Origin of the sequence: Peribacillus sp. B-H-3 (assembly GCF_048572925.1) — a bacterium.
Taxonomy (GTDB): Bacteria; Bacillota; Bacilli; order Bacillales; family DSM-1321; genus Peribacillus.
On sequence record NZ_CP183879.1, the window covers coordinates 57,672 to 173,014 of the forward strand.

General features: G+C 41.1%; 89 protein-coding genes and 1 pseudogene (1 of these 90 only partly in view). 23 read left to right on the forward strand and 67 right to left on the reverse strand.

The features are described 5' to 3' along the window. Window positions 1-299 precede the first annotated feature (299 nt). The 4 genes from ACN6MY_RS00285 to ACN6MY_RS00300 all read left to right on the forward strand — a co-directional run bounded on the left by ACN6MY_RS00285 (window position 300) and on the right by ACN6MY_RS00300 (window position 4,858). Entirely contained in the window at window positions 300-1,307 is a 1,008-nt protein-coding gene (locus tag ACN6MY_RS00285) for a LysM peptidoglycan-binding domain-containing protein (protein WP_419882306.1), read from the forward strand. 286 nt (window positions 1,308-1,593) lie between these two features. Beyond that, entirely contained in the window at window positions 1,594-3,030 is a 1,437-nt protein-coding gene (locus ACN6MY_RS00290) for an MBOAT family O-acyltransferase (protein WP_419882307.1), read from the forward strand. Between the two features lie 26 nt (window positions 3,031-3,056). Further along, on the forward strand, window positions 3,057-4,259 hold the full coding sequence (locus ACN6MY_RS00295) for a DHHW family protein (protein ID WP_419882308.1): 1,203 nt from the start codon (window positions 3,057-3,059) through the stop codon (window positions 4,257-4,259). 188 nt (window positions 4,260-4,447) lie between these two features. Next, a complete protein-coding gene (locus ACN6MY_RS00300; protein ID WP_419882309.1) occupies window positions 4,448-4,858 on the forward strand; it encodes a hypothetical protein in 411 nt (136 codons plus the stop codon). 119 nt (window positions 4,859-4,977) lie between these two features. Here the strand turns inward: ACN6MY_RS00300 and ACN6MY_RS00305 are convergent, their stop codons facing one another. Together ACN6MY_RS00305 and secA2 are read right to left on the reverse strand one after the other, a co-directional pair. Beyond that, window positions 4,978-5,853 (reverse strand): accessory Sec system S-layer assembly protein, encoded by an 876-nt coding sequence (locus tag ACN6MY_RS00305; protein ID WP_419882310.1) that lies wholly within the window; start codon window positions 5,851-5,853, stop codon window positions 4,978-4,980. Next, window positions 5,853-8,234: an accessory Sec system translocase SecA2 gene (gene secA2 / locus ACN6MY_RS00310; protein WP_419882311.1), complete on the reverse strand. Its 2,382-nt coding sequence runs from the start codon at window positions 8,232-8,234 to the stop codon at window positions 5,853-5,855. Before secA2 ends, ACN6MY_RS00305 begins: the two co-directional genes overlap by 1 nt. Before the next feature lie 225 nt (window positions 8,235-8,459). On the opposite strand from secA2, the gene ACN6MY_RS00315 reads away from it, so the two are divergent. Next, complete coding sequence (locus ACN6MY_RS00315) at window positions 8,460-9,119, forward strand: C40 family peptidase (RefSeq protein WP_419882312.1); 660 nt, start codon at window positions 8,460-8,462, stop codon at window positions 9,117-9,119. A gap of 282 nt (window positions 9,120-9,401) precedes the next feature. Here the strand turns inward: ACN6MY_RS00315 and ACN6MY_RS00320 are convergent, their stop codons facing one another. Continuing rightward, a complete protein-coding gene (locus ACN6MY_RS00320; protein ID WP_419882313.1) occupies window positions 9,402-12,926 on the reverse strand; it encodes a S8 family peptidase in 3,525 nt (1,174 codons plus the stop codon). A 353-nt stretch (window positions 12,927-13,279) separates the two neighbouring features. On the opposite strand from ACN6MY_RS00320, the gene ACN6MY_RS00325 reads away from it, so the two are divergent. Next, a complete protein-coding gene (locus tag ACN6MY_RS00325; protein ID WP_419882314.1) occupies window positions 13,280-15,823 on the forward strand; it encodes a YhgE/Pip family protein in 2,544 nt (847 codons plus the stop codon). Window positions 15,824-15,894: 71 nt separating this feature from the next. On the opposite strand, the gene ACN6MY_RS00330 is transcribed toward ACN6MY_RS00325, so the two are convergent. After that, complete coding sequence (locus ACN6MY_RS00330) at window positions 15,895-16,536, reverse strand: spore coat protein (RefSeq protein ID WP_419882315.1); 642 nt, start codon at window positions 16,534-16,536, stop codon at window positions 15,895-15,897. Between the two features lie 154 nt (window positions 16,537-16,690). Between ACN6MY_RS00330 and ACN6MY_RS00335 the strand changes: the two genes are divergently transcribed. The 3 genes from ACN6MY_RS00335 (at window position 16,691) to ACN6MY_RS00345 (ending at window position 21,866) form a co-directional block, all read left to right on the forward strand. Then, window positions 16,691-18,100 carry an alkaline phosphatase gene (locus tag ACN6MY_RS00335; protein WP_419884269.1) on the forward strand — a complete coding sequence of 470 codons (1,410 nt, stop codon included), beginning with the start codon at window positions 16,691-16,693 and terminating at the stop codon, window positions 18,098-18,100. A gap of 175 nt (window positions 18,101-18,275) precedes the next feature. Continuing rightward, the gene (locus tag ACN6MY_RS00340) at window positions 18,276-20,636 is read left to right on the forward strand and encodes an Ig-like domain-containing protein (RefSeq protein ID WP_419882316.1); all 2,361 of its coding nucleotides are present in this window, start codon (window positions 18,276-18,278) and stop codon (window positions 20,634-20,636) included. Window positions 20,637-20,753: 117 nt separating this feature from the next. Further along, window positions 20,754-21,866, forward strand: a complete 1,113-nt coding sequence (locus tag ACN6MY_RS00345; protein ID WP_419882317.1) for a DUF5050 domain-containing protein — start codon at window positions 20,754-20,756, stop codon at window positions 21,864-21,866. A gap of 74 nt (window positions 21,867-21,940) precedes the next feature. Here the strand turns inward: ACN6MY_RS00345 and ACN6MY_RS00350 are convergent, their stop codons facing one another. The 3 genes from ACN6MY_RS00350 to ACN6MY_RS00360 all read right to left on the reverse strand — a co-directional run bounded on the left by ACN6MY_RS00350 (window position 21,941) and on the right by ACN6MY_RS00360 (window position 25,390). Next, the gene (locus tag ACN6MY_RS00350; protein WP_419882318.1) at window positions 21,941-22,657 is read right to left on the reverse strand and encodes a polysaccharide deacetylase family protein; all 717 of its coding nucleotides are present in this window, start codon (window positions 22,655-22,657) and stop codon (window positions 21,941-21,943) included. A gap of 79 nt (window positions 22,658-22,736) precedes the next feature. Next, a complete protein-coding gene (locus ACN6MY_RS00355; protein ID WP_419882319.1) occupies window positions 22,737-23,690 on the reverse strand; it encodes an LCP family protein in 954 nt (317 codons plus the stop codon). Window positions 23,691-24,187: 497 nt separating this feature from the next. Continuing rightward, window positions 24,188-25,390 (reverse strand): right-handed parallel beta-helix repeat-containing protein, encoded by a 1,203-nt coding sequence (locus ACN6MY_RS00360; RefSeq protein ID WP_419882320.1) that lies wholly within the window; start codon window positions 25,388-25,390, stop codon window positions 24,188-24,190. 475 nt (window positions 25,391-25,865) lie between these two features. On the opposite strand from ACN6MY_RS00360, the gene ACN6MY_RS00365 reads away from it, so the two are divergent. Further along, window positions 25,866-28,418, forward strand: a complete 2,553-nt coding sequence (locus ACN6MY_RS00365) for a bifunctional 2',3'-cyclic-nucleotide 2'-phosphodiesterase/3'-nucleotidase (RefSeq protein ID WP_419882321.1) — start codon at window positions 25,866-25,868, stop codon at window positions 28,416-28,418. A 42-nt stretch (window positions 28,419-28,460) separates the two neighbouring features. Here the strand turns inward: ACN6MY_RS00365 and ACN6MY_RS00370 are convergent, their stop codons facing one another. The 18 genes from ACN6MY_RS00370 to ACN6MY_RS00455 all read right to left on the reverse strand — a co-directional run bounded on the left by ACN6MY_RS00370 (window position 28,461) and on the right by ACN6MY_RS00455 (window position 48,606). Further along, window positions 28,461-30,320: a S8 family serine peptidase gene (locus tag ACN6MY_RS00370; RefSeq protein ID WP_419882322.1), complete on the reverse strand. Its 1,860-nt coding sequence runs from the start codon at window positions 30,318-30,320 to the stop codon at window positions 28,461-28,463. A 360-nt stretch (window positions 30,321-30,680) separates the two neighbouring features. Further along, window positions 30,681-30,941: a hypothetical protein gene (locus tag ACN6MY_RS00375; protein WP_419882323.1), complete on the reverse strand. Its 261-nt coding sequence runs from the start codon at window positions 30,939-30,941 to the stop codon at window positions 30,681-30,683. A 298-nt stretch (window positions 30,942-31,239) separates the two neighbouring features. Beyond that, entirely contained in the window at window positions 31,240-31,980 is a 741-nt protein-coding gene (locus tag ACN6MY_RS00380; protein ID WP_419882324.1) for a LytR/AlgR family response regulator transcription factor, read from the reverse strand. 116 nt (window positions 31,981-32,096) lie between these two features. Continuing rightward, window positions 32,097-32,420 (reverse strand): STAS domain-containing protein, encoded by a 324-nt coding sequence (locus tag ACN6MY_RS00385; RefSeq protein WP_419882325.1) that lies wholly within the window; start codon window positions 32,418-32,420, stop codon window positions 32,097-32,099. A 15-nt stretch (window positions 32,421-32,435) separates the two neighbouring features. Continuing rightward, on the reverse strand, window positions 32,436-34,505 hold the full coding sequence (locus ACN6MY_RS00390; RefSeq protein WP_419882326.1) for a flagellar assembly protein A: 2,070 nt from the start codon (window positions 34,503-34,505) through the stop codon (window positions 32,436-32,438). After that, a complete protein-coding gene (locus tag ACN6MY_RS00395) occupies window positions 34,506-35,378 on the reverse strand; it encodes a PP2C family protein-serine/threonine phosphatase (protein ID WP_419882327.1) in 873 nt (290 codons plus the stop codon). Then, entirely contained in the window at window positions 35,378-35,695 is a 318-nt protein-coding gene (locus ACN6MY_RS00400) for an STAS domain-containing protein (protein ID WP_419882328.1), read from the reverse strand. The genes ACN6MY_RS00395 and ACN6MY_RS00400 overlap by 1 nt, the downstream gene beginning before the upstream one ends. Window positions 35,696-35,705: 10 nt before the next feature. Next, a complete protein-coding gene (locus ACN6MY_RS00405; RefSeq protein ID WP_419882329.1) occupies window positions 35,706-37,283 on the reverse strand; it encodes a methyl-accepting chemotaxis protein in 1,578 nt (525 codons plus the stop codon). A 15-nt stretch (window positions 37,284-37,298) separates the two neighbouring features. Continuing rightward, entirely contained in the window at window positions 37,299-38,768 is a 1,470-nt protein-coding gene (locus tag ACN6MY_RS00410; protein WP_419882330.1) for a class I adenylate-forming enzyme family protein, read from the reverse strand. After that, entirely contained in the window at window positions 38,752-39,000 is a 249-nt protein-coding gene (locus tag ACN6MY_RS00415) for an acyl carrier protein (protein WP_419882331.1), read from the reverse strand. The genes ACN6MY_RS00410 and ACN6MY_RS00415 overlap by 17 nt, the downstream gene beginning before the upstream one ends. After that, the gene (locus ACN6MY_RS00420; RefSeq protein WP_419882332.1) at window positions 38,990-40,048 is read right to left on the reverse strand and encodes an alpha/beta hydrolase; all 1,059 of its coding nucleotides are present in this window, start codon (window positions 40,046-40,048) and stop codon (window positions 38,990-38,992) included. Before ACN6MY_RS00420 ends, ACN6MY_RS00415 begins: the two co-directional genes overlap by 11 nt. A gap of 1 nt (window position 40,049) precedes the next feature. Further along, window positions 40,050-41,000, reverse strand: a complete 951-nt coding sequence (locus ACN6MY_RS00425; RefSeq protein ID WP_419882333.1) for an ATP-binding protein — start codon at window positions 40,998-41,000, stop codon at window positions 40,050-40,052. Window positions 41,001-41,011: 11 nt separating this feature from the next. Beyond that, window positions 41,012-41,710, reverse strand: coding sequence for an SDR family oxidoreductase (locus ACN6MY_RS00430; protein ID WP_419882334.1), 699 nt, complete (start codon window positions 41,708-41,710; stop codon window positions 41,012-41,014). Between the two features lie 3 nt (window positions 41,711-41,713). After that, window positions 41,714-42,532, reverse strand: coding sequence for a 6-carboxytetrahydropterin synthase (locus tag ACN6MY_RS00435; protein WP_419882335.1), 819 nt, complete (start codon window positions 42,530-42,532; stop codon window positions 41,714-41,716). 13 nt (window positions 42,533-42,545) lie between these two features. Continuing rightward, complete coding sequence (gene folE / locus ACN6MY_RS00440; protein ID WP_071352353.1) at window positions 42,546-43,115, reverse strand: GTP cyclohydrolase I FolE; 570 nt, start codon at window positions 43,113-43,115, stop codon at window positions 42,546-42,548. 70 nt (window positions 43,116-43,185) lie between these two features. Beyond that, a complete protein-coding gene (locus tag ACN6MY_RS00445) occupies window positions 43,186-43,929 on the reverse strand; it encodes an EAL domain-containing protein (protein ID WP_419882336.1) in 744 nt (247 codons plus the stop codon). A gap of 203 nt (window positions 43,930-44,132) precedes the next feature. Continuing rightward, window positions 44,133-46,976: a PAS domain S-box protein gene (locus ACN6MY_RS00450; protein ID WP_419882337.1), complete on the reverse strand. Its 2,844-nt coding sequence runs from the start codon at window positions 46,974-46,976 to the stop codon at window positions 44,133-44,135. Between the two features lie 412 nt (window positions 46,977-47,388). Beyond that, window positions 47,389-48,606, reverse strand: a complete 1,218-nt coding sequence (locus ACN6MY_RS00455; RefSeq protein WP_419882338.1) for a right-handed parallel beta-helix repeat-containing protein — start codon at window positions 48,604-48,606, stop codon at window positions 47,389-47,391. A gap of 224 nt (window positions 48,607-48,830) precedes the next feature. On the opposite strand from ACN6MY_RS00455, the gene ACN6MY_RS00460 reads away from it, so the two are divergent. Next, a complete protein-coding gene (locus ACN6MY_RS00460) occupies window positions 48,831-49,496 on the forward strand; it encodes a hypothetical protein (RefSeq protein WP_419882339.1) in 666 nt (221 codons plus the stop codon). Window positions 49,497-49,603: 107 nt separating this feature from the next. On the opposite strand, the gene ACN6MY_RS00465 is transcribed toward ACN6MY_RS00460, so the two are convergent. Then, the gene (locus ACN6MY_RS00465; RefSeq protein WP_419882340.1) at window positions 49,604-50,353 is read right to left on the reverse strand and encodes a TasA family protein; all 750 of its coding nucleotides are present in this window, start codon (window positions 50,351-50,353) and stop codon (window positions 49,604-49,606) included. A 65-nt stretch (window positions 50,354-50,418) separates the two neighbouring features. After that, a complete protein-coding gene (locus tag ACN6MY_RS00470) occupies window positions 50,419-50,964 on the reverse strand; it encodes a signal peptidase I (RefSeq protein ID WP_419882341.1) in 546 nt (181 codons plus the stop codon). A 370-nt stretch (window positions 50,965-51,334) separates the two neighbouring features. Here ACN6MY_RS00470 and ACN6MY_RS00475 point away from each other — a divergent pair, with 370 nt between their 5' ends. After that, window positions 51,335-53,713, forward strand: a complete 2,379-nt coding sequence (locus ACN6MY_RS00475) for an immune inhibitor A domain-containing protein (protein WP_419882342.1) — start codon at window positions 51,335-51,337, stop codon at window positions 53,711-53,713. Between the two features lie 309 nt (window positions 53,714-54,022). Here ACN6MY_RS00475 and ACN6MY_RS00480 read toward each other — a convergent pair whose 3' ends face one another. After that, the gene (locus tag ACN6MY_RS00480; RefSeq protein ID WP_419882343.1) at window positions 54,023-54,877 is read right to left on the reverse strand and encodes an HNH endonuclease; all 855 of its coding nucleotides are present in this window, start codon (window positions 54,875-54,877) and stop codon (window positions 54,023-54,025) included. 36 nt (window positions 54,878-54,913) lie between these two features. Then, complete coding sequence (locus tag ACN6MY_RS00485; RefSeq protein ID WP_419882344.1) at window positions 54,914-55,639, reverse strand: CPBP family intramembrane glutamic endopeptidase; 726 nt, start codon at window positions 55,637-55,639, stop codon at window positions 54,914-54,916. Window positions 55,640-56,257: 618 nt separating this feature from the next. On the opposite strand from ACN6MY_RS00485, the gene ACN6MY_RS00490 reads away from it, so the two are divergent. Together ACN6MY_RS00490 and ACN6MY_RS00495 are read left to right on the forward strand one after the other, a co-directional pair. Beyond that, window positions 56,258-56,944 carry a hypothetical protein gene (locus ACN6MY_RS00490; RefSeq protein WP_419882345.1) on the forward strand — a complete coding sequence of 229 codons (687 nt, stop codon included), beginning with the start codon at window positions 56,258-56,260 and terminating at the stop codon, window positions 56,942-56,944. Between the two features lie 345 nt (window positions 56,945-57,289). Next, window positions 57,290-57,766: a hypothetical protein gene (locus tag ACN6MY_RS00495; protein WP_419882346.1), complete on the forward strand. Its 477-nt coding sequence runs from the start codon at window positions 57,290-57,292 to the stop codon at window positions 57,764-57,766. 221 nt (window positions 57,767-57,987) lie between these two features. Here the strand turns inward: ACN6MY_RS00495 and ACN6MY_RS00500 are convergent. From ACN6MY_RS00500 to ACN6MY_RS00515, 4 genes and pseudogenes are all read right to left on the reverse strand, one after another. Beyond that, a pseudogene (locus ACN6MY_RS00500) lies at window positions 57,988-58,379 on the reverse strand (transposase family protein); the annotation flags it as partial. 193 nt (window positions 58,380-58,572) lie between these two features. After that, on the reverse strand, window positions 58,573-61,689 hold the full coding sequence (locus ACN6MY_RS00505) for an Ig-like domain-containing protein (RefSeq protein ID WP_419882347.1): 3,117 nt from the start codon (window positions 61,687-61,689) through the stop codon (window positions 58,573-58,575). Window positions 61,690-62,332: 643 nt separating this feature from the next. Then, the gene (locus tag ACN6MY_RS00510) at window positions 62,333-63,388 is read right to left on the reverse strand and encodes a glycoside hydrolase family 3 N-terminal domain-containing protein (protein WP_419882348.1); all 1,056 of its coding nucleotides are present in this window, start codon (window positions 63,386-63,388) and stop codon (window positions 62,333-62,335) included. A gap of 669 nt (window positions 63,389-64,057) precedes the next feature. After that, window positions 64,058-65,497 (reverse strand): hypothetical protein, encoded by a 1,440-nt coding sequence (locus ACN6MY_RS00515; protein ID WP_419882349.1) that lies wholly within the window; start codon window positions 65,495-65,497, stop codon window positions 64,058-64,060. Window positions 65,498-65,631: 134 nt separating this feature from the next. Here ACN6MY_RS00515 and ACN6MY_RS00520 point away from each other — a divergent pair, with 134 nt between their 5' ends. Further along, entirely contained in the window at window positions 65,632-65,967 is a 336-nt protein-coding gene (locus ACN6MY_RS00520; RefSeq protein WP_419882350.1) for a hypothetical protein, read from the forward strand. An 817-nt stretch (window positions 65,968-66,784) separates the two neighbouring features. On the opposite strand, the gene ACN6MY_RS00525 is transcribed toward ACN6MY_RS00520, so the two are convergent. Beyond that, window positions 66,785-70,336, reverse strand: coding sequence for an Ig-like domain-containing protein (locus ACN6MY_RS00525; RefSeq protein WP_419882351.1), 3,552 nt, complete (start codon window positions 70,334-70,336; stop codon window positions 66,785-66,787). Between the two features lie 626 nt (window positions 70,337-70,962). Next, window positions 70,963-72,978, reverse strand: a complete 2,016-nt coding sequence (locus tag ACN6MY_RS00530) for a penicillin-binding transpeptidase domain-containing protein (protein ID WP_419882352.1) — start codon at window positions 72,976-72,978, stop codon at window positions 70,963-70,965. Window positions 72,979-73,160: 182 nt separating this feature from the next. On the opposite strand from ACN6MY_RS00530, the gene ACN6MY_RS00535 reads away from it, so the two are divergent. Next, on the forward strand, window positions 73,161-73,325 hold the full coding sequence (locus tag ACN6MY_RS00535) for a hypothetical protein (protein ID WP_419882353.1): 165 nt from the start codon (window positions 73,161-73,163) through the stop codon (window positions 73,323-73,325). Between the two features lie 54 nt (window positions 73,326-73,379). Here ACN6MY_RS00535 and ACN6MY_RS00540 read toward each other — a convergent pair whose 3' ends face one another. After that, window positions 73,380-74,831: a hypothetical protein gene (locus tag ACN6MY_RS00540; RefSeq protein WP_419882354.1), complete on the reverse strand. Its 1,452-nt coding sequence runs from the start codon at window positions 74,829-74,831 to the stop codon at window positions 73,380-73,382. A gap of 576 nt (window positions 74,832-75,407) precedes the next feature. Here ACN6MY_RS00540 and ACN6MY_RS00545 point away from each other — a divergent pair. Next, window positions 75,408-75,551, forward strand: a complete 144-nt coding sequence (locus ACN6MY_RS00545; RefSeq protein WP_419882355.1) for a hypothetical protein — start codon at window positions 75,408-75,410, stop codon at window positions 75,549-75,551. Window positions 75,552-75,586: 35 nt separating this feature from the next. On the opposite strand, the gene ACN6MY_RS00550 is transcribed toward ACN6MY_RS00545, so the two are convergent. Together ACN6MY_RS00550 and ACN6MY_RS00555 are read right to left on the reverse strand one after the other, a co-directional pair. Then, complete coding sequence (locus ACN6MY_RS00550) at window positions 75,587-75,895, reverse strand: hypothetical protein (RefSeq protein ID WP_419882356.1); 309 nt, start codon at window positions 75,893-75,895, stop codon at window positions 75,587-75,589. Window positions 75,896-76,185: 290 nt separating this feature from the next. Beyond that, window positions 76,186-76,314 (reverse strand): hypothetical protein, encoded by a 129-nt coding sequence (locus ACN6MY_RS00555; RefSeq protein ID WP_419882357.1) that lies wholly within the window; start codon window positions 76,312-76,314, stop codon window positions 76,186-76,188. A gap of 197 nt (window positions 76,315-76,511) precedes the next feature. Here ACN6MY_RS00555 and ACN6MY_RS00560 point away from each other — a divergent pair, with 197 nt between their 5' ends. After that, entirely contained in the window at window positions 76,512-77,396 is an 885-nt protein-coding gene (locus tag ACN6MY_RS00560) for a helix-turn-helix domain-containing protein (RefSeq protein ID WP_419882358.1), read from the forward strand. 208 nt (window positions 77,397-77,604) lie between these two features. Here the strand turns inward: ACN6MY_RS00560 and ACN6MY_RS00565 are convergent, their stop codons facing one another. Further along, complete coding sequence (locus ACN6MY_RS00565) at window positions 77,605-78,174, reverse strand: REP-associated tyrosine transposase (RefSeq protein WP_419882359.1); 570 nt, start codon at window positions 78,172-78,174, stop codon at window positions 77,605-77,607. 156 nt (window positions 78,175-78,330) lie between these two features. Here ACN6MY_RS00565 and ACN6MY_RS00570 point away from each other — a divergent pair, with 156 nt between their 5' ends. Together ACN6MY_RS00570 and ACN6MY_RS00575 are read left to right on the forward strand one after the other, a co-directional pair. Then, window positions 78,331-79,944, forward strand: a complete 1,614-nt coding sequence (locus ACN6MY_RS00570) for an SWIM zinc finger family protein (RefSeq protein WP_419882360.1) — start codon at window positions 78,331-78,333, stop codon at window positions 79,942-79,944. Continuing rightward, complete coding sequence (locus ACN6MY_RS00575; protein WP_419882361.1) at window positions 79,934-82,915, forward strand: DEAD/DEAH box helicase; 2,982 nt, start codon at window positions 79,934-79,936, stop codon at window positions 82,913-82,915. The genes ACN6MY_RS00570 and ACN6MY_RS00575 overlap by 11 nt, the downstream gene beginning before the upstream one ends. 50 nt (window positions 82,916-82,965) lie before the next feature. Here the strand turns inward: ACN6MY_RS00575 and ACN6MY_RS00580 are convergent, their stop codons facing one another. Further along, on the reverse strand, window positions 82,966-83,418 hold the full coding sequence (locus tag ACN6MY_RS00580) for a hypothetical protein (RefSeq protein ID WP_419882362.1): 453 nt from the start codon (window positions 83,416-83,418) through the stop codon (window positions 82,966-82,968). Between the two features lie 251 nt (window positions 83,419-83,669). On the opposite strand from ACN6MY_RS00580, the gene ACN6MY_RS00585 reads away from it, so the two are divergent. Beyond that, window positions 83,670-84,062 carry a helix-turn-helix domain-containing protein gene (locus tag ACN6MY_RS00585; RefSeq protein WP_419882363.1) on the forward strand — a complete coding sequence of 131 codons (393 nt, stop codon included), beginning with the start codon at window positions 83,670-83,672 and terminating at the stop codon, window positions 84,060-84,062. 36 nt (window positions 84,063-84,098) lie between these two features. On the opposite strand, the gene ACN6MY_RS00590 is transcribed toward ACN6MY_RS00585, so the two are convergent. The 8 genes from ACN6MY_RS00590 to ACN6MY_RS00625 all read right to left on the reverse strand — a co-directional run bounded on the left by ACN6MY_RS00590 (window position 84,099) and on the right by ACN6MY_RS00625 (window position 95,219). Then, window positions 84,099-87,845, reverse strand: coding sequence for a S8 family serine peptidase (locus ACN6MY_RS00590; RefSeq protein WP_419882364.1), 3,747 nt, complete (start codon window positions 87,843-87,845; stop codon window positions 84,099-84,101). A gap of 194 nt (window positions 87,846-88,039) precedes the next feature. Beyond that, entirely contained in the window at window positions 88,040-88,948 is a 909-nt protein-coding gene (locus tag ACN6MY_RS00595; protein WP_419882365.1) for an ABC transporter permease, read from the reverse strand. A gap of 11 nt (window positions 88,949-88,959) precedes the next feature. Continuing rightward, on the reverse strand, window positions 88,960-89,964 hold the full coding sequence (locus tag ACN6MY_RS00600) for an ABC transporter permease (protein WP_419882366.1): 1,005 nt from the start codon (window positions 89,962-89,964) through the stop codon (window positions 88,960-88,962). A gap of 523 nt (window positions 89,965-90,487) precedes the next feature. Further along, complete coding sequence (locus ACN6MY_RS00605) at window positions 90,488-92,074, reverse strand: ABC transporter substrate-binding protein (protein ID WP_419882367.1); 1,587 nt, start codon at window positions 92,072-92,074, stop codon at window positions 90,488-90,490. A gap of 52 nt (window positions 92,075-92,126) precedes the next feature. Then, window positions 92,127-93,095: an ABC transporter ATP-binding protein gene (locus tag ACN6MY_RS00610; protein ID WP_090988636.1), complete on the reverse strand. Its 969-nt coding sequence runs from the start codon at window positions 93,093-93,095 to the stop codon at window positions 92,127-92,129. Then, entirely contained in the window at window positions 93,076-94,080 is a 1,005-nt protein-coding gene (locus ACN6MY_RS00615) for an ABC transporter ATP-binding protein (protein WP_419882368.1), read from the reverse strand. The genes ACN6MY_RS00610 and ACN6MY_RS00615 overlap by 20 nt, the downstream gene beginning before the upstream one ends. Before the next feature lie 383 nt (window positions 94,081-94,463). Next, a complete protein-coding gene (locus ACN6MY_RS00620; protein ID WP_419882369.1) occupies window positions 94,464-94,832 on the reverse strand; it encodes a hypothetical protein in 369 nt (122 codons plus the stop codon). Between the two features lie 24 nt (window positions 94,833-94,856). Continuing rightward, the gene (locus ACN6MY_RS00625) at window positions 94,857-95,219 is read right to left on the reverse strand and encodes a single-stranded DNA-binding protein (protein ID WP_419882370.1); all 363 of its coding nucleotides are present in this window, start codon (window positions 95,217-95,219) and stop codon (window positions 94,857-94,859) included. Window positions 95,220-95,498: 279 nt separating this feature from the next. Between ACN6MY_RS00625 and ACN6MY_RS00630 the strand changes: the two genes are divergently transcribed. After that, entirely contained in the window at window positions 95,499-95,933 is a 435-nt protein-coding gene (locus tag ACN6MY_RS00630; protein WP_419882371.1) for a YwpF family protein, read from the forward strand. A 374-nt stretch (window positions 95,934-96,307) separates the two neighbouring features. Here ACN6MY_RS00630 and fabZ read toward each other — a convergent pair whose 3' ends face one another. From fabZ to ACN6MY_RS00665, 7 genes are all read right to left on the reverse strand, one after another. Next, entirely contained in the window at window positions 96,308-96,739 is a 432-nt protein-coding gene (gene fabZ / locus ACN6MY_RS00635; protein ID WP_419882372.1) for a 3-hydroxyacyl-ACP dehydratase FabZ, read from the reverse strand. A 97-nt stretch (window positions 96,740-96,836) separates the two neighbouring features. Beyond that, window positions 96,837-97,097, reverse strand: a complete 261-nt coding sequence (locus ACN6MY_RS00640) for a DNA-directed RNA polymerase subunit beta (protein ID WP_419882373.1) — start codon at window positions 97,095-97,097, stop codon at window positions 96,837-96,839. Window positions 97,098-97,139: 42 nt separating this feature from the next. Further along, on the reverse strand, window positions 97,140-97,982 hold the full coding sequence (locus ACN6MY_RS00645) for a flagellar hook-basal body protein (protein WP_419882374.1): 843 nt from the start codon (window positions 97,980-97,982) through the stop codon (window positions 97,140-97,142). A 72-nt stretch (window positions 97,983-98,054) separates the two neighbouring features. Beyond that, window positions 98,055-98,894 carry a flagellar hook-basal body protein gene (locus ACN6MY_RS00650; RefSeq protein WP_419882375.1) on the reverse strand — a complete coding sequence of 280 codons (840 nt, stop codon included), beginning with the start codon at window positions 98,892-98,894 and terminating at the stop codon, window positions 98,055-98,057. 687 nt (window positions 98,895-99,581) lie between these two features. Continuing rightward, the gene (locus ACN6MY_RS00655; protein ID WP_419882376.1) at window positions 99,582-100,583 is read right to left on the reverse strand and encodes a rod shape-determining protein; all 1,002 of its coding nucleotides are present in this window, start codon (window positions 100,581-100,583) and stop codon (window positions 99,582-99,584) included. A gap of 363 nt (window positions 100,584-100,946) precedes the next feature. After that, complete coding sequence (gene spoIIID, locus ACN6MY_RS00660) at window positions 100,947-101,219, reverse strand: sporulation transcriptional regulator SpoIIID (RefSeq protein ID WP_071350753.1); 273 nt, start codon at window positions 101,217-101,219, stop codon at window positions 100,947-100,949. Between the two features lie 1,056 nt (window positions 101,220-102,275). Then, complete coding sequence (locus ACN6MY_RS00665) at window positions 102,276-103,133, reverse strand: peptidoglycan DD-metalloendopeptidase family protein (RefSeq protein ID WP_419882377.1); 858 nt, start codon at window positions 103,131-103,133, stop codon at window positions 102,276-102,278. Window positions 103,134-103,472: 339 nt separating this feature from the next. Between ACN6MY_RS00665 and ACN6MY_RS00670 the strand changes: the two genes are divergently transcribed. Next, window positions 103,473-103,892 (forward strand): VanZ family protein, encoded by a 420-nt coding sequence (locus ACN6MY_RS00670; protein WP_419882378.1) that lies wholly within the window; start codon window positions 103,473-103,475, stop codon window positions 103,890-103,892. 38 nt (window positions 103,893-103,930) lie between these two features. Here ACN6MY_RS00670 and spoIID read toward each other — a convergent pair whose 3' ends face one another. From spoIID to ACN6MY_RS00730, 12 genes are all read right to left on the reverse strand, one after another. Then, complete coding sequence (gene spoIID / locus ACN6MY_RS00675; RefSeq protein ID WP_419882379.1) at window positions 103,931-104,965, reverse strand: stage II sporulation protein D; 1,035 nt, start codon at window positions 104,963-104,965, stop codon at window positions 103,931-103,933. Window positions 104,966-105,189: 224 nt separating this feature from the next. Then, window positions 105,190-106,494, reverse strand: a complete 1,305-nt coding sequence (gene murA, locus ACN6MY_RS00680) for a UDP-N-acetylglucosamine 1-carboxyvinyltransferase (protein ID WP_419882380.1) — start codon at window positions 106,492-106,494, stop codon at window positions 105,190-105,192. A 32-nt stretch (window positions 106,495-106,526) separates the two neighbouring features. Further along, window positions 106,527-107,276 (reverse strand): YwmB family TATA-box binding protein, encoded by a 750-nt coding sequence (locus tag ACN6MY_RS00685; protein WP_419882381.1) that lies wholly within the window; start codon window positions 107,274-107,276, stop codon window positions 106,527-106,529. 167 nt (window positions 107,277-107,443) lie between these two features. After that, the gene (locus tag ACN6MY_RS00690) at window positions 107,444-107,686 is read right to left on the reverse strand and encodes a DUF1146 family protein (protein ID WP_071351107.1); all 243 of its coding nucleotides are present in this window, start codon (window positions 107,684-107,686) and stop codon (window positions 107,444-107,446) included. Between the two features lie 319 nt (window positions 107,687-108,005). Next, entirely contained in the window at window positions 108,006-109,493 is a 1,488-nt protein-coding gene (nuoN, locus tag ACN6MY_RS00695) for an NADH-quinone oxidoreductase subunit NuoN (protein WP_419882382.1), read from the reverse strand. Between the two features lie 6 nt (window positions 109,494-109,499). Then, window positions 109,500-111,020, reverse strand: a complete 1,521-nt coding sequence (locus ACN6MY_RS00700) for a complex I subunit 4 family protein (protein WP_419882383.1) — start codon at window positions 111,018-111,020, stop codon at window positions 109,500-109,502. After that, window positions 111,017-112,888, reverse strand: a complete 1,872-nt coding sequence (gene nuoL / locus ACN6MY_RS00705; protein ID WP_419882384.1) for an NADH-quinone oxidoreductase subunit L — start codon at window positions 112,886-112,888, stop codon at window positions 111,017-111,019. Before nuoL ends, ACN6MY_RS00700 begins: the two co-directional genes overlap by 4 nt. Window positions 112,889-112,957: 69 nt before the next feature. Next, a complete protein-coding gene (gene nuoK / locus ACN6MY_RS00710; RefSeq protein WP_419882385.1) occupies window positions 112,958-113,272 on the reverse strand; it encodes an NADH-quinone oxidoreductase subunit NuoK in 315 nt (104 codons plus the stop codon). Continuing rightward, window positions 113,269-113,793 carry an NADH-quinone oxidoreductase subunit J gene (locus ACN6MY_RS00715; protein WP_419882386.1) on the reverse strand — a complete coding sequence of 175 codons (525 nt, stop codon included), beginning with the start codon at window positions 113,791-113,793 and terminating at the stop codon, window positions 113,269-113,271. The genes nuoK and ACN6MY_RS00715 overlap by 4 nt, the downstream gene beginning before the upstream one ends. Beyond that, entirely contained in the window at window positions 113,790-114,209 is a 420-nt protein-coding gene (nuoI, locus tag ACN6MY_RS00720; protein WP_071351101.1) for an NADH-quinone oxidoreductase subunit NuoI, read from the reverse strand. Before nuoI ends, ACN6MY_RS00715 begins: the two co-directional genes overlap by 4 nt. A gap of 75 nt (window positions 114,210-114,284) precedes the next feature. Continuing rightward, a complete protein-coding gene (gene nuoH / locus ACN6MY_RS00725) occupies window positions 114,285-115,292 on the reverse strand; it encodes an NADH-quinone oxidoreductase subunit NuoH (RefSeq protein WP_419882387.1) in 1,008 nt (335 codons plus the stop codon). Further along, a protein-coding gene (locus tag ACN6MY_RS00730) for an NADH-quinone oxidoreductase subunit D (RefSeq protein ID WP_419882388.1) crosses the window boundary here: on the reverse strand, window positions 115,292-115,343 show its 3' portion. 1,049 nt of this gene lie beyond the right edge of the window; only the last 52 of its 1,101 coding nucleotides appear in the window; its start codon lies off the right edge, out of view — the gene reads right to left on this strand; the stop codon is at window positions 115,292-115,294. The genes nuoH and ACN6MY_RS00730 overlap by 1 nt, the downstream gene beginning before the upstream one ends.

Genomic DNA, 115,343 nt, shown 5'->3' on the forward strand with positions numbered 1-115,343 from the left:
GCAGCAGGAAGTGCTTATGATTTCCATTTAAATGGATAATCATGCCAAATGCGACCTGATTCGAGCCATTTCACCTCTGATTAGAGCCAAATCCCCTTCTATTCGAGCGAATTCCAACATAACCCCCTCCATCATCCAAAATGCAGCGCTATTAAAAATACATTTTTTTACATATATCAACCAATTAAACTAAAATTCAGCACACAAATTGTTAAACCGCCAATTGTAATCAAAATGTAATATATCTTGCAATTCTATTTTTGGTAGAATAGGAAAAAAGACGTCGAGGTGGGAAATTAATGAACAAAGGCATTGTCACACTGTCAGCGGCAGCGGTTATATCATCCGCATTCGCCTCCCCGGCACTTGCTGATACATATATCGTAAAAAGCGGCGACAGCCTCTCAAAAATCGCCAGCACTCACCATATAACAGTTGCCAAGCTTAAACAGATGAACAAACTGACTTCCGATAGCCTGCTCATCAATCAGAAGCTTGCGGTTCCAGATACCAAGATCACAATAAAGAAAACCAATGCAGTTACATACACAGTTGCAGCTGGAGACTCTTTAATCAAGATTGCCAATAAATATTCTCTCACTCTGGCAGAGCTGAAAAAACTAAACAATCTTAAAACAGCCAGTATATACATAGGACAAAAACTGATTATCTCCCAAACTAAAAAAACGACCGTACTGACACCGCCGAAGCCTCCAAATACAGAAGGCAAGTCTGAAAACTCTGCTTATATTGTAAAGTCAGGCGACAGCTTATGGAAAATCGCTTCGCAATTTAAAACATCCCCACAAAGCATCATTGATTACAATCATTTAAAGACTGATGCACTCACTGTGGGGCAAAACCTGCTGATTCCTAAAAGCGGCACAGCAACAGCACCGGCACCCCCTCCTGAAGCAAAGCCAGATCCGCTTCCAGTCAAGGACGCAAGCTCTGTTATTGCGACGGCAAAGAAAATGATCGGTGTGCCATACTCATGGGCTGGAGCTTCACCTGGCGGCTTTGACTGCAGCGGTTTCATTTATTATGTTTTTAAAAATTCCGGCTACCAGATTTCAAGAGTTTCAGCAGCCACTTATTATGATCTTGGCAAAACGGTATCAGCCCCTAAACCTGGCGATTTGGTTTTCTTTTCTACCAATCCGGCAAGTTCGGCTCTCATTTCCCATATGGGGATTTACATTGGAGACGGACAATTCATTCATGCCAGCTCGAGTAAAGGCGTGCAAATCAGTTCACTCAGCATGTCTTACTATCAAACCAGATTCGCAGGTTACAGAAGCTTATAAAACCTGAAGAACCAGGCCTGCCTCAGCTGCCTGGTTTTTTTGCAGGAACCCTGGCCGGGAATAAGCTTTTAAAGCTTAAAAGAATAAGAGGCATATTCCATTGGTTTAGAAGAATGGATAGCCTCCTTTCCGGAAGCTCCATCACCCGCCGCTCAGATAAATTCCATATTTTTCAAATGGTCTATTGACTGACAATTCTATGAATGCCCTTGTACATACAACCGATTATTAGTAAAATGTATGAGATTGACAACAGACTTTTTTTTACTAGGAAGGTATAAAAATCATGTTATTTAGTTCTACAGTGTTTCTATTTTTATTTTTGCCCATTGTTCTATTAGGCTATTTCATTATCCCGAGAAAACTCAGAAATATCTGGCTGCTCGGTGCAAGTTTGCTATTTTATGCCTGGGGCGAGCCAAAATTCGTCTTAATCATGCTTCTCTCCATTGTGCTTAACTACTTTTTTGCTTTAATCGTCAACTCGAATAAGAATAAAAAAACAACTGTTAAATGGATCATTGCCGCAATGGTGACCGCTAACCTGGCCTTGCTTGGCATCTTCAAGTATGCCGCGTTTGTGGTTACGAACATTAACTCGATATTTCACTCATCACTTGATGTTCCGGATATTCCGCTTCCTTGGGGCATCTCATTTTTCACATTCCATGGAATGAGCTATGTGATTGACGTTTACCGCAAAGATGGCGCATTGCAGAGAAACCCGCTGAACATGGCGCTTTATATCTCTTTATTCCCCCAATTGATTGCCGGGCCCATTGTCCGGTATCAGACAGTCGCCAAACAGATTACCGTGCGTGAAGAAACACTCGAAAAATTCGCATATGGAACAAAACGTTTCATCATTGGCCTGGGAAAGAAAATGTTTCTCGCCAATAACTGCGGCTGGGTCGCCGACCATGTTTTTGCCATGGATCCAGATCACATGTCAACAGGGATGGCCTGGATTGGAATCATTGCTTACTCGCTGCAAATATATTTTGACTTCTCCGGATACTCCGATATGGCAATCGGGCTTGGCAGAATGTTCGGTTTTCATTTTCTTGAAAATTTCAATTATCCATACATCTCCCGTTCAGTTGCAGAATTTTGGAGAAGATGGCATATTTCACTCGGATCATGGTTCAAGGATTACCTATACATACCGTTAGGCGGAAACCGCGGTACAACATTTCAGGTATACCGCAACTTATTTATCGTCTGGCTCGCAACAGGCATCTGGCACGGAGCAAGCTGGACCTTCATTGCCTGGGGATTATACTACGGCGCATTTATTATGCTCGAGAAAGCATTCCTAGGAAAATGGCTGGCCGCCGTACCTGTTTTCATACAGCATGTGTATGCATTGCTTGTCGTAGTGGTCGGATGGGTATTTTTCCGCGCTGAAACATTTACGTACGCGGCAGATTATATTAAAACGATGTTCGGCTTTAACGGCATTGGTTTCTGGGACAGGAATGCTGCATACTATTTCTCCGAATATGGAATTTTGATTCTGCTCGCCATAATAGGTGCCGCGCCAGTTTTAAAAGCCATTAACGGAAAAACAATCGGAAAAATCCAATCAGCAGGAACCAATACGGGAGTGGCAGCTGCAGCCTGGAGCTCAACACAGACAGCTTATTATATGATCGTTCTTTTAATCGCGATTTTCTCAGTTGTCTCCAGTTCATTCAACCCATTTATTTACTTCCAATTTTAAAATAAGATTTGGGGGCTTTATGTTTCATGAATCATAAAATCAATGACTATATATTATTGTTCTTCTTTTTGGGCCTGCTCTGCTTTTTCACCATATGGATCTGGGCCAAGGAAGATCTGTCTTCATCGGTGCTCGAAAACCGCGCGCTTGCACAGCGTCCTGACGCGACCATTGACTCTGTCATTTCAGGCAAGTACACAAAAAGATTTGAAACCTATTATAATGATCAGTTTCCTGCACGGGAAAGATTTGTCGAAGCCAATTCAAAGCTTAACAAATACCTGCTTGGACAAAACGTTGTACGTGATGTGTATGTCCATAAAGACGGATACCTCATCTCTCCTGTGCCAAAGTTCACTGAGGACCGGGCGAAGGAGGTTGCAGCACGAATAAATTCCTTCGCTGCTTCTTCCGAAAAAATGGGCGTGAAAACGTATTTTGTGCTTATGCCGAATAAATCTACCATCATGGAAGATAAATTCCCGGACTACTTCCCAAGCTACGGCCGGCAGGACACACAGCTTTTAATGAACAAAATTGCGCCTGCTGCAAACCCAATCAGCCCTCTGGATACGGTGAATAAGCATATTAACGAAGATAATATGTATTACTATACCGACCATCACTGGAAAGCTAAGGGTGCCTTTTATGCCTATCAGTATGTAATCAATAAAATGGCCCAGGATGCAAGCGGGATAGCCAAGGCACGCAAGCTCGAAGACTATTCATGGACGGAAAGCGGAAAAGACTTTTATGGATCGGATGCCAGAAAGACCACGGCTGCTTTTGTTAAACATCCTGACACCATTACGGTTGCGAAGCCAAAATTCAATGAAAAACCGCTTGATGTCTGCTACAACGGCAAATGCGGGCAGGGCTTCTACACAGACAAATTTCTGACAGCTCCTGACTTATATACAAACAGGTATGCCTCATATATGGGCGGCGACCATCCAGAAACAGTCGTCAAGAACCCGAATGTTAAAGACAAAAAGCAGCGGCTGCTGATAATTAAAGATTCCTATGCTAATCCAACCATTCAATTTTTCTCCCGGCATTTTAGCGAAACGAGAGTCCTTGATTTAAGGCACTACAGTAAAATGACGGTGCATGAATATATTAAAAGAAATAAAATAAAGTATGTTATGATTATTCATAATGTAAATTCTATTTACGTTACGCCAAGCTTAACGAATTACAATGATCCAGGAAATGGAGAGAATCAGTAATTTCTTCATTCATAAGATTATCAGGCTCCTACACTGTATAAAATGCCTCTGCAAAATTCAGGCATTTTAAAGGACAAGGCTTCTAGTTCCGGCACCGCCCCCGCCTTTTTGGCGGTGCCTGACATATACATCAGGAGTATGCAAGTTGCCTGACACGGACTTGTATTCACTATAAGGAGGAATAGATCGTGGATAATAACCAAAATCAGATCAACCATCTCAAAGAACAATTAAAAAATACCCCGCCCAAGATTATTGGCGGCTACAAAAAGCCGGGATGGGCATTGAAGGTTCTGGACAAAATCAGCAACGATGCCGTCGAAACTGAGCCTGATGGCAAGATCACTGCAAAAGGGATCCTTGAAGCAAAAGATAAAACTTATTATCCTGCATTTCTCACATTAGATATGAGCAGCAGCGGGCAAATTGCCGGCGTCTACTTTATCTCTGAAACATCCGATCAATTTGAACTCCTGCCATTTGAGCTGATCAGAGAATTCATCGGCAAGACGGACAGCGATCTTCTTCCATTCAAATACCGGACACTTGAAAAAATAGAAGGCGACCAGGTGCAAATTAACTGGCCTGATTTCACATAAGGGACGGAAAACGGTGGAAGCGCTAACCTTCCGGCGTTTATATACATAGAACAAGCGTAGCCAGGCACTTAGAATACAAAAAAACCTGTTCAAAAAGAACAGGTTTTTTTTCGCCTTCATTAAGATTGCGGAGGATAAACCTTCCACCTTTCAAAATTCGGCTGGGGCTTTGTAATTAGCGCAGCCGGGAAAATAAATGTCCAGGGTTTACTGGTGTTCGCTTTCACTTCAAAGTTCTCAAGTGTAAATCCGCCCTGGCAGACAATGTCGCCATCAGCGTCTTCCACAACTAAAGGAATGGTCTCAAGCTTGATATTCTTATCGTTTCCATTGCGGATAAGAACCACTGCAGCAAGCGTTCCGTCATCCTTCATTGTGGCTTCGATACCCATTAAATTAATTTCTCCGGGATTCAGCTTAGGCAGGTTCGTCACCATTTCCTCTAGATACTTGCGCTGTTCGGCGGAGATCTGGTTTTCCCAGGTTTTATCAAGCTCTAAAGCTTCCTTTTGAGGCTGCTTCAGCTGAAAGGCAATCTTCCAGCCATCTTCTGGAATTTCCTCCGATACCCTGTCTTCCTTCAAAAACAGAAATCTCCATGGCATGCAGGACATTGGCGGCATTTCACCGATATCATCCATTTCGAACTGTTTCTTGGCAAATGCTTTTCCATCTTTATCAATCAGCAGCAGATCAACTTCTTCAAAATTCACAGCCTTGGGAAGAGTGTTGCGCAAAAATGCAACCACCATGATATCGCCGTCAAGCTCTGCCATATTCAGTCCAGTAATTGATAATTGGTTAGGCTTCAAGGCTTCCAGCTGCTGATGGCGGAAACGGTACACATATTGCTCGGAAGCGCTCAGCTCCCAGTCAGGATGAAAATACAAACTTGTATCTGTCCCTAAGTCTGCATGTGTTTCAGACTGGTTTTCTGTGGTTTGCGCGATTGGTTCTTTAAACGGCATAGGTGATTTTTTCTTGAATAGTCCCATCACTCTTCACCTTCTTCATTATCATTTGTATAATCATAGGCATTTTTCATGAACTCAGAGAAGCGGATGCTGATTTCTGATTCGATATCGGCAATCAGCTGTTTGAATTCTGCCATTCCTTCTTTTTCAAACTGTACATAAGGATCATCCTGCGCATAGCTGCGGAGATGGATTCCGTCTTTAATCTGGCTCATTAGATTCAAATGGGTAATCCAGTTGGTATCAATGGCCGAAAGCATGAATTGCTTCAGTTGCAGGCTTAATCCTTCATCTTCTTCGAGAGTGGAAATCATTTCTTTCAAATGGGAATATTCGCTCCATATCAGACTCTCTGCCTCAGCTTTCTCAAGTTCAGTCAGACTTCCTTGTGGAAAATTCTGGGCAAAGAACAAGATGGAAAGTTCATATTCAAGCCCCGCAGGATTCCATTCTGCAGGATCTTCCGGATAATACCTGTCTATAATCTGGCTGATATAGCGTTCCATATATTGAAGCAGCTCCTGGAACATTTCATCGCTTTGCAAGTCAAGAACCCTGTCCCTCATGGAATATACAACCTTACTCTGCTGATCCAGCACATTTTCAAGCTTCAGCAGATGGCTGCGGGAGCTGTAGTGCGTGCTTTCTATCATTTCTTGGACCTTTTTCGTGAACTTTACGGGATCTGGAGTAAGCACCAGGCCACTAGTATCTGTTTTGACTTTTTTCATATAGCGTTCTTTTTCTTCTTCATCGTAATAAAGGAACAAATCATCTTCAAGCGAGATGATGAATTGCGATGAGCCTTCATCTCCCTGGCGGCCTGAACGCCCTCTCAGCTGCATATCGATCCTGTTGCTTTCATGCCTTTCCGTCCCGATGATATGAAGGCCGCCAAGTTCCCTGACTCCTTCGCCAAGCAGGATGTCCGTTCCCCGTCCAGCCATGTTCGTCGCAAGCATGACCTGCCCTTTTTGGCCGGCCATTGAAATCACTTTTGCTTCGTCTTCTTCTGTTTTTGCATTTAAAATCTGATGCTTGATTTTTGCCTTCTTCAAATGATCCGATAATTTCTCAGATTGCTCAATAGAAGTCGTCCCAATCAGGACCGGACGTTTTTTGCTGTGCATCACACTGACCTCTTCAATAATCTTCTTGATTTTTGAAGAATGATCTTTATATACCAGATCTTCATAATCGATTCGGCGGACTTCTTTGTTTGTAGGTATAGTGACGACGTTCAGCCGGTACGTTTCCCAGAATTCCTTTTTGGAAGGAGTGGCGCTGCCTGTCATTCCGGAAAGATTCTTGTACATGCGGAAATAGTTTTGGATAGTAATCGTTGCATGTGTTTCATTTTCCTCAGAAATCTCAAGGCCTTCCTTTGCTTCAATCGCCTGATGCAGGCCTTCGCTGAATGTACGGCCTTCCATAACCCTTCCGGTGAACTGGTCGATAATGACAATCTTTCCTTCTTTGATAATGTAATCCACGTCTTTTTTCATGATGACGGATGCGCGAAGAGACTGCATCACATGGTGAAGAAGCTCCTGGTGCTCTGCTTCATACAGATTGTCTATTCCAAAAGCTTGTTCGATCTTTTTCGAACCTCCATCGCTTAGGAAGGTTTGCTTTGTATCCTGGAATAAATCATAATCTTCATCTTTTTTAAAATTCCGGACGATTTCAGCAGTAATCCTAAACAGCTCGTCTCCTTCGCTGGACTGGTTAGCAATGATTAAAGGCGTCTTCGCTTCATCAATCAAAATACTGTCCACTTCATCGACAATCGCATAATGATGACCCCTTTGGACCTTATCTTCTTTACGGAATACCATGTTGTCGCGAAGATAGTCAAAGCCAAACTCTGTGCCGGTTCCGTACGTGATATCAGCCTGATAGGCCGCTCTCTTTTCAGCGGTTTCCATCTGGGAGATATTCAACCCTACCGTCAGGCCAAGAAATTCATGAACCTGGCCCATTAGTTCTTTATCGCGGCTGGCAAGGTATTCATTCGCTGTAATGATGTGAACGCCTTTTCCTTCAAGCGCGCGCAGATAGCTGGGAAGAGTGGCAACAAGTGTTTTTCCTTCTCCTGTATTCATCTGGGCAATACTGCCCTCATTCATGACAGCTCCGCCAATCAGCTGCACATCATAGTGCCTGAGACCCATTACCCTTTTGGCAGCTTCTCTTACGACAGCAAACGCCTCTGATTGAATATTCTCAATAGTCTCGCCGGATTTCAGCTGCTCTTTAAAGGCCTCTGTACATGCCTTTAACTCTGAATCTGACAATTTCTCATACTTTTTCTCTAATTTATTTACTTTTTCTGTTAGTTTAAATAGTCTTTTCAAATCTTTTGAACTTTCATTAAAAAGCTCTTTAACTTTAGATATCATGCGATTCTCCCCTGTTACCATTAAATAAACATCTAGTCGAATTATATCATATTAAGAAATTTTATGTTCATGTGTCAAAATTTACCTATATTAATTTTACCAATGATTACTATTTCAAAATTGTAATACAAATGTAATATTATTGCACGTTTATTGTAACATTCCTGTATTACCATGATTGTACAAGTTATCCAAGATATTATTCGGGAGGAAACAACAAACATCATGAAAAAAGTAATCGCTTCTGTTGCAGCCGCTGCCGCCATTATGCTATCGCCGCTTTTCAGCCATCAGGCTTCCGCAAATATCGGAGACAAAACTCTTAAACCTGCTATGACAAGTACAGATGTCAGGCAGCTCCAAAATCTATTAAAAATTAAAGGCTATTATAGCTATTCAGGTTCATATACTACATACTACGGTTCTTCAACTACTAGTGCCGTTAAAAGATTCCAATCCGCAAAAAGACTGACTGCCGACGGAATATCCGGCCGCAATACATACAATGCCATGGGTGTATACAAAGTTGATGTCCCTAGACTTATCAGTACTGCCAAACAATACATGGGTGTTCCATACAGATGGGGAGGCATGACTCCATCCGGATTCGATTGCTCAGGCTTGATCTATTACGTCTACCAAAAACAAGGAATCATCCTTCCAAGGACTTCCTCACAGCTATACTCTAACATCGGACTAAAAACCACTGCCCCTGTAAAAGGAGATCTCGTATTCTTCAACACTGGCGGCTCAGGTGTCTCACATGTTGGCATATATATAGGAAACAATCAGTTCATCAACTCATCTTCTTCCCATGGAGTAAGCATCGCCAGTTTAAGCAACTCCTACTGGAAACCAAGGTACATGGGCTGCAAAACACTATAAGAAATTAGAACCCCTGGCTTTTAGAAGCGAGGGGATTTTTATGTTTTTTTGAAATCCGTCTTGTTTTCATGATCTTCCTGAAAGCACTTCAGAGTATCTAAAGGTTTTGATACGCTTTTTTTATAAAACCTCTTTCTTTTTTGTTCACTATCATAGAAGAAACATGGCTCACTTCAAAAATCATGCGACTTTTAGCCATAATCATGCAGCTTTTCAGCAAATCATGCGACTCCAAATTTATAACGCAAAAAGCAGCCCCCGAGAGAGCTGCTTAAGATACTATTAATTGAATGTAATCGTCAGTCCATAAGGATTAAAAGATGCATTTCCTTTACTGTCGCGGACTTTGATGTAGTACGTGCCTTTTGATAGGTTAAGCGATAAGATTTCGCTGTCTCCCTGTGCGTAGTAATCACTATAGGCGACACGTTTCCCGTTTTTGTAAACCTCGATCACTCCGTCGATTTCATTGCCTGCTTTTAGTGTGATCAATCCTGTTTGAGTTTTGGCGGATGTGAAGGCAAACCAGTCTTCATCGCCTTCTCTGGCTCCTGCATTCAAACTTGCGCTTGCAGAATAGGTTTTGCTATTAACCTTTTTAAACTGCAGCGGCTTAGATGGTGTATTATTCTGCACTTTGGAAGAAGCATCTTCATCTTTTAGATTCACTGGTGCCACAGTCAGCTTATATGGCCATAATGTCAGCGGTGAGGCACTATCAATATAGCTCTGCAATGTGACAAAGTACCTTTTTCCTTTTTCAGCCTTAAAGGAACCATAATTAAAGCCGGATTGATCCATTTTTTCTACATAAGTAGTTTTTTGATATTCATCATCATCCAGCTTGTGGTTCAGGTTCGTATCCTCGGTGATGGCCACCAATCCGAAGAAAGGAGCCAGCAACGCTTGAGGATATCTTGCTTTCAAAGAATCTGTCAGTTCCTTGCGCTGAAAGTCCACTCCGTAAATGGCGGTTTTGGAAGGCGCAAGATAAAAAGTGTCAGTATCATTCGGCATGGCGAAGTTTCCTTCAATCGGCCCTTTTGGCAGTGTTTTCGCCTTTTCAGGTGTGTCATTTTCTTCATAAGCATCACCTGGTGCTTTGGTAAAGAACTCTCCCTTAATATGATACGGATCAAAGGAAAGATTCGAAGAAAATGGATTCATGGTAGCCGTTAAATAATACGTTTTTCCTGCCTTCAAACCTGTATAAACTTCATGTGACAATCCCATCGAAAAGAAATCGCCTTCCATGTTATAGCCAATCGGATTTAAAAATTTGTGTGTTTTTCCATCTTCGTCCTTTGACTCAATCACTTCTGAAATCTGCAGCAGCGGCGTTCCTTCTGTTCCTGGAAGGTCGAATTTGTAAATTCCGGTTTTATCTGCCGTGAAGGAGTACCAATCTTCATCACCCTCATTTTGAATATAGCCGCTTAACGTGCCACCTAATTCATAAGGAAGGGCTGCGCTGGAAATTTTCTCGTATTCTTTATCAGAATCATAGTCCCCACCATCATCTTCCCCATCCGGCTCTTCGCCTGGGAGGCCATCTTCATCCTCAGGAAGCGTTTTGCTGTCGAGGTGAACCTGATATGGAAGCAGGGATTGTCCCGGTTCCTGCTCACTCAGGAACATTCCGGACAGCAGCATGTTAATGAACTCAATGAAACTCATGGAATCATCCATCATCAGCTTCTTGCTCGTTACCTTCACATAATACTCTGTGTCCGGCTCAGACATAAAGGTAATGGTTTCACCATCTCCCGTGCCTCCATTGTTGGCTGAGTATAGAGACGGGATCTCTTCCTCTTTGGCCGGAACTGTATCACCCGAAGCGGATTTTTCACCTTCTATTAAAGCGGGTTCCTTATCTCCTTCTTTAGAATCGGATCCCTTGTCTCCTTCTTTTGGATCTGCTCCTTCTCCGTTTCCGGAACCATCATCAGCTGGCGGGAACAGCGAAGCCTTATCGTAAACTTCAAGCCCGATATTGACTCCAGGAATTCCTGAGGCACTGAATCTCATCAGCTGCGCAGCGTTTCCGGATTTAAAGGTGAAATAATCGTCATCACCTTCTTCGCCTGTAAGATGCAAGGCTCCGGGAACACTTTTCATATCGATTGGTGCTTCTTTGCTTGATTCATCTTCTGGAAGCTTGTCTGTTTTGGTGATGGATAACGAGTACTTTGAACGGCTTTTATCAAAGTTTCCGTTCACGTCCTTCACCCCGATAGCGACATCTCCTGTAAATGGTGCCTGAATCAGCTTTGCTTCACTTTTCCCTTGTACTGCATCATTGATTTCAAGCTCTTGTGTATGAAAAATATCTCCAAAGAAATTGACCATTACCTTGTAATCATATGGAGAGCTGCTAGAGAGGTTTGCCTGGATATACTCCCCTTTTTCCACATGAAACTTCACCCAGTTTTGCTGATAAGGCTTTGTAATCGATCCGGAGATTTTCGATGCTCCTGCTTCCGGTTTAATGACTTCTGCCTTTTTAAAAATTTCGTTCACAGTCCAGTTTTCCTTTACGAAGGCCGGAAGTTTTTTCACATCATATTTCAAGGCCGCAACTGGATTGACAAGCCCGTTTCCGTATTTGATGTCATAGCCTGATGCTCCGAGATCTGTTGATGTTTGTTCCAAAATGTACTCCACCTGTGCCGGAGTAAGCTTCGGATACTTGGAAAGAAGCAGTGATGCGGCTCCGGCCACAACCGGCGTGGCCATGCTTGTTCCGCTCATCGTACCAAATGTTGATTTCTTTTCATAGTCGTAAATAGGCGCGTATATATCCTCTCCAGGCGCCACAATATCTGTTGTGGCTCCGTAGTTGGAAAAATAGCTGAGCTTCTTCTTGCTGTCAACCGAGCCGACGCTGATAACCCCTTCATAGGCTGCCGGATAACTCCGCATTTCCATCCCATCATTTCCCGAAGCAGCTACCACAACCACCCCTCTAGCGATTGCCTTTTTGATAGCCTCCTCTAGGACCGGCGAGGGAAATCCTCCTCCAAGACTAAGATTGATCACCTTGGCCCCTTTGTCAGCAGCATATAAAACACCCTGGGCAATCGAATAATCATAGGCGCCTCCTTGTCTGTCAAACACATCGACTGAAAGAAGATTAACATTCGGGTTCACTCCATACCCGCCAATTCCATTCCCTTTTTTGGCAGCGATGATTCCTGCTACATGTGTGCCGTGAAAATCAGGATTGGCCGGATTCATCGGATTCACTTCATTGTAGCTTGGAAGCAGGGATCCTTTCAGTTCAGGATGATTCCGGTCAATTCCCTGGTCGATGACTGCTACCGTCACTTTGTTCTTTCCTGCGAGTTTTTGAGCTTCATTGATATGCAAAAGGCTCAATGAATACTGCTTGTCCGTTTTGGGATCAGTTGTGCCCAGAGCTTTATAAATCGGGCTGACATTGACAGACACAACTTTTTTATTTTTTTGATACTTTAACAGTGCCTTCTTTAAATCTTTTTTGTTTCTCACTTTAACAACAACATAATCCAGTCCGCTCACATGCTGAATGACAGTGCCTCCAGCGAGCTGGTGGTCTGCTGCTGATAATGGCTTCGAGTATTTCACAACGAGTGTATCGTCACTGTAATTCTCTGCATTTGCATCCTGCAGCTTGCCATCCAGGGAAGCGCGTGCACTTTGCATTGGCAGGGCTCTCTTAGAGATTGCCGGTCCCTTTGCCAGGACGTGATGGTGAGAAAAAAGCGGTGATGAGGCTAGAGACAAACTTACGCCAAGTGATAGAATTTTTTTCGTAATCGGCTTCATATCGTTCCCCCTATTTCTTTATCACCTCTATCATAAGTTATTTTCCCAATATTGGAAATATTTTCTTTTCGCGCATTTTTATGAACTATGTCGGAATCTCTGTTTTTTACCTTCATTAGTCCAATTTAAATCGTCTATTAATTTTGTCTCTTGAGTTTCGCGTCCTTCCGCTCTAATCAATATCAGTTCAAAATCTCAAACGGTCTTTAACAGAGCCCTGTAAATAAAAATTTTGTAACTGCCATAAAGTTAGCAGGTATTTAGCACTAATATTCAGAATATTATATTTTACGCACAGAAAGTGAATGACTATTCATTATTTGTGCGTAAAAAAGAGTCAATGGGGGGATAGAATGAAAGGTTATGCATTACAGTCTAATGGACTAAATGGGAGAAAAGGATGGATTATTGCACTTATCGCTGTTTTATTAGTACCGCTTGTGTATGCGGCAATCATCCTTACTGCCAATTGGGGCCCTTATGACAACTTATCAAAAGTGCCGGTAGCTATTGTAAACCATGATGAAGGCGGCATGTCAGGAGATCAGCCGATTAATGTCGGCAGTGATCTGGTGGCGGATTTAAAGAAAAACAATTCACTCGGATGGGATTTTGTTAGCTCAGACGATGCAGCGCGGGGGCTGAAGGACTTAAAGTATTATATGGTGATTGAAATTCCCCGTGATTTCTCCAAAAACGCAACAACCGTTTTGGATGAAAATCCCAAGAAGCCGGAATTGAAATACACACAAAATGAAGGGCTTCATTTTATGGCAGCACAGGTTACGAAAAATGCTGCAGCCACGATTCATGAACAGCTTGATAACCAGATTACCAAAACATACACCAAGACATTGTTCGCTAAGCTTTCAGATATTTCCGCGGGCTTTAAAGACGGAGCTAATGGTTCAGGAAAAATCAATGCCGGTGCCGAGGAGCTGCATAAGGGAACAGGCAAAATCCTCTCTTCTCTATCGGAAAAGGCGCCCGATATCTCAAATTTAGCAGATGGTTCCAAAGAGCTTAAATCAGGAACAGGCGAATTATACCTCTCTCTTTCCGGCAAACAAAATGATATCGCAAAGCTTGCTGATGGTTCCAGGCAAGTGAATGACGGAACAAATACACTTTTATCTTCACTGAAGGAAAAATCTTCAGATATCACGAAGCTTGCGGACGGCACACAGCAGCTTGAGAACGGATCTGGACTTCTTTTGAAATCTCTGAAGAACGGTTCTGGAAGCATCGGCCAATTAGCTGACGGCGCCAAGCAGGTGGACGGCGGAGCAAAAAAGGTTGCCGGAGGCGCACGTGATGTGGCAATCGGGGCAGGAACTCTAGCAGCTGGATCTGTCCAGGTTCTTAATGGCATAAAGGATGCATCATCTGGAAGCTCTTCTTTGAATGATGGTTTGGCCAAGCTTGAGCCTGGAAGCAAGGCAGTTGCTGACGGCGCAGGTGAAGTTGATAAATCGGCAAAAGCTTTGCTTGCTGGAGCACAGTCAGTCGCTGCCGGACTTGACCAATTGGCTGAAAAAGTGCCGGGACTTAAGGAAAGCCCAGATTTTAAGAAACTTCAGGCCGGAAGCAAAGCTGTTTCAGGCGGACTGGATCAGCTTGCAGCAAAAACTCCTGATCTTAAAGCGGGAGCTGACCAGGTTTCAAAAGGATTAACCGCCGCAAAAGCAGGTTCAAAAACCCTGAACGGAGGATTGGGCAAATTGGTAGCAGGCCAGACTGCAGTCAATGAAGGGGCGAAAAAGCTTTCAGCCGGTGCCAATACCTTATCCGTAGGCGCAGGTACCCTGGCAGCTGGAACAGAAACACTTGCTGCAGGAAACGAAACCGTTAATTCTTCCTGGAAAAAGGTGACGGATTCAGTGGCTGCCATTAATGGAGGCATCTCTTCTGTTAATAAAGGCAATCATACTGTCGAGAGCGGGTGGAAAGACATGACCTCTGGTGTTTCCACACTCGCAAATGGCACAAAACAGGTTGCTGACGGAAATCAAACAGTCAAAACCGGATGGAGCGCCTTAACGCTCGGAGCTAACAAACTCGATAATGGGATGCTTCAAGTATCAAATGGAACTCAATCTGTTAAAACAGGATGGGATGCCCTGACATTCGGCCTGAAAAAAGTCGATAATGGCGTGGGTCAAATTGAAAGCGGTTCCAACGAACTCACTACTGGACTGGCAGGCGGTGCTGAACAAACAGGTGCCATCCATGCAGGAGATAAAAACATCGAGCAATTTTCCGCTCCAGTCAAGCTTGCTGGAACAGCGATTCATAAATTCAAGGCATATCGCTATGCGAATGCGCCATATATCTTATCACTGGCCCTGTTTACAGGCGTATTGCTCATGACCCTTCTTTTTGATTTGAAGCTGCCGGAAAACCTTGAAGTTTCAAAGTTCCGTTTTTACGGAGGTAAATTAGGAACCATGGCAATGCTATCAGCTGCCCAGGCAGCCATCGTTTCCCTGTTTACTTTATTCTTTATTCATTCAAATTTTATGAACGGATTCAGCATGGTGCTGTTTTCCATTTTTGCAAGCCTGGTATTCCTGGCCATCGTCTTCTTTTTGACGGTGCTTGCAGGAAATATTGGCCGCTTTGCGGGATTGGCATTTCTGGTTCTGCAGCTTTCAATAACTGGCTCAAGCCTGCCTATTGATATGCTGCCGCAGGGATACCAGACATTAAGCAAATTCCTTCCGCTGACTTATTCAATCGGAGGATTCAAAGCAGTCATCAACCTTGATAACTATGCATCTTTTTGGGGAAATACAGCTGCGCTGGCCGTCTTTTTAGTTGTCTTTTCCCTATTAACAGCAGCTATCGTTTTACTTAAAAGAAACAAACCTGCTCACACTGCAAAAGCTGCTGCGTAATCAGTGACAGATTCTTAAACACACGCAATGCCCTTAAGCAATATGCTTAAGGGCATTTTTCATTTGGAATCTTAGTGAGCCATTCCGCCATTTGGCATCTGCGGCCCTGAGCCTGATGCAGGTGCATAAGCATTCAGCATCTGCTGCACATCCTGCTCTGCCAGCTGCGGCACCTGGTAATAATGATGCTTATTTTGGTACAACGAAAGTTCATAAGCCATTTCAATACAATTCGGTACCGAATCAGCAAGCACGCGCCGAACAACAGGGTTTGTTGTTTCTAGGGCTGCCATCGTTTTCGCTGAAGCACTCGCCTTCAAAGATCCGAGCATACAGCTCGAAACAGACGCATCCGTCATTTCGGAAACATTTTGCACCGGCTTCGTTGGCGATGTGGGTGTTAAGCCGTAAACGAAGTCATTTCCCTGGTTCATTTTATAGCTTTGAGTCGGCTGTGCCGGATCTTGCCCGCTTTTAAAGCAATCCAGCGTAATATTATATTCATCTTGGATAAATTGGCATTGACGGTCTAAAATGCCTAGCAGCTCAGGATCCTGCACATGCTGGCGGAGCAGCATAAATGAATTTAAAGTACTAATCGTTCCCGTGAGCACTTCCCTGACATCAAATAATTCATGTCCTCCATGGTTCAAATGAGGAGGCACGCTGCCTGTATGCATATTTTGGTGGTTTTGACCTTGATTTTGCATCATTATAATTCCCTCCCAATCATTGATAACGAACATAGTTAATATGGATTTCCCGCTCTGTTTTATACCTCTCCCCTCCCTTTTTCTTATGAAGCATCATGAATAATTCAAGCCACATCCGGCACCCTATTGGTAACTGAAAGGAGGTTGATGAGTGATGAAGCCTCACAATATCAAAGCCTTCACTTTAACAGCCATTCTGCTTTTTGGCAGTTTTTGCGGGCTCCCTTTAAAAACAGCTGCCGAACAAAGCACTGTTCCAAAAAACATCATCGTCATGATTGGAGACGGAATGGGAATTGGGCAGATGGAAATAGCGAGGCAATTGGAGTATGGAAAAAAAGGCGTGCTGAATATGGAGAAAATGGAGCATCTTGCTTTGATGCATACCTATTCCGCGAACAATTCTGTAACAGATTCAGCTGCTGGCGGAACGGCGATTGCAACAGGGGTGAAAACCAATAACGGTTCTATCGCCGTAGATTCCGCCGGAAAGGAAATTGACAGCATTCTTGACGCCTCACAGATAAATGGAAAAAAGGCAGGAATCATTTCAACAAGCATGATCACCGATGCCACACCGGCAGCCTTTAGTGCAAGTGCTCCAAACAGGTGGACAGGAAATGCCGATATTGCCAGGCAAATTTACAAGCATAATCTGGATGTTATCCTTGGCGGCGGAGCTAAATACTTTTCTCCAAAAGAACAGAACGGAACCGATTTGATTGATACATTCCGTCAATCCGGATATACCATCGCTGCTGACAAAAATCAGCTGCGGGCTGCTCCTTCTAACGGTAAGCTATTAGGGTTATTCAATCAGGGATATATGCAATTTGTGAATGACCGGGATATCTTTCATTCCAAGGAGCCCACTTTAAATGAAATGACTGAAAAAGCACTTAGTGTTCTCGCAGGCTCTGACAAAGGCTTTTTCTTGATGGTGGAAGGCGGACGTATTGACCATGCCTCACACGCAGCTGATTTCACTGGAATCTGGAAGGAAACAGCCGAGTTTGATTCAACTGTTAAAGAGGTTACTTCCTGGGCAAAAAAACGCGGCGATACGCTTGTTGTTGTGCTTGCCGATCATGAAACTATGGGCATTTCGTCATCAGAACCAATGAATGTTGCCGGACTGAAAAACGTAAAAGCTTCATCTGAATACATGGCTTCACAGATCAAAAAAACTGGCAATGGAGAAATAATTCCCGAAAGCCTTGTAGAGGTACTTCAGAAGTATGCCAATATAAAGCTCTCCCCCCAGGAAGCTCAGCAGCTGATTAAAAACCTTCAGTCTCCGGGCAAATCCATCTATCCTTCACAAATTACCGGCTGGGAAATCGGGAGTGTCATCGCTCTTCATAATCTTGCCGGGGCCCAGGACCGCAGCATCCGGGCAGCAAGCAAAACAACCGGAGGACATACAGCTAACAGTATAGCCGTTTTTGCAGAAGGGCCTGGAAGCGAGAATTTTAAAGGTGTCATAGATAATACAGACATATCAAGGATCATCATGAAAGCTGCACATATCCCCTTTGTTCCCGGACAGCATAAAGCACGTTAAAATATTTAGCCGCCATGAATTTTCATGGCGGCTTTTATATTTTTTTGAAAATTACCTTTTCACAGACTTGATAGAAATATATAATAATTAAGGGTGTTAGCTAGACATGCTTCGCCCTTGTTTTTCTATTTTTCTATTAATCTACTAAATTGTGAAAAGGAACGGTGTAACCTTGATGAAAAAGAAACAGTTTACCAGGCTCGGCCAGATTACTGCCTCTGCCCTTCTATTCGGATCCTTCATGTCTCCAGCGGGACATAAGCTTGCTCACGCTGATGATGCAGCCGCAAATGTAAAGGTCCAAATTCTTGGCATCAATGATTTTCACGGACAGCTTGATAAAACAACAAAGATTAATGGACAAGTCACTGGAACGGCTGCCTATTTGGCTGCCTATCTAAAGAAGCTTGAAGCGACAAACCCGAATACCATCAAGGTTTCGGCTGGAGATGCAGTCGGCGCAAGCTCGCCGGTTTCCGCCCTGCTGCAGGACGAGCCAACCATCAGGTTTCTGAACATGATGAAATTTGATATCGGAACTCTTGGCAACCACGAATTTGATGAAGGTGTTACAGAAATGAAGCGCCTGGTCAATGGCGGTGAGCATCCGAAAACCAAGCAATACGGCACCTTTGAAGGAGCAAACTTCCCATACATCTCCGCAAACGTAATCGACAAGTCAACTGGAAAACCGATCTTTGATCCATATATCATTAAAGAAGAAGCTGGACAAAAAATCGGCTTTATCGGGGTTACCTATTCTGACACACCAAGCATCGTTATTCCAAGCGGCGTAGAGGGTGTTGAATTCACAGACGAAGCAGAAGCGATCAATAAATATACAAAAGAACTAAAAGACCAAGGAGTCAAGGCAATCGTTGTATTGGCCCATAATCCCGGTACTTCCAATCTAGATGGAACAAATCCTGCCGGTGAAGCGATAGACCTTGCTAATACGGTAGATGATGAAGTGGACGTAATTTTTGCCGCTCATGATCATAAATACCTGAACTCAACAGTAGACGGAAAACTGCTTGTTCAAGCTTATTCAAGCGGTGCTGCTATTTCTGATGTGAATCTGGAGATAGACCCAGCAACACATGATATCGTAAAAAAAGATGCACAAATTGTGAATACACTTAACAGTGGCATCGAGCCTGACGCTGATGCACAGGCATTAGTAGATAAATATCTGGCAGACATCAAACCGATTATTTCTGAAGAAGTCGGCACAGCCAGCATCCCTCTTACAAGAGACCAAAATGAATCAGGCGAATCTGTTCTCGGAAATGTCATTGCAGACAGCATGCGCACAGAAATGAAAACAGACTTCGGATTCATGAATCCAGGCGGCATCCGTGCCAATATCGATCAGGGAACCATCAACTGGGGTCAGGTTTACACTGTTGAGCCATTCGGTAATGACCTTGTAAAAATGACCCTGACAGGCGCGCAGATCCGCGATGTATTAAATCAGCAATGGCAGCCTGAAAAAACCAATATGCTTCAAATCTCAGGCTTGACCTACACATGGTCCGATGCACTTCCAAAAGGACAAAAGGTTGTTAACATCTTCCTCCCTGACGGAAAGAAAATTGATCCGAATGCTGAATATACGGCAACTGTCAACAACTTCATGTCAACCGGCGGAGACAGCTACACAGCCTTTACAGGCGGCAAAAACAAAGTAACAGGATCTGTTGACTTTGATGCCCTTCTTCGCTACCTGAAGGCACAATCCCCAGTTTCAGGAGCCATCGAAGGAAGAATCAAAAAAGTAACAGACATTACAGCTGATGCACCGGTTGTTAATCCGGTTACAGATCACGACTCTTTCATTACCGGCAAAGCTGAAGCCGGATCAAAGGTTACAGTCTGGATTAATGGAAAAGAATATAAAATTGATGTTCCTGTCGGTACAGATGGCACATTTAAAATCAAGACCGCACATTTAAAAGCAGGCACTACAGTATCTGTAAGCATCACGGATGCGGCTGGAAACGATAGCGAAAAAACAACAGTAACCGTTCTAGACAAAACGGCTCCGCATGCTCCTTATGTTCATATAGTCAGAGACTTTGATAAAAAAGTGACAGGACAAGCAGAAGCCGGATCAACCGTTACAGTTAAAGCAGGCAAAACACTTTGGACAGGCATTGCAGACCGTAAAGGCATGTTCTCTGTAAAACTGGATAAACAGCAAAAAGCAGGAACTTTGCTTTATGTATTCGCTGCAGACAATAGCCAGAACATCAGCTCATCTGTGAAGCTGATCGTTAAGGATGCAACGGCCCCTAAAGCACCAATCGTCCATGCTGTTAAAGCAGGCGAAGGCTGGGTTACAGGAAAAGCAGAAGCCTCTTCCAAGGTTTATGTAAAAAGCCACAATAAAGTAGTCGGCTATGCCTATGCAGGCAAAAACGGAACTTTTACGGTGAAAATGAAAAAGCAAAAACCAGGAACAGCTCTGTATGTGTCTTCCAAGGACCGTGCAGGCAATATCTCAAAAACTGTTAAGATTTTCGTAAAAAGATAAAATCAGCACCATCCCGCCATACTGGGATGGTGTTTTTATTTCCTCTCACTAATAATGGCAAATATATGTTACATCTATTAAAATAGGAAATACAAAATTATGTATAGGATGTGGAGAATGTTTAAGCAAAAACTGTTTCTGCCGCTGCTGTCTGCCATTTTGATTTTTTCCTTATTTATGCCGATTTCCACCCAAAAAGCCAGTGCAGCATCTTCTGATGAACTTCTGTATAACTCGATTTACAATGGAATTCTCCACATGCAAACTAAAATTTCTCTCGGCAAGTATGGCCAGGACAGCAGCAAGATTACTGCCGCCTATCAAAAGGTGCTCGATAACCATCCGGAAATCTTTTATACGCAGTACTACTTCCAGTGGTCACCCGGATATTTTTATCCGAAATATATCGGCTCCAAAAGTGAAATCACCAAAATGAAAACATCCCTCGACAGCAGGGTGGATGCTGCTGTAAAAACAGCAAAAACAAAGAAAACTGAACTTGAGCGCATTGTTTACCTGCATGATTTCCTTGTGAACAGCACGTCCTATGATTATGATCATTATGTGAAAAACAACTTGCCTCAAACCTCCTTCACAGCCTACGGAGCGCTCGTTTCCCATAAAGCGGTTTGTGACGGATACGCCAAAGCCCTGAAGCTCCTCTTGGACAAAGCAGACATTTGGGCAATTAAGGTGAACGGCACCGTGAGCAGCGGAGATCATGCCTGGAACATGGTAAGAACGGGAGGAAGCTATTATTATATCGACAGCACCTTTGACGACCCAGTGACAAACGATCGGTCCGACGTGCTCACATACAAGTATCTGCTTGTCCCGGAAAGCAAGCTTGCAAAGGACCATGTCTGGAATAAAAGTAAGCTTCATAAAGCAAGCAGTACTAAATATCAAAAGCTCTATTCTCTATCTGATTTTGTCCGGTACAATTCCAGCATCTATTACGCCAATCAAAATGACCATAAACTTTACAGGATGTCCCTGACAGGATCTTCGGTGAGTAAAATGGACAATCATCCCATCTACTCGCTGAAAATCATCGGAAGCACGCTTTATTATATTAATCTTGCAGACCATAATTCTGTGTATCAGATGAAGCTTGGCGGCACCGCTATACAAAAAATCAAAAATACGCAGGCGGGCTTTTTATCTGTAAAAGGCTCAAGCCTCTACTTCTACAGCAATGTTTCGAACAAAATGGTGAAACTGAGATAACACACGGCATGCAAACTCAGTCTTTGTTCCATTAAGAAGCCCAAGCCCCTTCAATCAGGGTGCCTGGGCTTTTTTTACAGCCTTTTATCATTAAAGAAGTTCTCAGTAAAATGATGCTTCGGATCATAGGCTTTCATTTCGTATCCCCTTTTACGGAGATAATCCAGAATTTGCGGCAGCTCTTTCACGGTTTGGCTGTTTTCATGAAGAATGATTACCTCGCGTGTCCGCTTTGTTTGGGCTTTAATATTTTCAAGGATTTTCTCTGGATGCCGAGCCAAGGCCCAGTCTCTTGGATCCACCGTCCAATCCCACATTTTAAAGCCCTTTTTAACCGCATAATCCCTCATCGCCTTAGTTGTATACGTGCTTCCGTAAGGAGCCCTCATTAAACGGCTTTTAAATCCGGTGATTTTATAAAGAGTTTGCTGTGCAGTGACCATTTCATCCGCAAAATTTGTTGAATTGATTTTATATAACTTATGAACATCATGGCTGACACTGTGGAGTGCGGGGTAATGCCCATCACGGATAATGCGGCGGACATTCTTCGGGTTATTTTTCATGTTTCCGCTGATCATAAAAAACGTCGCTTTTGTATGATATTTCTGGAGGATATTCAAGATGCTATTTGTATATTTGCCTGGACCGTCATCAAAGGTAAGGTATACGGTCTTTTTAGCTGCGGTTTCTTTCGCGTTAACAGGATATGCTGAAACAAGCAAAACAGGCACCAAAAGGAAAAACAATAACAACAGCTTTTTACAATTTTTCATGCCCCAATTTAACATCCGCTATCCCCCTGCACTTTTAACATATCAAAATTATATGCGGCACAAACTTTCCAGAAAACAAAAAAAATCCCCCAAATTATTTGGAGGATGACAAAAATTGCTGAAGTGCGGCTTTATTTTTTTCAAGATCGACAGCAAGCACTGCGCCGATTCCGGGAATCCTTTCATTTTCAAAGGTGCCGTCAAGCGGAATTCTTAGCTTGTCCACACTTTTAGCTTGTCCTGTAATAACATCCTTGCCTAAAATCAGCATGGTCTTCGTGTCGATATTTGTATCAATATATGGTGCTGTCATGCCAAGAATTTTCGGCAATTTGACGACATTATTGATTTCTGTCGCCTTATCCTTTAACTTTCCAAGAACCTCCTGCTGCCGCTGCACCCTGCCGAAGTCACTCATATTATCATGGCGGAAACGGACATATCCGAGCAGCTGCTTGCCGTGGAGGGTTTGTTCTCCCTTATGAAGCGTCATATCGATGCCTGATGACATATCATGCGGCACATTGACCTTGATGCCGTCCGGGGCAATCGTATCCACAATTTTAGGGAATCCTTTAAAATCAACAATGGAATAATAATTGATATTGATCCCAAAGTTTTCTTCTATTGTTTTACGCAGAAGCTCTGGCCCGCCAAATGCAAAGGCGGCATTGATCTTCTGCTTGCCATGCCCGGGAACATCCACGTAGCTGTCTCTCATGATTGACACCAGTTTCGGCTCATGCGTGTTTTGATTATAATGGGCGATTAATATGGAATCTGTCCTAGAGTGCTTTTCACCGCGTGAATCACTGCCCAGCAAGAGAACATTGATTTGCCCGTTATTCGGCAGCTTCCCGTTAAAGTCATAGCTTGCGGCCTTCTCCTTGCCTGCCCCGTCCAGCGCCTCTGACAAGCCCTGCTTATACTGAAAATAAACATAGGCACCAGCTGCAATAACAAGCAGAACAAGAACAGTAAGAAACCTTCTTAATCCCCGTTTCTTCTTCTTTTTCTTTTTATGTCTTGTGCTTCGTGAATTATCCAAATCTAAATACCATCTCTCTGTATTTAATTTTTATTGAATTTCTTTACCTTATGGTTTGCAAAAAACTCCAAAATAACAGCAAAAACTACATAATGTGACTATATCATGTTTAATGCCATTCATCATCTTTAAATATCTTTTTTTCATGCCCAATAATATTGAATTAGAGGAAAAAATAAGGTAGATCCCCGAAGAATATTAATGCGGGTTCAAAAACGCAGGCCGAAATTTCCATTTAATTGGATAATCGCGCCGAATTCCCGCTGATTAGAGCGAATTCTCAGCTATTCGAGCCAATTTCCGTGTCATTCGAGCAAAATGCTGCCCTATTAGAACCAAATCAAAAAATCAGCCCCAATCGGAGCAGAAATCAGCCACCTTGTTCCATAGCAGCAAAGCTTACGAAAACAGCTTTTTCAAAACCTTACAGGGATATCTGCGGAAACATGAAACACCCCGCACAGCTCTACACAGGAACCATGCGGGTGTGTCTAAGCTCACTCCTCTACAACACAAGGAATTTTAATCGTGTCATTGTACACATTATAGAAGTGGTTGATACGGATAAAGGTTTCGCTAGTATTCTTCACTGTATTTGTTTTTAGCACGTCCATGTTTTTCTGGCTTAGCGTATTATACGTTATCGCATATTGAGAGCCAGGACCGTCATTTTTCGCCGCAAGGAATTGCATCGGGCGCCCTGTATGTTCAAAAGTGTTATTCTGGAAAATCGGATTGGATGCTCCGCTAGCAAGAATTCCGCGGTATTTAGCATCACCTGCAGCCACATCTTTGAAGCTGTTTTTTTCTATTACGGCATTCGACCAGTTCATGACCCGAATAGCATCCAGGCGGGTATTCGTTATGCTGTTGTTCCGGATGCTCACATGATCATGATACGAGCCTCCAGAATATTTATGGGTCCCAATTGCCCGGTCCAGGTTGCGGAATGTATTGCTCTCTATCGTCACATACCTGTTTGGCGTTTTATCATAGGTGCTCCATTCCTGGCTCCAGCCATCTGTTGAACGGTCAGGGGTGTCCAGGTTGATCGCCTCTTTGTTCTTGTTTGGTGAAGCCTTGGAATCAATAAAAGAATTGTTGGTAACAGACACATGATCAGATGCGTCCATTTCGATAAAATGTCCAGACTGCATATGCTGAAAATGTATATTCTGCACCTTCACATTTTTATTATGGCCCATGATGATCGCGATGCTTTTATCATCATACTTCATATCAATGACAACATTACCCTCACCGATGAAGGAGATATTTTTTTCACCATTATATTTCCTATACACGCCTTTTTTCCCAGAACGGGAAGGCCTGATCAGCTGAAACATGGATTTAGCTGCTGCAAATTGCTTCGTTCCGCTTACTGTCCCTTTTACTAGTCTGACACCGTTTTTCAAGCGTATGGTTACATTGGAAGGAACATAAAGGGTATTTGAAATGGTATATGTGCCGCCGTTTAAGGTCAGTGTACCGCCGCCCTTTTTCTCCAGCTGCTCCAGATATGAGCGAAGCAGATAATACTGCTTGGTATTATTATTGTAGGTGCTGAAGTTCATCATATTTCCGCTAAATGTCTTGCTGTTAGGTGTGATTGTGTAGGCTGATGCTGCGCTTGCCTTTGGCGCAAGCATACTCGCTGAAAGAAGCAGGGCCGCTGCCGCTGCTCCGTATTTTCTCATCATGCTGCAAAACTCCTTCATATTTAAAATATCCTCTTGTTTTATCGGATAATTTGCTGGGGAATTTAGCAGGTGCCAATCATCCTGCCTGATATACATAAAATAAAGTAATTTCCGGAACGATATACACACCGTTTCCTATTAATTAAAGGCTAAAATAAGACATGTTAATCTTGTTTGCTGATTTCCGCTGCAGGTACTCGCTTTCCGTTACAATCAATAATTCGTCTATCAAATATAGCTTTAATAGGACCAAATATTAAGAAATTATTTTTTTATCTGTAAAATTAAAATTTTTCATAAATATAGTACTTTAGACCTATATATTTCCTTCTCTCTTCCTAGTAATAATTAAGAGTATTGTTTTGATATATTGCCTCGCGATATGTCGTAATCGGTAGAAGGAGTTGGTATTTTTATTTAGGTTTCATCGCTAAACTGGCTTTTAATTTTAGGAAAAGGAAAGGTGTATACCAGAATGACAAAAAAACTGACTAGATTCAGTAAAGCAACTGCCTCGGCATTTTTATTCGGTACATTGATTTCACCAATCGGATCCCTATCAGCTAACGCAGAAGGAGAAACAGCACCAGGACAAGTAAAGCTTCGCATCCTTGAAACAACAGATATCCACGCTAATGTTATGCCATATGACTATTACAAAGATACTCCGACTCTTGAGTTCGGATTGGCAAAAACGGCTACCCTTATTAAGGAAGCCAGAAAAGAAATGGACCCTGAAAACTCCATGTTGTTTGACAGCGGAGATTTGCTTCAAGGAAACCCTTTGGCAGATTATGTTGCAAAAGTGAAGAAGCTTCAGCCCGGTGAAGTACATCCTGTATATAAAGCGATGAATACTTTAAATTATGATGCCGCTTCTCTTGGAAATCATGAATTCAACTACGGCCTGGACTTTTTGGATCAGGCAAAAAAAGGCGCCAACTTCCCGTATGTGAATGCCAACATCTATAAAGTGGATGGAGATAATGATGATTCAAATGACGTTAATGAATTTGAGCCATATAAAATTTTAGATAAAAAAGTAAAAGACGAAAATGGCAATGAACAAACGATCAAGGTCGGTGTAATCGGCTTTGTTCCTCCGCAGATTATGGACTGGGATAAAGATAACCTTGCCGGAAAAGTAAAAACAAAGGATATTGTCAAAACAGCTGAAAAGTTCATTCCTAAAATGCGCGCTGAAGGAGCACAGGTTATCATTGCACTTGCACACTCAGGCTGCGATGTTCAGGCTGAAGGCCTTGAAGATGCGGAGAATGCTGTGTATTCCCTAAGCAAAGTCAGCGGAATTGATGCGATTCTATTTGGCCACAAGCACGTAACATTCCCTGAAGCAACGGAATTTGCAGGCAAGCCAGGCATTGACCAAACAAAGGGAACTATCAACGGAGTTCCTTCCCTTGAAGCCGGGTATTGGGGAAATAACCTTGGAGTTATGGACCTGACTCTTGAGAATGATAATGGTCAATGGAAAGTGAAGGATTCCAAGTCGGTAAACAGGCCGATCATGGAAACTGTGAACGGTGTTAAAGTATCTAAAGCTGATGCTGACCAAACAATCGTGGATGCAGTTAAAGAAGCTCACGAAGGCACTCTTACTTATGTAAGAAGCAAAATCGGGGAAACAAGCGCTGCAATGGACAGCTATTTTGCACGCGTACAGGATGACCCTACCATTCAAATCGTAAACAATGCACAAATTGCTTACGTGAAAAACTACATCGACAAAAAGCTTCCTGAATATAAGGGCTTAACTATATTATCTGCTGGTGCCCCTTTCAAGGCCGGACGCCAGGGACCAAGCGATTATACAAACATTGCAGCTGGAGATCTTTCAATCAAAAGCGCAAATGACCTGTACCTGTATCCAAACACCTTAAAGGCAGTCGAGCTGACTGGCGCTCAAGTGAAGGAATGGCTCGAAATGTCAGCAGGACAGTTCAATCAAATCGATCCAGCGAAAAAAGATCCACAGGTGTTGATCAATTACGGCTTTGAGCCATTCAACTATGATGTAATCGATGGTGTGAAATACCAAATCGACGTGACACAGCCGGCTAAATATGACTTATCAGGCAAAGTAGTAAATGCAGATGCAAACCGCATTAAAAACCTGACAACTCTTGACGGAAAAGCGATCGACCCAAGCCAGAAGTTCATCGTTGCAACAAATAACTACCGTGCAAGCGGCGGCGGAAACTTCCCTGGACTTGCTGGAGGAAAAGCCAAGGTTGTCGTTGACTCTCCAGATGAAAATCGCCAAGTTTTAATGGATTACATTTCAGCATCTGCAGGAAAAATCAATCCATCTGCAGACAGCAACTGGTCAATCCAGCCAATCAATAAAGATGTTACACTTACATTCAAATCTTCGCCAGAAGCAGAAAAAGCAGCTGCACAAACGAAGACGATTAAATATCTTGCTCCACTGACAGATGATAAAGGAACTTGGGGTTCTTACTCCATCACTCCTCAGGCAGCTGCCCCTGCACCGGCACCAGGCGATACAACAGCACCAAAAGCTCCATCTGTCAGCTCTGTAACAGACCACGATAGAAAGGTGACAGGAAAAGCAGAAGCTGCTTCCATAGTCACTATCAAAGCAGGAAAAACAATTGTCGGATGGGCTAAAGCTGATAAATACGGCAAATTCTCTGTTTCAATCAAGACCCAAAAAGCAAACACAGTGTTATCTGTTACAGCAACAGATAAAGCCCACAACGTGAGCAAGGCTACTGCCGTGATTGTAAAAGACAAAACGGCTCCAAAATCACCAAGTGTACACCCGCTTAAAACAAGCTCTACACTTGTATACGGAAAAGCAGAGCCTCGTTCATATGTGTACATCCGTTCATCCAATAAGACGATCGGCTGGACAACAGCAAGCAAAACAGGCAACTATGCAATCAAAATCAAGAAACAAAAAGCTGGACATGCTATCTATGTAAAAGCAAAGGATGCTGCCGGCAACATTTCCATTCCTAACAGAGTGGTTATTAAGAAGTAAACAAGCAAACCCCCGTCTCAAATTGAGACGGGGGTTTTTCCACTATGGCTGTATTATAATTTTTGCTGCTTTGCTTCTATTTCCTGATTTATCTGCTGCAGTCAGATAAAGAACCGTTCCCTTCGCCTGCCTCGTTTTCAACTTTAGCGAAAAAGTTCCTGTACTGCTTGCCGTGCCTTTTGACAGTACTGTGCTTCCTTTTTTAAGCACTAATGAACTGTTTTTCTCCGCTTTTCCCTTAATCATTAGATCTTTGCTTTTCACTTTATAAACAATCGGCGTTTTTGGAGCTGTAGTATCAAGGGCGGTCACCTTGAATGTGTAGTTCTGCAGTGACCAGTGATTGTTTGCATCATATACTTCAAAGTAATAAGTTCCAGGCTTCAGTGTGCGGGTAAAAGATTCCTTGCCGCTTATCTTTGCCCGGTCATATTGCACGGGAGAAACCGATTTCCCGTTTGCATACTGATCCATCCACACATCACTGTCGATGTTTGTAACCCCTGAAACATCCACTCTTACCTTCATATTCTTCGTCACCTTCAGGCTGTACCAGTCGCTGTCTCCTGAATAATCGTACCGGTCACTATACGCTTTGTTGAGAGCAACTCTGCGTGCCTTTGAGCGTACATTGCCACTATCATTTTTTATAGACGGAAAATCCGTCTGAAACGTCTTGGCTGCATCAACCCTGCCGAAGCCGGTTTTCGTGCTCCAGCTGTTTTTGCTGCTGCTGAGCTTCGCCGCTCCCTTTTCAAGAAGATACTCCACTTCTATGGGATTCAGGTTTGGTGCTGCTGATAAAATCAATGAAGCAACACCCGTAACAATCGGTGCAGAAAAGGAGGTGCCTGTTCCTATGCCATAGCGTTTATTCATCATGGTGGTAGCGATATTTTCTCCAGGCGCTACCAAATCAAGTGCTGCACCATAGCTTGAAAACTTTGAAACAGCATCATTTTTCCCGGTTGACCCAACACTTATGACCGTAGGATATCCAGCCGGATAATTGACAGATTGTCCATCGTTCCCTGATGCCGCTACAACAACTATGCCCTTTTTGTATGCTTCATAGATGATGTCGAATTCTATACTGTTCGGAGCAGGAAAACCGTAGCTTAAATTAATGACTCTGGCCCCGCTTTTAATCGCATAAGAAAGCCCTGCCAGTGCATCGATGAGATGAAAGCTCTTAGCAGCCGTTACCCGGATTGGTATGATTTGCGCAAGCGGGTTAACACCCGCTACCCCTATTCCATTATTCGCTTTGGCTGCAATGACACCCGCCACTTCCGTCCCATGCCCTAATGTATCGTTCGGGTTACTGTCTTTGCTGTAGAAGTCATACCCTTTTAACAGCTGGCCCGAAAGATCGGGCTGTGTGGCATCAACCCCTGAGTCTACCACCGCTACCTTCACTTTGTTTTTTAAAGAATAGTTCTTCCATAAAACAGGCATGCCAATCTTAGAAAGATGCCATTGGTTATTAAGATAAGGATCGTTGGGCAGAGTATAACCAAACCCTTTGCCTTCACCCTTCATATTCTCCTCAGCAGAAGTAATGGAGCTTGAATTCTTCATATCCGATAAAACAGATTTGAAGTTTTTAGATTTCGGTACCTTCACAGCGTAAATTCCCTGTTCCTGTAACACTTCCGGTGTGGCTGAGAGCTTCACTCCAAATTTTTCGGTTAATTCCGACGCGCTCAATTTAGTTTTGACCACAATTTCACTATTGCCATCTGATATTGAGGCCAGGGTGCCGCTTCTAACCGCACTTCCGCCGAACAGACTGGCCTTGCGGCGATCCTGCTCTTCATCCGCCTTTGCCGCACCAGGAAGCGCTGAAAGTAAAATGGCACCTGCCGTCAGCACCGCCGCTAAGCTATTTAATTTTTTCATAGATTTCTCCTTTAATTAGGCTTTGTTAAAATATTTTGTTGAGGAGCGGAAGACGCTTGACTCCTGGGGGATCAGCGTTACAGGCGAGACCCCGCAGGAGCGGGAGCGACGAGGAGGCTCGGCGAACGCCCCCGCGAGTCTTGCGTCTGGAGCGGAAATTGATTTAATTGGCATTTGACTCACAAAAACACACAATACTACAATATGTGTCTGTGATTTCCAGTATTCTCTAAAAATATTTGATAGCTTAATTCTATTATAGATGTGATGAGTCTGTAAAATTGCAGAATAAAAAATTTAATCAAACGTTTGATTAGCAGGAAAAAAAGGCAGAAACATAAGGGTCTCTGCCTTTTCACTCTATTCTTCCTCCACAATGCATGGAATGCGCACAGTGTTTTCATCGCTGTAGTCATTCAGGAAAGCAATATAGCGGATGAAATGTTCTTTTGTATCAATAACGATATTTATTTCTAGAGCGGTATAATTTTCGTCCGAAAGTTCATTATATATCTCGGCATATTCTTCGCCTGGCCCAGTGTTTTGGTGAACTCGATTCCATCCGGGTGATGAGCTGGTCCGATACTGCGATTGAATATAATACCATTTCCGATGTGGCAAATGGCGTAATCAAATATCGTGGGATGCTTGTGAGTGGCGCAATCAATCCGGTGATTCATTCACCGCATCATTTGCCGTTTTATCGAACTTGCTCCATTTCTGGCTCAAGCCTAATATTGCATGATCCGGCGTATAATGGCTACTTTATCTTATTTCATTAGCAAAACAATCCTTTTCAAGGATTCCAACAAATGATTTTTAATAGACTAATAAATTCAGTAATTTCAGTGAAATAAGAGTAAATGTTATCTTTAGATGGCGGCTGGGTTTAATCAGTAAGTGCAGCTCAAACTATTAACTATATTGGGAGATTGGAGATAATTTCTTGCACTTCATTGAACTTCAACTTAGATATTTGTGCTGTTTTATTGCTCTCGGAGAAATGTGCATTAAAAGACTCTCCAATTGTCTGTATATTTATTATTTTTTTTAAGTTTACCAGAAATGATCGATGCGTTTTCAAAAAATATGGAGGTAAGTTAGATCCAATAATCTGCAGGGAATCACCTGTTTCATAACTTGTTGCCACAGTATGTATAATGGATTTACGGCCTCCTCTTTCAATAAATAAAATATCATCTAGAGGCAGATATAAGTATGAATTTCCCGTTTTGAGTGTTAACTTCTTTACAACATTACCCGATTGCTTTTTTTCGGTTTCTTTTTGAAAACGAATGATTTTTTTTGCCTTTTCCAATGCAGTGCCAAGCCTTGAAATTTCAATCGGTTTTACCAAATAATCTATTGCCGACAAAGCAAATGCCTCCACTGCAAATTCATCAAATCCTGTGGTAAAAATTACATTTAAATCGGGCATAAATTGTTTACATACTTTTACTGCTTCCATTCCGCTCATGCCGGGCATATTTATATCGACTAAAATTAAATCGGGAGTAGTTTTCATGATTGATTGAACAAGCTCTTCCCCTGTAGATACCTCTCCCGTGATAACAAAATCAGGAAATAATTCTATGAAATGCTGGAGAAGGGTCCTAGATGTTTGATCATCATCAGAAATCACTATACGCAGTTTGTCCACTCAGCATTACCTCAATCCTAAATACTTCTTTTATAGAGAATATCGGTTTTTACCTAAAACTTTATATAAATGTGCAAAAAATGATAGAAAGGTCCTACAACATCTCCTTTTATTTTTTATGAACAAAACAATTCTTCACCCAAGATATCGGAAAGTTGAATAATATCAAAAATATCTTTCACTTGGGGCTGGATGGCAGAAATCTTAATTTTAACCTGTACTTTATCCTTTTTTAAGGAATCAATTAAATTAATAAGCAGCCCTATTCCTGTAGAGTCGACGAATGGCACCTCGGAAAGGTTAATGTCAATGTTATGGAATGGCTTCAAAGTAGGTAAGATTTCTTCGTCCATTATTTCAGTGATTTCAATATCCAAATCTCCATGGAACCAAATTATTACCTCATCTTCGTTCAAAGGTATAATTCTGTAGGTAAACATAGTTAACATCTCCTTTTAATAAATAATTCTGCCGTTGCTATCCAGGCTGGCCTCCATATTTTTTATATGTTCATTTAATCTCTTTTTTATATTTCCGAATTGGATGATGGTTCCTTCTCTTGCAGATTCGATCTTGATTTTCTTGTCGATGGGCACAGCAATATGGGTCATGATACCCCCTTCTGAACCTGACTCCTTTATGTATGCCCCCAATCTGGCGTATACTTCCCCTCCTCGAAGCACTCCATTTACTCTAAGCTCACCCCCAGAATGTATTTTAGTATTATAACAGCCCTGTCCTTTGATTGTTACATTCCCGCTGCAATATATCGAACTATTTAACGCATATTTCAAGTCAATCGAACAGTCTTCATCATTATAAGAGCGATTTTTATTCATCAATTCGTGAATGGTCTTATATAACTGCTTCAGTTGTTCGCTTGTATGCCATTGATTTGGTACAGAAGAAAGAAAACTTAAACGAAGCTGTTCTGCTAGGTTTAAAAATTCGGACTGTAACATCTGTTTTTCACGCTCACAAAACTCAATGTATTGAGTTATTAAATTAGGTAAATTCCTGAATTTAATTTCTGACAGCAGTTTAATCAAAGGATGCAATCCTTTTTGTTGATAATCCGTTAATTTAAATGCAGGCTCTTTCAATAATTGCTCAATTGATAAAAGAAATTTTTCTACTTGAATTTGAATTAAATCCAAAGTATGCATTAATTCGGATAGGAGATAATTATTATGGCCGGAAGATAAGAAACTGCTGATGGAATTTTGATGGATAACTATTGAGGATTTTGAAATGACGGTCGCCAAATTGGTGTTCTTAGCGATCATTACATGACCATCAGCTTCCACATGCATGTTTTCTTGAACGTTACCGAATATATCGATATCGCCTTTGAAACGAATATTTCCTGTCGACATATCAACATCGCCTGTATGAATTAATTTTTGTAAAATGGAGACCTTAGTTAGATTCCCATTTTTCTCGATGATTGGCCTGCCAGTCTCTGTAGCTACAATTTTAGTAGAGTTTTCAATTAAGGCTATACCTTTGCCAGGCTGTATCAGTATAGGATAAACTTCTTTGGCAGGAATGAGCTCATGTGTTACTGTCCTTCCAGGAATGCCGGGAACCGGAGGGACTATAATGCCAATCACCTGACCCTGGTTGATTGTAGGAAAAAACTTCATTTCTCTAAAGTCTATCGTTCCATCAGGTCTTACCGCCGGTCCATTATCTTTCCCTTTCACATCAGCCACTATTTGAAGAAAACCATTTTTCCCTTTCTGAGGCTTTACCCCGCTTGCAATAACAAAGTCTGCCGTTTCTTTCGTGTTTACAGCTGACATAATTTCTTGATGATTTAACCCCTGAGTGATGTTTAATGATTCTAATTTTTCCAGGATATCTTTGTATCCTAAATCATTTTGAATGACGTAATGTTCCTCAACCTGCAATTCAATATGAACATCAGGCATTAAATCCTTCACTTTACGGTGGATAATCCTCCCCGGTTCAATATGTAAGATTGCATGCACTTTACTTTTATCAATCGTTACATTCCATTTCGTTTCACTTTTATCTTCCATCACTTGAATGTCAAATCTGTCTTCCCTGGAGACAACAGTGGTTCCATTAATTTTCTCTTTATTCTTAAAAAGAGTGACTCCTTTACCAACGGAAATAGTAGGATACATTAGATCACAGGGCTGGCTATGAATCTTCCCATCTTTCACCCAAGCTTTTCCGTCAAGATCCGGATTTACAAATGAAGAATACTCTGGATCATTCTTCATTTTTCTTTCGGCTATATTTGATTCGACATCAATATTTTCTATGAGGCTCTCAATAGTTTCGACAGACGGTAAGGGGTCTTGTTCCTTAGCGGCAGCCCCGCTATTCACTGTGAGCTTTACTACTGCCGGCTTTATCCGAAAAAGACCTTTGGCTTCTTGCTGTATCACCTCTATTGTTACGGATTCCTTCCCTACCCCCAAAATGGATAAGCCGCCCTCAATAGCTTCACTCACACTCTTCCCTTTTGATAGTATCATTTGAGCCATTTGCATCTACTCCTCTATATTCATGACCGGAGAATTATAACTGGATACATCGCTTTTATCTTTTTGAATCTTCAGTATAACCATCGTAATATCATCCTTCTGCGCTGTACCTTCCGTAAACGCATTAATAGCGTCTATCACCGCACTTCCAAGCTCATCTACTCCTTTGGTAAAATTAATATTCAAGGTTTCAATGAGTCTGTGAAGCTTAAATTGTTCCTTTTTTTTATTAACGGCTTCTATAATGCCATCCGTGTAAAAGAAAACAATGTCCTTATCCTCTAATTGTATAGACTTCTCCTGGTAGACTTGATTGATAAGCCCGCCAACCATAATACCTGATACACGGGGAAGTTCCTTGATTGCCTCTTTCTCACCGGAAATATGAAGGGGCATACAATGCCCTGCACTGGCATAAGTCAATGTCTTGGTACTAGGATCCCAATCAGCACAAAATAAAGTCACGAATGACTTTAGGGAACGTAAATCGTTGTAGAGAGCTCTGTTCATGGCAGTTAAGGTATCTCCTGGACCTTGTGTACTTTCTGCCGCACTGCGGAATGCACCACGTGTCAATATCATGAGCATCGCTGCTGGAATCCCCTTTCCCATCACATCACCGATCACTATTCGAAGTTTCCCATTTACTAATGGATAAAAGTCATAATAATCTCCGCCTATTAACCGGGCTGGAAGGGACGTGCCGGTAACCTCTCCCCCCCCTACTTTTGGTGTTGGCCCGTTAAGCAACTTTGTTTGAATATTTCTGGCTAAATTAATTTCCCTCTGCAGAGTTTTGTCCATAATTGTGGGTTCTTCATCACTTTGACTTTTTCTCTCTGGTTCTTGATGCAAAAAGGATAAACTATCTAAGAACATCAATAAACCTCCCTTTGAATGGCCTCTAGTATTTTAAAAACACCCACTGTTTCAAAGATTTCACGTGTTTCTTCATCAAGACCCTTTAATTCAATTGTAAAGTTTACTTCTTGAGATTGATAAATTGCTTCTATAATGATGCCAATTCCTGTAGAATCAATAAATTCCAAATCAGAAAAATCAAAAATTAATTTTTCAACTTCATTTTCTAATTCTAAAAAAGGCAGAATTCCATTTATAGTGGATATATCTAAAATTCCAATAATTTTTAAAATCACTGTGGTTTGAAAAATTTCTTTATTCACTGTTAACGACATAGAAATCTCCTCAAAGTTTAAATTTCCTCATAGATTCAAGCATGATATTAGCGATATTTGACAACTCACTGGATTGCAGGTATAAGGATTGAAGTAAATCAGATAAAGTAATTGTAAAATCAGTTGTGGCAGATGTACGGTCATTTGCAATTTTTTTCATTTCTTCTATTTGTTTTATAATGGCAGTGGCATCACTGTATTGGGGTTGTGTTTGTATAAACTCTATAAGTTTATTTAATAACTCTACAATCTCACCATGCTGATCCCTTGATTTAAGTGTAGCCTCTGTTGATATCTCATACATTTTTGTAACGGATTGGGATGCTTCTGCTTCTAATATTAAAGAGAGCTGCTGTGTTTTGGCAGCTTGTTCTCTTGTAGCGCTAACCGTTTTATTGAAATAGGATGCCATCTTATTGACACTTTCAGAAAGATTTCCTAACTCGCTTTTATCGTTAAAAGTACTTTTTGCCGTTAAGTCTCCTTTTTCAAGCTGTCCAATTTGGATTTTTATAGCTGATATCCTTCCATATACTACATTGAAGAATCGAGCGGTTAATAAAAACAGCGCCATTAATGATACAAGCCCCGTCACAATTAATATGATGGAATGGCGATAGAGCGGACCGCTCAACATTTTATAATCCAAGGCTACATATACTACTTTTCCATCTTTGGCAGGCAAAAACAGCTTGTAAACTTTGTCGCCATCATAACTATTTATATAATGTTTATCTATTGACTTATTTTTTATGATTTCCGCCAATAGCTGTTTATCTCTTTTATCTTTATAGGTATACTCCCCATAGACGACCTTCTTTATAGGCGGGAAGAGTTTTGTCTCTAGTTTCGGATTTTCAAATACACTCGGATTTAAAACACCGATTTCTTTGATAAAAGTATTTTTTTCTTTAATTTTATCAATCCAGGATTCAGGTCCTACTTCTTTGGTGAAATGGTAAATTTCATTCGCCTCGATATAGGGATTTATTATGTAGTCCCTTCCAGGTTTAATCAAATAAGCATATTTATAATACCTAGGGTTACTTTGGGATCCTGATTGTGAAATGGGCAGTGCAAACATATTTTTTGCTGAATAAGTCGCCTCAGAAGGTAGCCTTTTGTTTTTATAAAGGCTATCAAGCGCCTTAAATCCATCGTTATAGCCGATTTTTTTAAAGCTGAATCCTATTTCTGAATGCTCAGTGGATTTGACACCTACGATGTCATTTCCTTTTTTTGCGAATAAGGTTATTCCAGATATCCCAAGCTCTTTTTTTATATTGATCAATTCTTGATTGGATATCTCGCTCGAGGACTGATTATTTAGTTTTTCAGCAATTAAATTTCCGTAATTTTCCAAACGCAAGTCTATCTGGTGTTCAATGGATTGTGAAGCCAGGTTGGTTTCAGCCATACCCAGTTCAATGCTTTGGGAAATAACGGATGCCTTGTTATTGACATTTTCAGTAATTTGGCTTTTGATAAAATACAGCTGCACTAAACTGGAAATCATAATAATGACTAGCAGGACAATAACTAATCTGGTTAAAAACTGAATTCTTAATGAATTTGATTTGATCTTCAATGATAGTTCCCCCAATTAAGAAACGGCCAATTTTTTTAATGCCATTTTATCCATTTTTCCTTGAATAATAGGCATCTCTTTTATTTTAATAATTCGTCCAGGCACTTTAAACCCGGCAATCCTTGACCTCAAGAAAGAGAAGAGTGAATCTAAAGATATGTCATTATCGGAAACGATAAAGGCAATGATTTCTTCTCCATATACTTTATGGGGGATTCCTATAACAGCGGATTGGAGAATTGGAGGGTACTGAATTAAGATTTGTTCTATCTCGGCAGGGATTACTTGGACTCCCCCTTTTTTTATCATTTGTTTTTTCCTTCCGACCATTTCTAATGCACCTTGATCGTTCGTCCGTACTAAGTCACCGGTAAAAAACCAACCGTCACCAGTAAAAGCCTCACTGGTCAATTCCTCGTCCTGATAATATCCATCGAATCCATAAGGTGTTTTTATCATTAGCTCTCCAATTCCATCACTTGAAACTGCATTCATTTTAAACTGCACGTTTTTGCAAAAAGACCATTTTACTGCTTCGCTTTTTAAGTCATTGGTAAAAGCCAGCAATCCCTGCTCTGATATCCCATATGCATTAAGCAATCTGCAATTGTTGAAATCCTTGACTACTGACATGAATTCTTCATTGATGGGTTCTCCGCCTAAAATGCATAGCTGTAAGTCATGTAAAATATTAGGTTTCACACTTTTTGCAAATATGTAAATTCCTTTAAAGATTGAAGGAGTAGTGATGATTTTATTGCAGGGATTTTCTTCTAATAATTTCATTACCAGCGGCATATCAAAGCTTTCAGGAATAACCATTGCTATCTCATTTTTAAAGCAGGTCAATAACCAGCTGATTCCATAAGGCGCTGTATATGGTATTGTCATAAACAATCTGTCTATTTTTGTTAATTCCAGCTCAGATTCAAGTATTTTTGTCCATTCATCAAGTGAGCTTGCCTGCAGCATGACCCCTTTTGGCAATCCAGTACTGCCTGAAGTGCAAGCGATGAAATCTATTCCTTTAGATGTTTCATCCATTGTATAGCCTTGAATGATATGACTTTCAAATCTATTATTCTCGTGGGCATAGATTTTGGTCTGGATAAATTTTGCCTGTGCCCAATCTTTTATCATATCAAAGAAGGAGGTTCGGTAATGCTTTTTAACCGTAAAAATGATATGCGGTCTTGTAAGGTTTAGCACCTTTGATAAATCTTCATTCCTAAATTGATGGCTTAATGGAACACAGGTGCCTCCTAATCGATTAATGGCTATTAAAAGGGCGAAATAAACAGGCAAATCCGGTATTAGTACCGCAACTTTTTTACCTTTTATCCCGCCATTCGACTGTAAAATATGGGTATATTCTTCTACTTTAGAATGAATATCGCGGAGTGAATACCCGTTTACATTCGTGAAGAGTATTTCTTTATCCCAGTTTTTATTCTCATCGAAAATCAAATCATAAAATGTTTTCATTTTCCGGCTCCTCCGTTAGCGTAAAAAACAAATTCCCAACCGTATCTATAGCACCCTTGCCTGTAATCCTGCTTAGCTCGACTCCATACGTTGCAGATAGGTCAAGAATCAGATTCACCATTTGAAGAGAATCGATTTCCAAATCATCTTTAAAAACTGCTTTTTCATGAATTTCTGTCAAAGGTATATTTGTATTCTTAGAAATTAACTCTCGAAAATCATCAAATGTCATTATTTATTGTTCCCTCCTTAAACCATTTGGCTGCTAACTCACGGATTTCCTGAAGTTTATAATTACAGCAATGTCCTTCATGTTCGAATTCGAGTAATGATTTTCCATCTGGGAGCTGTTCATACAGACTGTAAATGTTCTCATCCGACACCATCACATCTTTTTTGCCATGAACCAGTAAAACAGGATTTATAAAATCCATTCTTTCATAAGACGGAAGCATACTCGGCTCTTCTAAAATAAATGATGTTCTTTCCATAAAATAGTCCGGCAACCGGATTTCTTCATTTTTGAAAGCTGGAGAAACCCCTACCACTTTAGAAATTTTAGGGTTACAGCTTCCATAAACAGCCCAAGCAGCGCCCGAACTGGTTCCGAATAAATGTATAGGTAAAAATGAAAATTGCGAATAGGTAAAATCGATTAAATCATCCATAAATGTTTCCCAGCTTTTTATGGAGCCTCTCAAGCCACTGGAAATAAAGGTTTGGCCTTGACCAGGCCCGTCGAAGCTGACTGTAATGAAATCTCTTTTCAAAAAATCCACTTCATAAGTAAAAAGTTCTTCCTTTGAAGAATCCAAGGGATTAATGATGATTACAACACCGACTGGATTTTTCGGATAACGAATTCTTCCATAGCATTGATACATATCTAATGGAAGGTGGGCGTATGTTGTTTCATATCCAGATACAGAGTCGGCAATTTCAAAAGCCCTTAAACTAACATTTGTCCAATGGGCCTTCTCCTTGTTTCTCTCCGGAATCAGCCATTGATTTAATTGAAAATATAAGCCTGCGGTTTGAAATTTTAATTCCGCTTCATTAAATTCTTTCATTTGTTTGTACTTAGAAGCTTCTATTATTTTTTTATTAGCTAGTTCATTCCAGCCATTTAACCATTTGTCTTTAGTAAAACGTGATGAGCGTATTCTCTCGAGGTCTTCCTTCTCTACACCATGTACTAGCCATCTGTCCCAAAAACCATCCATTAGCCCCGCTGTTAAAAGGGTTTTATCAATTGTCGAAAATGTGTTCTTCTGTGGCATATTATTGAACTTCCTTTTCTATACTCATGTCAAAATGTAAAATGATAATGGAACCCTCGGGAGAGGTATATAGTGAAACACGTTTGGACATTTTCATCATGAGGGTAAAGCCCTGTCCCAAAGATTTTTTCGTAGAGTATCCCGCTAAAAGGGTCATTTTCGGCAATAATTCTAAATCGAATCCTGGCCCATTATCTTCTACTACTATTCTAATCTCTTGATTTTTTTCATCTTTAACAAGGGTCATTTTTCCCTCTTCAGCATGCTTTACTGTATTGGTAATTGCTTCAGAAAGAACCAGCAGCAAACTCATAATGCTGGACTTTTTTATACCCTCCAGCTCAAGGTAATCTTTTGCAATATTGCGACATTTAGGTACGTCGAAGCGGCTCTTTATGGTTCCCCCGCAAATTTCAGTTCCTTGTTTGTAAACAAGAACTTGTTCTTTCTCAATGAGCAAAAATTTTTCTTGAGTTACGGCATATATGACATCACGGTAAATTCCCCATTTTCCCTCCGATGATTCCACACGGGTGCTTGTAAATTCCTGCTGAATCGGTTTATCCGAACAAGTAAATAATTCAGTTTTGTATAATGCATACACCTTCAGCATGGCATTTTGAATATCCGGACTTATCGGGTAGTTTTTAATTTCCGCTGATAAATCTTTTGTTTGCCCGCTCCAGATTAGCATCTTCTCACTTAAAAATAGAATAAGTTCACTTTTACCCAAATGGTTCGAATTAATAAAAGAAGGCGTGGATAAAGAAGAATAAAATAATAAATCTTCGTCTATTGAATCAAAATCTGCATATTGACAGAGTTTTTTTGCAATATACCCTCTTTTGGTTCTAAAATCGAGATCTGTATAGTCAATATCAGAAGGAAGAGACGGAGTTTTGAGATGCTTTTGTGAATGATCGCTAAAAACCTTATCAAAAAGTCGTCTCAATTTTAAACCCCCTATAAGATTCCTAAAGGCGGCATAATCGTTATTTCATCTATATATGCACCGGAATCTTGAGTAATTAAATAAAGTAAATGATTGGATACTGATTCTACCGGTATCATACTGGATAGATCAGGTTTAGGTTCAATGTTATCCCAAAAGCTGCTGCTGACTGCGCCAGGAATAACAGAAGTGACCTGTATCCCTTTTTTTCTAAGTTCAACTTGCAAGACCTTTGTCAATCCTAATACACCGGACTTAGAAGCAGAGTATCCTCCACAGCCTGGCAAGGGGGTCGTTCCAGCAATAGAGACTAAATTAAAAATATGCCCCTTCCCCATTTTTTCCATATGCTTACCAAAATATTTGCAGGTAAGGTATGTCCCGCGCAAATTAACGGAGATCATTTGATCAAAATCATCTGTCGAAGAATCTAAAATACTGTCAAACAATCCGACGCCTGCGCTGTTAATTAAGACATCGACCTTTCCAAATTTCTGTATGGCTTGTTCATAAAACGATTTTACTGACTGTTCATTTTGGACATCCAAATGCAATTCTAGAATGTGATCCGTCATTTTAGTTGTATTGCCTCGGCTTCCCAAAACAAGATTGGCTCCTCTTTCTTTTAGCAGCGAAGCTGTTTCCTTGCCTATGCCTTTACTGGATCCAGTTATTGCAATTGTTTTACCATTCAAATTATGTTTGTCCATTTTTTACTCCCCGTCGGGTCCGAAATATTCAAAATAGTTTTTCTCTGTTTCATATAATCCTATTTTAAAAAGATTCGGAAGTTCATCGGATAGCAAGTTCCAAGTCACTATGGCAACGTTTTCCGAAGTAGGGTTTAAATCCGCAAACTCTTGGGTATCTAAATTTAAATGTTTGTGATCAAATTTTTGAAGCACCATCTGATCGATTATTCTATCCATATCTCCGATATTTGCAATCATTCCCGTTACTGGATCCACCTTGCCTTGCACAGTAACCTCTAAATAATAATTATGGCCATGCCCAAATTGATTATTGCACTTTCCAAAAATCGCAGTGTTCTCTTCCGCCGTCAGTTGGCTGCTATGTAAACGATGAGCTGTGCTAAAATGGTATTTTCTTGTTAATCGAACCATTGAAGAGTCCTCCTTTTCTGCATACAAAAAATCATTTTCACGCAGACGGATTTTATGAAGGGTGCAATTTTCCATCATTCCCTCAAAAGCATTCCATAGATACGTGATGATATTTTCCGTGGTGGGAATATTCTTTGCAAAATATCCATTCTCTTTATTTAAAAATTTTCCGTCCAAATTTGAATGGACAAATGCTTTTACCACTTGATCAATATCAGTTATGTTTACGACGATTCCAGAATCCTGTTTTAATTTCCCTTTAACCATGACCTCTAAAGCATAGTCATGGCCATGGCCGTTAGAATGACTGCATGGACCAAAGGCTTTTTGATTTTCTTCTTCCGTCCAATCGGCGACCTTGTAAAAATGTGCAGCTGAAAAATATAGTTTCCGTGAGAGGTAAAGCATTAAAAATTCCTCCTTATTTCCGTAAAAGGGCACGCTCGAATTCTTCTGTCAATGAAACATCATGTTTAAAAACGCCTTTTTTTATCGTAGTGATCGTGGAACTGCCGGGTTTTTTCACGCCTCTTGCACACATACACAGATGTTGTCCTTCGATGCTGACAATTGTGCCCGCTGGATTCAGAACATTCATGACAGCATCCGCAATTTGCTGTGTCATTCTTTCCTGGACTTGCGGCCGTTGAGATGCAAGCTCTATTAATCTGGCAAATTTACTTAAACCGACTACCCGACCGTTCGGAATATATCCGATATGGGCTTTACCGAAAAAGGGTATGAGATGATGCTCACAAAAAGTGTAATAAGATATATCTTTTACAACCACCAAGCCTTCATAAGCTTCTTCGAAGGTGGTTGTTAGTGCTGTTTCAGGATCTACACCTACACCCGCAAATACTTCTTTAAACATTTTTGCCACACGTTTTGGAGTATCAATCAGTCCTTCTCGTGAAGGGTTTTCTCCAATCAGTTTTAAGATGGATTTTATATTCTCTTCCAATAAACCTTGTGTTACGTCAACTGTCATTACTTTTCCTCCGCCATTATATTTTTCGCTTTACAATGTTTGTATTTAATCCAATTAGGATATGTCCAGTTCATTTAATCATTGGCGATATTAACGTTAATTGTTCAGGTTTCCCCAATAAGTATCCTTGGACAATCGGAACTTTTAAGTATTTTGCCTGTGCTAAATCAATTTCCTTTTCTACACCTTCTAAGATTAGTATTGTTTCTGAATTGCAGTAGTCTACAAAAAAAGAAATAAAAGCTTGTTTTTCTTTGCATATCGCTAATTCTTCAGAAAAATATTTATCCAATTTAATGTAATTGGGCTTCATTTCTATAATATTTTGCAGTGATCCTTCACCTTGTCCAACATCATCTAATGCCACATAAAATCCTTGGTCTTTTAATAGGGATATCCCTTTTTTCAATTTTGGAGTTTTCCATATATAATTTTCATCGCTGGTTTCATTTAATTCAAAAACCAATCTGCCATGAATATAGGGATGTTCCTTCATTAAATTCAGTATCAGGCATTCGAAATCAGAGTGAATCAGCGTCGAGGGAAAAATATTAATGAAAAGTAACGGATGATTCTTAGGATTAAAAAAGGGGAAATTTATTATTGAGTTTTTAATTGAAAGACTGTCTAATTCGAATAAACACCCTTCCATCCGTGCCCGTTTGAAAAAATCTTCAGGATTAAAATTCCTGATGGCAGGACATCGCAGCAAAGATTCATATCCATATATTTTCCAATTTATAATGTTCCAGAGAGGCTGATAGACATATTCCATTTTATTACTCTTCATTAATGTTTTTATATTTTCTCTCATTCGACATCCTCTTTTTCAATGGATTAAACTGTAAATTAACTATATCTTTTTCCTCATATGCGTGTCCAACTGCTAAAGGACCTGAAAAGCATGGATAAAGGCTTAAGAAACATCGTTTTCCATAGTTCAGGTAAAAAAAGGGACATTTGAATACATTTCAAAAAGAAGTAAAAAAGAGACCTTAGGGGTCTCTTCCTGGAAAATCATATGAATTTTTTCACTTTAAATAATAGATCTTTTATATTTATCGGCTTCGTTAAATAATCCTGAAAACCTTTGTTTAGACTATCTTCGATATGCATTGAGATGGCATTTGCACTTATCGCAATGACGGGAATGTTTTTTGTGTGTTGATTTCTTTTCAGCTCATCGAAGACTTGATAGCCATTCATGTCAGGAAGGTTTATATCTAATAAGATAAGATCAACTCTCTCATTCTTAGCTTTAGTAAGCCCTTCCGCTCCTTCTTTTGCATAGATTAATGAATAATGCGGCTGCGATTCCATAATTTCTTCAACTAATGCAATATTGGAGGGATTATCTTCAATATATAAGATAGTCGAAATATTCTTTGCTCTTTTTTGAATAAAAGATTCTTCATTATGACCGAGTTCCGGATCCGCTAGTTCAGGTTCCTGTTGAATAGGTAAACTGAACCAAAAAATGCTTCCATGTCCTGCTGTACTGCTTGCGCCAATTTCACCATTCATGACCTCAACAAGCTGCTTAGTCAGTGATAAACCTATTCCCGCACCTTCAATGCTAGTATTATTTTTTATACGATAAAAAGGTTCAAAGATAGCCGTTAATTTATCAGAATTTATCCCAATGCCGGTATCCTTGAGAAAAATCGTAATATCGTTCATTCCCTTTTCCCCGTATATGTGAATTTCCCCATTCTCATGATTGTATTTAATTGCATTATCGAGTAAATTTAACAAAACCTGCCTTAATCGTATGGGATCAGCCTTTACAAAACAGTGATCAAGGTTATTTAAGAGATCAGCAATTTTTATCTTTCTCTTTTCAGCTAATGGGGTGACCATGCCAATACATTCGTTTATTATATCTTTTATATTAACCAATTCAATTGATACTTTTAAACTTCCTGTTTCTATTCTTGAAAGATCCAAAACCTCATTGATCAAGCTTAACAAATGGCTGCCGCTTGTTAGGATTTCCGAAATAAATTTTTGTTGTTTTGCATTTAATTCTTTATCTAATTCCAATAATTGAGCAAATCCTAAAATCCCGTTTAGTGGTGTACGCAGTTCATGACTCATTTTTGATAAAAAGTCGGACTTAGCCATATTGGCGGTTTCTGCTTCTTCTTTGGCATTTTGAGTTAGCATTTGAAGCTCGCTGATTTCCGTAAAATCTTCAAATGTCCATAAATTCACCTTGTTTTTCCCCTCTAACAGGACGGGAATATAATTTAGTCGATAAACGTGCCCTCTGTCTGATTTTACTAAAGTAGAATTAGGCAAACCTGCATTTATTATGCCTTGTATTTCATCAGAAAAATTCTTATTCTCAGAAAAATCACAATGGATTTTTTTTGCACTTTCTCCTATAGCATTGCCCTCTGATTGTATGTTTAACATTTTTCTTACTGCCTTATTTACTAACAGGGTATTCCTGTTCTCATCGGTCACAAAAATGCCCGTACGAAGATTATCTATTAAGTTCTGATTTAACGAGTATGTTTCTTTTAATTTTAATTCTTGGATTTTCTGTAAAGAAATATCATGAAATGAAACCAGAGAACCTTTTTCGGATTCTGATAGATTCAGGGGCTTTGAATTAACAGAAAACCATTTTTTTAGAGAGCCCTTTTCTTTTATTCCAATAATCACGTCTTTCCTTTCAATATGATCGTTCACAGTATTTATTCCTGGCAATTCGTCATATTTCATGGAAGTTCCGTTTTCACTTACAAACTCAATCCCCATTTTCCTGGCTGTAGACTCACCAAACTGTCCAGATTTTATTCCCAGATGTTTTTCTACATTTTTATTCAAATTGGTATTGATACCATTTTCATCGATGATAAAGATCCCTTCAGACATCGTATGTAGTACGGTTCGATACAAATTTTCATTTTTCCGGAGTTTATCCTCCATATGTTTTCGCACGGTAATATCAATGCTGGAACAAATCACTTCCCTTACTTTCCCTTCTCTAAAAACAGGACTCAATGTTGTGAGATAGTGTATCCCATTTATTAAGCCTTCATAGACTACAACATCACCATTCCAAGCAGCTTCATAGGATTTCAGTTTCGAATCAATTTGATCATTCGGCATAAATTCATACAAATCTTTCCCGATTACATCTTTTGGCCTTAATCCAAATTTATACAATAATTCACCATCGCATAGTGTATGAATGAAACTATTCCCTTTTTTCAAATATTTAAAAATCATTCCTTGTTGCTTTTGAATCGTTTCTTTCAGCTCAATCTGAGTTTTTACTATCCTCTCTTTATGTTTCAGTAATTCTGTTATATCATTCCCGACAACAAAAAAGCATTCGATAGATTTTTGTCCTGTGACATGTGGTATTACCGTAAATTTCATAGTAATGTCACTTTGGTCTTTTTTAGATATTTTCGCTAAAAAAGTAGTATTTACTTTTCCCTCTTTTACCACATGAAAGATTTCTTTAATATAGTGTTGATCATCCGGTATATTAAAAAAGCTCAAAAATGATTTAGATAGAAGGTCAGACTTGGAATAATTCAGAATGTCTAATGACGTTTGATTTACGGAGGTAATTTTCCCCTTGAAATCTATTTGAAAAATCAATGAAGGATTTTGATCAAATAGGGTAGTAAAATAACTTGAGGTATGACCATCACAAATTAAAGTTCTACTGGATTTTGATTTATATGCAGGAAAAACATATAAAACGGCTATAAAAACACTGACCAAATAAAAAAACATCATATTACTCAGATAAAAATCATTACCATAATTAATGGTATATAAGAGATCAATGCTTAAAAAAAGAATGGCTGCACCTACAGTAATTCTACGATGCTTCAATTTGATTCCTCCACAGATCTAATTATTTTATTTATATATTATAGGATGATAAATTGAACTTCTCGTCTAACTTGTTTCATCCCATTAAAAGATACAATTCACACAGATTTAAAATTTATAACTCTATTCTATCCATCTTAGCAGATTTTCGTAATGCCCCCCCTAGTCTTGCGTCTGAAGAGGTAATCTACCGGCAAGTATTACAGAGCCTTTATTTAATTGGCATTTGACTCACAAAAATACACAATACTACAATATGTGTCTGTGATTTCCAGTATTCTCTAAAAATCTTTGATAGATTAATTCTATTATAGAAGTAATGAATCTGTAAAACTGCAGAATTAAAAATTCAATCAAACGTTTGATTAACAAGAAAAAAAGGCAGAAACACAAGGGTCTCTGCCTTTTCAGTCTATTCTTCTTCCACAATGCATGGAATGCGCACAGTGTTTTCATTACTGTAGTCATTCAGGAAAGCATTATAGCGGATGAAATTTTCTTTTGTATCAATGACGATATTTGTTTCCAGGGCGGTATAATTTCCGTCCGAAAGTTCATTATATATCTCGGCATACTCCTCGCCAGGTCCAGTGTTTTGATGAACAATGAATTGAATCGGCCGGCCTGCACGGACAAATGTATTGTATTGAATCACCGGATTGCTTGCGCCGCTCACAAGCATCCCTCGATATTTGCTTACGCCATCTGCCACATCGGAAATGGTATTATATTCGATCACAGCATCTGACCAGTTCATCACCCGGATGGAATCGAGACGGGTTCCCTCTATAATATTGTTGCTGAGTGTGACATGCTTGTGGAGCATCCCCTCCGAATATTTATGGGTGCCGACCGCCCTGTCCAAATTCTGAAACAGGTTATTCTCGATAAACACCGTATCATTTGCCGTTTTATCGAACTTACTCCACTTCTGGCTCCAGCCTAATGTTGCATGATCCGGCGTATCCAGATTGATGGCTTCTTTATTTTGCTTTAGAGACGGAAGCGAATCTATGAATTTGCAGTTCTCCACTCTCACATTCTGGGATGCATCCATTTCAATAAAGTGGCCGGAATTCATATGATAAAAACCGATATTTTTCACATTCACATTTTTGTTGTGCCCCATAATGACCGCCAGGCTGTCCGGCACATACATCAAATCCATCTTAACATCGCCTTCACCGATAAAGCTGATATTCTTCTCTCCATTATATCCTCCGTACACACCAGACTTCGCAGCCCTTGTTGGTCGGATCAGCTGAAAGAGAGATTTTGAAGGGCCAAATATTTTCGTGCCCGTATTAACTCCTTTAACCACCCTGGTACCATCCTTCATCATGATTGTGACATTAGACGGCACATAGAGGGTATTGGTAATTGTATAGGTGCCTTTTTTCAGGACCAGCGTTCCCCCTCCCTTTTTCTCTAGGAGTTCAAGGTAAGACCGGAGCAGATAATAATGTTTGGTATATTTGTTATATGACTTGAACAGCAGCATTTTCTTGTCATAAGGCTTACTGTCAGGTGTGATGGTATAAACTGCAGTGCCTGCATGGGCGGGAAACGGGGCCAGCAATCCGATCAGCAAAACGAAGGCCAGCAGCGGTGCGAAATATTTCTTTTGCATAAAATAAAATCTCCTTATCTATGTATCTAATTTTCATTCTTGGATTCGTCAGCTTACTTCATAAAAAAACAGCTCCTTCTTATTTAATTCTCCAGATCAATGAAACATTTACTTTATTATACAATATTTTCAAATTAAAATTCATTGAAACGTCAAACCCATTACCAAAACTTTCCTATTTATGGTATTATAATAGAGTTGAAAATAACAAGGGGGAAATAGAATTGAAGAAAAAAAGAATATTTATGGCTCTAACAGCACTAATAATCCTCATGTCCTTTAGCATAGGCGTTGCTGCTGCTCCAAAGCTAAGTTTGTACTTTAATGGAAAAAAACAGAATACAGAAATTAAAATAATTAATAAAAAACCGTATATTTCTTTAAGTAATGCGGCTTCCTTGTTTGGCGGAAAGGTTTCTTATGATAAAAAGACCAACTCTTATAAAATGACATCAAAAGATTATAAACCTGCATCAAACACAAACAAATCAAACAGCGCCGATATTTCCATAACATCAGGCCCTATGAAGCTTACCATCTCTAAAGTAACATTTTCTTCTTCTTATAAGTATGAGCCTTATATGCCTGCCATCCGCGCTATCATTTTTGACGTGACTGTCAGCAATCAATCCTCTTCGACAACGAATTGGTTCCCTGAGCAGGGAATATTTGCGCTTAATACCGGTGAACAGATAGACGACGCCATCTTTTATTCAAGCCGTGTTGGAGGAACATTCTTAGGACACACAATAAAAAAAGGAAAAATCGTAATAAAGACAGAGAGCTCTCTTGAAGCTATCAAGTCTATGGAAATTCTAATTAATGGGGCAGCAGATTCAAATCTCATGCCTATTGGTAATGACGTTAACTTCCATCTTACTTTTAAATAAAAAGTTTTTTAAACAGTAGTAGCGTGTCTCCCACCTGCAAATCGGAAGAAAAATTTAACAACGCAAAAAAAACTGTGATAAATTGCATCACAGTTTTTTTTTGATTCTTATTTCTTTATTTCAGAGGCATATTTTGCGCCATCATCTGTTTGTTTTGCTTCCGCAGTAAGTTTAGCTGAATAAGTAGCAGCCTGGTACTCGTTTCCTGCGTTTTCATCAAGCTTTACATCAAATGCGATATCAATAAACTGGTCAGATTTCAAAGTGAAGAACTCATTATCCCCAATTGTGTATTGCTTGCTGCCATCTCCTGCTGCATTTCTGGAAGCAGCTGCAGCCACCGCCTGTACGTCTGCAGAAGATAGCTCGCCTGTTACAGCTTCCACGCCTGCAGGAAGAGCAGGCAATGCAGGTGCCGCTGCTAAAGACCTGGCTTGTGAAGGTGCAGGGTTATGGTTTCCTTTAAAGAAGCCTTTTTCCCATTCTTGTTTCCAGTTCTTTAAAACATCGCCGCTTGGTTTGCTCTTATATTTAAGGGCAACGTAGTAGATTTTGAAAGGTGTTGCCGGAGCTTTATCAACGGATGCAGAGTATGTAAGCTTCAGCACCTGATCAAGGCTTCCTGTATTATCAAGTGTGATGAAGTTTCCTGATACAAATTCAGAAGGTGCTAGATTTTTTTCGTCAAACAGCTTAGTCGTAATTGCCTTGCCATCGTTCACAGACAAGGTGCCATCCTGAATTGTTCCGCTTGCTTGTGTTTCAGATGTGAACCAGGAATAAGTGCCGTAGCCTGCACTTACCAATACAGCTCCTGCCATAGATGTTGCGATTAACGCCTTTTTAATATTCTTCATGAAACCATTCCTCCTGAAAATAGTATTTATAAATGCATTTAAGTGAAACCATTAGGAAATGAATTTCAGGACTCTGTAACAGCAGGATCTTCTTTTCTGTTCAAGGCCTTTAAAATTCGTTGATACACTTCAATCAATACAAGGAGCAGCAGCGGAAGGATAATGAAGATGGAAAATCCGGCTGGACTTGCAAGAAACTTTGCGATGTTCCCTGCTTTCGGTACGATCGCTGCAGCAGTTCCTATGATATTCTCCGGTTTAACCAGCCACTTATCTCTTACGCTATTGTTGTCTCCTTTGGTCATGAAACCTTGCTTTGTTACTGAAACAACCCGGTGTGTGATGAGCTTTCCATCTGATATTTTAAAGGTGATGATGTCACCCTTTTTAATGTTGGCAGCTTTCTTCTCTTTCACGAAAATCATATCTCCTGCGCTAATCTTTGGCTGCATACTGTTAGTAAGGACAGTAAATGGCTTATAGCCCCCAAATGAAGGAATTTTATCAGGATTTCCCTGGGCCTGGTGAGTCGCAAAAACGAGAAACCCGATACAGAGGATAGCAGCTGCCATAAACAATGAAAATATGATTTTAATAATCTTCTTGTTCAATATATCACCCCATTTTGTACTTAATAAAGAACAACTTTATATGACAAATCTACTAAACTTTCGCGGCATAGTCAATGTTAAAAAATAAATTATTTTTATTCGACTTAAATCAACAAAATTCACGTAGTATTATTACCATTTTTGCCTCTCCAGAGACTTTTGTCCCAGAAAACAAGCGTGGCATGTTCTCAATTAAGAAAAATCAAAAGAAAATTTCCTAAATATTTACAAAAATAACTCTTTTAATCTCCTTAAAATAAAGAGAGAGTATCTTCATTTATGTCGAAATTTGTTGAATAACTCTGCTACCACTATTAAATGTTATGAAATATTATAATATTGTGACAAATACTTAGTAGGGGGTTTTCCATTGAAAAGAGTTTTCAAGTCTAGTATCACTGCCGCCATTTTTGCCGGTACATTCTTCTCCGGCTTCCCGGTGCATTCCCCGGGACCAGTAAATGCCAACCAGCTTAAGGACTCTGCACAATCTCAAGTCTCTCAATCCCAAAGTTCGCTGGATCTTTCCATCGTTAACGATGATAAATTGATAGACGCTCTTATCAAACGCGGAGTCATCTCCAAAAATGCCTCAGAAGCAAATAAACAGAAAGCCCTGCAAAACTACATTGCATTCAAGGACAAAGCAGATAAAGTTCAGATTGCTGATCCTCTTGCACCAAAAGCAAAAGCAGCAGAAGCCGAAAAACGCAACAAATTCAAGAATTACAACAAAGGACACAAAGGCAAGACCAACCTGAAGGGTAAGAACCATCCTGATCCTGTTAAAGAAACTCCTTACACAGGATCAAAACAGTCTGTCAAAGTCCTTACTTTAATGGTGGAGTATGCCGATTTTGACCACAACAAAATTCAGCCTGGTGAAACAGATAACTTTTATAAAGACTACGATACGAAGCATTATGAAGATATGATCTTTGGCGCTAATGGAGTCAAAGGCCCAAATGGGGAAAATCTAGTGTCACAAAAGCAGTATTATGAGCAGCAATCCGGCGGAACCTTCACGATTGAAGGAAAAGCGTATGGATGGCTGAAGGTCCCAGGCACAGCTGCTTTTTACGGAGCAGATAAGGGAAATGGCGGCCATGATAATGTAACTCCTGGCGGCTCCAAGCAATTAGTAAAAGATACGTACAAAGCAGCACAAGCAGCTGGTGTTCCCTTGCAGGACTATGACTTAGAAGATCCGCATGATTTGGACGGTGACGGAAATTTAAAAGAGCCAGATGGCTTGGTTGATCACCTTCAGATTATTCATTCCGGAATGGGACAAGAAGCAGGCGGCGGCTCACTTGGCGATAATGCCATCTGGTCTCACCGTTCAGCAGTTGCATATGATCCAGATGGAATTGGAAAAGGAACTCCAGGCTTTTATGACTATACGATGATGCCAGAAGACGGGGCAACTGGCGTATTTGCCCACGAATTTGGACATGACCTTGGTTTGCCTGATGAGTATGATACCCAATACACCGGAACTGGAGAAGCGATTGGATACTGGTCTATCATGGCTTCAGGTTCATGGGCAGGAAAGATTCCAGGAGCTGAGCCAACAGGATTCTCTCCATGGGCTAAGTCTTACTTCCAATCTACTATGGGAGGAAACTGGACAAATCCAACTGTTGTAGATTTAGCAGACGTTACAAAAAAAGGCACGTCCTTCTTGCTTGACCAGGCAAATTCACCAAACGGCCAAAACCAACAGGCTGTCCAAGTGAATCTGCCTCAAAAGAAAACACCAATTAATACTCCTGCAGCCGGAACCTATGAATACTGGGGCGGTCAAAAGGATGAAATGGATAACAGCATGGTGACAAGCGTTGATTTAACAGGCAAAAAGTCTGCTACTCTGACATTTGATGCCTGGTATGACATGGAAGAACAATGGGATTATGCCTTTGTACAGGTTTCTGTGGATGGCGGAACAACGTGGAAATCCGTCGGAAATAATCACACAAGAAGCGATGTTGTTGCTGAGGGGTATCCAACTATCTTAAATTCAATGCCTGGATTCACTGGCAATTCTAACGGATGGCAAGCGGAAAGCTTCGATCTTTCTGCATATGCAGGCAAAAACATCCAGCTTCGTCTCCGCAGTGCAACAGACTGGGGCAGCTCTTTAACCGGTTTCTTTGCCGATAACATTAAAGTAACAGCTGACGGCCAGGAACTAATCAATGACGGCGGCGAAAATGGATCATCTCCATTCACACTTAACGGCTTCACAAAAATGGACGGCAACAAACTGACTAACCACTACTATCTTCTTGAGTGGAGAAACCATCAGGGCGTAGACAAAGGGCTTGCTGACATTGCCCGCGGCAACTCCCTCATGAGCTATGACGGCGGATTAGTCGTATGGTACGTGGATGACAGCTATAACGATAACTGGACTGGCACACATCCTGGCGACGGCTTCCTCGGAGTCGTAGATGCCCACGATGACACCAACCTGCTTTGGAGCACAGGACAGGAAGCATCAACCCGCTATCACCTAGCAGATGCGGCATTCAACTTCCTTCCGACTTCAGGACTAAACCTTAACTACCCTGACCAAACCCTGAAGCTTCCAAGCGAAAGAGGCATCGCCCTATTCAACGACAGCAAAGACTACAACAACCCTTACATGCCTGACGCAGGCCGCAACATCGGCCACTACGGCCTAAAAGTAATCGTAGATGAGCAAGCAACTGATAAATCGGTTGGTGCGATTACTATTACGAAATAATAGAGAGATTGAAACCCCCTTGTGCGCGCAGGTTAGCCTGTTTGTGCATAGGGGGTTTTTATTGTTTCTTTTTAGATTGGCTGTTTTCGTAAACTTTGCTGCTATGGAACAAGGGGTTGATTTCCGATTCAGGTTGCTCGCTTTCCGCGGGGCCTCACCTTCCAGCAAATCCCGCAGGAGTCTCAAACCTTTCACTCCAAACAACTTCATTTAACAATTTTTTCTCCTTACAGAACTCATTAATAAACAACAGCCTTTAAGGAAAGAGCCTTTAGATTTAAGATTTACTGTTCCATGCTTTGGACGGCATCATTTAATAAATTTGTTCAGCCTGTGAAACTCCATAAAGTTTTGCTGCTCTTTATTTATAAAAATCTTTTTTAATGGATCTACATGCAGAAGATGCAGATCATTGCTAGTCAGCTTTTGCGACAGCAGCAAGCCTCCGTTGGTGTCGAAGCTGATAAAGCCTTTATCAAATAAAGCGTCGTGTCCAGTACAAAGCAAAAGACCGTTGTTTGAATTCAACCGTTCTTCATTATTGCAGGCCCGCCACGGCTTGATATGACTGGCCACTAGCAGCTCTTTTATACGTAAACCGCATAGACAGCACTCACTGGACTTTTTTAATAGCATTCTTTTAAAATAACCCTGCCCTACTCTGGCTTTTATTAATCTATTGACCTCAGTTTTAGAATACAGCTTAGAGATAGATTTCTTTAACACCCTGACTTTGAACCCTTCTTCCACCTTGCGGATATATTCTAGCAGGCCGGGTTTATTATCAAGCCTTCTTGTATCCCTTACCAGAGTGCTTGCCATCCCTTCCTCCTTCAGCCGCTCATAGGTGAGCTCTTCCTTCAAAGAAGTTAAATTGAGGACAGGCTTTAATCTAATGATCTTCTTGGGATCCTTATGTGCTATTACAGAATCCGCAATAGGAATGCGATAAAATTTACTATGATCAGGTATTTTATCTTTTGATATATCCTCTTCCGTGCACTGCGCTTTAAAAATGATTTTCGAAACCGGAGCGCTCATATAAATATAAACGATATCTCCTTTTTGAATATTGTTCCTAGTTCCCCAGTCAATACTTCCTAATTCCTTGAAGGCTTCCGCCACATCAAATTCTAATCTAGCAGGTTTTAGCCAAACATTCATACTGATTCCCTCGATTTCTTATTCTTTCATTTGATATCAGCACATTTCCTGATTCTTTAGTTCAGCAACAGCATTTTCTTTACTCTTATTGGGTGTAAACGCAAATTTCACATCAATAAGGAAATGAATAATAATGCAGATCCACAGGTTTCCTGTAATCAAATAGATATAGAAGAAAATTCCTCCCATATACGCTGCCCCGATTACTCCCCTCAAGCCCTGATACAAATGAACAATTCCAAACAAAATACCGGCAATTACAATCATCACTACTGCAGATAACTTAAACGGAAGATGTTCTAACTCATACAGCATAACACCGCGAAAGATGACCTCTTCACAGATCCCTGCCGTTACTGCAACAAGTACAAATAAGAATCTTTCATGCAGAGTGGATGGAAGCATAAATAAAATGCCCTGCAGCTGTTTCTCGATAAATCCAGAAATTTTCACCCTGATTTTCTTAGAAAAAAGAAACAAAAGAATATACACTCCTATAGCCAGCACAACACCTTCTCCAAAGCCCCGCATCTGATCCATCTGTGAGTGCAGAATCGGGTCATTCACGTTAAATAGGGCACCCCACGAGCGATTTGTTACAAGCCAAAAGATAAAAAGAATGCCCACAATAGCCCACTGCGGAACAATCGTTTTGACATACATCCGACGCTTATCCGTAAAGTCTCCATACTTCATATAAAAATAGTCCCAAATGGGATAGCCAATAACTATACCAAGCAAAATAACCGATATAAAAACCATAGTACTTTCTCTCCTCTTCCAGTTGTACAACGGGCTGCTTAAATAACCCCGCAAACACCAGTACTTTTTTTAATAGACTCATAAATTAATCCTGACGCTTCAGTTACCAGTACCATGATTCATGATTATCATCAGCAGCGATACTGAGCAGATGACAATTAGTTGATGAATGATATTCCTTCACTTGTTATTAATAGGTATATTTTACCATATTATAATACACTAGTTAATAAAAAATTTGCAGAGAATATTCTTAACTTGTCCTGTGTCTTGTCTTTATTTAATAGTGCCCCTTTGCCAAATGAGTTAACACTTGCTAAAATACCCCCTTTTATTATCTAATTTCTTTCCCTCAGAATTTTATAAACTAACCTGCAAGCTGAATAATGGAGTTTAGTTTACATACTTGTAAAAAAAGGATATTACATGAGAATATAGACTTGAAAAGTGTTGCTTTTACGAATACGATTTGTGTAAAAAAACGGAAATTTATTTTATTAGACCTAATGTGTCAGATACATAGCTGGAGAACTTATTAACATTGGAGGCAACCTATGTTTAAGCAAAAAAACAACTATTATTTTTTTTAGTAAGGGCCTGCTGTTAGGAGGATGTCAAATGAACAGCGGTGAAAATGAACCGGTGGAGAAAAAGCCGAGCGAGATGAAGGAAGAAAAGTTACCAAAGACACGAGCTTTTCAAGATGAATTTACAAGAGGATTTATATCATCTACAGATGAAGCTGAAAACGGATATTACACATTTAAATCCAAAACCGGGCGCTATACCTTGTTGTTTCCTGAGGGCGGATCAATATCTGAAGAAAGTTATTCTTACGTAGAAAGTAAGAGTGAGTCTTTTTTAACAGGTATTAAAAACAAGGACCTGCCAAGTGCTTCTCTAAGTGTTAGTTATAGTGCCGAAACTTCTAATACAGCTAAAGGAATCAAGTATTCTTTAAAATTTCTAAAAAGCCAGGCGGATATGAAGGAACCCTTTCAACAGAAAAAAACCAATGATTCAGTTATTCATTGGTCGCCTTTTACAATAGATCAAGACGCATATGGGTACGGTGCCTACATCCACCCAACTACAGGAAAAGGCGGTATTGAAATGATCTACTCTATAAAGAGTGACAGTGCTGGCAAGTGTGATTTTAATAAAGAGATAAAAAACCAAGCAACTAAAATTTTTTCTTCCATAAGATTTGATTACAATAAAGAAAGTAGCAAAGCCAATGATGTAAATCAGCACTTTATTTCAGGAGTTGCATTTCAAATTAATCCGGCAGAAATTCCGAAATAATGTGCTGATTTTTTGATTTTAATTCAGAAATTCAAATTACCCCAGATTATTTTTCACATTATTTCAGATGAATATCATTAACCCAATAATAAATACCCCTAGAACTTCAAAAGATTGAGATTCAATACGCTGACATGTGTCCTGTGTCCAACAAATCTCTTCATTGATAGTTTTTTTTGGTTCATCATCACTTCAATATTGGCATAAATAAGACTTTTTCAATAAACCATGAAATGTGTCAGATACATAACTAGAGAACTAATTAACACTGGAGGCAGCCTATGTTTAAACCAAAAAAACAACTATTTTTTTTTAGTAAGTGGCCTGCTGTTAGTAGGATGTCAAATGAACAACGGTGCGAATGAACCGGTGCAGAAAAAGCCGATTGAGAAGAAAGAAGAAGAGTTACCGAAGACAAGAGCTTTTCAAGATGATTTTACGAAAGGTTTTATCGATTTCTCAAAGTTCAATGAAGACGGATATTATATCTTCAAATCCAAAACAGCTAAATATAAGATGTTACTTCCAAACGATGGAATAGTAAATGATTTTAGTTACTCAAATAAAGGGACTAAAAGTGAATTTTATACAGTGAGTATCAAATATAAAGACGAATACGAAGCCGCCATGCAAATCAGTTATAACGGTGAACTTTCTAATAGTCAAGATATTATCGACTATTCATTGGAATCCCTAAAGAATGAATTGGATATAGTAACAAGATTTAAAAAGATCACTACTAATAAGAATCAAATCTATGCTGCACCTTTTGAATTGAAATATAAGGAGTTATGGATATGGAGGATACATCTATCCTTTTGAGGGTTATGGTGGAATAACGCTTAATTATTTTAAACAATGCCTCAATAAAGAACAAGACTGTAAAAAAGAAACGAGTGAACAAACTAAATCAACGGCTGTTAAAATCATGAGTTCGATAAATTTTATAAAAGAGAAAGAAAGTGATTAAAACTATGAACTTTATAGATTTAAAGATATTAAAAAGCTGATATCCCCTTTGTACTCTTCTGTCGCAATGACAGCCGACAGACAATCGTAGAGACAGAAGTCCCAAACATTTCAGCCGTTCCCTTAAATGTCTTTCCTTTTACAGCTCAATGCTAACAGCCTAATTCCACTCCACAGAAATTCGCTGATACCGCTGGACAATAGTTTTTTTAAAAGAAAACCGCTTTTCGCAGGGACAGGCATAACGACGGCGCTTATAAAAGATTTGTGTTTGTCTCTCAAACCACTTCAGGTGGTGAATCTTTTGGATACGGTAATCATGAACACGACTGGTTCTCAATTGGCAGTTGGGACAGACATGTACATAACGTTCTATCCCCACAAACTACCTTATGACTTCTTTAGCCTCTTCCGCCTTCGTTACGATAACCTCTTTGAAACCGGGAATATCTATGGTAAATTTCATTTGCACGCTCTTATCTTTTTTCTAGTCAATTCAAGTATAAAGAAAATGGACTTTTGCGTGTATTTTTTACAAACGAAAGTGTATCCACCCAACAAGTATTATATAGCCAAAAAAAAGCTCTGTAGAGATTAATCTCCACAGAGCTTTTTAAAGACTGTAAAATCTTTTCGTAGTAACAAGTGCTACCTTAAAATCACTTGATTACAACAGATTGTTTAGTTTGTAGCTTGTTATCTTGACCTGTTGTATCAGCAATTGAAGCAAGACCAGAAGCCTTAGTTCCTACAGTAATTGAAGAAATTTTATTAAGGTCTAATGTTCCAGCATATTGGTAAGCTGCTGCATCGTCACCTGTTACTTGCTTAACTAGAATGTCTGCACTTGAATCATAACTGTTATTACCGTTAGCATCAAAGTACTCAGTCTTAGAAGCTGTTACAGCTTGAACTGCATTTGTATATGTGTAAGCAGTTCCAGCATTTGTTATTGTATCACCTGCTACAGGTGCATAAGCAACACCGGTTGCAGAATAGAATCCAGCTGTTGCAGCAGTTACAGCAGGATTACCACCGGCGGCTGGTACAATTACATCATCTGCAGCATAGTAAGTGTAAGTAGTTCCAGCATTTGTTATTGTATCACCTGCTACAGGTGTATAAGCGTTACCAGTTGCAGGATAGAATCCAGCATCTTTAGCTGTTACACCAGTTACTGTATCCTGATTAGTTGTAAATGTGAATACAAGTTTGCCAGCATCGCTGCCAATACCAGTTGCAACACCGATATCACCTTGTACATCTGAATCGGAAGTATCAACTGTTACTCCACCGAGATTCAATGTTAGGTCTGCTTCAGGAGTTGTATTTGCTAATACTTTAACAGCTTCGTCGAATCCAAGAGTTAGTGTACCATTAGAGTTTACTGATGAAGCTGATTTAGAAATCTTAGCACCAGTGTTATCTAATACACGAACTACATTTTGGTTAGTAGATACTGTAACATCTGTTGGTGTTTTAACATTTGCTACACGTAACACTGCACCATTATCATTAGCAGCAATGAAGTTAGCTGGTAATGTGAAGCTTACTTGGTTATTTGTACCACCATTAACGCTACTTAATGTAATAGTAGTATCAGATGGTAGAGCAACACCGTTAATAGTGTAGTTAACTGGGTTTGTAGCTGTTGCATAAGTTACTGATGAATCAAACCTGATAGTAGCTACATTGTTAACTACTGCAGCTGATGAAACTTTTAATTCAGAAGCTGTACCTGATCCGAAGTCAACATTTTGCTTAGAAGCTAATGATACATTGTTATCAAATGATGTATCAGCAGCTGCAGATCCTGCCAATTTCACTTCATATTGACCCGCTAGTTTAATGTTAGATGGTAAAGTATATTCTACTGTTTGATCATCTGACAATACTCTAACTCCTGTAGATGTTGCAACAGTAGAACCTGTAGTTAAGTTAACAATGCTTAAAGCATTATTAGTAGTGGCTGTTACTGCTTCATTGTATTTAACTAATACTTTAGAAACAACACCAGCAGAATCTTTAACATAAGAAATGTTTGAAACTGTTGGAGCTACTGTATCATAAGTTAAAGTAGCGTTAGATGTTGTAGCAGCTGATTTGTTTCCAAGATAATCAGCAATTGTATTAGTAGATACTACTGTGTAGTTAGCAGAAGTTTTTGATGCAGTAAATGGTTTGGATGCATCTTGAATTGTAATTGTGAATACTTTATTCGAAGTATTTGGTACTACAGCTACATTGTAGTTTGTTACTGTATCAAGATTGCCATCTTTTAATGTTGTTCCTGCTAAAACTGTGTTAACATCCATTGATTTATTGTATGTTAATACAATTTGGTTGTCGCTCTTAGTTGATACAGTGTATGTTGCTGCTGCTGTGTCATTTGTCACAGTAAAAGTCTTCAATGATGAATTACTAACGTTACCAGCTGCATCAGTCAAGTTAATTGCTTCAACAGTGTGTGACGCTGAAGCTGATAATTCTAAGTTCGAAACGGTAGCTGAGTAACCGTCAGCAGATAAAACAGCTGATTTAGTTACACCATCAATTTTAATTGTTGGTGAAACAACAGGCTCAGAGAAATTAACAGTTACAGAAGATGCTGTAGCTGAGTTAGTTACAGATTTAACTGATGCAATTTCTGGAGCTTTTTTATCAGAAACTGTTACAACTCCTGCAAAGTATGCAATCTTGTCCAAGTAAGAACCTTTTAATAAAACATTTTGGATTGTTACTGAGAATTTAGCAGTTGTATCCTTATCAATTGCATTATCTAAAGTAAGGATGACAGTTTTATTGTCATCTTGTAGAGTTGCTTCAAAGTCAGATGAAGCAAGTGCAGTAGATCCATTTAGTAATTTGTAGTTATCTTCATTTTCAGCAGATGTTGCATCTACTTCTTTATTGAATTTAACTTCGATTTCTTTACCATTAATCGCACTTACACTTGTAACTGCTGGAGTAACTTCTTTAACTACAACATTAACTGAAGCTTCAAGATCAGTGTCAGCTACGTCACCTTTAACAACGTAAGTTCCTGGCTTGTTAAGGTCAGCAGTAGATTTGTTCCACTCAACTGCTTTTTGAACTTTAGCACCGCTTTTTAGAGTAACTTCTACAGTTGTTGGAAGTGTTACAGAAGCAGATCCTTCGTTAACTTCTACATCGCTAACTGCGCTTACTTTGTCAACTGTGTTTAGTACTTTAAGAGCTGCTTCAACTTTATCAAGTTTACCTTGGGAAAGTTTAGTGAAAGTGGCTGTTAATGTAGCGCGAACTTCTGGACCATAGATTTTGCTGATTCCAACAAAACCTTGGTTGTGAGAGTTTTTAAGTTCAGCTTGAGATTTCTCTAGAGCTGATACAGTGTTAGTTTTAATAGCAGAGTCTGCATTAGCATAAACTTTAGAAATTGAACCTAGGCCAGCAACATATGCTTTAGAACGGTCTAAGTATTTTTTGTAGCTATCAAGTTTAGCTTGGTTTGTTTTAGCGCTGCTGCCGCCAGCTTTTTTTACTGCTGCTGTTGCATCAGTGTAAGCTTTAGTACCAGTAGTGATTAAAGCTTGTACTGTTGCAGCTGATACAGTTTTTTTAGTAATACCAGTTTGGTAGTATTTGTCGAATGGAGCTTTCATTGCTTTTTGAGCGTTTGAAACAGTAGTAGCTACGCTTGTAGCTGCCTGAGATTGTGTAGGTGCAACTGCTGCAAATGCTGAAGCTGCTATTGCGGAAGCAGCAACAATTTTGATTGCTTTCTTTTTATTCATTTGTATGGTGTTCTCCCTTCAAAATAAAAAACTAGTTCGTTAGAATCATTTTATTAAAATAATATCCTAATTCTAACATTTACAAGATTACGCAAGACGAAATCAGGATAAAAATACTAAATTGTAAACAACCTAGTATATAAAAAACTAAATTAAGAAGAAGCAGGAACAAGTTCCATATACTTCATGTATAGAAATATATAACATTTTTCTACTAAAATCTAGGTATTTTTCTAGTTTTTTTTACAATATTACCTAGTATATTTTTCCAATACCCTTTTATTATTCCAAGTTATACCATGTATGGATTGTTTTGTTTAATTTAGGTTTTAAATGTAAACTATTATAATAGAAAAATATTCCATATGGCACAACTTATGTCCCGAAACATTATTACCCTCTTTTTTGGATAGTTCATCCAAATAAAATTACAATCATTTCAAAAAGCGAAAATAAACAATCGTTCTGTAACACTATCAAAATATTACATCCAAAATATTCAATTCCTAGCATGTTATATCACTTAAAAACTGGTTAAATAGAATCAAAGCTCCCAATCATCTATACACAACTGGTAATTTTCGTTTCGAAGTATTCTAATCATTAAATAATTCAAAAACCCGGCACCATTAGATACCGGGTTTTAAGGGTTACAGTTATTTAGTTTAAGGGTATCAATATAATTAAGGCTATTTTGACTCTTTACGGTTTTTTCTGCACGCTTCCGATCCACTTCTATTCGGTGTATGTTTGTATATTTATAGATAAGAACACGTTTAGCAGCTTCGTCAATCCTGCTCACCGGTATTTCACCGCTTTTCACTGCATCAATTAAACCTTTGTATACCTCTAACTGGTGGGAGTATTCATGGCAGACTAATAATAAGTCTGCACCCGCTTGGATGGCGTCTTTCCCCATATCCTTAAAGGAGTAATACTTATTTACGGCTCCCATCTCAAGATCATCTGTAATGACTACTCCTTTGTATCCAAGCTTTTTGCGGAGCAGGTCCTGAATAATTACCCTGGAAAGGCTGGCCGGTTTTTCTTTATCGTAAGCTGGATACTTAATGTGCGTGACCATGACAAAGAATTTCTGATTATCCATTTCTTTGATGATTTTCTTAAATGGATAAATATCGTAGTTTTCTAAGTCAAGCTGATTAGCCGTAACAGAAGATGTTTCAACATGCGGGTCAATATTACTGCGCCCATTTCCGGGAAAATGCTTTAATGCTCCAGTTACAGAAGCAGCATTTAACCCTCTAATAGCAGATGAACCATAATGAAAGACCTTTTCCGGTTCCTTCCCAAGTGAACGGCTATCAGTACTGGAGAGTTCCAGTACAGGGGCAAAGTTTGTAGTAATCCCCATTGATGATAGCTCTGTTCCATTTAACTTTGCGGCCTGATAGACTTCATTAGCTGTGGCATGTTCCCCAAGCTTCTGCTGGGATGGTATCGGTGAAACCTTATCACGCATGCGAAGGATATCTCCGCCTTCCTGGTCAACCGAAAGCATAAGCGGGATAGGAACAGCATTTTGTTTAGCCGATTGCTGAAGAGAGTTAGATAGCTCAGCTACCTGACTCGGGGACGGCATATTACGATCAAAATAAATGACTCCCCCTACCTTTTTGTTTTCAATTAAATCTTTTATTTCCCTGCTTTTCTCTGTTCCATAAAAACCGACCATCATTAACCGGCCAACCTTTTTTTCTAGAGACATTGGTAGCTAGTGTTGGTAATGGTCACTTTACTTGGGTGCTATACTTCCTTTCCTTGTATTCCCTTGTTCATCTATCGCAAAAAAGAGGCAGAATTTCCACTTGCCAAATATTTTGGAAAGCAAGACAGACATTTCCAAATATATAATATTGATAAATTTTTGTTATTTACTTAAATAGTCTTCCTTTAACGGTTCCTATTCTAACAGCTTTATATCTCTTTACATTAAATCGATGAAAATGCTCGACAATAAGGTTCTTATTTTAAAAAACAATTTCCATAATTACAGACATAACCACTGTGCTTATAAAAGATTTGTGTTTGTCTCTCAAACTACTTTAATTAGAGGCGTAAGCATGTACACGCATGACTCTCAAATAGCAGTCTGCACAGAGTTATACCGAACTATTCATTTATTACATACAACCGTACGACCGTTCTAGTCTGTTCGACCATAGTCAGTACAACTTTTTTGAAACACATAGACATTTTGCGTATTTTTTTCAAACCGTGAGTACCTTCGAACAAATATTATTCCCCCATATTTAAGAGACAATAAAGTAGCCCTGTAGAGATTTACCTCTACAGGGCTACTTTATTGTCTTACGATTTATACTACTCTTTACTAACGATGGTTTTATTAATTAGAGACAGTTGCAGTAAGAGTAACACCAGTAGTAGCTGCAGGTGTTTTTTGTGTCAATACAACGTTGTTACCTGAAGCTGTAACTGTATAGTCTGTTAGAGATAAAGCACTAGCAATGTTAGCTGCAGTTACTGAAGTAGGTGAATCAATATTGAATTCATTAGTTGAAGCACCAGAAGATACCGCAGTTAACGTTTTAGTTTGTTCCCCAATTTTCACAGTTAAAGTTTGACCAGCAATAAATGGACTAGTTACTCCAAAAGCATATTTAGCAGCTGTTGCAGTACCTGAAGTACCATTTGTTTTTACATTTGCCGCAATGTTGTTACCATCTAAAGTACCATCACCAACTCTAGAAATTTCAGAGGTTACTCCGGTCGTTGGGCTCGTTAATGTAATATCAGTACCTGTAACAGTAGCAATGTCAGCTAAACCAGCTGTTTTAGCAGCACTATTGATTGAAGCAACAATTTGAGCAGGCGTACTATCCAAAACTAATGGTACAGAAATCGACGTTGTCCCATCAACAGTAATGTTTAAATCACCCGCAGTTGTAACTGTAGGCGCTTTAATAACGCTTGTTGCAGCAGTTGGTACAGGAACCCCATAAGCTACAGTTGGTTTACCGGAGTTTGCAACATTTACCCCACCAGCAGTTACTGTTACATCAAATTGAACCGGTACAACATGACCATGACCATCCGTTACATTAATAGTAATAGTTGAAGTTCCAACCATTGCTGGTAGCACTGTTAATGTTGTCCCCGAATAAGAAGCTCTAGCAACACTACCATTAGATGATGTAGCATTACCTGCAAAACTTAATTCATCACCATCAGCATCAGTAGCTAGTTCTGTAACGTCAAGTGGTAAAGAACTTGTTACTGCTACATTTTTGTCTGCAGCAATATCACGTGGAGCGACGTTAACATCAGGACCGCTTTTTCCAGTTCCCACAACATTTTTTATGATTTCAAATTTATGAGCACCGTTTGTACCTTTAGTGAATACAACTGTGTCACCATCAGAAATTAAATCATTAAATTCCGCTTTAGATAGAGGAGCAGTTCTTCCTGCTTGATAGAAAGTAGAGTCACTATAGCTGATTTCTGCGGAGGAACCAGCAAATTTTAGTTTCTCTGTATCTTTATTTACCCATTCAATAGTTCCATTTAAGTAAGCGGGGATACCATCATTAGCTGTAAATGAAACTGAAGCAGTTTTGTTTGGCAAACTAACTTGAGAAGCAGAAGCTTGAACTGTTACGTTTGATGCAACATTTTCTGAATTTACTCTCAATTCTGCTTTACCTGTATTTTTAGTAGATTGAACTTTTACAGTTTCAGTTGTTCCTTTTTTAACTACTTTAGATCCAAACGTACCATATACTGTTACATCAGCAAAGTTAGCAGTTACTTGATGAATTGGTTTCATCTTTCAAAAAACAAATCCATAATCATTTATCAAAACTGACGACAACCTATAGCCTCTCAGATTTACATAACGAGTACAAAAATGTTCTGGCTTTTCAAAATGAGTATCAAGAAGATGTCTCTTTGGAAGGGTTCTTGAAACTAGATGAAGACGATCAACTGCATTTCAAACTCACGCGATTGAAAAATTCTCTAACCCTAGAGTTATTACAAGACAACCGCAGCAAAATTGATAGTTTCGAGGAGGTGATTGGCCCTCATGTGTTTAGTAAATTATGTGATATTTCAATTCCGCAAGTTACAGAAAATCAACGAGGTGTATCTTTTACTTGGTTTTCACCTACTACCACTGTAGAAAATCAGTATCAATTCCTGCTCCAGCAAAAGAATTTAGATATAGAGTGTATTCTATTCAACTCTGTTCAACTAGCATGGTATACACAAACTAAAGCTGCTATGCAAATTTGCTGAAATTGAGTAGTTTGTCGTTAATTACTTTCATTATGACACGGGCGTCTTCATTGAGGGCGCTCATTTTTACTTAATCACTCTTTCAACTAAATCGGTATACTGTTGAAAGAGTCTTAATAAGATTATTGACAAAACTTGAAAATAATAATCAAATTAAAAAATATTTCTTTATTGCAATAAATTTATCCACGTTTCCTCTTCCAAAACCATCCCCGCAATTCTTGTACAGGACGCTGGACTCCCTCAACATTTTCAAGCTAACGATACTTGATGTGCTTCACTGGCTTACGGAACTTATTCTCCCTCTCGAAAAGCTCCATTCGCTTGTGTTTTTTGCCTTTGTAATTATTCACGGTGATAATTCCTCCTCAAATAGAACAGCCCTAACTCCTCGAAAGGGAATTAGAGCTGTTAAGTTTTTTCATGGTAATAATATATATTTATCTGTTTATTTAATTCGGTTTCAGTGATCAAAAAGAAAGCTCCATGACTTCTCCAGCCTCTTCCACCTTCGTTATAGTAATCTCTTTGAAACCGGGAAATTCTATGGTAAAATTCATTTGCACGCAACTCCATTCTTTTCTTGTTTCTAGTCAATTCAAGTATAAAGAATATGGACGTTTGCGTGTATTTTTTTTACAAACGAAAGTGTTCACCCCAACAAATATTATAGAGCCGTTTTTTAAAACGAGTGATTACCTTAGAACAAATTTATATAACCATATTTAGAAAAATAAAGAAGCCCTGTAGAGATTTACCTCTACAGGGCCTTATTCGTTTTTTCGACTTATACTACTTTTTACTAGAGAGCGTCATATTAATTAGATACAGTTGTAGTTAGAGTAACACCAGTAGTAGCGGCAGGTGTTTTTTGTGTTAATACAACGTTGTTACCTGAAGCTGTCACTGTATAATCTGTTAGAGATAAAGCATTTGCAATGTTAGCTGCAGTTACTGAAGTAGATGCATTAATGTTGAATTGGTCAGTTGAAGCACCAGAAGAAACAGCAGTTAAAGTTTTAGTTTGTTCCCCAATTTTTACAGTTAAAGTTTGACCAGCAACAAATGGACTATTTACTCCAAATGCATATTTAGCAGCTGTTGCAGTACCTGAAGTACCATTTGTTGCATTTACACTTGCTGCAATGTTGGTGCCATCTAAAGTACCATCACCAGCTCTAACAATGTCAGAGTTTACCCCAGTTGTTGGGCTTGTTAATGTAACGTCATTACCTGTAACTGTAGCAAGGTCAGCTAAACCAGCTGTATTAGCAGCACTATTGATTGCAGCAGCAATTTGAGCAAGCGTACTACCAACAGCTAATGGTACAGAAATCGATGTTGTCCCATCAACAGTAATGTTTAAGCTACCAGCAGTTGTTACTGTAGGAGTAGCAATAACGCTTGTTGCGGCAGTTGGTACAGGAGCACCATAAGCTACAGTTGGTTTACCAAAGTTTGCAACAGTTACCCCACCCGCAGTTACAGTTACATCAAATTGAACTGGTACAGTGTGACCATGACCATCTGTTACATTAATAGTTATAGTTGAAGTTCCAACCATTGCTGGTAGCACTGTCAATGTTTCCCCCGAATAAGAAGCTCTAGCAACACTACCATTAGATGATGTGGCATTACCTGTAAAACTTAACTTATCTCCATCAGCATCAGTAGCTAGTTGATCAACATCAAGTGATAAAGAACCTGTTACTGCTACATTTTTATCTGCAGCAACATCACGTGGAGCGACGTTTACATCAGGACCGGTTTTACCTGTTCCTGGTTCATTATCTATGATTTCAAATTTATGAGCACCGTTTGTACCTTTAGTGAACACAACTTTGTCACCATCAGAAATTAAATCATTAAATTCCGCTTTAGATAGAGCAGCAGCTCTTCCATTTAAATAGAAAGTAGAGTCACTATAGTTGATTTCAGCAGAAGAATCCACAAATTTCAGTTTCTCTGTATCTTTATTTACCCATTCAATTGTTCCATTTAAGTAAGCAGGGATACCATCATTAGCTGTAAATGAAACTGAAGCAGTTTTGTTTGGCAAACTAATTTGAGAAGCAGAAGCTTGAACTGTTACGTTTGATGCAACATTTTCTGAACCTACTCTCAATTCTGCTTTACCTGTATATCTATCAGATTGAACTTTTACAGTTTCAGTTGTTCCCTTTTTAACTACTTTAAATTCAAACGTACCAGACACTGTTACATCAGCGAAGTTAGCAGTTACTTGATAGGACACTTCATAGGAACCATCACCAACATAATAATCAAATCCGTTTTGGTCAACTGATTGGTACTCGAAGTAAGCAAGTTTACCAGCTTGTACAGAAGTAACTTCATCAGTCCCATCTGTAACTGTAAGAGTTGCATTAGTTACTGTTGCATTAACAAAATAAGTTGTTTCTCCAACTACTTGTAAATCAGCTTTATCAAGTGTTCCATTTCCTAATTCGCTGCCATTATCTAAGTATACAGTTGGAGCTGCAAATGCATCACGTTGTCCTCTTAATATAAATGTTGCTTTTCCTTCTTTACCAACAGTGATTTCAAAGCGAGCGTTTTTATTAGCAACTATTCGGTTAGTACCATCAGCGTTTAAGATGTAAGCAGTTTTATCAGTGCTGTAGCTACCATCAGCAAAAGTTACATATGCTTTGGTTCCTGCAGGAGCAAGTTTACCGTCTTTGTCAGTTACAGTTACAGTGTATTTACGGCCACCATTATTTGGAGCACTAGCAGGAGCATTAACATCACTAATTCCTGCCGCATTTGACGTGCCTTCACCTTTAACATCCAAACCTAAACTATGGCTAAGTGCAAATTGAACTGTAGGAGCCGCAGCTTGTAGTTCAGTTGCATCCAGCTTATCATTGCCACTCCATACTCCAGCAGCTGATAAAGTTCCATCAGCGAATACAATCGGAGTCACTGAAGCATCGCTACCTGTAACAGTAAATGTTGCTTCACCATTTTTATCAAGTTTAACACGCACTTCCTGTTTTCCGCCTGTAGTAACTTCGTATGGATATGTTTGATTACCAACAGCAACGTCAATTACTTTAGCACCACGTACTAGTTTATCAGGAGCTACATTAACATTTTCTTTAAAAGCAACATTTAAATAACCATTAGCATTTTCAGGAGAGCTTACTTTGTAAACTTTCTTAGCACCATTAGCTAATACATTACCCGAAGTAACTTCAGTAATAGTTAAACGCTGGTCAAGCCCCCAGTAAACTTTAGCGGTAGAACGAACGATTGGGTTACCAGTTGCATAAGCACTTACTGCATCTTCCCCATTAGCATATTGAGTGTAAGAGTATTCAGCAATACCGTCCGCATTAGTTAAAACTTCTACTACTTGGTCTTTGTTGAAAGAACCGTTAGCTACATCATTATTTAATGCATCAATATTGAAAGTTACAGGTACGCCAGCAACTTTTTGGCCAATATCAGCTTTAACCGTTACTTGCCCTCCAACTTTAGCTTGTTGTGAGCTTGAAACAAAGCTGATTGAAGTAGGAAGAACTGCAGAACGTCCTTTAAACGTGAAACCAAGAGTGTCTCCGTTCAATTTAACAGAGTATTCTTTTGCACCATCTTGAACAGATGTTGTTAACACAACCACTTTGTCGTTAGTTTGTTTTACAGCAGCGTTTGTAACTGTCAAACCATCGATAGTGAAGTGAAGGCTATCTAAGTTTTTAGCATTAACCGCATCTTTCATTGTTACTTCAACAGTAGTAGCGTTAATTGCATTTACACTTTCAACTTTAGAAGTTACTTTTGCGATTGTGTGTTGTACTTTTGCTAGTTTGTCAGCAGACAATCTAGTGAAAGTTGCTTTTAATACGTCGCGTGTTGCTGGGCCGTATACTTTAGAGATGCCCACGAAGCCTTTGTTGCTAGCGTTCTTAAGTACAGCTTCAGCTGATTTAAGGTCGCCTAGGTTTTCAGCTTTTACAGCACCGTCAGCTTGTTTGTAGATAAGAGCGATTTCGTTCAAAGCAGATACATATGCTTTAGAGCGCTCTAGGTATTTTTTGTAGCTATCAAGTTTAGCTTGGTTTGTTTTAGCGTATTTGCCGCCAGTTTTTTTAACTGCTGCAGTAGCATCATTGTAAGCTTTTTGACCAGCATTGATCAGGTTTTGAACTGTAATAGCAGGTACAGTTTTCTTAGTGATACCAGTTTGGTAGTATTTGTCGAATGGTGCTCTCATGGATTTTTGTGCGTTGGCAACAACAGTGTTGATGCTTGTAGCCGCATGAGATTGTGTTGGTGCAACTGCTGCGAATGCGGAAGCAGCGATAGCAGATGCTGTAACTAGTTTGATTGCTTTCTTTTTGCTCATCTGGTAAAAAATCTCCCTTCGAATATAAAAAGTAGTGCATTGTGATCCTTTGCTTCTAGCGAATCAAAGATTTCCAATGGCTTACACAACTAACAACGTTTGTACCAGCCACACTCGAAGTCTACTTGACTATGTATGTTCGACTGCTTAAACCTAGTACGAAAAGCACACAAAAATGGAAATTGGATTATTTCCAAATCCTTCTTGTAGTCCTATAATAATACAACTAACTAGAAATTTCTAGCTTTTTATTTAAATATTTACCAATTATTTTAAATAAAATTTACCAACTATGTATCATTATTGTAAGATATATAGAAATTAATTACATTTAATTCATAAAATGTTATTGGAAAATATATTTAAAATTGGAAAAAATGATGACGTCTAGTAAGACAAAATGCCTAATATCTCAATGAAATGGATTATATGACTGTCGAACTAGAAATCTTCGAAATATACATTTAATGGATATTGGTATATTAGGAGAGTAAGTTTAATTTGTCGGAATTATCTGTATTTTAAGAGGGTAAATAGTTACAAATTTATTTTTCCATAATGAAATCTGTCGAAACACCTCTTTTTACACAAATAAAGCAGCAGACCTCATCGTCTGCTGCTTCTCTTTATTTCTTCAAGTACTTCTTCAGGACTGGCTCCATCTTATCCACAACATGATGACTGCCGCCTTCGTTCTGCAGTCCTTCCATCATCCAGGCCATCAATAGTTTGGGATGATCGGTGTTCATGGCAACGAACCATCCATTTTCCGCTCCGCTTTCCCCCTGGGACATTTTTAATTCTGCCGTACCGGTTTTGCCTGCGAGCGGTATTTTCAGCTTGCTGGCAGCATGTGCGGTGCCGTGCGGGTTACCCACGACCTGCTTCAGCATGTTCAGCACCTGGCTCGCCTGCTGTGGTGACGCTGCGTTTTGCTTCCAGAATTTCTTTGCTGGCTGTTTTCCTTCTATAAGGTAAGGTGACACGATGTTCCCCTGATTAAGGAAGGCTGTATAGGCAAGCGCAACGTGAAGTGAGCTCATCTGAACCTGCCCCTGGCCATAGCCGCTGTCTGCTAGGCGCCCTTCGCTGTCAATGCTTCCATAGGACGAGCCTGTTATCGGATATTCAAAAGGAAGCTTGTCTTTAAAGCCGAATGACTCAAGGCCTGACGTAAACTTCTTTGTTCCAAGATCCAGTGCCTGCCGTGCAAAGTAAATGTTATCTGAATAAATCAATGCATCTGTCATGTTGACCGGCTTGCCGGGATCAGATACACGGGTGATGCTATGGTCTTTCCAGTTGGATTTCTGCCAGTGGAGGCCATTGATGTCCAACGCTTTATTTGGATTCACTCCATTTTTAAGGGCAATGGATGCTGTTAATGCTTTAATAGTAGAACCAGGTGCATAGGTAGAGCTGAATCTGTTCAGCAGCGGTTTCCCTGGATTGTTTTCCAGCGCCTTTTGCTCTGCCCCTGAAATGCCCAGTACATACTTATTAGGATCAAATGACGGAGAGCTGACAAGAGCTAGCGCTTCTCCTGTCATAGGCTGGATTGCTGCTGCGGATCCTGTTTCTCCTTTATATTGCTTATAAATGCTTTTCTGGAGCTCGGCATCAATCGTCAGTGTAATGGTTTCGCCTTCTTTGGCAGGATGATCGGCAATGACCTTTTCCTGTCCGTTGTCTCCCTTAATATACACCTTCGCTCCTGCCGACCCTTTTAACCGGTCTTCAAGAATCTGTTCAAGGCCCCGCTTGCCGATTGTATCATTAGCCGTATAGCCTTTTCCCTTCAGCTTTTTCAAGTCCTCTGCGGAAACAGGGCCGATATAGCCGATTAAATGAGCCGTTGCTTCCTTATAGGGATATACCCGTTCGTTTATTTCCTGAACCGACACAGATGTAATTCCTGATAGCTTGTTCATCAGTGCTGTCTGGTCAGCAGGGAGTTTTTTGATTGGCACAATATAATTCGGCTGTACCCATGGCTGATCCAGCTTTTTCTTGATTTCTTCTGTTGTCATGTTCAGAAGAGATGCAACCTGGGGAAGAACGGTTGACTCCTTCCCTTTTAGCTGTTCAGGAACAATGCCGACTTCACCCGCCGTGCCGTTCATGGCAAGTCCCCGTTCGTTGCGGTCCACAATCTCCCCGCGAACCGCCGGATATGTCTGGACGGATACCCTTTCGTCATCTTTTAACTGCGGAAAGATATAGGATGCATTCCAATCCAGGTACCAGTTCGTTTTATCGTCTTTTTCCTGCTGGACGAGCTTTGCAGATTTATCAAAGCTGACTGGTCCTGCTATCGTGTCCATTTTCACAGAGATCGGCAGGCTTACATTCTTTTTGTCACCGTGATCTTTCGGTTCCTTTGGCTTTTTATAAGTCACCTTAAGATTCTCCGCTTCGACGCCTTTATAAATCTTCGTATAACGCTCGGTAAATTCCTTTTTGCTTACCTTTTGTTTTGTATCATCAGAAAGGTAGCTGTACATTTGATCGAACTTCTTTTCATTCCAAAGCTTGGTGTATGCCGCCAGCCGGTCCTCCGGCTTCGGATCATTATTTGAACAGCCTGCCAAAAGCAGGATGCCTGTTAGAATGAGACTGGAAACTAATAGAAGTTTCTTCATGACTTCCTCCTATTATCTTGGATTTTATTTACTTATTCATTTTAACAAATGTTGGACGTTATGGTTAAGAAGAATGATTTTTATTGAAAAGACTTATTGTTTTTCTTCTTAAAAGAAAAAGGGCCGGTTCACAAACTAATATGTTAATATTTGGTTATTAATATGAGAGGGTGAATAGACATTTGAAGATGAATACGAATATCTTTTGGATACTGCTAATTGCTATCATTGCTTATTTTACAGGAGAAATCGCTACGGTTATGATGCTGTTCTTAATTTTAGTTGCCTTAAATGGAATACATGCAACGATCCAGGATTTTTACGATGATTGGAAACGAAGATCTTAGGGTTCTTGACCCACAACAAAAAGCCCTCCATTAATGATGAAGGACTGCAGCACGTCATATTTTCTTTCTGCGGCTTTTCCGTTCTCTCAGGTAGCTTTTTAGCGAGGCCATGCCAATGACGATGGAAATGATAATGCCGCTTATTGCCACGAAAAAGGATAGATACTCAAAAATCGTGTAATGGGCAAGCTTGCTCCATTTCACTTCACCCTTCCAGTCGCTGATTACCAGGTTCATTCCGTATATACCTGAAATCACGGTATAGATGGTTAATATCTGCAGCAGATAATTATTCCGCTTGCCAGATAACTTATCCTGATTTTGATACAGTGACGCGAGGGTTTTTTTGACATCATTATAAAGTCTGTCGATTCCAAAGTTCACCTTGAATATCTGCGAAATCTCACGTCCGGATGTCGAGCTGTTCACTTCAGGAAAAAGGTACTTGGCGGAAAACTCGGTGATCATGACGATCAGCAGTTCAGTGCTTGACTGGTCTTTTTCGATATCAAGCTTCGCATGGGCGTGGGTGAGCTTCATTAAGACGATTTTGTAGTAAAAAAACAGCAGCAGCGAATAAAAGTCCTTGCCGTACATCTGGCTGGAAATCTGGCCTTCAAATTCCTTGCCCGTCCTCGTCACACAGGCAAAATTATACTCGCTCATCACATAATACGTTTCGTCTCCCCAGCGGTCATACACATTATTGGTGTAATAACGGTCGATATAATCCGGATTATTTGCCCCGACAAAGGGTTTTCCTTTCCGGTCATAGCCATTCAGCTGTCCCGCCCGGAATAAATCCGTCTTGGTTACCCTGCTGTCCGGCGGAAGGGCTATCTGGCTGATCACATACATTCTTTCATCAATGAAAAAGGGCAGACTTCCAAAGTAAGAAGAAGCTTCTCCTTCATCTTCGTCAATATAATCCCTCATAATAGGAGACAGTTCCTTAAAGATAAAGTCCTTGACCAGCTTATGGCTTTCACCCGAGCATTCAATCCGCACCGTTTCTTCATCGTCATCAATGGGTTCAAGCACCCGGAATGTATCCCCAAAGAAAAGAACATCCGAATAATCCATATGGTCAGGAAGGGTCACACGGATATTAATGAGGCCGATATGAAAAGGACAAAGAAAAATATCGAAGGAATCAACGGTAAATTCGGTAACGAGACGGTCTGATGTAAAAAGGCAATCACGCTTCTGGTTATTGGTAAAGCGGCGGAAACCTTCTTTATCCCTATAAGATCCAGGAAAAAGAAACCGTTCTATATTAGGCATAAAGTAGCTTTCAAGTGTGCGATGATGGATTTTCTTGCCGCCATAAAAGGCGTCCTGCTGCTTCATATCCTTCAAATCAAAGAAAATAAAGTCATCTTCAAGAAGCTTTTCTGCAAAAAGCTCCACTTTATCCTCTTTTAGCATAAAAGGAAATAAAAACTGCAGGTAGGCACTTTCCGTTTTTAAGTCTTTCGTCATATCGGAATACGTTTTAGGCTCCATTCAGTTTCCTCCGGCACACAGTCTAATTCTTAATGTACCCGAAGGAGCCCAAACTAAACTGGTGGATGATGGATGAAAAGTAAGATGGCCAGAAGCTTGATCATAAAAAAATCCCGCCGGCAATAAGCCAGCGGGCCAAAGAAGAGTATGTTCGAAGTACTCTTCACTCTCGGGTACTAGAAACTAAGGGTTTCCAGGAATTCGGGCAGTTGAAATAACCTGCTGTGCTATTAATAAGGGACTTTGCATAAACTGATGAGGAATATGCCTGTCACCAAAAATTAATAGCAGGAATAGTCTTATTTAAGCATTTATAACGCACCTGACAAAACGCAAAAAAACGCCTTCACAGACGTTTAAAGGCGATTAACAGCCGTTTTGTCAATATAAAACATGGTTTTCCTACTCAAATATAACTAAAAGAATATTTTGAGTAGCAATATGCCATTTTCATTAACAATTTTATTATTGCTAGCACTTTTTACGTTTTTATATTTATTTTTTAAAAAGTGGTTTATGCGATCACTGGCTGGGTATTAGGTACTATAGAAAATCATCCGCAAAGGGGCGACTTCATTGAAAATCGAAAAATTCAAATTGTGCCAGCAGCCGGCAAATAAACCAGCGGCACCGCATGCAGTCAGTAAACCGGCAGCTGTAAATGAACGCAAGCAAATGAAGGAATTTTTATATAAGATGAAAAAATCAAGTTCTCTTTAACGACCTCATAGCATCTGTGCAGTGAGGATTTTTTATTAATTTAAAACTTCCTCTATTTTGCGCTGCCTGCATTTCTTGATGCCAAGTATATTTAAGAAATGAGTAATCTTCTCCATGGAAGCACTCTGATATTCTTTTACGATAGAAAACTGCTCCACATAAGCCACTTTCTCTTTCAGTTCCTTCGAATCAGCCTGGCAATCCATCTTGAGGCAATCTACCTCTTCACATGTATAAATAACCGCTTCCCCAATCTTCTTCGCTTCCTGATCGAAATAGAACGAAAACACAATGGCACATTCTTCATCAAAAAAAGAGGGCTGAACTTTCATATTAATATCCATTTATCCTTACACCTCTCTCCGATTTGTTATTTCAACTATAACAAAATCCCACAAAGGAGGAATGGCCTACAATTTTGCACCTAGGCGCAAGTACCATATAATTCATCATACTATATACACCCTTTCGAAATAAATATAACTCTAGGAATATGCCTATAAGAATATTTATGCAAAAACAATGCATGACTATAGAACTAATTTATTTAAATAATCAAAAAAATACACCGCCGGAATGGAAGTGTATTTCTTGTACGAGTATAATATTGAGTGTAGCTTATTAATAATTGATATTAGAATTCAGATGGAAGTTCATGCATTCCAACATTTCCTTGAGAAGGCGTTGAAGCAGAAGTTCCAACTAGACCAAAACCTGCCACAAGTAGTGCAGCTGCCAAAAATCCTAAAAATTTCTTTTTCATAGGTATTTCCTCCTTTTTTCTTTTAAAAACATTGGATTTAATAGAAATAACTTCTATAGTTATATTTAACCACAAAGTTAATTTTCACTAAAATTCATTCACAACCGGTTAGAATAAAGATTACTGAGATTACTTGATATTATCCGCCCTTTTACATAAAAAATATAATTCTAGGAATATTTACGAGGAGAATCACTATGGATTTTTCGGCAGTCGGCCAAAGAATAAAAGAATTAAGAAAGCAAATGGGGCTTTCACAGGGAGAACTCGCAGAGGGGATTTGTACCCAAGCACAAATCAGTAAAATAGAAAAAGGTGATGTTTATCCTTACGCTTCTACTCTTTACCTGATTTCCCAAAGGTTAGGCGTCGACGTGAACTACTTTTTTGATATCGGCATGACACCACGGCTGGATTACGTTAAAGAGGTAGCACTACAATTGAAGGTAGCCAGAAAAAACATGGATTATGCCGAAATGAAACAAATAGTAAAAGCGGAAGAAAACAATCCTTTATTTAAACAAAACAAGCGTAATTTGCAGCTTCTTTTATGGCATAAAGGAATATATGAATACATGATCAACAAAAATCCGGAAAAGGCCATTCAGATACTAGAAGAAGGGATTGCTCTTACACAATCTACAGATAAAGTTTATTCTGAACGTGAAATAGAGCTTATATTAAGTATTGGAGTCATCTACTTTGAGGAAAGAAAGTTTGAAAAAGCTTTAACTGTGCATAAAACCGCTCATAAATACTTAAAAACCCTTCCATACATTTCAGACAGTACGGTAAAAACACGGTTGCTTTATAATCTCGCTCGTGCACTAACAAGATTGAAGGACTATGAACAATCCATTTCCTATTGTGAAGAAGCAATAAAATGGTGCATTTACAAAAGCAACCTTTACTGTTTAGCTGAACTTCACTACCATATAGGATACAATCATGAACTAATGGAAAATTACCTTGCCGCTACTAAATATATGGAAAAAGCTAAACTTGTTTTTGAACTTCAAAATGATAATCGCTTTATACCATTCATTGATGAAAAACTGGAAAAATGGAAAACACCTCAATAACTTATTTTCCTTTAGACTTCGCTCCATAAGCGAAGTCTTTTTCATTATGTCAAAAATGAAATAAAACAAAAACCAAACTTCCACATCAAATCCAACTCCCCACTCAAAATTCCAGCCAAAATGAAGTATAATAAAAAGATGATCAAAAATCGGGAAATGGGGTCTGACCCCATTTCCCATGTTACCAACATGTACAACAATAAGGGTTTTAAGCGTTTGAGGAGTTTTGGGAAATGGGGTCTGGCCCCATCATTTTGCTTTTGACATAGGTTTTGTAGTTTTCTGGGGTATGGAAGTAGTGAAGGATCTGCCGGGTGGTGACGTGGGGATCAGTTTTGCTTAGGGCAAAGGCCGGGTAGCTGCTCCACTTATATTGTTCTGGTTTTTCGACCATATTGGCTTTATAGGGATTTAGGTGAATATAGCGGCTTGTTGTGAGGAATTGTTCTGCGGATTCGATTAAAACGGAGTGGAATCTTCCTTGAAAGACATGGCCATCCAGTTCATGCCTTTTGTTAAAGGCGATGGCATACCTGGAGTTGAGCTTTCTCATAATGGAGCTGATGGGATATTCTCTGGTTTCGAGGAGTAAGTATACGTGATTGCTCATTAAGCAGTACGAATGAAGCTGAAAGTAATACTTTTTCCTCGTTTCTTCGAGATAATGCAGATAACGATATCGGTCCCTGTCATCAATAAATATGTCACTGTGCCGGTTTCCCCGGCACGTTATATGGTATACCGCACCCGGATACCAAACCCTCGCCTTTCTTGCCATATTGAAAATCAATCCTTTCTACTTAATTTGGTGCGGGAAATGGGGTCTGACCCCGCTGCCGCATGGTTATAAATGCTGTTATGTATACATTATAGGAAATAATTTGTTTTTGGGAAATGGGGTCTGACCCCATTTCCCATTAGAGGAGGCTGTGTGATGGAGGAGCTGCTGCGGTTTGAGGAGTATTTTGGGAATATGCTTGATCCTGAGGATAGTGAGGATGTTAGGGTAGTCCAGATTGGGCAGAGGCTGTATCGCCAGGGGATGGTGTTTAGGAGTATTGAGTCTCCTGATATGATCATTGCTGAGGTGCAGGATGTAATCCGCTATAAGGTGGAACTTGACCTTGATAAGGCTGATCGTTCGTCCTGCGATTGTGATCACGATTCTGTCTGCGAGCATATGGCAGCTGTTTTCTTTTCTGCTTATTCAAAAATCCGCAGTGTGAATGAGTGGGTTTCTGAATGGAGGCAGGATCATTCACCAATGAATATGTTTATGAAGGATCTTGGAATCATCACAGCAAAAGACTTGCTGGATACGGATTCACCTCTTGAAAAAAGCTATTCAGCATGGAAAGATTTCGTGACAGCGAACTTCAAAGAAAGCATTGAAAACAAATTGAACCTCGCTCCCTATATACTCGATGACCATCTAACTAAATTCTTCAGAAAAATAGAAGCAAAGGCACCCATGGAAAGGGAATGGAGCCTTTTATATCATTTTGTCACAGATTTCGCCTCCCTTATGAATATCCTGAATCTCATAAGGAAGCATCCTGAAAAGAACACGCATGCACGCATGTTTCATTCGGCCGCAGAAAATCTTGCCGAAGATCTGCAGGCTGCCGTCCAGCAGTTAAGCAGGCAGGCCCGCCCTTTCGCCTTTGATCCATTCATCACTGGCATTAAGGAGGATGCTGCAAAACTCCTTGAGGGCCGGGATATGCTGTCTTATGAAAAAACCGATCTGTACCGTTCCATCTGGAGTTCCCTCCTAGTGAATTCCACCTGGCGCAAGGAAGAACAAAAGCGCGTCAGCGATGCCCTTGAGAATGCCAGGCAGCCTGAGGAAAAAATGACCTATACGATTGCGGCGATTCACCTGTCGCTTCTTTCAAACGAGAACGAAACGGCAGCTTCCCTGCTGAAAGGTCTCAATTTTGAAGCATGTCCATATATGTTTTACTGGATCCGCTCCTTTTCAGAAAATGAAAATGAAAAACAGGCAACACCTTTCATTGATTTCCTGGTTGCCCATGTAAGGGAATACCTGAAGGATAAATCCGATTATTATTATTCAACCGATTTTGTCCGGACCTCTTCAGGGCCAGTCAGTTCCTACTGCTATAAAACAAAGCGCATGGATTTGCTCGATAAGTTTTACCGTGAATGCCTTCCGTACAGCTATTGGAATTACTCTCACTTCCTGTTCGACCAAGGGTCATATAAAAAATGGGTAGAAATGCATATCTATACGGACGTGAGCATCGATTTAATCAGCGGAGATATGATTAAAGTGGTCTCTAAAGAAGATCCTTCCCTCATTCTGCCCTTGTACTATCATGCCGTTCAGCAAACGGTCAGCCAGAAAAACAGGTCTGCTTATAAACAGGCTGTGCGCTATTTGAAGAAGATGCGTACGCTTTACAAAAAAATGAAGCAAGAAGACGTGTTTAACAGGTACATCCAATATGTAGCGCAGTCCACAAAACGGTTGCGCGCATTTCAAGAAGAATTGCAAAGGGGTAAGCTGACTGATGCAAATTAGAGAAAAAATGATCGTAAAAACAGCTTCTATTGAAAATGGAAGCTTTAGTATTTCAGTATGTGATGAGCACGGTGAATACTACAATCCACAAAAAATCAGAAAGCTGCTGTTTACCTGGGATGAATCCAGCTTTTACGGCACAAAGCTAGAATACTCCGAGATTGATGATGTACCGGTATTCATCCTGGATGCATGGGGCCTTCTGAATTTGTTTGCCAAGGAGAGCTTTAACTCATTTATTGATTGGGAATGGTCCGACCTTTCCTCTACCCTGTTATCATCTGCCCCCATTCTTCATGAAACCATCTCTTCCGGCATTCCGGTTCCAGACTTCGCGAGTCTGCAGGAAGATAAGATCGGCTGGAAGCTGCCTCAAGAGGTAAAAGAGGAATTCGGCCCGAGCTTTTGGGAAGAAACGGTTACTCCTGCAAGAGATGATAAGGAAGAAAGCATGGAAGCTTTCATTGGCAAATGGTATAACGACGCGGCCAATACGTTTCTGAAAGACCATTCGCCCATCAGCCATAAATGGGGAGAAGCCCTTCAGGCACTGAAGGATACCCGGCTGTCGCCTGATGAACTTCAAAGCTTTTTTAATCAAGAAAGCTGGCTGGATTGGCTTGGCCTTGAAGAGGATCCTAAGCCATTTGTCATCGGGCTTCAGCTTACAGAGCCACTTGACGGTGAAGGCCCCTGGGAGCTGACAACCGTTCTTCGTTCCAAAAAGGATGAAACTCTTGTGGAAACCTACCCGGCAAAAAAACTGCCGCGCGGCTGGAATAAATATACGAAAGAAGTCGATAAAACGATCACTCGCTGGGCAAAGGTGGTTCCATGGCTTAGTGAAAACGGCACCTTAAAAGAACAGCTCTCTGAATTTGAAGCTTGGGAGTTTTTAACCGAAGCCAGTGAAAAACTGATTTTCCTTGGTGCTGAAATTATGCTTCCTTCCTGGTGGGTAGCACTCAAGGAATCCAATCTTAAGGTCAAGGCAAAGGTTAAGAGCCAATCAACACGCGGCCCTTCTTATGTCGGCCTTCAGGCTTTAATGGACTTTGACTGGCGTTTTTCTCTGAACGGAGAAGAATTGTCAGAAGCGGAATTCCAGAACCTTGTGGATGAAAAAAGAAGGCTTGTTTATATCCGCGGCCAGTGGGTGAAGCTCGATCCTGCTTTCATCAGGCAAATTCAGACACTGATGGAAACCGCAAACGAAAAAGGCCTGCAGCTCAATGACCTTCTTCAGCAGGAGCTTTTGAGCGAATTAGGCGAAGAAAATGGTGAAGAGGATGAAGATGGAGAAGATATGCTCCGGATTCAGTTTGAGCTGAATAAGGACCTGAAAAAGCTGGTGAACCGCCTCAGGGAATCTAAGAATATTCCGGCCATCCCATCTCCTGAAGCTCTTCAAGGAGATCTCAGGCCATATCAGCAGCAGGGCATGAGCTGGCTCCTTTTCCTCCGGGAAAACGGCTTTGGTGCCTGCCTCGCTGACGATATGGGTCTAGGGAAAACGGTTCAGATGATTGCTTATCTCCTGCATGTAAAGCAAAAGGAAAACCTTGCTGCGCCAGCTCTTGAGGTTCAGCCGGAAAACCAGCATGCTGCCATCATCGAAAGCGCAGAGGAAAGCAGCGATTTCACGGAAACAGATTCCGAAGTCACAGAAACTGAAAGTGACTTCATTCTTAAGCCATCTGTTTCTGCATCTCTCATTGTCTGCCCGACCTCCGTACTCGGGAACTGGCAGCGTGAGCTTGAACGCTTCTCGCCTGATCTGAAGGTTCATCTGCACTACGGATCCAGCCGGACAAAAGGCGAAAATTTCGCTTCTATAATGGCGAAATATGATGTAGTGCTCACTTCATACGGCCTTACACACCAGGATACCGAGGAGCTGACTTCCCTTCACTGGAACAGCATTATCCTTGATGAGGCGCAGAACATCAAAAACTCGCAAACGAAACAATCGCGGGCTGTCCGCAAGCTTAAGGGGCGGCATCACGTAGCCCTGAGCGGAACTCCAATGGAAAACAGGCTGAGCGAGCTATGGGCCATCTTTGATTTTATTAATAAAGGCTATCTCGGCTCCCTTGCCCAGTTTCAGGAAAAGTATGTTTCCACAATTGAACGCGAAGAGCAAAAAGGAAAAATTAAAGAGCTGCAAAGCCTTATTCAGCCCTTCTTATTGCGAAGGACGAAAAAGGATAAAGATGTGGCGCTTAACCTTCCGGACAAACAGGAACAAAAAGAGTTTGTCCCGCTGACAAAAGAACAGGCTTCGCTGTATGAACAGCTGATCAAGGATACCTTTGCAAATATCGAAAACTTATCGGCCTTTGAAAAGAAAGGCATCATCCTTGCCATGCTGAATAAGCTGAAGCAGCTTTGCAACCACCCTGCCCTTTATTTGAAGGAAGAAGCAAAAGAAAATCTTGTGCAGGCTTCCAAGCGTTCAGGCAAGCTTGAAAAACTGACAGAGCTCGTTGACGCAGTCAGGGAACAAAATGAAAGCTGCCTGATTTTCACCCAATATATCGGTATGGGGAATATGATGCAGGATCTGCTTTCCAAGCGCTACGGAATCGACATCCCTTTCCTGAACGGAAGCGCCAATAAAAAACAGCGTGATGATATGATTGCAAAATTCCAGAACGGGGAATTTCCGATCTTCATTCTTTCACTGAAGGCAGGCGGAACAGGGTTGAACCTGACAGAAGCCAACCATGTGATCCACTATGACCGGTGGTGGAATCCGGCTGTTGAAAACCAGGCTACTGACCGTGCATACCGTATCGGCCAGAAACGCTTTGTGCATGTCCATAAAATGATATGCACAGGTACACTGGAAGAAAAAATTGATGCCATGCTTGATAAAAAGCAGGCGCTGAATGACGAAATCATCTCAAGCGACAACTGGATCACCGAGCTCTCAACTGATGAGATCAAAGAACTGGTTGCCCTTCATTAAGTTTAAAAATCCTCAGCCCTGTGAGCTGAGGATTTTCTATGTATGGATGGTCATACCTTTTGCTTTTGGCAATTTCCTTTGTTCTTCTCCTCTTCCACACGCACCTTTAAGTGATCGGGTACCACCGTTAAAAAAGCATAGCTGCTTTCTCTTTTGAACATCATATGCTGAAGCGCTTCAAAAGCTGCTGAAGCATTGCCGCTTTTTTCCCCGATCATAATTTTATCTTTTTTCTTTTCTACAGTGATATGCCTTTCATCCTGTGAGCCTGGCTCCATAAAGGTAAGTTTCAATGGTTTACGAAGGGAATATTCCTGGTAGCTGTCCTGGCACTGGGGTTTTTTCTTGAAGGGCGGATCCGTATACTGTATGCTATCAAAAAATGTCATCCTTGCAAGTGAGGGCTGCTTTCCTCCCTGTCCAGTTTTTTTCATTATCACTCTGACGCTTTTACTTCTTCTGCTGCTATAGCAGACATTTTCGTTTTCCATGCTAAAATTCATACACTCCTCCTGTCAAAAACTAGTAATTTATCCCTATTAATATTTGACTTTTTTTTACAATATCCCTTCTTTTTCAACAAAATAAATTTTCCTTCCCCAAATGAATAATCCTTTGGTAAATGGGGGTTTTCTTCGCCCGCTTCCTTTTGTTCTATTTTCGAACAATAACTTTTGTTCCGATACGGAACATCCTCTCTTTTTTCCCTCTGCACGTTGTACTTTTAAGAAAAGCGGAAAACGGAGAAGAAACTATGTCCTTACCCTCTAAATTAAAAGAGCTGCGCCAAAGCAAGAACTGGAACCAGGATTATGTTGCCAATAAGCTGAATATCAGCAGATCTGCCGTCTCAAAATATGAAACTGGCCGGCAGGCTCCTTCTGTGGATGTATTAATGCGATATGCCGACCTTTTCGGAGTGAGCCAAAACCTGCTGTTGTCCGAACTTACCGGAATCGGCAAGGAAAACAGAACCTCCTATTATGCAAAAACAGGAGATTCAGAACTTCTCATTCTGCAAAAGCTATTGGCAAGCAATCCAAAGTTAAAAAAAATCCTCATCGACATGGATCAATATCCATTTAAAAGCCAGCAGCAAATCACAGAGTTTCTGGAAATATTGGTAAAGGGCATAAAAAAACGATAAAGGCAGCTTCCTCTAAATGGGAAGCTGCCTATCTTGTTATTTTCGCTTTGTTTCCTTTGTCAGTTTGACTGTTTGAGAAGTTTTATGGCCTGCAAGATCGGTTACCTCGAAAATGAAGGTATTTTTGCCCGCAGCAAGCGGCAATTCAAGATTCTTGATTGTATGCTTGATGCTGCGCATTGCATAAGGCTCTTTGAATGAATGATGGTACACTTCACTGCCGTTAAGAGTTAAACGGATTTCATCAAAATTATCTGCTGCAGTCACGCTCACTTTAGGGTTCTTTTCTTTTGCACTCACTGTATTCTTCTTAGGCAATCCTGAGATTGATAGAATTGGATTTTTTCCGTCAACAAGGATTTGGCGTTTGAAGCTAATCGTGTTTCCTGCATTGTCGGTTGCTTTGGTCACAAAGGACTGAACACCGTCCGCAAATTTCTTTGTCAATGTGAACAGATATTTTTTCGTTTGCTGGTCATATGACAATGGAACAGATTTTCCGTCAATGGTGAATTCCTTGAGTCCGGATGGCTCTTCGATGTAACCAGCAATGCTAACATCATTTTTATCAGAAACGCTTAACGCTTCAGGAGTTAAAATATAGACAGCAGGAATTTTTGTATCTGCTGTTGTATCTTCATCAAGATTTCCTTCTGCCTGTGTTTCGTTTCCTGCATAATCGACGGCAATGACCTCATACTTAGCTCCTTTTGTATCTGGAAGCTTGAATTCCTTTGCCGATGAAGATAGAGGTGTTTTTAAAATAGATTTTCCGTCAATTTCAATGTCGTAATAAGCAATTCCTGAGCCTCCTCCATTGTCGGATGCTGCAAGTGCCAGAACATTGCCATGCTTGGATACCGCAACACTTGGTGCAACAGTGTCGACTTTTACAGGGATTTTGAAGGTCTGCCATGCAGCATTTTTATAATTGATGACCGCTTTAATCTGGTAATAATACTGGCCATCTTTTACAACACGGTTATTCACTTTTCCATCCCACTTGCGTACAGGGTCTAGTGTGTAGGCAGTGCCTTTACCGCTGTCATAATAGTCTTTTGTGACATTCTCTTCGGTCCGCAGCACTTTTAGCACTTTGCCTGAAGAATCTGTAATGTCGTATTCTACTTTTGAAGCATTTCTCAAGAACGAGGTGATCGGGATGATATCATCCTGCAGGCCGTCGCTGTTTGGAGAGAATGCTACATTAAGAGAATTATAGGTATCAGCAGCAGGGTCATATCCAAGATATCCAAAATCGTCTCCGGCTGTAGTTGCAGCGCCCGCTGTTCCGTAATACGAGCTGATGTCATATACCGTGCCGTCCAGGATAGGAGCCTTATTCCAGTCTCCTTTAAAGCCTACATATGGAACGTGCAATTCAGGATTTACATCTTTTGGATCCTTTAACGTTACATACCCCTCCACAAAATAGCCATTAGGGAAGACCTCATCGATGCTGACCGGTGTTTTCTTATCATCACTGACAACCTTGGCCTTTGAAAGATCCACACTCACTGTAAAAGTCACAGACTTTTTCGCAGGAACCTTGATTGACCCAGTGTCCCCTCCATTGATTTTGATCGTTGAATCAAGAATTTTCTGCGCTTCCAGTTCATTGGCTGAGGATCCAAGTTTCCCTTTTAGAGCCAGGTCGGTCTGGATATTTCCTTTTACATCATAATTGGCATCTTTATCGCTTACGTTTTGTGCTTTAAGCGTGAAAGAAAATTTAGATCCAACTTCTTTAAGCGCAACTTTTGCTTCATTTTTAGTAGCATCTGTTACGATAACCGGAGTGCTTAGCGCAGAATGAAGCTGCATGACGCCTGCACCCTGGCGGCGTGGAGAGTACGGAATTCCCCATTGCTGTTCTGTGTTGACAGTTCCTTTATCGATCAAGGGCTGTGAGGTATTCATCAAAATGTTCTTAGCCATGTACACACGGTCAAGGCCCTTTAATTTGAAATCTTTATTCACTCTTTCAAGAACGAGTGCAGATCCGCCTGCAACATGCGGCGCTGCCATTGATGTACCGCTCATCATACCATACGTATTATTATTCAATGTTGAATAAATTTGTCCGCCTGGAGCAGTGATTTCCGGTTTAAGCTCCAGGTTTGGCGACAATCCCCACGAAGAGAACGTGCTCATTTTTCCTGCTTCCGGGTTTGCGGTTTTGATTTTCCCATTAGTAAAGGTGATTGATACTGGCTTGCCTGCGCCGATTGCGCTTTGAAGCTTGTCACCGTCCGATTTCAGCATGAAAAGCTGTGGGATGACGATACTTGGATCTGTAGCCATGGAGATGAAACCATCTGCATTATTATAAATAATAACGCCTGCCGCTCCAGCTTCCTGGGCGTTTTTTGTTTTGTCCACAAAACTGATAGTACCGCGTTTGATCAGGGCAAATTTCCCTTTTACATCAGCCTTCGCAAGCTCGTCTTTGCTTCCAAGGCCGGCGTATACCAGGTCATAGGATTTCTGCTGAAGATTTTTAGGATGTACATTGCCTGCTGACATATAAGGGAAGTCCCCTTTTTCGCCGCCTGCATCATAGGCAACATCATCAAGATCAAGGAAATTATTTTCTACTGAAGCAACCTGAAGAGAATCATATGCCACCCCAGGTGAGCCTGAAACACCGATATCCGGATTGGATGCCAATGGATTGCTTGAAAATCCGTCTCCGAAGTGTCCGGAGTTGCCTGCTGAAATCGACATTAAAATACCATTTTGCACTGCGCGTGACACAGCTTGCTGTTCTGGGTCCTCAGGAGCAACAAAACCAGCTGTCGATCCTAAGCTCATGTTCAATACATCCGCACCAAGGACAATTGCGTCGTCAATGGCTTTTACATAAATATCGGCATAAGTTGAAGGCATATTCGGGTCATTTCCGAATACCTTAAGTGCAAGAAGCTGGGTTTCAGGAGCAATCCCTTTGATTCCTCCATTTGATTCATCACCATTTGCACCTACTGTACCGGCCACATGCATACCGTGCATGGTTGAATCAGGGCCTAAATCAAGAATCTGGTCATTTTCATCGGCATAGTTATAGCCGTAAGGAACCTTACTTGTATAAAATTTCCCCGGAAGATTATGAGCGGCCTTTAAGGCATTCACCTTCTCCTGGGTCAGTGCAGGCTTTGTATCTTTGCTCAATACCATATCGCGGTGGGAAGAGTCGATTCCGGTATCAATGATTCCGACAACCATTCCCTGGCCTTTGTACCCGTAGTCACGCCATGCTTCCTGAGCCTGGACGATTTCCTTGCTGTAAAGCATATCAGGCTTTTCTGCAGGGCGTTTGTATTCATTAACAATATGTACAGCGCCTACTTCTGGTATCGCTTCAAGCTTTTTAATATCGCCAAAAGGGACTGTAGTACTGAAACCGTTGACAACCGTTGTAAAGTTCTCAAGTTCTTTGATGTTTACATCCTTCTTTTTGGCCTCTGCTTTTACCTTTTTATGTCCGGCTAGCTTTTCTGCCTTCAATTCTTTTTTCTTTTTGCTCGGCATATCTTTAAAGCGTGTATGCCTTTTTTGGGCATAAACGATTGAAGGGGCTTCCTTCATTTCTACTAAAATACGGACTTTATCACTGGCTTTATATTTCTTTTCCAGCTTTGCCTTTTTCAAAGAGGCTGAATCCTTAGTGTTTGACCCTGCCTCGGATACGCTGTGCTGTTTTTGAAGCGGTGCCGCCGAGACGGCTGCCGTGAATGATAGCAGGAAGATACATAGAATGGCAAAGCTTCTTTTTATTAACAAAATGTCTTTCCCCCTTATGATAATTCGAAATTTTCTTACTAAAATAAACATAACATACCTAATATTGTTATTTTAAGGTAAATTAGTCTTCGTTGCACTATAATATTACCAGTCTATTTGGCCTGTTTTTACTATCTTAAAATTATATAAAACCCAATCTGCTAGATACAGAATGGGTTTTATAGATGCTTTATTTACTTCTTCATCCGCGGATCCAGTGCATCACGCAGGCCATCGCCCATCAGGTTAAAGCCCAGAACGGTCAGCATGATGGACAGCCCTGGAAAGATAACCGTCCACGGGGCTTCGATGATGAAGTCCTTGGAATCTGCCAGCATCTTGCCCCATTCCGGAGCAGGGGCCTGGGCTCCCATTCCAAGGAATCCAAGAGCGGCCGCTTCAATAATGGCTGTGGCAATAGCCAGTGTGCCCTGGACAATTATCGGTGCTAAGCTATTTGGCAGGATATGATGGAGTAAAATCCGGCCATCTTTCATCCCGATAGCTTTGGCAGCTGTGATATATTCCTCTTCCTTCACAGATAGCACCCTTGAGCGCAAAAGCCTCCCGAAAGTAGGCACATTGATGATGGCAATGGCAATTAACGCATTTCTAAGCGACGGCCCCAGTACAGACACAACCGCAATTGCCAGAAGGATGCTCGGAAAGGCAAGCAGAATATCAAAAAACCTGGAAATGATGGTGTCGACCCACTTTCCGTAATAGCCTGCAATGATGCCCAAGAAGGATCCTGCCACAACGGAGCCTGCGACAGATAAGAACCCAACGCCAAGAGACAGGCGCGCTCCAAAAATAATTCTGCTTAAGATGTCCCGCCCGAATTCATCGGTTCCGAACCAATGCGCTGCCGATGGGGACAGATGCTTATCGGACAGATGCTGCTTATCAAAAGGATGCGGCGCAATTAAATCCGCAAAGATTGCAAGCAAGATAAAAAATACAACAATGCCTAAGCCAATAACGGCTGCTTTATTTTTCTTAAAGCTCTTCCACCCTTCCTTCCAGGGGGAAACAGCCAGTTCTTCTGCCGCCTGCGAAGGCGACGGCATAAGCGGAGGCGTGCTGTTAACCAATTCTGCCATATGTATCCCTCCTATTTATACTTGATTCTCGGATCAATTGCTGCATACAGCAAATCAACAATCAAGTTGATCATGACAAATATAAAAGCGATCACAAGTATTCCAGATTGAATAACAGGATAATCCCTTGAGCCAATGGCATCATAAATGTAGTTTCCGATGCCCGGCCAGCCGAAAATCGTTTCTGTTAAAATTGCCCCTCCAAGAAGGAGCCCTGTCTGAAGGCCAATCACCGTAACAACAGGAATCAATGCATTTTTCAAGGAGTGCTTGTACACCACCCAAAACATCTTCATTCCCTTCGCACGCGCTGTCCGGATAAAGTCAGACCTCATTACTTCAAGCATGGAAGACCGCGTCATTCTTGCGATGATAGCCATCGGAATTGTCGCAAGTGCCGCTCCAGGAAGAATCAAATGCTTGATCACTTCAATAAACTGATCGAATCTGCCATCCAACAGGGAATCAATCAAATACAGATTGGTAATGGCCTCCACCGGATCCCTTATGTTGTCGCGCCCTGTTGTCGGCAGCAAGTCCCAATGAATCGCGATTACATACTGTTCCATTAAACCAAGCCAGAAAATCGGCATCGAGACGCCTACAAGCGCAACGATCATCGCTAAATAATCGAACCAGGAATTCTGGAACCAGGCAGAAATGATTCCTGCATTCACGCCAATAACAACGGCAATCAGCATAGCCACAAGAGCAAGCTCAAGAGTAGCGGCCAAATATGGCCAGATCTCATGGGCAATCGGCTCCTTGGTCCTGATCGAAACCCCAAGATCACCCTTCAATAACCCTCCCAGATAGCCAAAAAACTGAGTATGCCACGGCTTATTCAAGCCAAGCTCTTCAGTCAGTGCAGCAACAGCCGTCTTCGTAGCCTGCTGCCCCAAAATAATCTGAGCCGGATTCCCCGGAATCGCCCGGATCATCATAAAAACAATTAACGTCATCCCTAACAAAACCGGCACAAGCGCCCCTAAACGCCGAATAGCATAAGAAAACATAACATCACCTCTCTAATGAAAAACGTAAGCGTCCTGGTCAGCTTGCTGTGCAGAAAGGGATTGCCCCAAAAGGCGCTCTTTGCCTTATGGGGCAATCATCTTCTGCACAGCAAGCTGGACGCTGAAGTTAGACACCGTTACTTATTGTATAAGCCTACCCTTTTTTCACTTAAGCGGAAGCGCCTTGACCGGCTCCCGAAGCAAATAGGCACTTGACCGGAGAAGGCGTTCTTTGCCTTCTCGGGCAAGGGTTCTTTTGCACAGGGAGCCAGGCGCTGCAGCCAGACACCATTCTTGTTGGTTTGCAAAACTTGTCTCATACGCGTCTCCGTCAGCTTGCGAAGCAGAAAGGTATTGAACCAAAAGGCGCTTTTTGCCTTATGGGGCAATTATCTTCCCCGCAGCAAGCTGGACGCTTTCTTGTTGGTAAAAAGAATTGTAATCACTCATTCTCCTATGCTTCCAGTCTGCGAAACAAAAGGGAAGCATGCAGGATCCATACTTCCCTTTTGTACGGCTGAAATTATTTCATAGAAGTATCGATAAAGGATTGTGTTCCTGTTGGATGCGGAACAAAGCCTTTGATTGTGCTGCTTCCTGCAAGCTGTGGCTTAGAGTGTACAAGCGGTACCCACGGTGCGTCCTCGTGGATAATTTCTTGTGCTTTTTTGTAAAGCTCACTGCGTTTTGCTTCATCGGCAGTAGACTGTGCTTCTAGTAATAATTTATGAACATCGTTATTTGAATAGCGTGCATAGTTATTGGATCCGATGGTGTCTTTATCAAGCAATGTGTAAAGGAAATTATCGGCATCCCCGTTATCGCCTGTCCAGCCCATCATGAATACTGGAGCTTCGCCAGCTTGAAGTTTTTCAAGATATGTTGCCCACTCAAATGTCACAATCTTAGCATCAATATTTACTTGTTTTAAGCTTGCTTGAATGGCTTCTGCCACCTTTTGTCCATTAGGCATATATGGACGAGGCACCGGCATGGCCCAAAGATCCATTTTGAAGCCTTTTTCATATCCTGCTTTTTTCAGTAATTCTTTAGCTTTTTCTACGTTATAGTCATAATCCTGGATATCATCATCATATCCGGCTACAGAAGGAGGCATAGGGTTTTTCGCTGGTTCAGCCGTTCCCTCATAGAAGTTTTTGATAATATCCTCTTTATTGATTAAGTGGCTGATCGCCTGGCGCACTTCTTTTTTATCAAAAGGAGCTTTTTGGTTGTTAAATCCGATATAGCCCACATTCATAGAAGGGCGTTCGAACAATTGCAATTTGCTGTTAGACTTAACCTTGCTCATGTCGCTTGGATTCAAGCCATCCATCAAGTCGAGTTCGCCTTTAACAAGGGAATTCAATCGTGCAGAGTTGTCTTTGATGACCTTGAATTTCACGCCGCCAAGCTTAGGAAGGCCTTTTTGCCAGTATTTATCGTTTTTAGTAACTTCGATTGTATCTCCTGGTTTCCATGACACAAATTTAAATGGTCCTGTCCCAACAGGATGCTTACCGAAATCAGCCTTCGCAAAAGCTGTAGGGCTTGCGATCGCAAACGGGCTCATCGCCAGGTTTTTAAGGAACGGAGCTTGTGGCCTGTTCAATGTGAATTGAACCGTTTTCGCGTCCACTGCCTTAACCTCTTTGATTACATGGCCCTTATCTCCTTCAAATCCTCCAAACATGGAAGGATAGTAGGCAAATTTAGCAGGGTCTTTGCTTTGTGCCCAGCGCTGGAAGTTTTTAACCACAGCATCTGCATTGAAATCTGTTCCATCCTGGAACTTAATGCCTTCGCGCAGATGGAAGGTATAGGTTAATGCATCCGGAGAGATGTCCCACTTTTCAGCCAGGCCCGGTTCAATATTTGTATTGTCTTTTCCGTACTTCACAAGGGTCTCAAAAATCTGCTGTGTAACAATGAAGGATTCCCCGTCTGTTACAATTGCAGGGTCAAGGGAAACTGCATCTCCTCCCTTGCCGTAAATCATTACATCTCCGCCTTTTGCACTGGAATTGCTCTTTTTCGACGATGAACAGCCGGATAATGCCAGCGATAAAGCAAGTACACTAATTAAAAATAGCCAATATGCTTTTTTCATGTGTTTTCCCCCAATTATCTAATTTTATATGCCTTTTTATATCTACGCTTTGTCATTGATATAAATGACAAGCAGCGTAATGGCCTGTTTCAATTTCCTGCATAACGGGCTTGGCCGTTGAACATACCTCCATTGCATTAGGGCATCTGGTATGGAACGGGCAGCCTTTTGGCGGGTTGGAAGGGCTTGGCACATCACCCTGCAGAAGGACTCTCTCTTTCTTGTAATCCACATCAGGAATCGGCACGGCAGAAAGCAGGGCCTGTGTATACGGGTGAAGAGGATTCCGGTACAGCATTTCGCTGTCAGCAAGCTCCACAATATGCCCAAGGTACATGACGCCGACACGGTCGCTGATATGCCTGACGACTCCGAGGTCATGCGCAATGAATAAGTATGTTAAATCAAATTCCTTCTGAAGATCCTGAAGAAGGTTCAGCACCTGTGACTGAATGGATACATCGAGTGCAGAGACCGGTTCATCGGCAATGATCAGCTTCGGATTTACGGCAAGTGCCCTTGCAATTCCTATCCGCTGGCGCTGCCCTCCGCTGAACTGATGCGGATAGCGCTTGGCATGATAGCTGCTTAAGCCTACAATTTCAAGCAGCTCCTTTACCCGGCGTTTCCGTTCCTTCTTATCCGCTGTTCCGTGGACAATTAAAGGCTCCTCCAGGATTTTTTCCACGGTGTGCCTTGGATTGAGCGAGGCGAACGGATCCTGGAAAACCATCTGCATTTCCCGTCTCATTTTTCTCATTTCTCCTTGTGAGAGAGTGGTAATGTCTTTTCCTTCAAAGTAAATTTTTCCCTCACTCGGCTCGAGAAGCCTTAGCAGCATCCGGCCAGTTGTTGACTTGCCGCACCCGCTTTCGCCTACCAGTCCGAGCGTTTCTCCTTTTTTTATGAAAAAGGACACCCCGTCGACAGCTTTCACTTCGCCCACATTCTTCCCGAGCAGCCCGCCTTTGATTGGAAAGTGTTTTTTCAGGTTCTCTACCTTAACTAATGGCTGTGACATGGATTTTATCTCCTTTCCCGTCTTCATGAAGCCAGCATCTGACCTGCTGCCCATTTTCAAAGGCATGAAGCGGCGGAGTCTCACTCAGGCATCTGTCCATGGCGTGTGCACATCTTGGCGCGAACTGGCAGCCAAGCTGGGCTCCTCCAGGTTTAGGAACATTGCCAGGTATAGAGTAAAGCCTTTCCTTTTTCTCTCTCATATCTGGCACAGATTCTATCAGGCCAATCGTGTATGGATGTTTCGGACTTTTAAAAATAGACCTTACATCCCCTTCCTCCACAATTCGCCCTGCATACATAACAGCTACACGCTGGCACATTTCTGCTACAACGCCCAAATCATGAGTGATCATCATAATGGCCGTGTCTGTTTCTCGATTCAGCTTTTTCATCAGTTCAAGGATTTGCGCCTGAATGGTCACATCCAGGGCCGTTGTTGGCTCGTCCGCAATCAAAAGTTCAGGCTCGCAAATCATGGCCATCGCAATCATGACACGCTGCCTCATGCCTCCTGAAAGCTGGTGAGGATACTCGTTCAACAGTTCCTCCGCCCGTGCAAGGCCAACAAGCTTCAGCATGTCAGCTGCACGTTCCCTTGCTTTGTGCTTATTCCACCTTCTATGTATCCGGAGCGACTCTGTTAATTGCTCCCCAATGGTAAATACAGGATTTAAACTTGTCATCGGCTCCTGAAAGATCATGGCAATTTCATTTCCGCGTATTTTCCTCATTTTCGATTCCGAAGCATCTGCCAGATTATTGCCTTTAAAAAGAATTTCCCCTTCTACCTTCCCTGCAGACGAATCAACCAGTCCCATTATGGAAAGTGAGGTTACACTTTTTCCGCATCCTGATTCGCCTACAATCCCTAAGACCTCTCCCGGGTTAATATGAAAGTCGATTGAATTTACCACCGGAATTTCGCCGTCATCTGTTATAAAGCTTGTTTTCAAGCCTTTTACTTCCACAATCGGATTGACCATAGATCACCCTCCCTTATCTGGATGTTTTGAAACTAGATAAATAGTCTTACTGAATTATGTCATTATTCTAAATATTTGACAATAACTATTTTTTGAATATTTTATTTTTACAGATAATTATGTACACCCACATTCTCTGAAGCTAGTAACTGCGCTGTATGATCTGCTTTCATTTGGACATCATCCAATAGTCTTAGGCTTGCATTAAGTGCTTAGCTGCACGAAAAAAAAGGGCTGCGGGGAGCAGCCACTGTGCAAGGAGTCTATTTTGTATTTTATAGGGGAAACACGCGCAGAATTCGGGGGGTATTGCGGAGATTAATCATTCTTTGGGTCGAAGAAGGATCATATCAGTCATTCCTGGATAAATGGCGGAGCAAAGACTAAAGAAGTGTGTGCTGTGAGCGGAAGTGCAGCGATCCTCCTTCCATGAAGAATGACTGTTTCCTTCTGATTGTTTGAGGAATGGCTGCCTGTTCAAGCTCAGAAAGCCTTTGGAGAAGTGATTCATTTTGGGCGCGCAAAGCTTTCGATTCGCTTTCTACCCGGGCAAGTATAATTTCAAGCTGAACCATTTGATATTCACTGTTGGATACCTTCACATGCGTCTTGGCAATATAGCGGATCAGGTCGCCGATAAGCTGATCTGTCCTCTCTGCCCTTTGTTGAATATTCAGCCGGTCGAGAGCCGGAAACTCCCCTTTTTCATCTTCAAAAAATCTGCAGCTTTCCAGACGTTCTTTTTCTCCCAATATCATCACCTCTATTTAGTTTAACTAAAACTTGATTGCTTCATATTCCTGCTTGGCATTTTCAGCCTGCTTTGTACCGACAAAGCGCACGGTTTCTGCCACAACATCTGTAACGTAGACTTTTTTTCCATCCTGATTTTCATAGCTGCGCGTTTGGATTCTCCCGACGATTCCGACTATAGAACCTTTCCGGCAGTACTGGACCGTGTTTTCAGCTGTTTTTTTCCATAGCGTACACTGTACAAAATCTGCTGTATACTCACCATCTCCATTCCGGAAATTCCGGTTTACAGCAAGCGTCACATTAGAAACTGCTGTACCTTCAGGTGTATATCTCAGCTCAGGATCACGGGTAATCCTTCCTACCAGCGTAACTTGATTAATCAATAAATCAGCTCCTTTCTGTGTGAGTGCCTTTATCATACTGAATTCAAAGACCTCCGTAAAATCAGCAAAAGAACCCTGCAAAACCCTTTTGCTGCTGCAATCCTGTATTTTTTCCTGAAGAAAAAGTACAATTTAGATGAAGGTTTAGATATAAAACTTGATTTTGTTCATTTTCAAATTTTTTTTCATGTTCCATCCCCCTCTAAATCTTTTGCTTTTATTACTGAATGGTAATCGGGTATGCTAGAGAAAGATGGATAAGAGAAAGGGAGGGAATGTATGAAAACGTTTAAATTAATTTCTTTGCAGATAGCGGATGAAAACCAGGAATTAATTGAAGCAGAGCTTACGGACGGGCTGATCATCAATAAAGAAGATGACCAGAGCACTTGGCTGCTGGAGGCCTTGATTAAGAACGAACACTTCAAGAAAATCCAGGACGCTCTCCCCCCAGTGAACGGAGAGGTGAACATCCAGGCTGTCATTACCAAAAAAGAAAACGACCCGGCTTCCTTTAAAACTATTCTGCGGATCATCAAAGATTTAGAAGGCCATAAAAGCATCATGTTTGAAGGCCATCTGCAGAGATCCCGAAGCAAATATGCCGAATTGCTTCTTGAAGATCTGATTCAGCAAGGAATTACCGGTGAAGTACTTGTGGAACAATTTAAAGAAAAAATCCGCTCCCGGCCAAAACTGACTGCTAACAAATAACCGTGACAGCCGCCTCAAATCAATACCAGCATCTCTGCAAAAAAGCTGATTCTGCAAGAGAAGAATCAGCTTTTTTGGCGGCGCCGGTATTTTCCCTTTAGAATAAAAAAATGGCCGGACACATGTGCCCGGCCTCCATAGGGAGAAAATAAAGATTGGTTTACCAAACCAAAAAATTCAAATGAATTAATGAACAAAAATTCTATGCAATGCTGCATAGAAAACTGCTTCCACTTATATCATTGCACATTTTCACATAAAATAAACCTTCTCTAAGAAAAACAGTCCTATATCACCAAATATTCTTCTGGATTTCAGCGGATATACGAAAGAAGATGTGCGCATATAGACACACATCCTGATTGTTTATGTAATTATTTTTTATCTCCAAATGCAAACATGATTTCTGCTTCACAGGCAATTTCGCCGTCCACAGTGGCAACTGCTTTGCCTTTGCCGACTGACCCTCTAAGCCTTGTCAGTTCAACTTCCAGTCTTAATTGATCACCGGGCTTTACCTGCCTTTTGAAACGGCAGCTGTCGATTCCCGCAAAAAATCCAAGACGGCCTCTATATTCTTCTTGAATTAAAACAGCTACAGATCCCACCTGTGCCAAAGCCTCTACAATCAAAACGCCCGGCATTACCGGATAATCCGGGAAGTGCCCGTTAAAAAATTCTTCATTTGCTGTAACATTCTTAATGCCTACCGCTCTTTTTCCATTTTCGATTTCAACGATTTTATCAATAAGCAGGAAAGGATATCTGTGCGGAATAATTTCTTTAATTTGTGTAATGTCTAACAAAGCATTCACTCCTTCATAAGGTTTCCTTTACTAGAATAACACGAATATAAGGAAACATTCTAGCGCACAAGCAGGCAAAAGAAAATCCCGTACTGCTTTAGCCGGGATTTGTATCTTTATTTACGATGTCTGTAATATGCGTCCATGTTGATTTGTGGAAAACATCCATTGCACTGCCGCCGCCTATCACACTATAGCCGACAATAGCGCCCGCAATGGTGCATACCGCTATTAAACCAGCCACAATAAGGAGCCTCAGCCAGATTGGCAAAAGCCTAATGCGGATCCTTTTATTCTTGTTTTTTTCTTTCCCGGCCTTTTGTTTATATTCTTCTCTGGTTAAGTTATTCTCTGGCATACTAATGACTGAAAGCTCCTTTTAGCCCGACATGTTCCTCAATTAACGGATTCCGTTGATCAATCCCATCATTTGGTCAGCCACTGTAACCGCTTTTGACTGAAATTGATATTGGCGCTGGACACTCATAAGATCTGTCATTTCCTTGGACAGGTCCACATTCGAAGTTTCCAGGGCGCCCTGCTGCATGGATATATTGGAGCGGAGGCCGCCAGTTAAGGAGGTCATGATATCCGCAGATACAGCTCCAAGACGATTCAGATTAGCAGGCATACCTAATAAGTTCCCGCCGATTTGTTCCATGAATTGAGGTTTTTTAAGAGAAACGACTCCAAGGTCGAAGGTTTGGACCGTTCCGTTATTCTTCTCCGCCGCTATCTGGCCATTTTCTGAGATGGTCAGTTTTTTCACATCACCGGTAATGACAATTGGCTGATCAGCTGAATCAAGAATCTGATAACCGCTTCCGTTTACAAGCTGTACAGCATTCCCTCCGGCTGGTGTCAGATAGAAAGCGCCATCTCTAGTATACCGTATATTCTGCCCTTTTTCGTCAGAAACCCGCACTTTAAAGAACAAATCTTCCTTTTTTAGTGCCACATCCAGGTTTCGGTCTGTGTTTTTTATGGCTCCCTGTGTCAAAACAAGCTGGGACTGGCTCAGCTTGGCCCCATTTCCCTGCCGGATGCCAAGTGGTGTCAGCCTTCCTATTTCTTTAGATTTGTTAGTCTGGTTATCAACCTGCTGAACAAGCAAATCATTAAAATAGGTTTCTTTTCGTTTATAGCCGTTTGTCTGGATATTGGCCATGTTATTTGAAATAATGTCCATTTTCTGCTGAAGCTGGTTCATTGTATTAGTAGAGGTTATCATGGTCCGATTCATTGCTATTCCCCTTTTGCTGGCTGTGCCGGATTTCCTTGGGCTTCACTGACATGAGAAATCAGGGACTTTTCGTTATCCCAGTTTCCCGACTTCATTTACTGCTTTATCCATGCTGCGGTCATATGCCTGCAGTATCTTTTGATTGGCTTCAAAGGATCTGTAAGCAGACATCATATCTGTCATGGTACGTGACTGATCTACATTCGAGCTTTCAATAAAGCCTTGTTTCATAGTAAAGTTTACATTCGGGCTGCTGAATGCGCTGTTCAGCGCCGTGCCTGCAGGTGCTTTAAACAAGCCGTCTCCCTCTTTGACAAGCTGATAGGGATTATCAGCAAAGGAAATCCCCAGACGGGCAACAGGCTGACTGTTTTCCTCAATGTATCCTGTGTCACTTACTGTAAAATCTTCGCTGTTCAGCTTTATGCGTTTTTTATTGTCATCCAGCACATAATCACCTGCAGAGGTTGTTAAATAGCCCTGTCCATCAAGAGCAAAGTTCCCGTTGCGGGTATAACGCGACTGACCGTCTGCGTTTTCAACCGTAAAAAAGATGCTGCCTTTCTTGCCGTTAGCCGCATTAACAGGCATGTCTCCATCTACAAGGGCGATGTCTGTATTTCTTTGCGTTTCCTTTGTATCTCCCTGTGAAAAAAGCGGAGTGGCTTCCTGCATATAGATACCAGTTGAAAGATTTCCAACCGTACTGCTGACAGGAAGACTTAGGCCTTTCTCAGCAGGGACGGCATTTCGGTCGATTCGTTCAAGAAGCATGTCGGGAAATGACCGCAGGCTTGACTGATCGGTTTTAAATCCTGGAGTATCAGCATTCGATAAATTATTCGTCAGCATTTCTGTCTTTCTTTGCTGGGCGATCATGCCCGAAGCAGCTGTATAAAAACCTCTTAACATTCCTGCACCTCACCTAAAAAATATAAAAGCCCAATCATCCTGAAGGGCAATAAAAGTAAAATCCGGATTCATTGCGATAATATAATAAATATCGGCAGGAAAACCAGCTTCTTTAGAGAAACACATAAAAAGCGCAAGCGCCTTGTCCAGCTCGCGAAGCAAATAGGGTTTTGGCCTTGGAAGGCGCTCTTTGCCTTCCGAGGACAAAACATCTTTTGCACAGCGAGCTAGGCGCTGAAGCTAGATTACATAAAAAGCGCAAGCGCCTGTTCAGCCTCGACCAGCATACGACGCGTAAGAATAGAAGGCGCTCTTTGCCTTCAATTCTTATGTGGCTTATGACCTCGAGAGGCTAGGCGCTGAAGCTGGATTACATAAAAAGCGCAAGCGCCTTGTTCAGCTCGCGAAGCAAATAGGGTTTTGGCCTTGGAAGGCGCTCTTTGCCTTCCGAGGACAAAACATCTTTTGCACAGCGAGCTAGGCGCTGGAGCTGGATTACATAAAAAGTGTAAGAGCCTTAAAATCACGTTTTTAGTCGGAGAGAAATTATTCAAATACAAAGGAATTGTGTTAAAAAAAATACAAGAGGGCCCATTGTTCACAATCACTTTTTGCACAAACAGTGTTGTGCCTTCATGTTATCTGAACATTGAGACCCTTTTGGCTATTAATATTTTACATTCATTATCAGCTGAATTTATGTCTTGGCAGCTTGTCCATGTTATCCAGCATGATGCCTGTACCAATTGCAACGCAATCCATCGGCTGTTCGGCAACAAGGACAGGAACCTTAAGCTCTTCTGCAAGGAGTAAGTCGATGCCGTGAAGCAATGCTCCGCCGCCTGTTAAAATAACACCGCGGTCTATGATATCTGCAGAAAGCTCAGGCGGAGTACGTTCTAACACACTCTTGGCAGCCTGGACGATAACAGCTACCTGTTCGCGAAGCGCTTCTTCTATTTCTTCAGATTTCACCGTAATGGTTCTTGGAAGACCGGAAACCATATCACGCCCGCGGATATCTATTTCTTCATTTCTTGAGCCGGGAAAAACAGTAGCAACCTTGATTTTAATGTCTTCGGCTGTTCTTTCTCCGATAAGAAGCTTATACTTGCGCTTAATATAGCTCAAAATTTCGCCGTCGAATTTGTCTCCAGCCATTTTAATGGAAGAAGAAGTGACAATATCACCCATGGAGAGAACGGCAATGTCCGTTGTTCCGCCGCCAATGTCAACGACCATGTTTCCGCTTGGCTGGAAGATATCCATGCCTGCTCCGATTGCAGCCACTTTTGGTTCTTCCTCAAGGTAAATCTTTTTGCCGCCGCTTTTTTCAGCAGCTTCCCTAATGGCCTTCTGCTCTACGCTGGTAATATTCGTCGGGCAGCAGATCAAAATTCTCGGCTTCGATAAAAAGCCCTTCACATTCAGTTTATTGATAAAATGCTTAAGCATGGATTCTGTCACATCAAAATCAGCGATGACTCCATCTTTAAGCGGCCGGATTGCCACTATGTTCCCAGGAGTCCGCCCTACCATTTTTCTTGCTTCCTCGCCGACTGCAAGAACACGATTAGTGTTTTTATCAATTGCAACAACAGAAGGTTCGTTTAACACAATTCCCTTACCTTTGACGTGTATCAGCACATTAGCTGTACCGAGATCTATCCCAATATCCCTAGCAAACATGATACTCATTTCCTCCTTGAATGTCTCATAAAAAACGTTCGTAATTTTATATTCCGAACCCGTAACAGGATGTTTTTAAAATGTACTTTTTGCAGATTCGGCATTTCTCATCGAAAAACCACTTTCTGTCCTAATTTTATATTTTATCATATTGAATAGTCCAGAAATAGTGAGAAATATAAATTAAGTAAATTTTTTCCTAAAGGTGCAATAATAACAAGCAAAAAACCGATCTTCAGTGAATGTTCAATTAAGGTCCATTTCTTAAGTTAACACTTTTTTCAAAGCATTTCCTTTTTGAACCTCTTTTATTTGAACGTTTTCACATACAAGACCGGTTTGCTATCCTCTTCATCAAATTCTTTATTTTACGGTTTCCTCCTCTCTTTCTGAACGCTTATATTTTAACTTGGTTGCTTCCCCTCCCCTCAGATGGCGGATTGATTTATGATAATCTAAAATATCCTTTACTTCATTTGCCAGCTCCGGATTGATTTCCGGCAGCCTTTCTGTCAAATCCTTGTGGACAGTACTTTTGGATACACCAAACTCCTTCGCGATCACGCGAACCGTTTTTCTTGTCTCCACGATATACTTTCCTATCTTGATAGTTCTTTCTTTGATGTAATCGTGCACACCCTCTACCTCCCCAAATTGGATGTGAGAAGTATGAAATGAGATTCGCTTTCGGCTGAAATAAGCCGCTGCCCCGGAAATTGCCAACAAATATATGTTCAACTGCATTTATAATTTAATAAAAACGATTACTCACCTCAACCGCTCTCTTTGTATGGTTTCTAACATCTTATTAGCTTGGTTAAAAATATATGCACAATTTGCTCAATTAGGACGGGCAATTTTATTTTTTGCCGAAAAACATCCATAAACCAAAAAAATCCTCTCAAAAACTGCAAATCTCTATTAACTCTATGAAAGTCACTATTATTTCCCAAGAAATTTGTCGAGACATATAAAGCGTAAGCGCCTTGTTCAGCCCCGACCAGCATAAGACGCATCAGAATAGAAGGCGGCTCTTTGCCTTCAATTCTGATGTGACTTATGACCTCGAGGGGCTAGGCGCTGGAGCTGGATTGCACAAAAAGCGCAAGCGCCTGTTCAGCTCGTGAAGCAAATAGGGTTTTGGCCTTAGAAGGCGCTCTTTGCCTTCTGAGGACAAAACATCTTTTGCACAGCGAGCTAGGCGCTGGAGCTGGATTACAATATAAAGTGTAAGTTTTTGAAATGCAGAACAAAGACTAAGAACGCCGCGTCCTGCGGCAACGTCTTTGTGACCACCATCCTGGGGGCCTCCGACCAGCATAAGGCGCGTAAGAATAGAAGGCGCTCTTTGCCTTCAATTCTTGCGTGACTTATGACCTCGAGGGGCTAGGCGCTGAGCTGGATTGCATAAAAAGCGCAAGCGCCTGTTCAGCTCGTGAAGCAAATAGGGTTTTGCACAGCGAGCTAGGCGCTGGAGCTGGATTAAACTAAAAGCGTAAACCACTAAGAACGCCGCGTTCTGCGGCAACTTTGTGACCCCATGTGGATTGAGGCCCGTGGTGCAAAAATTTAACAGGTTAATCAGAGCCCAATACAAAAAAGAAACCCGCCGCATGGGGGGCTTCTTTACCAAATTTTCAGTTTGCTGTGTTAATGGGTACGATATATGGTTGCGTTTAGTTGATTTTGTTATTAGCCTTCGTCAGATGTATCAAGAGATGAACCGTCTGTTTCATTGTCAGTTCCATCTAAGATCTGGCCGGGCTCGCCGGATTGATCCAAGTTCTTATCAAGCTGGTCGTTTTCTTCTGATTGGCTCTTATCAGAAGAAGAAGCTTTTTCTGAAGCAGCTTTTTCATCAGAAGCAGATTGGATAGCTGATACTTGTTTTTCAAAATAATCTTGCGGGTTCAAGGCTACGTTGTCTTTGCGGATTTCAAAGTGTACATGTGTACCGGCTTCTTCATTGATCAGGCTGCTGCCAGCTTTTGCAATGGTTTGTCCTTGCTTCACTTGATCTCCAACTGCCACTTTGATATCTGTGATTGATTGGTAACGGGTAACCACACCATTGTCATGTTCAACTTCAACTAAGTTTCCAAGCAATGCATCATCTTGTACTTTTGTAACGTTTCCGCTGAATGAAGCAACTACATCAAAAGTCTTTCCGTCGTTCATGGCAATATCTATGCCTTTATTGGGTTCAAATCTGTTATTGTAGGAAACTAATGCTGCTTCCTGTTCTTTTGCGTCTGCTTTTGCATCATAGAATTGTTTTTTGATAACAGAGTCAGTGGAATCCGCAACAGGCATCTTAATTGTTTCTAACTTGCTGTTTACCTCAACTGCAGGCTCTTTGAATCCTTTGCCAGTGGTCTGTGATTGTTCTTTGCTTTTGTCAGCAGAGTCATTATAGCTGTTCTGCATCCAAAATGCTCCTGCCAGGATAAGTGCTGCACTTGCGATATAAATTGCCGGTAAAGCCCAACGCCGGTTTTTTAGGCGCTGTATGTTTGTTTTTTTGGAAGTATTCTTTTCTTCCTCTCTCATATTTATCACCTCTGCTAACATTTTGAACAGATTGCAAGGATTATATACATGAGGGATAAAAACTTTTTTACATGTAGCTTTTGTTTTGATGAATTTAATTATACATCCATTATTTTCTTTTTGTTTCTCTATGCGACTTTACCTGGTCCCTTGTGTTTCCCTTTCCAGCTAATACTGATAAAATGGCTAGTATATCTAGTGAATCTCCATCTATCTATCCCTAATAATGCGAGATAAAAACGATAGGCATTTATGGGCAATTTGTCCCTTACAAAGTAAAATTGCCAATCAGGCAGCCTGCTGCCCGTTGATGTGAGATCAAGTAAAGGAAGTATTGCCATGAAAAATTACGCACGCATCATTTTAACCATCCTGCCTTTTATCTATATGGGTGTGATCTGGTTCTTGTCCAGCCACTCGGATAATCTGGTTATGGAGCTGCCATCATCTTCTGCTGACAGATTCATCAAAGAGGCCATGCATTTAATTGAATTTGCCATTTTGTATGCACTTTTCGCGGCGGCCCTTGCTGCCCATGCAAAATTAACGGCACGAAGCAGCTTATTTGCTGCTGTCATAGCTGCCCTTTATGCACTGCTGGATGAATTTCATCAGTCCTTCGTTCCTTCACGGGATGCTAGCTTGATTGATATTGTGAAGGATTTTATCGGTATTGCCGCTGTATACTTTCATGTCGGCTACCATTACTTCAAGCACCACCGCGGTTTTTTAACCAAGATAGAGAAATTAAACACATAAAAAAGAGATGATCACATCAGCTGTGATCATCTCTTTTTTTATTTTCTGGCCGTTAATGTATGAAGAAGATTGTTTGAAGATTGTATTTCCACACCCCGGTAATAGTACTTGACAATAGACTTATAATCTTTGCCCTGCTCTGCCATGCCATTTGCTCCATATTGGCTCATCCCCACTCCATGGCCAAAACCCTTTGTAGTAATGACAATGTCGCTGCCTTTTCGGACCCATTCAAAATCAGAAGATTTCAGATCAAGGGTCTCCCGGATCTGCTTTCCTGTCAGTTTTTTATTTCCGAAGTCAACGGTTCCGACCCTCTTTCCAGGAGTCCGTTTAGTAACTGTGCCTATTGCATTCCCGGAAGACAAATGAATGCCCAGCTTCCGTTCGAATTCGGATACTGGAATGGTCTTTTTATAATAAAACTTAGGAGATGACTTATCCCATGGGCTTGATACACTTTTTAAATAAGGGATAGAACTGGACCAGTAATCCTCTGAATTTTCTGTATAGCCATTACTTGTTGAAAAAAACAGTGCCTGTATGGGCTTGCCGTTGTAGGTCAGGATCTGCCCGCTTGTGGCTGCAACTGCCTTTGTTATTTTACTTAATTTATCTTTGTACTGGGAGCCCCACTCTTTTTTTAATTCTACGTCATTTCTGAACACCTGATGTTTTATTGTATCTGAAACATCAGCGCCGTCCGGCAAGCCAGCTTTGTCATGAGTCATCAGCTGGTTTACGATATACGTTCTGGCTGTCAGGGCCTGCGCCTTAAGCGCTTCTATTTTAAAATCGGCTGGCATTTCAGCTGCCACTACGCCTGCAACATAGGATTCGAGTGGAAATTTCTGAATTTGCCTGGATTGTGCCCTGTATACGGAAACCTCTATAGCAGGTTCTGAAATGGCGTTCACCTTCTTTCCTTCTTGCCTGACTTGCCCGTCTAAATGCTGTGATAACCTGCCATTTTCCTCCTTACCGGAGAATGGCAGTACAAGGAGTGCTGGAACCATGATTAGTACAAATGCAGCTGCAATAAAAAGTGCGATGAACGGTTTAATGGCTTTCAAGATTGGCGGTCCTCCCTATGCATTTTCTGCTCTATAGAATCTCGTGCTTTGGCAGGTATTCTATAAAAATGTATGGGATTGGACAAGCATTTATGACAGCCTTTCGATGATTCCTGCAGGTTTATAAAACCACCTGCTTGAAAGCAAAAGGACCAGTTCCCGTTTCAGCAGTCATACTGAAACGGGAACTGGCCCCATGCAATCCTATGCGGATTATTTTTCGATTAAGCGTTCAAATCAGCGGCGATTGTTTCGCTGACTGTTTCCGTTTCGTCTTGAACACGTTCGATGTCTGCACCAAGAGATGCAAGCTTGCCGTGGAAATTTACATATCCGCGGTCCAGATGCTTAAGCTCAGTCACACGAGTGATTCCTTCAGCAACAAGGCCAGTCAGGATTAAAGATGCAGCTGCACGCAAATCAGTGGAAGCCACTTCAGCACCCTGCAGATCAGACGGTCCATTAATGATAACAGAGCGCCCTTCAATCTTAACGTCAGCATTCATGCGGCGGAATTCCTCAACATGCATAAAACGGTTCTCAAATACCGTTTCTGTAATCATGCTTGTTCCTTCAGCGCGAAGCAATAATGCCATCATCTGTGATTGCATATCTGTCGGGAATCCTGGATGCGGCATTGTTTTGATATCAACAGCCTTAAGCTTTTCAGGCCCGATAACACGAAGCCCTTCGCCTACATCTTCAATAGAAACGCCCATTTCTTCCAATTTCGCAATCAAAGAAGTCATGTGCTCAGGCATTGCACCCTGCACGACAACATCTCCGCCTGTTAGTGCCGCAGCAACCATGAATGTTCCAGCTTCAATGCGGTCTGGAATAATGTTGTGCTCAGCACCGTATAATTTATCTACACCTTCAATTTTAAGGGTTCCTGTACCTGCACCCTTAACTTTTGCTCCCATTGCATTCAGGAAGTTTGCAAGGTCTACAATTTCAGGTTCTTTTGCTACATTTTCAAGAATGGTTGTTCCTTCAGCAAGAGTAGCGGCCATCATGATATTTTCAGTAGCGCCAACACTCGGGAAGTCCAGGTATACACGTGCACCTTTTAATCTTCCGTTTACCTCAGCTTCGATAAAGCCATTTCCGACTTTAACACTTGCTCCCATTGCTTCAAAGCCTTTTAAATGCTGATCGATAGGGCGTGATCCAATAGCACATCCTCCAGGCAAAGCCACGCGGGCACGGCCGTTCCTTGCTAATAATGAACCCATTACAAGCACGGAAGCCCGCATTTTGCGCACATATTCAAATGGTGCTTCATCCAATAACTCTCTAGATGCATCTACAGTGATTTCATTATTTTGAAAGGCAACCTCTGCATTCAAGTTGCGCAATACTTCATTTATTGTATATACATCGGAGAGTGTGGGAACGTCTTTAATGATACTTTTCCCATCACTTGCTAATAATGTTGCAGCGATAACTGGCAATACGGCGTTTTTTGCGCCTTCTACTTTAACTGTCCCGCTTAGCCTAGTTCCGCCGCGGACGATGATTTTTTCCAAAAGTATTCCCCTCCGCGTCCAATTTCTCTATATTAATATTCAAACGTGATGATGGGTGTGCCAACTGTAAAGCTGGTTTTTCCGCCCAATCCTTCTGTTCTTAAAGCAAGCTGCAAATTCATATGTTCACTAGTCAATGATTGCTTGAACACATTTGTGTGTCCAGTTACAGAAATAAAATTTTGCTCTTTTACATGTTCAATTTCCTTTGCTTGAAATAAGTCTAATAATCTTGTAATTTCTAAGGGTAAAACCTTATCAATAGTATCACTGAAATGACCCTTTACACAAGAGAATATTGAAGGATTTCCTCGAAAAATGTCATGAATCCTTTTTTGAAATGGTGTTTTCAAAAAAGGTGCATAATCCTTTTTCCAGACGGAGCCCTTCACCTCATATATTATATACGTAACCTGATTTGATTTTCCGTGGGTAGTCATGAGATTTATAGACTCTACTAGACCGTTTTCGACATGTTCAAAAGTAGCTGAAGCCTTCCAGCTCTGTTTGTCTCCTTCTTTTTTCCATTGAAAATCAGGAGAAATTTTCTTTAATTTTTCTACTTCATGATTAAATTCAGATTCAGTTGCAATCCCCTTCATTCTTTCTCTGGCATATACAGACCAATCCTCGATATGCATGCTCTTTTCCTGCTGTAAAAGTCCGGTCATTTTGACGATATCGGGTTCCGCTTTTGTGCTAATCGTACTATTCCCAAACAAAAACATAATCAAACCCAGAATACCTATGTATGGCAACAATTTTTTAAATTGATTTTTCATGGCATTAGCCCCTCTCTTTATTTCTATGTTTTCCATAAAGAGAGTGTGCACATACTAAGTTTTTCTCGTCACTTATCGACACATGCAATAGACAAACTATACATCGCTTTTACGGTTGTTACAACCTTCACAAGAAGAAACATGATCAGAACTGCATATAAAAGTCCTTATCCCTGATGAAACATGAAAGGAAGCTGATTTGAAAATACGAGATAATCCAGGAAAAACTTGCTTACGGCTGATCCTATTGCAATGGTCAGCAAAATGTACAGGACCCTGGCCTTCAAAACTGAATTCGATCTTAATAGCTTATCAAAGTTCAGCGCCTGAAGCGCCCACCAAGTTATGGCAATAAAAAAAAGATGCACCACAATACCCGTCAAGGCCTGCTGTCCAATATCTGTAAACATAAATACCTCCTATAATACACTCGTACCTATTTTAGCATACATCACAAATGGATTTGGAATTAAAAAGGAAGAATGCATCTAAAGTAACAAACAATTATTCTTAATTTAGACACAATTTGTACAAAAATTCCCGGAAAAAGGAAGCCCTTCTGCGGCACAGCACAAAAAAAGAACCCTATTTTCAAGGTTCCTTTATGGCTGCATATGGATTTTGCAGATGCCCTGGTTACATCGGCTTCAGTTCCATCCAGCTTTTTAAAGAACTCCTCCCACTAGTCCACGGGTTTCGGCCAATCCTTTTAAATCATCCCCCGCTCCTTCATTTCAGAAGATTTATAGCAAGGTTGGGCGCCACACCGAACAATATCGTCCCAGTCAGGCACAGTACGAGTACCACGATGATTCCTGCGGGAACCTTAGGCACCGGGTTTGTGTGCACCGGCCTGAAGAACATTTGGGTCATGATGCCAAAATAGTAGATATAAGAAACTATGGTTCCTCCAATTAAGATGGAGGCCAGTACATAATGTGCAGGCTGATTGGAGAAAGCGCCCATGAAGATATACACCTTTCCGATGAAACCGGCCGTACCGGGGATTCCGGCCAGAGAAAGAATGAAAACAGCCATGGTACAAGCGAGCCGCGGAGAACGCTTATATAACCCGGCAAGAGAGGAAATGTCTTCTGATCCAGTCTGGACGGTTATTACCTGAATGACTGCAAAGGCACCCATATTCATCAGCAAGTAAGCAAGCAGATAAAACCATGTTGCTTCATAGAAGAATGGCTGTGCGCCTATCGAGACAATAGAAACAAGCAGATATCCTGCATGAGCAATGCTTGAATATCCAAATAAGCGTTTGATGTTCCGCTGCCTTAGTGCTGTTACATTTCCGATAATGATCGACAGTGCCGCAAGCAGTGATAGATACACATTGTTTTTCTCCAGAAAAGTCTGGGCACCGAACTCGTCTCCTGGGGCATGAAAAAACAATGTCCAAATGATTCTTATTAAAATGACAAAGCCTGCTGTTTTCGAAACGGTACTTAAAAAGGCTGTGACAGGTGCTGGCGATCCTTCATACACATCCGGAGCCCACATGTGAAAAGGTGCGGAGGCCAGTTTAAAGGACAGTCCGCCAACAATCATAAAAAAGGCAAGCCCAATTAAATATAGAAATTGGCTGTTTGCCAGATTCGCCATATGAGAGCCCATCTTCATAAGATTAGTTGTGCCCGTCAAGCCATATAAATAGCTCATTCCAAACAAGGTAATGGCTGTAGCAATGCTCCCGCTGATAATATACTTCATGGCTGCCTCATTAGAAGGCAAGTGTTTTTTCCTCATGCCGGCAAGGATATAGGTAGAGACCGACAAAAGTTCAAGCCCTGTAAACAAAGTGATTAAATCGCCGCTTGACGCCATCATCATTGCACCGAGAAGCCCTGTTAAAAAAAGATAATAAAACTCTCCCCGGTATTCCTTCATCCCTTCCTTAGGATGATAGCTTTCTGCTAAAAGCATGACCATGGCGCCGCCGCTTAGCAATAAAAGCTTAAATGCTTTCGAGAAGGAATCCAGCCGGAACGTATCATAGAGAATGCCCGCGTCTTTTTCACCCATCAAACCAATAAGCGAAAGCAGCGACAGCAGAATTCCGGCAAGCCCAATCCAGGCAAGCGGCCTCCTGCTTAAACGTCCAGGCAAAAATAAATCAAGCAGGGAGAGAATGACAGCAACAGCAAGAATGATAAATTCCGGAAGCATGAGTCTCCAGTCATATGAAAGCATTGTATGCATATTCATTCCCCCTCAGCTCCCTATCCCTAACAAAATTGTATCCAGTGCCGTTTGCAATGGACCGCTTAATACCGCCGGATACACACCGATCAAGACAATCAGTCCGAGCAGTATGATTATAGGCGTCAGTTCAATACCCTTTATGTCTTCTGAAGATGGCAGGATTCCGGATTCATTTTTACCGAACGTAATGTGCAGAACAGCCCGCAAAATATAAACTGCAGTTAAGATGATCCCAAGGGCTCCTGCCGATGCAAGCACCGGATATACCTTGAATATCCCCAGAAAAGCCATAAATTCGCTAATGAAGCCGGACATGCCTGGAAGTCCGAGCGAAGCCATGCCGCCTGCAAGCAATAAGCCGGATATCCGCGGCATTTTCTTACCCAGCCCGCTAAGTTCAATCAGTGACTGGGAAGAGCTCCTCATATGCATAACACCCACCAGGAAAAATAACAGCGCAGCTATCAATCCGTGTGAGACAACCTGGAAAATAGCGCCTTGAATCCCCGCTTCATTCAAAGCAGCAAGTCCGATCAGTACAATTCCCATATGAGAAACGGATGAATATGCCAGCACCTTTTTAAAATCTGACTGTATCAAAGCTAAAAAGGCACCGTAAAGAATATTGATCACACCCAGTATGCCAATTAGATACGCCCACTTTTCAAATTGTTCCGGGAAGATTCCCATTCCAAACCGGATCAATCCATAGGCGCCTATTTTCAGCAGCACTCCGGCATGAAGCATCACAATCGAAGGCGGCGCCTGGACGTGGACCTTAACCATCCAGCCGTGTAAAGGAAATATCGGCAATTTAATGCCGAATGCAACCAGCAGCGCAAAAAACAGGCCATTCTTCAAAGCTTGGGATATCGGCATATAGGGTGCTTTGCTACCGGCTGTCATCACACTTTTCAAGTACTCAATATTTGTAGTGCCTGTTTTGGCAAATAAAATCATGATAACAATCAGCAGAATGGCTGAACCAATTCCGTTATAAATCAAGAAGCTGTACGCGGCTTTTTCTTTATGGAGAAATCCCCACTTTCCAATCAGGAAGAACATTGGAATCAGAGTGATTTCAAAGAAGATAAAAAACAGAATCAGATTTTGAGCTGCAAAAACACCGAGCATCCCTATCTCTAACAGCAGAAAGAGAAGGAAGTATCCTTTCCATTCACTTTTAATAGAAAGAGAGGCCATCGCACCCATTGTACAAAGTACTGCCGTCAAAAGCAGCATGACCAGGGACAGGCCATCCGCTCCCAGCTCATAATGGACAGCAAAAAAATCAGGTCCATACTGCTTCAGATTTCCAAATTTCAGCCAGTCCGTGTTTATGGAAAAACTGGATAGATCTGTACCCCAGCGATACTGAAGGTACAAATAACATGCCAAAACAAGTGCTGGAATGGTACCAAAAATCCCAATTGATTTAATCATTCTTTCCTCATCAGCCGGCCAGAGAAGCAGCAGCACAATGCCAAGTAAGGGTGAAAATATAAGGATGGTCAGCAAAAGAACACTCATAGAATATAGCCTCCCGTCAAAGCGTAGATCACCATGATGGCGGCTATACAAAAGAAGGCAATGGTGCCGTATAGCTGAACATGGCCCGTTTGAAGCCTGGAGCCGCTTTTCCCCAGACTATGCACGGCTCCCGCCACGCCGCCGGCAAGCCCTCCCAGGACGAAACGCTCAAATCCCGAAAGGAATAAACTGAATCCTTTTACCGCCTTTCCGATGGAAAAAAAATAGATTTCATCGATAAAAAATTTATTGAATAACGTCTGGAAAATAGGCGAGTCCGCATTCATAAGCCAGTTTCTCGCAACGGAGCGGTTTCCGTAAATCAGGTATGCAAGCAAAATTCCGCACAGGGAAACAGCCGCCGCTGCAATCATGATCCAGCTTGGAGCTTCTATATGACCCGGGCCAGGCAGGGAAGTATTCCCTTTGGCCAGCCAGTTTCCAAGAAATGAACCGAACCAAGGGGTATTCACATATCCGCTCCCCACAGAAAGGATTCCAAGAATCATCATCGGCCCTGTCATGCTGGCCGGAGATTCCTGAATGCTTTCACGTTCACTCCTCGCAGAGCCTGCAAACACCATAAAAAACAGCCGAAACATGTAAAAGGATGTTAAAAAGGCAGTAACCAAGGCGAGCCAAAATAGTACATCATTTCCGCCTGCCCAGGCTGAGGCAAGGATCTCGTCTTTACTGAAAAATCCCGAGAAAAGCGGTACACCAGATATGGAGAGTGTGCCAATCAGGAACAGCGGCCCTGTCAGTTTCATCTTCCTCCATAAGCCTCCCATTTTCTCGATATCCTGAGTATGTACAGCATGTATGACGCTCCCGGCAGCAAGGAACAGAAGTGCTTTAAAGAAAGCATGCGTCATTAAATGAAAGATGCCGGCCGTGTAGCCAGACGTTCCAAGTGCAAGCATCATGTAGCCCAGCTGCGATATCGTCGAGTAGGCGAGGATACGTTTGATATCCTTTTGGACAAGCGCAATGGATGCGGCAAAAATAGCGGTAAATCCGCCTGTAACAGCAACCGCCCACATCGCTGTTTCGCTGCCCGAGAAAAATGGAAACATTGTCGCGACCAGGTACACGCCAGCCGCTACCATGGTGGCGGCGTGTATCAGTGCTGATACCGGTGTCGGGCCCTCCATCGCATCAGGAAGCCAGCTATGTAGCGGAAACTGGCCAGATTTCCCAACCGCTCCAATGAAAATCAAAATGGAAATAATGGTTACCATCCCGGAAGAAATGCTGCCAGTCTGGACTGCACTAAAAATTACATCGAAGCTGAAGCTGTGTGTTTGCCAGAATAATAGAAGAATCCCGATTAACAGGCCCACATCCCCGATTCTTGTCATGATGAAAGCCTTTTTTGCTGCCTGCTTTGCTTCTTCTTTTTGAAAATAAAAACCGATTAAAAGAAAGGACCCAAGCCCGACAAGCTCCCAAAACATATAGAGCTGAAGCAGATTGGGCGAAATGACCAGCCCGAGCATGGCAAATGTAAACAGTCCCAGGTAAGAGTAGAACACAGAAAAACGCTGGTCCCCGCTCATGTATCCTTTTGAATAGACCTGCACAAGCAAACTGATCAGGGACACAATCACTAGCATTAAGGCATTCAGCTGATTCACGGTAAACCCGGCATCTATTGTAATTTTCCCAATCGCCAGCCATTCTGCTGACGCCTTGTATGATGGCGAGTGAAACCGGTCAAACAGCACCAGCAGTGAAAGAACCAAGGAAACAAGAGTTAAAAAGATGCCGATATATGCCGCTTTTCCCTTAATAACGTTTCCGAATAGAAGAAGAAACACAAAAGAGACTAGGGGGAACAGCGGGATCAGCCATGCAAATTCCATCATCGTATCAAATCTCCTTCTCTGCATGCCAGCATCTTTTAAAGCATGCTGTGAGCTTCAATTCTGTAAAAATCAGTGCTTCATAGAGCTGTTATCTTCCATATTCACAGATTGGCGATTCCTGTAAAGAGCCATTAAAATGGCAAGGCCGACAGCTGCTTCAGCGGCGGCAACCGTAATTGCAAACAATGAAAATACCTGTCCTGTTATGGACGGAGTGACACCTAATTTACTAAATGCCACCAGATTGATATTTACTGCATTCATCATCAGCTCGATTGAGATTAGGACAATGACGGTGTTTCTCTTCGTCAGGGCCCCGTATAGTCCAATACAAAATAGGGCCAATGCCAGCGCTAGATAAGCAGAAAGCGGTACAGAGGTCATGACTTGGCATCCTCCTTTTCTTCCTCATCTTTTCTCGCAAGTACGATTGCTCCAACTAATGCGACCAGCAAAAGGACCGAGGTTATTTCAAAAGGTATGACATTTTTTGAATATAGGGCTTTTCCGATTTGTTCTGTATTTGAAACATGAAGCGTATTTAGCTGTGCCGGAATATCCAGACGGTAGATGCCCATATACACAGCAAAAGCAAATCCGGCAAGCGAGAAAAGAAGAAGAATTTTCCGCCCCTTGCCCATTTGCTGGACTTCGGCATCATTATGGCGGGTCAGCATAATGCCGAACAGCATGATGATTGTCACCGCTCCCGAATAAATCAGAATTTGGACCGAGGCAACAAATTCCGCAGAAAGCAGGATATAAATACCTGCTATGCTGATAAAGGAAAAAACCAGGGACGCCACCATATGAACCACTTTTGTCAGATTGATTAAAAATATCCCCCCGCCAACAGCGATGATGGCAAGCACAATGAATGCAGCAAGCTCTCCTGAAAGACTCATGCTTTATTCACCTGCCGGATATTTTCATCATTTTCATCAAGCCACTCCAGGTTCTTAAAAAGATCGTCCCGGCTATATGCAGCCAGTTCAAAATTATTGGTCATGACGATTGCTTCTGTGGGGCAGACTTCTGTACATAAATCGCATAAAATGCAAATTTCAAAATTGATATCATAAGTATCGATGATCTTGCCTTTCTTATTTGGATCAGGGTGTTTCTTGCCTGTTAATTGGATGCAGTCTGTCGGACAAATCGTGACGCACTGATTACAGACAATGCACTTTTCCGGATAAAACTTTTGTATGCCGCGAAAACGGTCAGGCAAAGGCAGCGGTTCATTAGGGTAATCATACGTCACCTTTTTCCGGGTCAGATTTTGAAGAGTGTATTTCAGGCCTTTGGCTAATCCAATCATCTGTCGTCCCTCGCTTCCTATGGCTATTTTTTCATCCCGCTTCGGCGGGACCATATCCTGCTTGGAGGTTTTATTTTAAAGCAGTTTATATAACTCCTTGGCCAGAGCTGTCAGGAATATGTTTGCCAGCGCAATTGGCAGCAGAATTTTCCACCCAAACTCCATCAGCTGATCTGCACGAAGGCGGGGGAAAGTAACCCGGATCCAAATTAACAGATAAATGACTGCACTGAACTTCAACCCGAACCATATCACTCCCGGAATGAAATGGAGGAACGGGAGTGCATGCCATCCGCCTAGAAATAAAACAGTCGTCAATGCTGCCATGGCAAACATATACACATATTCAGAAAGCATGAAAAACGCCCAGCGGAACCCTGAATATTCAACATGATAGCCTGCCACAAGCTCTGATTCAGCTTCAGGCAAATCGAATGGAACGCGATTCAGTTCAGCGACAGCACAAATCATGAAGATAATGAAGGCAATCGGCTGTTTGATGATGTACCATAGCCCAGCCTGTGCATGGACGATATCATTCAGGTTAAGGCTGCCGGCAAGCATGATGACACCCACAAGAGACATCACCAGCGGAATTTCATAGGAAATCATTTGGGCTGCAGCACGCATCCCGCCAATCAGGGCATATTTATTATTCGAAGCCCAGCCGGCCGATACCACTCCGACCGTGGTAATTCCTGATAGCGCGATATAATATAACAGGCCCACTCCCATATCGGCAAACTGCAGCCGGCTGGTGAATGGAATTGCAGCAATCACCATAAAGGAAGGAGCAAAGGCGATGACTGGCGCCAGAATAAACAGAGGCCGGTCTGCAAGCTTGGGAATGGTATCCTCCTTGATCAATAGCTTGAGCACATCGGCAGCCGTCTGCAGGAGCCCCCACCTTCCGCCTACCTGGTTAGGACCGACACGCATCTGCATAAGCCCCATTATCTTTCTCTCAGACAAAATGGCATAGGTGACAAAGCCTAGCACAACAAACAGAAAAATGAGGGCAAGCAGGAAGAAGATCGCAAAATTCAGGAGACTTGGAGTTTTTTGCAGCAGTTCATGGATCATTAGCCGTCCACCTCTCCAAGCACAATATCAATCGCGCCCAATATAACGATC

Coding starts and splice junctions, on each gene's coding strand:
- ACN6MY_RS00465 (WP_419882340.1), bottom strand. CDS start 50,353: ATGAAGAATATTAAAAAGGCGTTAATCGCAACATCTATGGCAGGAGCT.
- ACN6MY_RS00400 (WP_419882328.1), bottom strand. CDS start 35,695: ATGTCGTTAACAGTGAATAAAGAAATTTTTCAAACCACAGTGATTTTA.
- nuoK (WP_419882385.1), bottom strand. CDS start 113,272: ATGACCTCTGTACCGCTTTCTGCTTATCTAGCGCTGGCATTGGCCCTA.
- ACN6MY_RS00285 (WP_419882306.1), top strand. CDS start 300: ATGAACAAAGGCATTGTCACACTGTCAGCGGCAGCGGTTATATCATCC.
- ACN6MY_RS00345 (WP_419882317.1), top strand. CDS start 20,754: ATGTTTAAGCAAAAACTGTTTCTGCCGCTGCTGTCTGCCATTTTGATT.
- ACN6MY_RS00560 (WP_419882358.1), top strand. CDS start 76,512: ATGGATTTTTCGGCAGTCGGCCAAAGAATAAAAGAATTAAGAAAGCAA.
- ACN6MY_RS00670 (WP_419882378.1), top strand. CDS start 103,473: ATGAAAAATTACGCACGCATCATTTTAACCATCCTGCCTTTTATCTAT.
- ACN6MY_RS00585 (WP_419882363.1), top strand. CDS start 83,670: ATGTCCTTACCCTCTAAATTAAAAGAGCTGCGCCAAAGCAAGAACTGG.
- ACN6MY_RS00630 (WP_419882371.1), top strand. CDS start 95,499: ATGAAAACGTTTAAATTAATTTCTTTGCAGATAGCGGATGAAAACCAG.
- ACN6MY_RS00415 (WP_419882331.1), bottom strand. CDS start 39,000: ATGACATTTGATGATTTTCGAGAGTTAATTTCTAAGAATACAAATATA.
- ACN6MY_RS00390 (WP_419882326.1), bottom strand. CDS start 34,505: ATGCAAATGGCTCAAATGATACTATCAAAAGGGAAGAGTGTGAGTGAA.
- ACN6MY_RS00365 (WP_419882321.1), top strand. CDS start 25,866: ATGACAAAAAAACTGACTAGATTCAGTAAAGCAACTGCCTCGGCATTT.
- ACN6MY_RS00600 (WP_419882366.1), bottom strand. CDS start 89,964: ATGTTTTCTTATGCTATTCGGCGTTTAGGGGCGCTTGTGCCGGTTTTG.
- ACN6MY_RS00580 (WP_419882362.1), bottom strand. CDS start 83,418: ATGAATTTTAGCATGGAAAACGAAAATGTCTGCTATAGCAGCAGAAGA.
- ACN6MY_RS00410 (WP_419882330.1), bottom strand. CDS start 38,768: ATGAAAACATTTTATGATTTGATTTTCGATGAGAATAAAAACTGGGAT.
- ACN6MY_RS00330 (WP_419882315.1), bottom strand. CDS start 16,536: ATGATGCAAAATCAAGGTCAAAACCACCAAAATATGCATACAGGCAGC.
- ACN6MY_RS00370 (WP_419882322.1), bottom strand. CDS start 30,320: ATGAAAAAATTAAATAGCTTAGCGGCGGTGCTGACGGCAGGTGCCATT.
- ACN6MY_RS00435 (WP_419882335.1), bottom strand. CDS start 42,532: ATGCTTTACCTCTCACGGAAACTATATTTTTCAGCTGCACATTTTTAC.
- ACN6MY_RS00615 (WP_419882368.1), bottom strand. CDS start 94,080: ATGGTCAATCCGATTGTGGAAGTAAAAGGCTTGAAAACAAGCTTTATA.
- ACN6MY_RS00395 (WP_419882327.1), bottom strand. CDS start 35,378: ATGTTCTTAGATAGTTTATCCTTTTTGCATCAAGAACCAGAGAGAAAA.
- nuoH (WP_419882387.1), bottom strand. CDS start 115,292: ATGATCCATGAACTGCTGCAAAAAACTCCAAGTCTCCTGAATTTTGCG.
- ACN6MY_RS00350 (WP_419882318.1), bottom strand. CDS start 22,657: ATGTTAAATTGGGGCATGAAAAATTGTAAAAAGCTGTTGTTATTGTTT.
- ACN6MY_RS00430 (WP_419882334.1), bottom strand. CDS start 41,710: ATGGACAAACATAATTTGAATGGTAAAACAATTGCAATAACTGGATCC.
- ACN6MY_RS00665 (WP_419882377.1), bottom strand. CDS start 103,133: ATGAGAGAGGAAGAAAAGAATACTTCCAAAAAAACAAACATACAGCGC.
- ACN6MY_RS00525 (WP_419882351.1), bottom strand. CDS start 70,336: ATGAGCAAAAAGAAAGCAATCAAACTAGTTACAGCATCTGCTATCGCT.
- ACN6MY_RS00565 (WP_419882359.1), bottom strand. CDS start 78,174: ATGGCAAGAAAGGCGAGGGTTTGGTATCCGGGTGCGGTATACCATATA.
- ACN6MY_RS00595 (WP_419882365.1), bottom strand. CDS start 88,948: ATGGCAGAATTGGTTAACAGCACGCCTCCGCTTATGCCGTCGCCTTCG.
- ACN6MY_RS00420 (WP_419882332.1), bottom strand. CDS start 40,048: ATGCCACAGAAGAACACATTTTCGACAATTGATAAAACCCTTTTAACA.
- ACN6MY_RS00715 (WP_419882386.1), bottom strand. CDS start 113,793: ATGAGTCTTTCAGGAGAGCTTGCTGCATTCATTGTGCTTGCCATCATC.
- ACN6MY_RS00445 (WP_419882336.1), bottom strand. CDS start 43,929: ATGAGAGAAAATATAAAAACATTAATGAAGAGTAATAAAATGGAATAT.
- nuoL (WP_419882384.1), bottom strand. CDS start 112,888: ATGATGGAATTTGCATGGCTGATCCCGCTGTTCCCCCTAGTCTCTTTT.
- ACN6MY_RS00685 (WP_419882381.1), bottom strand. CDS start 107,276: ATGAAAAATCAATTTAAAAAATTGTTGCCATACATAGGTATTCTGGGT.
- folE (WP_071352353.1), bottom strand. CDS start 43,115: ATGACAGTTGACGTAACACAAGGTTTATTGGAAGAGAATATAAAATCC.
- ACN6MY_RS00650 (WP_419882375.1), bottom strand. CDS start 98,894: ATGTTAAGAGGTTTTTATACAGCTGCTTCGGGCATGATCGCCCAGCAA.
- ACN6MY_RS00540 (WP_419882354.1), bottom strand. CDS start 74,831: ATGGAGCCTAAAACGTATTCCGATATGACGAAAGACTTAAAAACGGAA.
- ACN6MY_RS00655 (WP_419882376.1), bottom strand. CDS start 100,583: ATGTTTGCTAGGGATATTGGGATAGATCTCGGTACAGCTAATGTGCTG.
- ACN6MY_RS00315 (WP_419882312.1), top strand. CDS start 8,460: ATGAAAAAAGTAATCGCTTCTGTTGCAGCCGCTGCCGCCATTATGCTA.
- ACN6MY_RS00320 (WP_419882313.1), bottom strand. CDS start 12,926: ATGAAGCCGATTACGAAAAAAATTCTATCACTTGGCGTAAGTTTGTCT.
- ACN6MY_RS00485 (WP_419882344.1), bottom strand. CDS start 55,639: ATGGTTTTTATATCGGTTATTTTGCTTGGTATAGTTATTGGCTATCCC.
- ACN6MY_RS00335 (WP_419884269.1), top strand. CDS start 16,691: ATGAAGCCTCACAATATCAAAGCCTTCACTTTAACAGCCATTCTGCTT.
- ACN6MY_RS00530 (WP_419882352.1), bottom strand. CDS start 72,978: ATGAAGAAACTTCTATTAGTTTCCAGTCTCATTCTAACAGGCATCCTG.
- nuoN (WP_419882382.1), bottom strand. CDS start 109,493: ATGAATATGCATACAATGCTTTCATATGACTGGAGACTCATGCTTCCG.
- ACN6MY_RS00515 (WP_419882349.1), bottom strand. CDS start 65,497: ATGAAACCAATTCATCAAGTAACTGCTAACTTTGCTGATGTAACAGTA.
- ACN6MY_RS00690 (WP_071351107.1), bottom strand. CDS start 107,686: ATGTTTACAGATATTGGACAGCAGGCCTTGACGGGTATTGTGGTGCAT.
- ACN6MY_RS00570 (WP_419882360.1), top strand. CDS start 78,331: ATGGAGGAGCTGCTGCGGTTTGAGGAGTATTTTGGGAATATGCTTGAT.
- ACN6MY_RS00640 (WP_419882373.1), bottom strand. CDS start 97,097: ATGCCAGAGAATAACTTAACCAGAGAAGAATATAAACAAAAGGCCGGG.
- ACN6MY_RS00605 (WP_419882367.1), bottom strand. CDS start 92,074: ATGAAAAAAGCATATTGGCTATTTTTAATTAGTGTACTTGCTTTATCG.
- ACN6MY_RS00295 (WP_419882308.1), top strand. CDS start 3,057: ATGAATCATAAAATCAATGACTATATATTATTGTTCTTCTTTTTGGGC.
- ACN6MY_RS00455 (WP_419882338.1), bottom strand. CDS start 48,606: ATGCAAAAGAAATATTTCGCACCGCTGCTGGCCTTCGTTTTGCTGATC.
- ACN6MY_RS00305 (WP_419882310.1), bottom strand. CDS start 5,853: ATGGGACTATTCAAGAAAAAATCACCTATGCCGTTTAAAGAACCAATC.
- ACN6MY_RS00490 (WP_419882345.1), top strand. CDS start 56,258: ATGAACAGCGGTGAAAATGAACCGGTGGAGAAAAAGCCGAGCGAGATG.
- ACN6MY_RS00325 (WP_419882314.1), top strand. CDS start 13,280: ATGAAAGGTTATGCATTACAGTCTAATGGACTAAATGGGAGAAAAGGA.
- ACN6MY_RS00575 (WP_419882361.1), top strand. CDS start 79,934: ATGCAAATTAGAGAAAAAATGATCGTAAAAACAGCTTCTATTGAAAAT.
- ACN6MY_RS00360 (WP_419882320.1), bottom strand. CDS start 25,390: ATGATGAGAAAATACGGAGCAGCGGCAGCGGCCCTGCTTCTTTCAGCG.
- ACN6MY_RS00550 (WP_419882356.1), bottom strand. CDS start 75,895: ATGGATATTAATATGAAAGTTCAGCCCTCTTTTTTTGATGAAGAATGT.
- ACN6MY_RS00290 (WP_419882307.1), top strand. CDS start 1,594: ATGTTATTTAGTTCTACAGTGTTTCTATTTTTATTTTTGCCCATTGTT.
- ACN6MY_RS00510 (WP_419882348.1), bottom strand. CDS start 63,388: ATGATGGTCGGTTTTTATGGAACAGAGAAAAGCAGGGAAATAAAAGAT.
- ACN6MY_RS00700 (WP_419882383.1), bottom strand. CDS start 111,020: ATGAGTGTTCTTTTGCTGACCATCCTTATATTTTCACCCTTACTTGGC.
- ACN6MY_RS00610 (WP_090988636.1), bottom strand. CDS start 93,095: ATGTCACAGCCATTAGTTAAGGTAGAGAACCTGAAAAAACACTTTCCA.
- ACN6MY_RS00340 (WP_419882316.1), top strand. CDS start 18,276: ATGAAAAAGAAACAGTTTACCAGGCTCGGCCAGATTACTGCCTCTGCC.
- ACN6MY_RS00480 (WP_419882343.1), bottom strand. CDS start 54,877: ATGAATGTTTGGCTAAAACCTGCTAGATTAGAATTTGATGTGGCGGAA.
- ACN6MY_RS00505 (WP_419882347.1), bottom strand. CDS start 61,689: ATGAATAAAAAGAAAGCAATCAAAATTGTTGCTGCTTCCGCAATAGCA.
- nuoI (WP_071351101.1), bottom strand. CDS start 114,209: ATGATTGGATTAGCCAAAGGCCTGAAATACACTCTTCAAAATCTGACC.
- ACN6MY_RS00385 (WP_419882325.1), bottom strand. CDS start 32,420: ATGTTTACCTACAGAATTATACCTTTGAACGAAGATGAGGTAATAATT.
- secA2 (WP_419882311.1), bottom strand. CDS start 8,234: ATGATATCTAAAGTTAAAGAGCTTTTTAATGAAAGTTCAAAAGATTTG.
- ACN6MY_RS00495 (WP_419882346.1), top strand. CDS start 57,290: ATGAACAACGGTGCGAATGAACCGGTGCAGAAAAAGCCGATTGAGAAG.
- ACN6MY_RS00645 (WP_419882374.1), bottom strand. CDS start 97,982: ATGAATCGGACCATGATAACCTCTACTAATACAATGAACCAGCTTCAG.
- ACN6MY_RS00555 (WP_419882357.1), bottom strand. CDS start 76,314: ATGAAAAAGAAATTTTTAGGATTTTTGGCAGCTGCACTACTTGTGGCA.